The sequence below is a fragment of the Brucella haematophila genome, assembly GCF_005938105.1.
GTDB classification, from domain to species: domain Bacteria; phylum Pseudomonadota; class Alphaproteobacteria; order Rhizobiales; family Rhizobiaceae; genus Brucella; species Brucella haematophila.
This window is the reverse complement of the sequence record NZ_VCPE01000005.1, coordinates 1-114874: the sequence shown is the minus strand read 5'-3', so window position 1 is coordinate 114874 and position 114874 is coordinate 1. Positions and strand designations below refer to the sequence as shown.

Here is a 114874-nt window from a genome sequence, read left to right as displayed (position 1 = left end):
CTGGTCCCGCATGAGCGCCGAAGAACAGATCACAGTACTATCGCTTCTGCCCGACCGGCATGAAATTCTTATTGAAAAGAAAGTAGGCTGATGGGGCGTTTTTTCTGGCTCGTTATTGCCGCCGTCGCAATCGTCGCTTTGTTGCTGATGTCCAACAATGACAGCGGCACCACGATGGGTCTCGACAATGATGTCTTCGCCCGTGCAGCCTATCTGGGCATATGGGGCGTTGTTCTCGCTGCCGGTCTGCTCGGCTCCGGCATCAAGCTTTCGGATTTCGCGCGCAATATGGCCGTCTGGGCGGTGATTATTCTCGGTCTCGTCGCGGGTTATCAGTATCGCTACGATCTACAGGACGCTGCAAGCCGCATAACCGCAGGCCTTATCCCCGGCAGTCCAATTTCCGGGCGAAATGCCGAGGGCGCTGTAACCGTCACACTCGCCAAGGCTTCCAACGGCCATTTCGAAGTGAATGGCCGCGTCAACGGCGCGCGCGTACATTTTCTGGTCGATACAGGCGCTTCTTCGGTCGTTCTGTCACAGGAAGACGCCGAACGCGCCGGTCTCGATACAGCATCGCTGAATTATAATGTGCCGGTGATGACAGCCAATGGCACCGCTTCCGCCGCGAGCATAACCATCGCCAACTTGCAGATTGGTGATATCGAGCGCCAGAATATTCGCGCCATGGTCACCAAGGAAGGTCTGATGACCGGCAGTCTGCTCGGCATGAATTTTCTGCAAACACTGGGTGGCTTTACGGTACGCGGCGACCAGCTGATCCTGATCGATTAAGCCGCTTCGGCGCTGGCTTCTGTTACAGTGGCATAAGCTTCACGCAGCACGTCGCTGGTAGCACCCGGCTTGGTTGCGTCGGTGGATAGCATCTGACGCCAGCGGCGTGCGCCCGGCAGGCCGCTGAACAGACCAACCATATGGCGGCTCACATGTGAAAGCCTGCCGCCCGATGCAATATGCCGGTCGGTATATTCGCACATCGCCTCGATAATATCCGCCATATCAATCGCGACGGGTTCATCGCCAAACAGACGGGCATCCACTTCCGCCAGCAAGGCGGGATTGTGATAGGCAGCGCGCCCGAGCATCACCCCGTCCATATGTTCCAAATAGGTTTTGGCTGCATCAAGCGTGGTAATACCGCCATTAATGCCGACAAAGACATCGCCGAGGCGCGCCTTCAACCGATAGGCGCGATCATAGTCGAGCGGCGGGATTTCGCGGTTTTCCTTCGGCGACAAACCTTTCAGCCATGCCTTGCGCGCATGCACCCACAAGGCATCGGCACCGGCGGCAAGCGCCAGATCAGCGAGCGCATCCAGCGCCACTTCCGGGTCCTGATCATCGACGCCGATACGGCACTTGACCGTGACTGGCACAGAAACAACTGCCTTCATCGCCTCGACACAGCGCGCCACGATTTCGGGCGTCTGCATCAGGCAAGCCCCGAATGTGCCCGACTGCACGCGGTCTGATGGGCAGCCAACATTCAGGTTGATTTCGTCATAACCAAAGCCGATCCCGATTTTTGCCGCTTCTGCAAGCTTGGCCGGGTCAGACCCGCCCAACTGCAAGGCGATTGGGTGTTCCGCGGCGTCGAAACCAAGCAAACGTTCGCGCGGACCATGGATCGCCGCATCCGCCACAACCATTTCGGTATAAAGCAAAGCACGCTTTGAAAAGAGCCTGTGAAGATACCGGCAATGTCGATCTGACCAATCGATCATCGGCGCAACGGCGAATCGATAGTCCGGATAGTCTGATTTTCCTACTTGCTTGTCTTTATTATCGCGTGTTTTCACTTCTTATTCTCTTACCGCATACGCTTACTTATCGATCATGTTATATTAAGGCTGCGCTGTAGCACTGTATATTTCCGCCCACATAGCGAAAACAAAACAACCTCTCAACTAATTATACCGCGCCCAGTTGAATTAAGCGAGATGACACGATTTCTCACTCAACAGCTCAGCCATCTGATTGACAGCTGGTGACTGTGTTCCAGTCTCTTGTGATTTGTAAGGCCTGACAGCCCTTATAACGAAACCACATGCTTAATTGGTTATGCCGATAAATCTTCTGGCAAGTCGCCTATGAGAATGCGCCAAACCACTGCGTCCACGAATTTAATACGACGTACGCCTTGGACTCCTTGATGGCTTGATTATCACGGTATCATTTTCGCGAGCAGATGGATGACTTGTTACTTCTTACGCTCTACCGAGCACGGCAATTACAGAGAGAGCCCACGCGGCTCCTATGAATGTTAGCCGTTATTCCGGTTCACGCAGGGAGCCAAAACAGGTTGAAGAGTCTAGTCTCAAAGTGGTGACACTTCAATGATGGCAATTATGTTGCCAATAGCCCCAACAACCTACACCTAACCCCAACCTCGCGCTGCGCGCATCGCGAAATCAGGGCCACCCGTGCTATTTCATATTACCATATGTAAAGAGCGGAGAATCCCCAGTCGATAGAGATTCATGGCTCGTAAATTGATCTAGTAAGCTGTCCCTAGTTCGCGGACATCACCCTTTATGAACTTAAGCAGTTGGATTTCATTTCTGTCGACATAAATTTCATAGACTGGGGCAGGAGTCGAGCCTCGCTCTCCTAAAAGCGCCGACAAGCAATCCGCAAAACTCGATTCACCCTGATAATCACACATTGCTGCTTCAGGCGCCCTATTCACTGTGAACTTAACGAGACCAAGCTGCCTAGCAGCTGTTTCGTAAAGCTTTGGGTCGTTATAGCTCCACAACTTGTCAATAATGATTATGTCGGGTTTAATCTTCTGAATTTCGCTAACGGTATTTTCCGCCGTAAACTGAAAGCTGTTGTACGTCTTTTCGAACGGCGCACTATCAAGAGGCAGGTTCGCGGAATATATCGCTGTCATCGTGTTCGTCGCTTGTGAGCTGATCTCATTCATAGTCTCAACGGCACTCGTTTGAGAAAACGATGATGCAGACGCAACAGTACCAAATGTATTCAGAATATTGTAAGCCGCAAGAACGGCGATAGAAATTATGAATATCAGGTAAACCGGTAACTTCAGTATTCTCGGAACAAGCGCAGGAGCCGTAACAATAACCACAATTGATGCCGGCAGTACTGGATATAGATAAGATCTAATGAAAAAGAATTTCAACAGACATATCAGCACTATCAAGAATGCAAAATTAGCTAGCGCACAAGCCTTAAGAAATTGCGACGTGGATCTAAAAAAAACGATTAATGAAGCCGCGAGCGCGATCAAAAACCAAGGCTCCGAGAAAACGATTATACGCGTCCATTGACCAGCGGAATATGACAATGAATTGCTGATATCAAGATGATGCGTATGTATTGCGATTTGCTTTTCCAGAAATCCAGAGAAGTCCAAAATAATATATGGGTCGGATATAAAAACGGTCACCAAAGCAACACATGTGAACGTCAACGCATGTATCAAAAACACCCGTATTTTACCCGTGGAGACAATTAAGGTGCGAGTGCCTAGATAGAGCGGAACTATGAGATATATTAGGAATGGTTGCTTCGACAGGAACGCAAGTAACGCCATCGCCCATCCGATCAACAGTGACCGATGTCGATGCGAGTGCTCGTAGTCAGCGCATGCGATGAGCGAGATGCTGCCAAAAAGCAGACCGAATGCTTCAGGATGAATTTGGTATGAAAAAACGACAAATGGCGCCCACAGTGCCACAAACAACAGTATGACGACAGACATAACCTTGTTAGCGTTTATGCGAGTGAGTAACACTCCCAGACAAACGAGGCTCAATATTGACATAATGAAGGATAATGATCGGGCAATCGCAGCCTTTGTCGCGAAACTCGTATTTTCAGCCAGCCACAGAACCCATATACTCAAACTGTTTCCCGGCCAGCCGTATATCGATGTATGATACATAAATGCTTGGTCGAATTTTCCACGCTCGACAAGTTTGAGATAGTCACCCAAAAGTGATCCGCTGTCGATGAATGCAGCCGTTACCACAGCTAAATTTTCATTATTCTTAAAAACCATAAAGCCAAAACCGCATGCGAACAGCGCCGCAATTGCAAGAGCATAAATGATTATAGATTTTATTTTAATTACTTGCACCACAGATCGATCTTTCTCAGAATTATTTTCATATCAATTTCAGGGAATGAACGGACAAGGAAAATATTCTTCATGGCATGTTATTCACTCATCAGATGGCAAGTAAAAAGTCAGTATTTCTACATATTGTATACATTTGACTCTAACAAATTCCCCTGAATAGGTTTCCCACCGATTCGCTTCAAAACTAGATTTAAAAGAAAGAATTCAACAAAAAACTTCTGCGGCGCTTATCTCGGGCTATGTCTCGCAACTGCATGCCACCGCCCTTTTTTACAGCTTCCCTGGGATGTTTGAGGCGCGCAAAAACACGTAGTATTTCAAGCTCGATTTCATTGGCCTGCGATTGCTTGTTCTTCCCCCAGATCAAATCTGTGAGTTTGTCGGTGTCGAGCCATTCAGGTGCAGCGAGCAGAACACGATCCATCTCGTTTTCACTTGCAGACGCATTTGCAAGTGAAAGATTTTTCCCGTGCCATCGATAAGCGACACAGGGCTCGGCAAGACAACGGAAACGCTGATCTTTCGCGCACGCTCGGAGCCAGTACTCATAATCCTGCAGTTGCCAAAGATCTTCGTTGAAAAGCCCAACTGTGTTCCAGCAGGATCGCGTCATCGCGACAGATGGTGCGCAGACCATGTTGCCGTTGTTGTATATATGCGCGAACATGTCTATGGGGGCAGGAAAATCGTAGTGGTAGAACAGCGGTGGATGAGCGAGAGCCGGCAGGACTTCACCTCGCTCATTAATCCATTCAGGCAGACTACTGACGATCTCGGCACTCCCACTGCGCAAAACAGCTAATCGTGGCGCGAGGCTATTGGGAAGAAGCAGGTCATCACCTGACAAAAGAACAATAAACTCTCCCTTCGCGCGGGACATGCCGTGGTTCAAAGCACTACTCGGACCCCCATTAGCCTTCGAGAGAACCTCAACCCCCGAAACCTCGAACTCCTGAGCAATTCCTAATGTTCCGTCAGTGGACCCGTCGTCAACAACAATGACTTGCAGGTCTGGGACATCTTGTGTGAGAACACTTGCCAATGCATCCCCAATATATCGCGCATGATTATAAGTGGTCACTATAAGGGATATCATCGAGAACTCACCTGAACCGTCGAGTAGAATTACGAAAGATACTCGACGACGACATCGCCGTCCTTCTCAATGATTGATTTGTACCTTTTGCGAACTACACCCCAAGCAGTACGAGATAACGAGTAATACCTGTCGAGATTATCCTCTCTCGTCAATTCAGCGCCCCAACTCTCATGAAATTTCCAGACGCGTTGGTTTTCCTGCCTGACGTCAAAATGAGATGCTGCAAAACCTAGTTTCTCAAACGCATAAATATAAAGCAAAAGTGCACTTTTTGTACCGGTGCGCAACGATGCATCTGGTGAAACAATCCAGCTTCCCCAACAGAAACTATTCTCTTTTTGATCATATAAACGAATGGTACCGAGCGACTTTCCATTCAAATCTTCAATTACAAAAAAAGCTTCGTTATCTTTCTTCTCGTAGCGCGTCAGGAAATCAATTTGCTGTTGAACGTCATCACTGACAGCAGATATATATCTGTTAAGGATATTGTTCGTGCGCAAAGAATAAATGAACTGCGCATCGTCGACGACGGCATTTCGCAACCTCAACCCCATACCTTCTATCCGAGCAGCCTTTCGAATGCAGATCATAGAACGTCCTTCAGTTGCTGCAGGTCTATTGTAAAATCATCATGCATCGAGTGAACACCCGTTACTACATTGGCGCGTGGGCCATCGATATAGGTGATATCCAATCGTCTCGCCGCGCCGATCTGATCCCAGAACGTGGTGTTGTTATAGGGATGATCTGGGTACAAAACTACCGCCTTGGTATTGGGCCTGCACCAAAGAAGATTGGTAAACCCAGCACCTGTCCCGCCCACAATCACATCGGCAGATAAGAATAGTTCCACCTGTGACTTGATTGACAAAATAGAAAGGTCGATCACTTCAAAGTCCATTTTGAGAAGCGCGTCAATAATCTCCTGCTCATTGACGATCTTCCGATGCCTCCCATGCCGCGTGAGAAAAAGTTTGCGGCGTCGGCGTGTGCAAGGCTCCAGATTGCCATCTGCAACCTTGTCGACGATAGCCGTAAGAAGCGGTGCTGGGAGATAAGTATCGAATGTCTCTGGCTTCCTGTCATAAACATCCCTGACAAGGGAGAGATCGGAAACATAAAACAACTTCTCGACAAGGTACGGAACGTTTCTGTCCAGCTTCAAAAGCTTCCGGTCTGGATGTTTGAGCAAGTCAATTAACTCGTACAGCCGACCATCGAGATCGCCGGACACTAGCAAAGGAATGGAGACATCGAAGCCCATCTGTTCGAAATAAACCAGCTTCGGCATCAATTCCGCCACAAAATGAAAATAGTTCTGCTCATACTCTTTGAACAAATGCAGCCCTGATTTCACTTTTGGATTAAGGCCTACTTTATACTTGAGTAGGATATTATCTCCGCTGCGCCAAGTTCTGTCCCATAGTTTCAGACTTGCTGTGCTAGGAGAAATCGCAATTTCATCACTAATGATCATCGATTCCTTGGCCAGCATGGTGCTGCCCGGAATAACAAACACATCATTCAAGGTAACGCTGTACGGCGCTACGGCGTGTTTAATCCCTCGATTGCGCATCTCATGAGCAATCTCTCGCAAGATTGGCTGCTCAATTATTTCCAACTGCTGAGCTGCGCAATATGCCCTACCCGTGGAAACGATGGCATGATGCAGTGCGTCCTGACCTGCGTGTATCATCTTCCATTCGATTTGATCCAAGGTAATAGAGGCATGTCCACCGATCGCCTCTCCCTGCATGAACGATTTTACCGCAAGGTCAGCACGTGGAATGTAGCCACAGCGACGCCCTTCTCCTAGGAAATGCGACAACGGATTGACCAATTTTTGATCAACTCCATAGGTCCTTACATACCAGCCCGTGTCGAACAATGGAGATGGGTCGCGGAGTTCCAATGCACCGTATTGTTCATAGTGTTGCAATGGATTCATTCCGGCGGCAGCAACATCTGGATATTTCTCCAGATACCAGCGCCCCCAGAAAAACTCGCATGGATCGAAACCCTTCTTCCAACCAACCTGAAAATAATGGTCCCATACATCGTCGATAAGACCGATGCCATCCTGATATTGTTGCCTATACCAAGCCGCTTCAAAGCATTGTGAAAAAAAACGTTTTTCATATGAAGGCGCTCTGTCCAGCGCACGGTGAGACGACATTCCGAAGCTGCGGCTTCCACAAAGCCGCTGCCAAACACGGCTGGCAACTCGGAAAAATGATAGCTTCATGAACGTTACTCGGCAGCCTCAAGTAAAGCGCAAATCACCGCATCCTGCTGCGCGGTTGTGATGCCCGGCCAGATTGGTAACGATAAGCAATTCCTAGACGCCTGTCGGCCCGCCACACATGTCATACGATCGATGTCGAGATTGTATGCAAGCTGATCGCCTGGAGCGATAGGATAGTGGACAGCGACATCGATTCCTGCCGCACGCATCTTCTCGATTACGCGATCGCGATCATCCACCATGATCACGAACAGATGGTAGACATTTTCGCACACCGCATAGGTGCGCAAAAGTGTAACCGACCCGACATCCTTCAGATGATCTATATAATAACGGGCAGCTTCTTGACGCTGCCTATTTTCCTCATCCAGCCGTCTCAGCTTGATCCGTAGGTAAGCCGCCTGTAGTTCATCAAGTCGAGAATTGAAGCCCACTTCTTGGTGGTAGTATTTTTTCTCGCTACCATAATTGCGCAAACGCTTCAGCTTCGCAGCCAATTCAGCGCTTTGGGTAACAATAGCTCCGCCATCACCGGCCGCACCAAGATTTTTCGTAGGATAGAAACTGAATGCGGCTAGATCACCGAATGCCCCAACGCGTGCACCCTTATACCGAGCACCGTGTGCCTGTGCCGCGTCCTCTACTACGTAGAGATCATGGCGTTTGGCAATATCCGTGATCCTATCCATGTCGGCAGCTTGACCAAACAAATGAACAGGGATGATGGCACGTGTTCTTGGTGTGATGGCAGTCTCGATCTTTTCACAATCAATAAGTACTGTATCCGCTTCCACATCCACTTCAACCGGCGTCGCACCCACATGCGAGACTGCCAACCACGTAGCGACAAAAGTCTGGGACGGCACGATCACCTCATCGCCTGGACCTATGCCCAGCGCTCGCAATGAAAAGCTAATAGCTTCAAGTCCATTAGCTACGCCCACACAGTGCGCTCCACCGCAGTAATCGGCGAACTCATTTTCGAAGGACAACAACTCGGATCCAAGGATAAGATTGCCACCGGCAACAACATTATCACACGCAACGGACATATCTTCCCGCATAGCCAGTAAAGCGGCTTTAAAGTCAACAAATGGAACATTCATGATATAATACCTACCAACGCATCAAAATCAGCGCGACGGCGAATATAATCCGCCTCGGAATACTCGTGTGAAGCGAGCACAAGGCACACAGCGTTTGACGAGAAGCTGTGTATTTCTCGCCAAGTATACGGACCAATATGCAAAGCCTGATCAGGTCGCTCCAAGCGATAGGAATTACTTCCTTCACTAGTGACAACATCAACCGTAAAGCTGCCTGAAATTGCAATTAGATACTGCTGCAGTTCATGATGGGCGTGCCCACCTCGTTCAGAACCTGAAGGAACGTCATACAAAAAATAGACCCTGCAGACATCGAAAGGCAAACCAGTACTTTTTTCGAGAACACATAGCTTACCACGCATATCCGGAATCACTTTTAGTGGCATCACCTGCGGTGAAATCGGAGCAACAGCTACCTCCTTAGGTACATTTGCCGGGATTATACCACATGCATTGGCCGATTCCGCCGCCTGTATAGAAATACCGGCAATAAATTGCTTTCTATTAAATCTAGCCATCATCTTTCAGCCCCACCGATAAGATTTAGGCCTATTATCAGCGCGACAGCCTAAACGGAAGCCCCCCCCCGGAGCCGATTAAACAGAGCAATCACCGCCTAAGCGATCAGCGTACCCACACCGAGCGTCATTTCGGGTACGCATGGCGGAGTTATATGCCAATCTACACCTCAACGACCAAGTGTAGGCAGATAACGGCTACGTGGCTCTTTCCTCGAGAGTTACAGTACGCAACATGCGTGCGGGTCAGATTGTACTGCGGATAACCAATAAGATTTGTCTAATTTGCAACGACACAAATTTAGGCTGTACCCCCCCCAAACCGAAGATTGAGCTTAGCCGACTGACGCGTCAGCTATCCTAGATATTTTCGGGCACAGTTCTAAGCGGGAACAAAAAAAATTAGCTAATTGAAAATCAACACAGAATCGAACGCCTCGGCCACAGAACAGCAAAAAATAAAAACAACCATCCGACATGCAAATCTTTGTATTAGGTAGAACTCTGTATCGGATATATCTGCATTTGTGAGTTTTTTATATAAAACCTCAGCAATAAATATCTTAAATAGTAAAAATGAAATTATTTTATATAATTGTAATCTGAAAAAAATAATTACTATATTTATTTAATTAATAACACCCAAAATATCATTATATCATAATATTTTTCACCATTCCCTAAACCAAAGCGAATCAATTTAGACTATTTTTGAACGCTTACACAGATAAATACAAGGTTACCTCTGTTGACAATAGTTAGGCATCCCTATTTTTGCGATTACAACAACGAGGAACACCTTGAGGTTCTGGTTTTGTCATATCGATTGAAGTGGCACGTTGGACTTGCTTTACCCAATTGAGCACACGCTCTATGTGGTTGCGGTCATTGTAAACTCGAAAGTCGTAGGTCAGCAGGTATCATGTTCAGCCTTAGCTGTGTAACGGGTTTGATCCTGCTACATAGGAAACCCCATCTGATGTTTCAGCACCGACCAGCGCCTTTACAGGCGAACAGACTGTGACTTTGGTCGCATTTGCGCATTATGATCGCGTCCTGAAGCCCTCCCTCCGATTCTTTTCTCATTCATTCAAGGAAATCCGGCGTGACCTCCCTTTCCCCCTTCGGCAAATCCTTCGATGCCTTCCTGTTCGACATGGACGGCACGATCCTCAGCTCCATTGCGGCAACCGAGCGTGTCTGGGGAGAATGGGCCAAGCGTCACGGGATCGATCCGGTTACATTTTTGCCGACAATTCACGGCGTGCGCGCCGTCGATACGGTCCGCCGTCTCGATATCGGCCTCGACCCTGATCAGGAGGCAGCAATCCTGCTGGAAGCTGAAATGGCCGATCTGGACGGTATCGTTCCAATCGATGGCGTCTGTGATTTCCTGAATGCGCTACCGGAAGACCGTTGGGCGATTGTAACATCAGCCCCGCTTGAACTGGCCCGTCGCCGCATCAAGGCAGCAGGATTGCCGCTGCCAAAGACGATTGTTTCGGCGGAAGATGTTGAACGCGGCAAGCCGAGCCCGGAATGCTTCCAGCTTGGCGCAAAGAAACTCGGCTTTGATCCGCATCGTTGTCTGGTGTTCGAAGATGCTCCAGCTGGCATCGTAGCCGGAGAATCGGCTGGCGCTTGCGTGGTTGTCGTCACCGCAACGCATCCACATTCGCCGGAAACCTCGCATCGAAGCATCGACAGCTATCGCGAGCTGGCGCTGAGCGTGGCCGATGACGGCAAGCTTAGCCTTGCCGTCGGTGAGACCGTTTCGGTCGGATAAGCGCGACGAAATTCTGGTTATGACGAGCCGAAGATGGTGGAGTTCGAGAACCGGAGCGGAGTGTACTTAAAGGTACATGAGCACCGGAAGCGCAGAACAACGCCATTTGCAGGCCATCAGAGCCGGAATTAAATGACCCGCCCCCCCTCGCGCCAAACAGTCCGTATGATCGGCACATGTTCGGCCACCTGAACACGCACCAGATCGGCGCGCTTGCCTTCGGCTATTTCGCCACGATCATCAAAGCCCACAGCCTGCGCAGGGTTCTTCGAAACCAGACGAATAGCTTGCGGTAATGAAATGCCGTCCAAGACATCGGCCAGAAAGAATGCCGACTGCATCATGCTGGCCGGGATATAATCCGATGAGATGATGTCGAGATGCCCGGCTTCGACCAGCTCACGCGCAGAAACATTGCCCGAATGCGACCCGCCACGGACCACATTGGGCGCGCCCATCAGCACCGACATGCCGGATTCTTTCGAGGCTTTGGCCGCCGTGTGGGTGGTCGGGAACTCGGCAACGCGAATGCCCTGTTCACGCGCTTCGGCAACGTGATCAAGCGTTGCATCGTCATGGCTTGCAAGGATCACACCGCGTTCGTGGCACAGATCGGCAATCGCCTTGCGCGTCTTGGCGGAATAGATCTGCGACTGGCCGATGCGCCGCTCGCAATAAATCCGGAACTCTTCTTCCGACAGCTTGTTCTTGCCCAGGAAGTACGCCTTGTAGGCATCCAGATTGGTAAACTGGCGCTGTCCCGGCGCATGGTCCATCAGCGAAACCAGCCTGACCAGCGGATGGCTGCCGAAACGTTCAAAGGCCGGGAGACAATCCGGCGCGGAAACCTCGCAGCGCATGTGCAGGAAATGGTCGGCACGCAGCCGCCCCGCCGCACGACCCTCTGCAATGGCTGTGGAAAGCTTCAGCATGTCGTCGATGCCGGTTTGCGCATCATCGTCCAGACCGATGCGCAAAGCATCGAAGACGGTGGTGATACCAGAAGCGGCGATCTGCGCATCATGCGCTTGTACGGCGGCAATCGGGTTCCAGCGCACTTTGGGGCGCGGCGCATAATGCCCTTCCAGATGATCGGTATGAAGCTCGATCAGACCCGGCGTCAGAAAATCGCCTTCCATGTCTTCGCCAACCGATGACGGCCCGCTGGCGATGTCTGCAATCTGACCGTCAACGAGCTTGATCGAACCGTCGATGACGTCGTCTGCGAGAACGATGCGCGCGTTACGCAGGATAGTTTCACTGGTCATCGCTCAAGGCCTCCCCACTGCCCGCTGGGACCGCGTCTTCGTGGTTCCGCCTGTCAGCGGATGCAGCGAATGAATCTCGAAGGGCACCCCCTTCTCAGGTTCCACGAACAGTGCGAGATTCGCAACCTCAACCGGATCGTTCAGAAGCGGCGCAAAGAATTCTTCCAGCCTGCGCTCAATCCGTGCGCGGTCGCCTTCCGCGACCGGACCTGTCAGGGTCATGTGGAAGCGGAACTCTTCAAAAACATATGGATAGCCCCAGCGTTCCAGATTGTGACGCTGCGCTTCGTTCAGGCGCTCAGGACGGCGTTTGGCAATTTCAGCTTCATTGAGCGGCGCGCGGAAACGATCCAGCGCAACGACCACATCATTGGCGAGCTGGTTCAAGGCCGTGACAGGTTCATGCGGCACCAGCGCAAAAAACGGCCCGATGGCCCGAAGCTTCAGGCGCGGAATGATGACGGGCTCCACCGACGATGCAAAATGCATCAATGCCGAGAGGAGTTCACTTTCCGTCAGATCGTCATTCAGCCGAAACGGCGCTTTCATCGTGGCGTGGAAACCATAACGACGCGGCTCTTCGGTGAGCGATGCAATCTCTTCGGTGCCAAGCGAGCGAATCGCCGGCAGCTTGACCGGCTCACCGCTAAAGGCATTACGCCCCAGCCAGTTGGCCGCAACCTTCAGAAGCGCATCGCTGGAAGGCGGCGTGAAGTAGATCGCATAACGCATTTCAAATCCTTGGTCTGGAACGATGTCTCGCCGCAGCGTGGCGCGGGATCGTTACACAACGAATGTGGCAAGTCGATAAAGCCTGTATGACAATGATGGAAGACAACTGACAAAGCGATTTTACATCACAGAAAATTGGTATAGGCGTCTGTAATCGATTTGAGGAGAAAAAGATGAGCGGTTTCGCGTCTATCGGCGAGTGCATGATTGAGCTTTCGGGCGGCGAAGGCGACCAATGGCGCATGGGTTTTGCTGGCGATACGCTGAACACCGCCTGGTATGTTCGCGCACTGACCGACAGATCGTTTCCGGTCGATTATGTGAGCGCTTTCGGCGAAGACAATTTCTCGCAGAAACAGCGCGTTTTCTTCTCGTCCAACGGCATCGGCATTGCGCATAGCCCGGTGATCGCTGGCGTGCATCCTGGCCTTTATGCCATCACGCTGAACGGTGCTGAACGCTCCTTCACCTACTGGCGCAGCGATGCTGCCGCACGTCGCCTTGCCAGCGACCGGGCCGCGCTGGAGCAGAGCCTTTCCGGCCGCGACATTATCTATTTTTCAGGGATTTCCATCGCGATTGTCTTGCCGGAGCATCGCGAAACATTCTTCGACGTGCTGCGGCAATGCCGCGCTGCGGGATCGCGGATCGCGTTCGATCCAAATTTCCGTCACCAGCTCTGGCCGGATCGCAAAGCGGCGCAGGAAATCATCAACGAAGCAATGCGGCTTGCTGATATTGCACTGCCGACCTTCCCGGACGAACAGGCGCTTTTCGGTGACAAAAACGCCGAAGCCTGTGCCGAACGCCTCATCGGCCTTGGTGTGAAGGAAGTTGTCGTCAAGGACGGCACGGAACCCGCATTGGTCGCAACCAATGGCGAACAGACGCTGGTTCCATCCGTTTTCGCCAATGCCGTGGATACTACGGGGGCTGGCGACAGCTTCAACGGCGCCTATCTCGTAGCCCGCATGGAAGGGCTTTCGCCGGTTGAAGCCGCGCAAAAAGCCCATGCCGTTGCAGCCCGTGTCGTTGAAACGCGCGGCGCGCTTACCCCCATGGAGACGGCGCGCGCCGCTTATACTGAAGCATAACGGCTATTCCCGCGTAAAGGCGAAACGGCTTTCCTGGGCGTAGATTTCGCCCGGGCGCAGAATGGCCTGCGGGAAATAAGGATATTCAAGCGAGCCGGGCCAGATTTGCGGCTCCAGGCAGAAGCCTGCATGTTTGCCATAGGGCTTGCCAGTGAGGCCGATGCAATCATTGGCCATCGTATTGCCAGCATAGAACTGGACGCCTGGCTCTGTCGTCAGCACGTCCATGCGCACACCTGACTTCGCGCCCTTGACTGAGGCGCAAAGCCGCAATGGCACACGTGTCGCCGACAGACAGAAATTGCTGTCATACTCAACCTGCTTGCCGTTGTCGGCATGGCGGATCGGGCGATAATCGCGGAAATCGAACACCGTGTTCTTGACCGGCAAAACGCGCCCATCTGGAATCAGCGCCTCATCAACCGGCATATAAGCGTCGGCGAGAATCTTGAGCTGATGGTCGAGGATGTCACTTTCTCCGCCATCATCGAGATTGAAATAGCTGTGATGCAAAAGATTGCAGACCGTCGGCTTGTCGGTCACCGCTTCCAGCCGCACGATCAGCGCGCCGTTGCCATTGAGCATATAGGTGCAGCTGACCTTGAGATTGCCTGGAAAGCCCATTTCGCCATCTTCGGCGACCGTACCAAGCGTCACATAATCCGCGCCGCTGCCGGTGACCTTCCAGACGCGATTGCCGAGCCCCTTGCTGCCGCCATGAAGATTATGGCGTCCGAGATAATTCGCCTCTACCTCATAGGTCTTGCCGTCCAGTACAAAATGCGCGTCGCGAATGCGGTTGGCCGAGCGGCCTGCAATTGCACCCAGATGCGGAGAATGGGCAGGATAATCATCAAAATTCTCATAGCCGATCACCAGCGGCGCGTCATGGCCCGCGAGGCGCAAATCCTGAATCGCCGCACCCCAGGTGATGATCCTGGCCGTCAACGGCCCGTTGGAGATGGTCAGCCGATGAACCGCCTGCCCGTCTGGCGCATGTCCGAAAACTTCCGATGTCACGTCTGCCGCCTGTAAAAGTATGATTTAAGGGAACCGCATCAAGCCGCATTGCAAGCTCTTAAGCAAGAGGGTTGCCGCTTGATCACAATCGATTCCTCCGATATTTTTTACATGTCTATATGTTAGAGCATTCAGTATTACTGACACTGTATTTATTATATTTTTCAAATATAAATTGAAAAAGGTATAGATATGCGATTAAATTTTGCGACGATTATGCCGTATATATTTCAGGAAGAAGGTGGCTACGTCGACAATCCGGCTGATCCTGGCGGCGCAACCAATATGGGTATTACCATTGGCACTCTGGCAAGATGGACCGGTCATTCAGAATCCGCCCAGGATGTGAAAAATCTTACGAAAGATACTGCAACAGACATTTATAGAAAGCAGTATTGGGACAAGATAGACGGGGACAGTCTTCCCTCTGGCGTTGACTATGCCATGCTGGACTTTGCGGTCAACTCAGGCCCAAGTCACGCGATAAAAATGTTGCAGCAAATACTTGGTCTATTGCAAGACGGCTTTCTCGGACCCGCGACTTTCGCAGCGCTCTCAGCACGCCCGCCGCAGGATATTATCGACAGACTATGCGATGAGCGCGCGGCCTGGCTCCGGGGACTTGCTGCCGCCGCAACCTTCGGCAAAGGCTGGCAGGCTCGTGTTGAACGGGTGCGTTCACGCGCGCTGGCGCTTGCGCTAAAGCCTGTCAACGATGTCGACCCCGCGCATCCGGCGGGCATTTCGTTCCCTCACTCCTACGAACCCGCTTACAACACGCGGCCAGAGGGTGCTCAACCCGGCAACCCCGTTGTGAATACATTGCAACAGCCTGGAGTGCTTGGCACCGTGGCGAGTATCATATCAGGGCTGGTCGCCATTATTGTGCAGGATGGCCCGCTGGAAACGGGGCTTGCCTGTGCGATGATTGCGATCTCTCTGATAGGTGTAATCTATTTCGCCAAGCGCTGAAAAACATGCCGACACAGCCCCGCATGAAGAGATTTCAAAAAATTGAGATTGCCTTTATGTTGCGCTTCGCTCGTCTGGCATCTTATATGCGCATCGAACTCCCGGTGATCTTGAAACTAATATGACTTTCCTCATGACCGGAAAAACGCTAGACACGCGCATACAGAGCATTTCCAGCAAATGTGCCCAACACTTTTGCTGGCCGCGAAATGCGACGAAAAAATCAGATGCCTATAATTCGCGGCATCATCAGGAATAAAGGAATCGAAACTTGTCCTCTACTTTTGACAAAGTCGCCGACATCATCGCCGAAACCAGTGAAATCGATCGTGACACCATCACGCCGGAAAGCCACACCATCGACGATCTGGGCATCGACAGCCTCGACTTCCTCGACATCGTCTTCGCTATCGACAAGGCTTTCGGCATCAAGATTCCGCTTGAGCAGTGGACGCAGGAAGTAAACGAAGGCAAGGTTCCGACCGAAGAGTACTTCGTCCTGAAGAATCTCTGCGCCAAGATCGACGAGCTGGTTGCGGCCAAGAAGGCCTGAGCTCGCTGAAAAATTGACGGTATTGAAGGGTGGACAGCAATGTTCGCCCTGATTCCGTTTCTGGAGCGCAAGATAGTTCTCGGATAGACCTTGGCCTCATCACGGCAGAACCGGACCCATGCAGAACAATAAAGTCGTCATCACCGGCATCGGCATTATTTCATCACTCGGCGAAGGCGCCGAAGTGCATTGGAACGCTTTTTCGACAGCGGGTAGCGAACCACGCCTCGAAAGAGAAGCCTTTGCTCCCTACACCGTTCATCCACTCGGCGAAGTCGATTGGAGCCTGCAAATTCCAAAGCGCGGCGACCAGCGCCAGATGGAAACCTGGCAGCGACTCGGCACTTACGCCGCAGGTCTCGCGCTGCAGGATGCAGGCATGAAGGACGATGAAGCGCTCTGCGCGACCATGGATATGGTTGTGGGTGCGGGTGGCGGCGAACGCGACATTACCGTCGATATGCAGATTCTCGAAGAAGGCCGCACCAGCAACAATCGTGGTGTGATGCTGAACGAGAAACTCTCGACCGAACTGCGGCCGACCCTGTTTCTGGCGCAGCTTTCCAACCTGCTCGCAGGCAATATTTCCATCGTCCACAAGGTGACGGGTTCTTCGCGCACGTTCATGGGCGAAGAAGGCTCCGGCATTTCGGCCATTGAAACAGCGGCAGCCCGCATCCGCACCGGGCAAAGCACGCATGCGCTGGTGGGCGGCTCCTACAATGCCGAACATTTCGACATGATTCTCGGTCACGAACTGGGCGGACTGCTCAAGCACGACGGCTGGGCACCGCTCTGGGAGCGTGATGGCTCGGCAGGCGGCGGCATGATCTCCGGCTCTGGTGGTGTGTTCCTCGTTCTCGAAAATGCCGAACATGCAGCAAAGCGCGGCGCACGCGCCTATGCGGAAGTCGCGGGAATCGCAGCCACGCAAATCCGCCGCGAAAGCGACGATCTTGCGAAAACCGTTCGCGATCTTGTTCTGGCAGCCAATGACGGTAAGGACCCGGCCTATGTTGTTTCCGGCGCATCCGGCGCTCATGAAGCAACCAAAGCCGAAAAATCCGTATTGGACGGCTTTTCCGCAGCCTATCGCGGCATATCCGGCCTGACCGGAAATTTGCGCGAAGCACAATTTCCGTTGGCATTGGCGCTAGCTGCCATTTCCGTCTGGAAGGGTGAAGCTTTTGCGCCGTTGAACGCATCGGAAAAGGCCGCTGATGGAAAAATCAGCGAAGCCGTCGTCACCACTGTCGGAGCAACGCGCGCCGAAGGCGCCGCAAAGCTGGTGAGAGCATAAGATGACCAAATATACAGACCATCTGGGCCGCCCCATCGTCGCCATCACGGGCGCAGGCGTTGTTTCCTCGCTCGGACAGGGCAAGGAAGACAACTGGGCCGCGCTGACCGGCGGTGTTTCGGGCATTCACAGCATTACCCGTTTTCCGCTGGAAAATCTGAACACACGCTTTGCAGGCACTGTAGATTTCCTGCCTGAAAGCGAAACCGGCGCGTCGGCCCTGTCGGAAAAGCTGGCACGTCTTGCCGGTGAGGAGGCGCTTGCCCAGTCTGGCCTTTCGACAACCAATTTCGGCGGCCCGCTCTTTCTGGCCGCGCCTCCGGTCGAACTCGACTGGAAAAGCCGCTTTGCGCTTGATGCCAGCGTGAAGAACGAAGGCCCGGCCAGCTATCAGCTTCTGCTCGAAGCCTGCCGTCGTGTGCGCCATGAAGCGCTCTTCAACACGACGCAGTTCGGTTATATCGCCGAGCGTCTCTCGGAAGCCTTCGGGACGCGCGGTCTGCCGATCACGCTGTCCACCGCCTGCGCTTCGGGTGCAACAGCGATCCAGCTTGGCGTTGAAGCCATCCGTCGTGGCGAAAGCGACCATGTTCTGGCTATTGGCACCGACGGTTCCGTCTCGGCGGAAGCACTAATCCGCTTCTCGCTGCTTTCCGCACTGTCAACGCAGAATGAAAAGCCGGAAAAGGCATCAAAGCCTTTTTCGAAGGACCGCGACGGCTTTGCCATGGCCGAAGGTTCTGGCGCACTCGTTATGGAATCGCTCGAAAGCGCTGTCGCCCGTGGCGCCAAGGTTCTCGGTATTCTGGCCGGTTGCGGCGAAAAGGCCGACGACTTCCACCGCACCCGTTCGAAGCCGGATGCTTCGCCTGCCATTGGCACTGTGCGCGCGGCCCTTGCTGATGCAGGTCTGACCGAAGACCAGATTTCCTATGTCAATGCACACGGCACCTCGACGCCGGAAAACGACAAGATGGAATATCTGGCGCTTTCGACCGTGTTCGGCGACCGCATCGAATCCATCCCGGTTTCATCGAACAAGTCGATGATCGGCCATACGCTGACCGCCGCCGGTGCGATTGAAGCTGTGTTCTCACTGCTTACGATCCAGACGGGTACGCTGCCGCCAACCATCAATTACGACAATCCGGACCCGGCCATTCCGCTGGACGTTGTGCCGAATGTGAAGCGTCAGGCGGAGGTTTCCGCAGTGCTTTCAAACTCATTTGGCTTCGGCGGACAGAATACGAGCCTTGTTTTGGCGGCAAATCCGAATTAATCCGTCCGGAATATGAATTTAGAGCGCATTTCGATCTGAATAGATCAGATCGGCGCTCTAAACCCCTTTACGTAAAGCATAATCTTATCGATCCTCGTTTCACTCCGGTCGGATTATGCTCTTAATTTCCTGATGATCCCGGAAGGCGGAAGCTCTCCGGGATCATGCCATGAAAGGAATAGCCCATGCGCGCTTTGCAGCTTCTCGACGACCGTCGCCTTGAAATCACCGATATTGCACCGCCTCCGCCTCCCGGCCTTGGCGAAGTAACGGTCAAGATCAAGGCGGTCGCGCTTAACCATATCGACGTATGGGGCTGGCGCGGCATGGCTTTCGCCAAGCGCAAAATGCCACTGGTGATCGGTGCGGAAGCATCCGGTGTTGTCGATGCCGTTGGTCCCGGCGTTTCCAATCTGCTGCCCGGACAGCTCGTTTCGATCTATGGTGCGCGCACCTGCGGCCTTTGCCGCGCCTGCCGCGAAGGCCGAGACAATCTGTGCGAACATGTCGGCGGCGTGCATGGTTTCCATCTCGATGGTTTTGCCTGCGAAGCCGTGAACCTTCCGGCCCGCCTGCTCGTGGCTGCACCTCCCGGTGTTGACGCTATCGGTGCTGCCGTTGCTCCCGTGACCTTCGGCACGGTCGAGCATATGTTGTTCGACAATGCCAAGCTGGAACCGGGCGAAACTGTTCTTGTACAGGCTGGCGGCTCGGGCATCGGTTCGGCAGCGATCCAGCTTGCCAAGAAAATGGGCTGCACGGTCATCACCACAGTCGGTTCTGACGACAAGATCCAGAAGGCCAAGGCTCTCGGCGCCGATCACGTCATCAACTATCGCGAAGACCGCTTCGAAGGTGTTGTGCGCAAGCTGACCAAGAAGAAGGGCGTCGATGTCGTCTTCGAACATGTCGGCGCAGACACATGGGCCGGCTCGATGCTCTGCATGAAGCGCGGCGCGCGTCTTGTCACTTGCGGTTCGACCTCGGGCGTTTCGACCAATATGAACCTGATGCAGCTGTTCCAGCAGCAGCTCAAGATTCTGGGTTCCTTCGGCTGCCGTATGGAAAACATGGCTGACGCCATGCAGAAAATGGCGCGTGGTATCGTGCATCCGGTCATCGACACGGTGGTCGGCTTCAACGATATCGACACCGCCCTGAAGCGCATGGAAGGCCGCGACGTCTTCGGCAAGATCATTCTCCAGATCGACTGAAGCCTGTCCCTGTCATGATGTTCAAACTGAAGCTCCTGCTCTTTCGCTGGTCGCGCAAGCTGAAGCAGTTCAATTACTGGCTCTGGGCTCAGGCCGTTTTTGTGCTGCTTGGCCTGTTGCGCCTGTTTCCGGCGAAGGCTGCCATCAGCTTTGCGGCCAAGGTGTCCCGTCTCATCGGGCCACTGACGCCGCGCCACAAGATCGCAACCAACAATCTGCGCAAGGCCTATCCCGAAAAGAGCGATGCGGAGATCGAAGTGATTGCGCGCGACATGTGGGATTCCATGGCGCGCCTTCTGGCGGAATATATTTTCCTCGACGCGATTTTCGATTTTGATCCCCATGCTGCCAAGCCGGGCCTGATCGAAGTCGATGGCATTCCGATTTTCGAACGCCTGCGCGATGAAAAGAAGCCGCATATCTTCTTCACGGCACATACGGGCAATTTCGAGCTGCTTCCGATCTGCGCTGCTACATTCGGCCTGAATGTCACCGCGCTGTTCCGTCCGCCGAACAATCCCTATATCGCCAACAAGGTTCTGAAAGCCCGCCACACCAATATGGGTCACCTCGTGCCTTCCAAGGCAGGCGCGGCCTGGGCGCTAGCGGGTATTCTGGGCGATGGCGGCAATGTCGGCATGCTCGTCGACCAGAAGTTTTCGCGCGGTGTGCCGTCAACATTCTTCAACCGTCCGGTGAAAACCAATCCACTGCTGGCAAAGCTTGCCCGCCAGTATGATTGCGATGTCTATCCGGCGCGCTGTATCCGTCTACCCGGCGGACGCTACCGGCTGGAACTTTATGAGCGCATGGAACTGCCGCGCGACGACAAGGGCCAGATCGATATCGATGCCACGGCGCAATTGCTCAACGATACCGTCGAGCAATGGGTTCGTGAATATCCGGGCCAGTGGATGTGGTTCCACAAGCGCTGGGGATAAAGTTCCCTTTAGGGTTCAACACGGGGCCGGAGCGGCAATTTCAACCGATATAGGCGTTTTTGCGCTGCTTTAATTGGTTGAGTGCGCCCCTGCCCCGTGCTACCGGCAAGCGATATTGCCTGGGAGCCAGTCACCCCAGGAAATTGCTCAAGGAGCCCACCATGCGTCCCATCGCGATTGCCCCGTCCATTCTTTCCGCAGATTTCGCCCGTCTTGGCGAAGAAGTTGATGCCGTGCTGGAAGCCGGTGCCGACTGGATCCACATCGATGTCATGGATGGGCATTTCGTGCCAAACATCACGTTTGGCCCGCAGGTGGTGAAGGCGATCCGCCCGCGCACCAAGGCAATCTTCGACACGCATCTGATGATCGCGCCATGCGATCTCTTTCTCGAGCCCTTTGCCGATGCAGGCTGCGATGTGATTACAGTTCATGCCGAAGCCGGTCCGCACACGCATCGTTCGCTGCAATCGATCCGCGCGCTCGGCAAAAAGGCCGGTATCGCGCTCAATCCGGCAACTCCGGTTGAAGCGATCACCAATATTCTGGATGATGTCGACCTGATCCTGGTCATGACCGTCAATCCGGGCTTCGGTGGCCAGAAGTTCATCCACCCGATGATCGACAAGATCAAGCGCGTCCGTGAAATGGTTGGCGACCGTCCAATCGATATTGAAGTCGATGGCGGCGTGACGGCGGAAACCGCTGGCTTGGTTGTCGCCGCAGGCGCCAATGTTCTTGTTGCAGGCTCTGCCGTCTATAAGGGCAATTCGGTCGAAACCTACCGCGCCAATATTCAGGCAATCCGCGCCGCAGCCGAAGCTGCGCGTCGTTAAGACGTTGAGCAGAGGCGTCACCTCTGCTAAACCGCGCCTATCCCGATTTCCCAAGACCTGCGGCCCGCATCCGGGCCGCCAAAACAGGATTTGCCAATGATCCCGCGCTATTCCCGGCCTGAAATGGTCGCTATCTGGTCCCCAGAGACGAAATTCCGTATCTGGTTCGAGATCGAAGCCTATGCTTGCGAAGCGCTGGCCGAACTGGGCGTCATCCCGAAGGAAGCTGCCAAGACCATCTGGGAAAAGGGTAGCGTGGCGAAATTCGACGTCGCTCGCATTGACGAGATCGAAGCTGTCACCAAGCATGACGTTATCGCCTTCCTGACCCATCTTGCTGAATTCATTGGCCCGGACAGCCGTTTCGTGCATCAGGGCATGACCTCTTCGGACGTGCTCGACACCACGCTCAACGTCCAGCTGGTGCGCGCTGCCGATCTGCTGCTCGCCGATATGGACCGCGTTCTGACCGCGCTGAAGACCCGCGCTTTTGAGCACAAGGATACGGTGCGTATCGGCCGCAGCCATGGCATCCATGCCGAACCGACCACGATGGGCCTCACCTTCGCGCGTTTCTATGCAGAAATGCAGCGCAACCGCACCCGTCTCGTCGCAGCACGCGCAGAAATCGCAACCGGTGCGATTTCCGGTGCGGTCGGCACCTTTGCCAATATCGACCCGCGCGTTGAGGAATATGTCTGTGCCAAGCTTGGCCTCGAAGCCGAGCCGGTTTCCACGCAGGTTATCCCGCGCGACCGTCACGCGATGTTCTTCGCGACACTCGGCGTCATCGCCTCGTCCATCGAAAATGTCGCCATCGAAATCCGCCACATGCAGCGCACCGAAGTTCTGGAAGCCGAAGAGTTTTTCTCTCCGGGTCAGAAGGGTTCGTCGGCCATGCCGCACAAGCGCAACCCGGTTCTGACCGAAAACCTGACCGGCCTCGCCCGTCTGGTGCGTATGTCGGTCACGCCTGCGATGGAAAACGTCGCTCTCTGGCACGAACGCGATATTTCGCATTCGAGCGTCGAACGCGCCATTGGACCGGACACCACCATCACGCTCGATTTCGCGCTTAACCGCCTGGCTGGCGTTGTCGAAAAGCTGGTGATCTATCCGGACAACATGCTGAAAAACATGAACAAGTTCCGCGGCCTGGTGCATTCGCAGCGCGTTCTGCTGGCACTGACGCAGGCTGGCGTATCGCGCGAAGACGCCTATCGCCTCGTGCAGCGCAACGCCATGAAGGTCTGGGAACAAGGTGCAGACTTCCTCGAAGAACTGCTCGGCGACGCGGAAGTGCGTGCAGCCCTCTCCGAAGAGCAGATCCGCGAGAAGTTCGATCTCGGCTACCACACCAAGCATGTGGATACGATTTTCCAGCGTGTCTTCGGCTAAGGAGATTTAGGCTCTGGTGCTGCCGTTTCCCTCTCCTTCGAGACGCCGTTTTCAACGGCTCCTCAGGATGAGGGGGACAACAAGTATTCGACTGATCTGAAACGATCACCCTTCAAGTCATTTTTTCACATTAGAAAAAGCCCCATGTTTTGGAAAACATGGGGCTTTTTACTTTTCTCAGCGGCTTAGCCTTTAAGCCTTGGTCTTGATCGTATTGACCACATTGCCCCAAGGATCAACGAAAGAACTGTTGTCCCCGCCGCGCGTATCTTCCAACTCGACCCAGGCAAGTCCTGTCCGATCCGCATCGCGCTTGCCAGCACCGGCGCTCTGCCAGGCATTGGCCGCGATATGGTGGTGGTAACGCCCGGTGGACATAAACACAGCCCGGTCGCCATAAGTCTGCACCGTTTCCAGCCCAAGTTCATTGTGCCAGAAGGTTTCCGCATCGTGAGCGTTGCCGACGCGCAGATGCACATGGCCGACGACCGTGTTCTGCGGCGCACCGCTCCATTCTCCGCCTTCCGTCTTGATGACATCAAGCAAGCCGCGCACATCGAGCGCTTCCGTGCCCATTTTCACGCGGTCACCATTCCACTGCCAATTCTCATGCGGGCGGTCGGAATAGATCTCTATGCCGTTGCCTTCCGGGTCGGTCAGGTAGATGGCTTCGCTGACATCGTGGTCCGAAGCGCCGACAACCGGCAATTGCTTGTCGATAGCCCGGCGCGACCAGCGCGCCAGATCGCCACGCGTCGGCAGCAGGAACGCCGTGTGGTAAAGACCAGCGCTGCGCGGATCATCTGGACGAGCAGCCGAGAACTGATCGATTTCCATCAACTCGCGATCACCAGCGCCGAGAACGATGGACGCGCCACGACGGCTCATTTCGCGCAAGCCAACAACGTCGCGGTAATATTCAGCCAGCGTTTCCGCATCGCGTGCCTTGAGACCAATCCGCGCCACGCGCATCGGCGCAGTCATAGCAAATGGAAGCGGTGCAACAGGCCGGGTCGCCTCAGTGACCGGCGTCTTCAATTGCTGTGTCATATCATTCTCCTTCGACGGCATGTCTGCACGCGCGGGCAATATACCAGCCATCACAGCAGCTCCCGTAGCGCCAAGCACCGAACGTCTGCTGATTGTCATGGCCTATGCTCTCCTTCGCGTTTTTCTCGCCCTAAACATCGCTGTTTGCTGCGTCGTTCACAAGATCGCGATCAGCGAACAGGCTGTTCAACATTCGCATTCGTTTCGCCGCACGTCGAAGCGCTTGAAGAACGGACAGAGGCGATCTAAATGGGGGCTATGAAAGTCAAAGACGCAGATATCCTCATTATTCCCGGCTATACCAATTCGGGCCCGGACCACTGGCAGACCCGTTGGGAGAGCAAGCTCTCGACCGCGCGCCGTGTGCAGCAGGCCGAATGGTCTAAGCCGGTGCGCGACGATTGGGTCGGCGAAGTGGTCAAAGCCGCGAATGCCGCAACAAAGCCCATCGTGCTGGTTGCGCATTCTCTGGGTGTGGCCGCAGCCTTGCACGCCGTGCCGCTGATCCAGCACAAGATCGCAGGCGCGTTTTTCGTCGCACCCCCGGATGTCTCCAATGAGAGCATTCGTCCGAAGCATTTGATGACCTTCGGTCCTTATCCGCGTGAACGACTGCCCTTCCCGACCATCACGGTCGTAAGCCGCAACGATCCTTTCTCAAGCTTCGAAGCTGCCGAAGAGGTCGTGAAGGATTGGGGCGCGATGCTCATCGATGCAGGTGAATCCGGCCATATCAACTCGGATTCAGGCCACGGCCCTTGGCCAGAAGGCTCGATGGTGTTTGCAGAGTTCATGACGCAACTCCAGGCGCCAAAACAGCACTGAAACAAAAAGGCGGGTTTGAAACCCGCCTTTTGTCTATTCAACGATCTGAGGCCAACTCAGGCGCGAACGGTATCCACCAGCTTCTGCGCAGCAAGGCGCAGATAGCCACCTTCATTGCTAACGGTCACAAACCGGAAGCCCAACGGAATATAGCGCCGCGCAAATTCCGGAGACGGGGAGTAAATGCCCGCAATCTTGCCAGCGGCAGCAGCCTTGCGCGCAATATTGCTGATCGGCTCGACGATGGCGTCAGAATTCGGATTGGCTTCGCGTCCATTGCTCCAGGCAATCGAGAAATCAGCCGGGCCTACAAATACGCCGTCAATGCCGCGCACATCCAGAATAGCGTCCAGCGCATCATAGGCATCGCGCGTTTCGATCATCGCGAAAGCCAGTGTATCCTGGTTTGCCGTGGTCAGATAATCATTGGAACCGGGCGTACCATAATCGGCATTGGCGCGGAAAACGCCCCATGAACGCTCGCCCACCGGCGGATATTTCATGGCCGCCGCGAACTTGCGCGCATCCTCGGCGGAGTTGATCATCGGTGCAATCACCGCCTGGGCACCGAAATCCAGCGCACGGCTTGCCATATCGAAGCGACCGACCGGAATACGCACCACCGGCGGCTTTCCGGCGTTCAGAATGAGACCGACGCTGCGCAGCACGCTCGCCTCGTCATGACCGCCGTGCTGCATGTCCAGCGTGACAGCATCAAAGGCTGTATGGGCAAGGATTTCAACCGTCAGCGGCTCAGGAAGAGACGACCACGCCGAGAGAACAGTTTCACCGGCACGCAAACGCGAAGACAACGACATAGGGATTTCCTTCATTTCACAACTGGCATTTCACAACTGGCATTTCATAAGAATGGCATTTCGGAGTAACGGGCAAATAAAACGATAGGGCGGAAGCCTGCACTTCCACCCTATCGTTTTAATCCTGTTGTATCTGGCGGATCGCTTCCTCAAGGAAGAGCTGCATCTTCTCGCGGATCGTTTCGTCACTGTCGGGGAGACCTGCATTGTCGAAATCGGTACGGATTTTGCGAAACACATCGCCGTCACCAACCTCGAGAAAATCGGCTGCCACAACATCGCGTGCATAGGCTTCTGCCTCGCCGTTCTTCTTGCCAAGGCGCTCAGCAGCCCACAATCCGAGAAGCTTGTTGCGGCGCGCTTCGGCTTTGAAGCGCAAGTCAGCATCGTGCACGAATTTCTTTTCGAAAGTATCGCGGCGATCGTCCATACCTGTCGTCATTCACAAAACTCCCAACAACTCCCATTAGGAAGAGATCGTCACCCATTCTCTTGCCTAATGCTGGCAAGGGGCGCAAGATTATACAAGAGCGGCAAATCAATTTCTTGCAGCTCGTCCATAATCTTGCATGAGAAACACCGAAAACGGGGGAACGGGCACGAAGCAGGATTGTTAAAACCCCTTATTTGCTATAGGTAGCCCGCGAGAATAGCGGCTTAGAGCCGATCACCATAGATATGGAAATCCGAGAAAAGCCATGAACCGTCGCCGCCGTATTTACGAGGGCAAGGCCAAGATTCTTTACGAAGGCCCCGAGCCAGGAACGCTGGTCCAGTTCTTCAAGGACGATGCAACCGCGTTCAACAAGAAAAAGCACGAAGTCGTGGACGGAAAGGGTGTCATCAACAACCGCATTTCCGAATATATTTTTACCCAGCTGAACCGCATCGGGATTCCAACCCACTTCATCCGCCGTCTCAACATGCGTGAGCAGTTGATCAAGGAAGTGGAAATCATTCCGCTGGAAGTCGTGATCCGCAATGTTGCTGCCGGCTCGCTGTCCAAGCGCCTCGGGATCGAAGAAGGCACGGTGCTGCCGCGCTCGATCATCGAGTTTTATTACAAGGCCGACGCTCTTGAAGACCCGTTGGTCACGGAAGAACATATCACCGCATTTGGCTGGGCAAGCCCGCAGGAAATCGATGACATCATGGCGCTGGCCATTCGCGTCAACGACTTCCTCTCCGGCCTGTTCCTGGGCGTCGGCATCCAGCTTGTCGACTTCAAGATCGAATGCGGCCGTCTGTGGGAAGGCGACATGATGCGTATCGTCGTCGCCGACGAAATCTCCCCGGACTCAGCTCGTCTTTGGGATATCAACACCAATGACAAGCTCGACAAGGATCGTTTCCGCCGCGATATGGGCGGACTGGTCGAGGCCTATCAGGAAGTGGCGCGCCGTCTCGGCATCATGAACGAGAATGACTCGCCCCGTCCTTCCGGCCCCGTGCTTGTGAAGTAATCTGATCGGCCCGGGAGCTGCCAAGGCAAAACCTTCCGGGCCGTTTCATTCCCGACCAGCAGTTCCAGATGTTCCGTCTGAAGCTGTGAGAACTAAATCTAGAGCTACAGGAACCACAGAGTGATCAAGGCACGCGTCACCGTTACACTGAAAAACGGCGTTCTGGACCCGCAGGGCAAAGCAATCGTCGGCGCACTCGGCAGCCTCGGCTTTGCTGGCGTCAACTCGGCACGTCAGGGCAAGGTGTTCGACCTCGAACTCGAAGGCACGGACAAGGCCAAGGCCGAAGCAGACCTGAAGGCCATGTGCGACAAGCTCCTCGCCAATACAGTGATCGAAGATTATTCCATCGCCATCGGCTGAGCCAAACAAAGGAAGCAGACGCCCATGAAATCCGCTGTCATTCTCCTTCCCGGCCTCAATCGTGACCGCGACATGATCGCAGCGCTCACCAAGATCACCGGTCAGGCTCCTGTTACGATCTGGCAGACCGATACCAGCATTCCGGACGATGTCGACCTGATCCTCATCCCCGGCGGCTTCTCTTACGGCGATTATCTGCGCTGCGGTGCGATTGCGGCCCGTATGCCGGTTCTTCAGGCTGTGCGCGAGAAGGCCGACAAGGGCGTCATGGTCATGGGCGTGTGCAACGGTTTCCAGATTCTCGTTGAAGCCGGACTGCTCCCAGGCGCACTGATGCGCAACGCCTCGCTGAAGTTCGTCTGCCGCGAAGTGAAGCTTGAAATCAGCAATGCCAACACCGCCTTCACCCGCGGCTATCAGCAGAACCAGATCATTCGCTGCCCGGTCGCGCATCATGACGGCAACTATTTTGCCGATGCCGAAACGCTGAAGCGCATCGAAGGCGAAGGTCAGGTCGTGTTCCGTTATGCGGAAGGCACCAACCCGAACGGTTCGGTCAATGATATTGCCGGTATCGTCAATGCGCGCGGCAATGTGCTTGGCATGATGCCGCATCCGGAAAACCTGATCGAAGCCGCCCATGGCGGTGACGATGGGCGGGCGCTTTTTGCAGGCGCTCTGGGCATCGCAGCCTGATAGATTTCCCAAAAAAGGGCGGCTCTCCATGAGGCCGCCCTTTTTCATTTCCTTCACCGAATTGCATCGTCGGTAAGATAACGTTCCCGCACCCCCGCTTTCCCGCCGATGAAAACCAGTCTAGCTTGTAGTCTGTTTTCATGGCAGTTTTGCCTTGGGAGAATTCCTTGGCAACCGAATCGGGGGGACAAAATCATGCAGCTCTATTCTCGGCCTCTGTCTCCTTATTCCGCTTTCGTGCGCAGTGTCCTTTATCTGAAGGATTTACCCTTCAAGCCGATCACGCTGCCCTATCCCTTCCCGGCTGATTTCGGTGAAATCACGCCTTTGCGCCGTGTTCCGGTGCTGATTACCAGTTCCGGCGAGACGCTCTTCGAAGCTGTTGTGATCGCCGAATATCTCGAAGATCATTTTCCTGAGAAGCCGCTCTTGCCCGGCACGCCGCGCCAGCGCGCGCTGATCCGGCTTCTGGCCCGCGTGATCGAGCTGGAAGTGCTCGGACCGGCAATGAAGCTGTTCATCCTGTTGAGCAAACCAGAGCGTGACAGCGCAACGATCGACCGTCTTTTTGAAAAGCTGAACACCGGCCTGTCGGTGATCGAACATCGCCTGCCAGATACGTTCTATGCGGTCAGCGAAGAACCGACACTGGCTGATGCGTGGTTGCTGCCGGTGCGGTTTCTCATGGAACCGTTGAAGAAACTGTCGGGCAAGCCGGATTTGCTGGACGCATTTCCTAAATTCGATGCATATGCCGCAAAGGCAAAGCAGCATCCAGCCTTCGAACGCATCTGGAACGAGATGAGTGACGGGCTGAAGGCCTTCATGCCGCATCTGGCTTAAAAGCCGGTAACATCCCCGGTTCCTGTTATTATTTTCGCATGCCGCCTCCAGCCCTCCCCGGTGGCGTGCCCTTTTGGAGTTCGTTTCTTGACGAAAAAGACCATCGCTCTTATCGCCTTGCCTGCGATTGCGCTTCTTGCGGCCTGTACGCCGCGCCCGGCCAGCGGGCCCGTCACGCAGACTGTCAGCAAGGCAGCGCTGCCGACGATGGAACGCATCGCGCTGGCCGCCAATAGCTGCTGGTTCAAATCCAAGGACAAGGATTTCCGCAGCTATACGCTTGCACCGGAACTGAATTCCTATAGCGGTCGTCCGCGCATTCTCGTTGTGCCTGGACATAACCCCGCAGCGCGCCCGCTGCTGGTCGTGCAGGCGGAAGGCAATCCAGCACGCGTCGAAACTTTCGGCCCGATGCTTCAGGAAAGCCATGGCAATCGCATCCTCAGCGACGTCAATCGCTGGGCATCCGGCCAGAAAGGCTGCTGAAATTGATACTTCCTCCCGCATTTGCGCGGGAGGAGTTCATCTCTATACCAGCTGTCGATGACAGCGAATGGTGGTTCAGTTCTTCACATTGAATGCATTCGTGGCAGCGGGGGCGGTCGCTTGAGGTCGGAAGCTCAGATTTCGTCCCGCCTGATGCCTATGTCTTTGAGCTGCCTGTCATCCAGCTCCATAAGCATCCTCCTTGTCCGACGTCTTGACGAAGATGCCCGGACTCTATCGACAAGCCCCGTCCAGACCTTGCGTATCCGGTGCGGCACAGCCGATACCGACCGAGCGCGCAAGCCTTTGTTCAAATCACTCGCAATATCGACGTGCGGCAGAATAGTAATTGCGTCAATTACATCATTGGCTGGCCTGATGTAGTTCATCACTGCAGCCTCCTCATTTAAACATTAGCTTTATGCAAATGCTTCAATAATTAGGATGCTAACAACTTCATCAAATTTAACAATTACAACTAGTTGAGCCGGATTTATCGCCCCCTATTTCTTTGAAAAGACTGCCGCGATATTCCTAATACATATCTCACTTATTGCAGGTGCAGATTTGCCAACCAGCGCCTAAGATGCCCAACCTCATGTCTGCATCTCTAACGGAGATGAAAGCGTACTTTACGCGCTTCCCGTTCCGCCTCGCTTCTCTTGAGGCCGATGTCGCGCAATTGTTCATCCGTCATTTCGTACAGCGCCAATCGGCTGCGACGCATCATGCTGATGTATGAAAGCCAGCTCACAAGTCGGCGCAGCAGGCTCACATCCGTCCCCTCTCCCGTCGCAGCCGCCAGCTGGGCATGTAAGCCCCGAGGCAAGTCACTCATGCGATCAGCGTCAGGTATCGGCAGGATTGTATCTATTGTCTCGGTCTGAGGTCTGAAGTAAAACATCATTCGATCCATTCTCTTGCTAGCCAGATGCCGCAAAGCGTCAGATTTGAAGTTCGAATACGGCAAATCTGGATATGATGACATCAATCAGCGTTGGAATGACTCTATAATTGACTCCACAATCGATACAATTTATAAGTTGTCACCATGACAAATTGGATTCCTGACCTATCAAGCAGAACTGGCCCACTTTACCTGCAATTGGCGGATGCCATTGAAGAAGCGATTGGCAATGGCGGACTGCCTGCGGGCGTAAAATTGCCGCCGCAGCGTAACCTCGCTTTCGATCTGAAGGTGACAATCGGTACAATCGGGCGTGCCTATGCACTTGCTCACGAACGCGGCCTTGTTACCGGCGAAGTTGGGCGCGGCACCTATGTTCTGGGCGAAGAGCCGTCCGAATCCGGTTTGGTTCCGCCGGGGTTGATCGGTACGAAGCCCGCCGATGTGCCGATGGGCAAAATCCGGCTCGATTCCACTTCTGCGCCAGAGGTCGGCCAGCATGAAGTGCTTGCCAAAATCAGCACCGACATTCACCGCGATTTCCCGCAGGAGATTGCCAATTATTCGCGTCAGTTTCCGCAGCACTGGCTGGAAGCAGGCCAGAAATGGCTGGGCAGGGCTGGCTGGCAGCCGGATCTCGACAGCATTGTCATCACCAACGGCGCGCAGGCCGCGAGCATTGCCATCATCACGGCGTTCACCAATCCGGGTGACCGCATCCTGTTCGAAAATCTGACCTATGCGCAGATAAACCGTTCTGTGCGACTTCTCGGACGCCGCACCATTCAGGCTGCGCATGATGAATACGGTCTCATTCCGGAAGAATTCGAGCGTGCCTGCCGCCAGCAGCATCCGACTTTGGCATTTCTCATGCCGACCCTGCATAATCCAACGCTTGCGACCATGACGGAGGAGCGGCGGCGCGCGATAGCCGATATTGCGCGACGCTATAATGTCTGGCTCATCGAGGACGATATCTACGGCAGCATGTGCGAAAGCGACATACCGTTGCTGGCAAGCTTTGCACCAGAGCGCACATTCGTCGTGTCGAGCCTGTCCAAGGCCGTGGCCGCGGGCATACGCAGCGGATGGGTTTCCTGCCCGCCGCATTGCGCCCAACGCGTCAAGGTCACACACAAAATGATGACGGGCGGCGTGGCTTTTCTTCTGGCCGAGACTGGCGCGCAGCTTGTGCTTTCCGGTGCAGCCGACGCTATCCGCGAGAAAAGCCGTATAGAAACAAAAGCGCGCGAGGAAATCGCGCGTCGTGTTTTCTCCGGTTTCGACTTTGTGTCCCGCCCCAATATTCCTTTTCTCTGGATGGGGCTGCCCGAGCCGTGGCTATCCGGCACATTCAAGGCTGCCGCCTATGAAAGCGGTATTCTGATCGACGATGAAGACGAGTTCAAAGCCGGTCGCGTTGATCAGATTTATCATCGCGTGCGCATCGCCTTCTCCTCCCCGACCGACCGGAACATCGTCGAGAGCAGTTTCCTGACATTGCGGCAACTGCTCGAAAATGAGCAGGCGGGCTATGAGGGCAGTGTATAAACGCTGCCCGTGACAGGACTGTTGGAGCCTTGATGCAGTAAGATGCTGAATCAGGCCGGGAAAGCGGCATTTTCCTGTCGCGCTTCCAACAGAGTTAGGTTAAAGAGACCCCTTGAAACCTTAGATGCCCAGCCTTCGGCGGAAGGTTTTCGGGTGCCACAGCCTGCGACGGGGTTGCCCATTCCCATGACTATCTCCAATTCCAATAATCGCGAAATCACGCCGGAACTCATCGAATCCCACGGCCTCAAGCCGGACGAGTACCAGCGCATTCTCGAATTGATCGGACGTGAGCCGAGCTTTACCGAACTCGGTATCTTCTCGGCCATGTGGAACGAGCATTGCTCCTACAAGTCCTCGAAGAAATGGCTGCGCACGCTGCCGACCACCGGTCCGCGCGTCATTCAGGGCCCCGGCGAAAATGCAGGCGTCGTGGACATTGGTGACGGCGATTGCGTCGTCTTCAAAATGGAAAGCCACAACCATCCGTCCTATATCGAGCCCTATCAGGGCGCGGCGACCGGCGTGGGCGGCATTCTGCGCGACGTGTTCACCATGGGCGCACGTCCCGTTGCGGCAATGAACGCGCTGCGCTTCGGTGAGCCTGACCATCCGAAAACCCGTCATCTGGTATCCGGCGTCGTTTCCGGCGTCGGCGGCTATGGCAATGCCTTCGGCGTGCCGACCGTTGGCGGCGAAGTGAACTTCGACAAGCGCTATAACGGCAATATCCTCGTCAATGCATTTGCTGCCGGTCTTGCCAAGCATGACGGCATCTTTCTGTCGGAAGCCAAGGGCGTTGGCCTGCCGGTCGTTTATCTGGGTGCCAAGACGGGCCGCGACGGCGTCGGCGGCGCGACCATGGCTTCGGCTGAGTTCGACGAATCGATTGAAGAAAAGCGCCCCACCGTTCAGGTCGGCGATCCATTCACCGAAAAATGCCTGCTGGAAGCCTGCCTTGAGCTGATGGCGTCCGGCGCGGTTATCGCCATTCAGGACATGGGTGCAGCTGGCCTCACCTGTTCAGCTGTCGAAATGGGCGCCAAGGGCGACCTCGGCATTGAACTCATTCTCGACCATGTTCCGGTCCGCGAAGAGAACATGACGGCCTATGAAATGATGCTTTCGGAGAGCCAGGAGCGTATGCTCATGGTTCTGAAGCCGGAAAAGGAAGCCGAAGCCCAGGCGATCTTCCGCAAATGGGGCCTCGACTTCGCCATTGTCGGCAAGACCACCGACGATTTGCGTTTCCGCATTATTCATCAGGGCGTGGAAGTCGCCAATCTGCCGATCAAGGATCTGGGCGACCAGGCACCGGAATATGATCGTCCGTGGATGGAACCGGGCAAGCATGCACCGCTCCCGGCCAGCAATGTGCCGCAGGTGGAAGACTATTCGGCAGCGCTCCTCACGCTCATCGGCTCGCCGGATCTTTCGTCGCGTCGTTGGGTCTATGAACAGTATGACACGCTCATTCAGGGCAATTCCTTGCAGGTTCCCGGCGGCGACGCTGGTGTGATCCGCGTCGAAGGCCACGACACAAAGGCGCTTGCCTTCTCGTCGGATGTGACGCCGCGCTATTGCGAAGCGGACCCGTTCGAAGGCGGCAAGCAAGCTGTGGCCGAATGCTGGCGCAACATCACGGCGACCGGCGCAGAACCGCTGGCCTCGACGGACAATCTGAACTTCGGCAATCCTGAAAAGCCTGAAATCATGGGCCAGCTCGTCAAAGCCATCGAAGGCATTGGCGAAGCCTGCCGCGCCCTCGATTTCCCGATCGTTTCGGGCAATGTCTCGCTTTATAACGAAACCAACGGTCAGGCCATTCTGCCGACCCCGACCATTGCCGGCGTCGGCCTTATCCCGGATTGGTCGCAGACGGCCAAGATTGGCGGCATGCAGGACGGCGACACGCTGGTTCTGCTTGGTGGCGACGGCTCGCATCTCGGCCAGTCGATCTATCTGCGCGATCTGTTCGATCGTGTAGACGGCCCTGCCCCGACCGTCGATCTTTCGATGGAAAAGCGCAACGGCGAGTTCGTCCGTTCGGCAATCCGTAACGGTCAGGTTACGGCCTGCCACGATCTTTCCGACGGTGGACTGGCAATCGCTGTCGCCGAAATGGCGATCAAGTCCGGCAAGGGCGCGACGCTGAATGCTGGCGACGGCCTGCCGCACGCAGTTCTCTTCGGTGAAGATCAGGCGCGCTATGTGATTGCTGCAACGTCGGAAATGGCCAAGCTCATCGCGCTTAATGCTGAGGGCGCAGGCCTTCCGTTCCGCGTTCTGGGCCAGGTCGGCGGCGACCGTCTGACCTTTGGCGATAGCGTCGATGTTAGCGTCGCAGAGCTGACGCAGGCTTTCGAAGGCTGGTTCCCGGGCTTCATGAGCGGCGAGCCGGTTAGCGACAACTGATCGCAGCAACGCGAACACGACTTTAACGCCCGGATGAATATCTCGTCCGGGCGTTTTGCTTGTATGGATCGCCTGTGTGGCATTTAAACATTAGACAGATACTCATTGACGTTCCACGATGGTGCGGTACGATTCGATGAATAACAACGATAAGAAGCTGGAAACGGCGGGAGTTTTTGCATGGCTATGGACGCTCATGAGATCGAAAAACTGATACGCGAAGGGATTCCCGGCGCAAAGGTGACGATCCGCGACCTTGCCGGAGACGGGGATCATTATGCAGCCGAAGTGGTCGCGGAGAGTTTCCGCGGCAAGTCGCGCGTGCAGCAGCATCAGATGGTCTATGACGCGCTGAAGGGCAACATGGGCGGCGTGCTCCACGCGCTCGCTTTGCAGACCAGCGTGCCGGAATAAGGCAGCGCTTTATTGAGCGGGCGACATATGCTGCGGCAAGATGTTGCCCCTTAAATCCGGCACTTCGCGCGTATTTGACTTGCTTTCACCCGAACGGGGTGGTTACGAGCATGGTAATGATTATATTGGGAGTGACCTCCCAATTATGCCGGAAATCGACCCGGCGAGTTTGTTGGAAGCGTGATGATGTCCATATGTTCTGACGGCATTGGGCACACGCTCTGAAAGGAAACGAGATGACCGGCATTAACGATTTCATCGACAATGAAGTGAAGACCAACGACGTCGTGCTTTTCATGAAGGGCACACCCGGCTTTCCGCAATGCGGTTTTTCCGGTCAGGTCGTTCAGATCCTCGACTATCTCGGCGTCGACTATAAGGGCGTGAACGTGCTCGCCTCCGACGAGATTCGTCAGGGCATCAAGGAATATTCCAGCTGGCCAACCATCCCGCAGCTTTATGTGAAGGGTGAATTCGTCGGCGGCTGCGATATTGTGCGCGAAATGTTCCAGTCCAACGAACTACAAGCACTTTTTACCGATAAAGGTATTGCCACCAAGGCTGCTTGAGGATTAATAGCCCGTCATACGGCTTTAGTCTTAGCTTTTTACAAAAGGCGCCGTTCATCGGCGCCTTTTCGTTTTTATCTGACGGCAGCTTCTGCCGGGTGCCCCATTTTCGAGATTTCGACGTTCGTACCGCCCTTTTCAGGCGCGGCGCGTCATTATGCCAAGGAATGTCAGTCATGCCGATCGACATAAAGCACGCCTCGCCGGATCAAAAAACTTCTATGCATGGGCGTGGCGAATTCATTGCACTGATCGCAGCCATCATGGCCATCAATGCGCTGGCGGTTGATATCATGCTGCCCGGCCTGCCGCAGATTGGCGCAAGCCTCGGTGTGCAGTCGGAAAACCACGTGCAGTTCGTGATCACGGCCTATCTGCTCGGCTTTGGTGTCTCACAGCTGTTCTATGGACCGCTCAGCGACCGTTTCGGCCGTCGCGCGCCACTGTTCGGCGGGCTGGTGATTTATGTACTGGCCGCACTCGGTGCCGCCATGGTCAAGGATTTCACCACACTCATCATCCTGCGCGTACTTCAGGGACTTGGCGCCGCTGGAACACGTGTTATTGCGGTTTCGGTGGTCCGCGACCGCTTTGCCGGACGCCAGATGGCGGAAGTCATGTCGCTGGTGATGATGATCTTCATGATCCTGCCGGTCATTGCGCCAGCCACCGGACAGCTGATCATGCTGTTCGGCGAATGGCACCTGATCTTCCTGTCCATGGCTATCATGGCGTTGATTGTGGGCATCTGGGCCTTTATCCGGCTGCCTGAAACGCTCCCGTCAGATCAGCGCCGTCCATTGACCATCAAAAGCGTGATTGGCGGCTTCGGCATCGTGCTGTCCAACCGTGTTGCCCTGTTCTACATGCTCGGCACGTCGTTCATCCTCGGTGCGCTGTTTGGCTATATCAATTCGGCCCAACAGATCTTCGTTGAAATCTACAAGCTCGGTTCTTTGTTTCCGTTGGCCTTCGCAGCGGTGGCCATGACGCTGGCACTGGCTTCATTCCTCAACTCCCGACTGGTCGGGCGTTACGGTATGCGCCGTATCTCCCAGACCATGCTGCTGGTCTTCACCAGCTTCAGCCTGCTCTGGATGGTGCTGTCGATTGTACTGGTCGATCCTGTGCCGTTCCCGTTGCTGATGGCGATCTACATGACCATCATGTTCTCGTTCAGCCTCGTGACCGCCAATTTCAACGCGCTCGCCATGGAGCCGCTGGGCGAAGTGGCAGGCACGGCCTCGTCTGTGCTGGGCTTTGCCCAGACGGTCATCGGCGCTGCGCTGGGAGCGATCATCGGTCAAGCCTTTGATGGCACTACGACGCCTGTCGCGATGGGTTACGGCGTGCTTGGTTTCGTTGCACTCATCTGCGTGCTGATCGCCGAACGCGGCAAACTGTTCCGGGTGCAAAACCCACCTGCCGAACATGTCGTCGGATAAGACCAAACGAAAAGCCCCGGTTTAACCAAGGTTTTTTCATTTCATGAGAAGAAAATCTCCACCTCTGGTGGAGGATTGGAAGAGTTTTACGCCGTATGAAGGAAAACTCCGGTTTCGATCACGAAGTGATCGAAACCGGAGGTTATAATGGACGATAACCATCTTACACGTGCGACTTGGATCTGCCAATATCATGTGGCTTATGGCAGCAGATACCGCACGAAGCGTGCTTTATGGCGCCCTTCGCCCAGAACTACAGGATTTGTTTATTCGATTGAGCTTGCAAAAAGGGTGCCTGATAGAAGAAGAACACCTGATGCCGGACCATGTGCACATGCCGATATCGATCCCACCGAAATGTTCGGTGGCGCGCATTGCCGGGTTTTTGAAAGGCACGATAGCGCGTTACGTTGCCGATAAATATGCAAAGAAGCGCAAATATCATGGTTATCACTTTGGGCGCGAAGGTACTTCGTTTCGACCGTCGGTTACGATGAACAGGTCGTTAGACGCTATATCCGCAATCAGGAAAAGGCCGACAAGGATTCAGATCATGCGGACCTTTTTAAGGGCGCTTATTAACACATAACAAAACTACTTCTAGGTCGTGTGAACTCTTGGGTTACCAAGGCAGAGCAAATCAGCTTCAAGACTGTCTTCTGGGGGCAGTCATGGTGTTTTGGATCGTCTGATCCTTCGAGACGACCAGTAGGAGCGGATATCGCATCACATTTTTGGTGACGAACGCCCACGCGGTTCGTTCGGCCGCGACAACCGCTATTTGTGGAAGCCGTGCTTCGGATTGTGCGTACCGGTTCGCCCTGGCGCGATCTGCCGGAGGTGTTCGGCGAGTGGAATAGTGTCTTCCGCCGTTTCAGCGGCTGGAGCCGGAAGGGCATCTGGCGGCGCTTGTTCGCCGCGATGTCGGACGATCTGGACTTCGAGTACCTGATCGTCGGTTCCACCATCATCCGCGCCCATCAGCACGCCGCCGGTGCAAAAAAGGGGCTGGAGATCAAGTCCTTGGCCGTTCTCGCGGCGGCCTGAGCACCAAGATCCACATGGCTGTGCGTAGTCTCGCCTGCCCCGTCCCCGTCACGCTGACTGCGAGCCAGAAGGGCGATGCCCTGATCGAGGACTTACCCCCCGACGTTATCATGGCCGACACAGCTTACAGCAGTGATCGCCTGCGCTCTGCTATCGCCGATAAAGGCGCTGTGGCAGTGATCCCAAACAATCCGTCCCATTCGCTAAAATACCCGCTGGACAAGCATCTCTATGCCCAGCGCCACCTGATCGAATGCTGATTCTCGAAACTCAAGCAGTTCCGCAGGGTCGCTACACGCTTCGAAAAAACTGCCGCAAACTACCTCGCAGTCGTCACTACGCAGCAATCGTCTTATGGATCAGATAAATGTCCACACCACCTGGTGGTTCAAGCGTAGCGTCCCAAACCTCCACCTCTGGTAGACGTCCATGACTTTCGTGGATGTCACAAGGACGATCAGTACCAGCCGACAGCAACCTGTGCTTCTTCGGACATGCGGTCTGCAGTCCATGGCGGATCGAAAGTCATTGAAACTTCGACCATGGAAACGCCTTCAACAGCGCCGACGGCGTTTTCAACCCAGCCCGGCATTTCGCCGGCAACCGGGCAGCCGGGAGCTGTCAGGGTCATTTCAATCTTCACAGTACGGTCGTCTTCGATATCGATCTTGTAAACGAGACCGAGTTCGTAAATATCCGCCGGGATCTCCGGGTCGTACACAGTCTTCAGCGCCGCAATGATGTCGTCCGTCATGCGCAGGAGTTCTTCCTGCGGAATGGCGGAGGCAGAAAACACAGAGCCGCCCTCGGCTTTCGCCGCTTCATCGGCAGGCTTGGTTCCAGCCTGATCCTGAACTTTTTGTTCCATCTCGGTCATCCGAAAAACTTCCTCGCCTTTTCCAAGGCTTCCGCCAATGCATCCACTTCAGCGCGGGTATTGTACATGGCAAAGGATGCACGGCATGTAGAGGTGACGCCAAAGCGTTTCAAGAGGGGTTGTGCGCAATGCGTGCCCGCACGCACGGCGACCCCGGCCCTGTCGATCACCATCGACACGTCGTGCGCATGGATGCCTTCCAGCGCAAAGGAGATGATAGCTCCCTTATCCGGCGCATGGCCGAAAATACGGAGCGAATTGATCTTGCCCAGTTGTTCGTGGGCGTAATTGCGCAAATCTTCCTCATGGGCAAGAATGGCGTGACGGCCAATCTTTTCCATATATTCAAGTGCTGCGCCGAGACCGATCGCCTGAACGATCGGCGGTGTGCCGGCCTCAAACCGGTGCGGCGGATGATTGTAAGTCACGTTATCTTCCGTGACTTCCTCGATCATTTCACCACCACCCTGGAAGGGACGCATCTTTTCCAGCATCTCTGCGCGTCCGTAAAGAACGCCGATACCGGACGGACCATAGACCTTGTGGCCGGTGAAAACATACCAGTCACAACCCAGATCCTGCACGTCGACCGGCAGATGCACCGCGCCCTGACTACCATCGACCAGCACCGGAATGCCGCGCGCATGGGCAAGCTCAACGATCTTCTTGATCGGCGTCACGGTGCCAAGCGCATTCGACATATGCGTAATGGCGACCAGCTTGGTGCGGTCCGTCAGGCGCTTCTCGAATTCTTCGATGTGGAAGATGCCTTCATCGTCCACCGGGGCGAAAACCAGCTTCGCGCCCTGACGTTCGCGAATGAAATGCCATGGAACGATATTGGAGTGGTGCTCCATGATCGAAACCAGAATCTCGTCGCCCTCGCCGATATGCGGCATGCCATAGCCATAAGCGACCGTATTGATCGCTTCAGTGGCATTCTTGGTGAAGACGATTTCATCGACCGAGCCAGCATTCAGAAAACGCCGAACGCTTTCGCGCGACTTTTCATAGGCATCGGTTGCGGCATTCGACAGGAAATGCAGACCGCGATGAACATTCGCATATTCATTGGAATAGGCATGCGTCACGGCGTCGATGACGCTCTGCGGCTTCTGCGCCGAAGCGCCATTGTCGAGATAGACAAGCGGTTTGCCGTGTACTTCGCGCGACAGGATCGGGAAATCCCGGCGGATGGCTTCCACGTCATAGGCCGCAACAAGCGGATTCTTCTGGTCCATGATCGTACCTTTTGCCGTTCGGCAGGAAAGGACAGCGCGCAAATCTGCGCGCTATCTCAATCAATCGGGCCCGATTTACTCAGGCCCGATTTACTTAGGCATGAATGGCGAGCCAGTTGGACAGAACTGCTTCCAGCGCGTCAACCAGCGTTTCGTCTTCCAGCTCTTCGATGATCTCGGCGATGAACGCCTTGATCAGCAGGCCACGCGCCTCGTTTTCCGGAACACCGCGGGCCATCAGATAGAACAGATAGTCCTTGGAAAGCTCGGCAACCGTTGCGCCGTGACCGCAGGCCACGTCATCCGCAAAGATTTCGAGTTCCGGCTTGGCATCGAACTCGCCCTCATCCGAAAGCAAGAGCGTGTTGCAGGCCATGCGGGCATCGGTCTTCTGAGCGATCTGCGCAACGCGGATCATGCCCTGGAAAACGCCGCGCGCACGGTCCTTGACCACATTGCGGATGATCTGGGTCGAACGGGTATTCTCCACCAGATGACCAACCGTCATGGTGATGTCCGTGTGCGTGTCGTCGGCCAGAAGATTGAGGCCACGAAGCTCGAAATCGGAATCTTCACCCGTCACATTGACGTGCACTTCCTGACGAACCAGCTTGCCGCCCGCATTGACGATATAGAGCGTGAGCTTGGAGCCCTTGCCGATCGTCGCATTGAACTGCGAAAGCTGCGTCGCCTGGCCGAAATCGCGCAGGATGACCCAGAGGACTTCTGCACCGTCGCCAACCGAAACATGGCTCACCGACGTGGAGAAAGCATCGCCTTCGCCGCCGTTCTGGCGTTCGATGATCGTTGCCTTAACGTCCGAACCAATGCGAACCGGAAAGCGCGTGTGGCCCTGCCCGGTCTTCTGGATGTTCTGGATTTCGAGAGGCGCTTCCAGCTCCGTGCCGTCGGCAATCGAAATCATCCAGCCGTCGCTGACATAGGCAGCGTTGATCTGGCCGATTGTATCGTCCGTGCCACGTGTCTTGAGCTGGAGAGCCAGCGAACCATCGGCCAGCGCTTCACGCACCGGCGTCAGCGAAACGCCTTCCGGCGCCTTGGCGTCCAGCGCAACGCCATTGCTGGCGGCCAGAATGGTGGAACCGGCAAGCAATGCCGAAAGCGGCTGCGAACCAGCAGAGCTGTCGAATGGCGCAACGCCCTTCAAAAGCGTGCGGAAATCCGTGTAATGCCAGCTTTCAACGCGACGGGACGGAAGTCCGTTGGTCTTGAGCAGTTCAAGTGCCGTATCGCGTGCAACAACGACATCGCCATTACCGGACAAATTGCCGATAAGATCGCCAAAGCTGTCGATCAGCGCGCTTTCAGCAGGCGTCCTCGGCTTTGCGGTCTGAGTGGTCTGGATATTCATAATCCAATCCTCCTCAGGCTGCTTCGCCGATTACTTCGGCATAACCGTTTTCTTCCAGATGCAGTGCGAGGCTCTTGTCGCCAGACTTGATGACCTGGCCCTTGTAAAGCACGTGCACGCTATCGGGAACGATGTATTCGAGCAGACGCTGATAGTGGGTGATGACGATCACGGCGCGATCTGGCGAACGCAGCGCATTGACGCCTTCCGAAACGATCTTCAGCGCATCGATGTCGAGGCCGGAATCGGTTTCGTCGAGCACGCAGAGGCTTGGCTCCAGAAGCTGCATCTGGAGAATTTCAGCACGCTTCTTTTCGCCGCCCGAAAAGCCGACATTGAGCGGGCGCTTGAGCATGTTCATGTCGATGTTGAGGCCGCCGGCAACGTCCTTCACGCGCTTGATGAATTCCGGAATCTTCAGTTCCGGCTCACCACGCGCCTTGCGCTGGCTGTTCATCGCAACCTTCAGGAATTCCATCGTGGCAACGCCCGGTATTTCCATCGGATATTGGAAGGCGAGGAAAATGCCCTTGGCTGCGCGTTCTGCCGGGTCGAGTTCGAGGATCGACTCGCCGTTATAGAGAATGTCGCCTTCGGTCACTTCGTAGTCGTCGCGACCAGCGAGGATGTAGGACAGCGTGGACTTGCCCGAACCGTTCGGACCCATGATCGCAGCCACTTCACCCTTGTTCACGGTGAGGTTCAGGCCACGGATAATCTCGGTATCCGTATCCGCGATCTTTGCATGGAGGTTCTTGATCTCAAGCATGTATGTAAACCTTGTTCTAATGCCAGGAAAAGGCTGGCCAGAAAATCTGATGCGAGAAGGGAGGAATGCGTCGGTTAACCGACGCTGCCCTCAAGCGAGATGCCGATAAGCTTCTGAGCTTCGACGGCGAACTCCATCGGCAGTTCCTGAATGACTTCCTTCACGAAGCCATTGACGATGAGAGCGATAGCCTCCTCTTCCGGAATGCCGCGCTGCATCACGTAGAACAGCTGGTCTTCGGAAATCTTGGAGGTGGTTGCCTCGTGCTCGAACTGCGCCGTAGCGTTCTTTGCTTCGATGTACGGCACCGTATGCGCGCCGCAATCGTTGCCGATCAGAAGCGAGTCGCACTGGGTGAAGTTGCGGGCATTCTCAGCCTTGCGATGGGCTGAAACCTGTCCGCGATAGGTGTTGTTCGACTTGCCAGCCGAAATACCTTTGGAAATGATGCGGCTCGACGTGTTCTTGCCGAGATGGATCATCTTGGTACCCGAGTCGATCTGCTGATAACCGTTCGAAACGGCAATCGAGTAAAACTCGCCGCGCGAATTGTCGCCGCGCAGAATGCAGGACGGGTATTTCCAGGTGATGGCGGAACCGGTTTCAACCTGTGTCCAGGAGATCTTGGAATTATCGCCACGGCAATCGCCACGCTTGGTGACGAAGTTGTAGATGCCACCCTTGCCGCTGCTATCACCCGGATACCAGTTCTGGACCGTCGAATATTTGATTTCGGCGTTTTCCATCGCAACCAGTTCAACCACGGCGGCGTGCAGCTGGTTTTCATCGCGCTGCGGCGCGGTGCAACCTTCCAGATAGGAAACATAGGCGCCTTCATCAGCGATGATGAGGGTGCGTTCGAACTGACCGGTGTTCTTCTCGTTGATACGGAAATAGGTCGACAGCTCCATCGGGCAGCGAACGCCCTTCGGAACATAGACGAACGAACCATCCGTGAAGACAGCCGAATTCAGCGTCGCATAATAGTTGTCCGAAACAGGAACGACCGACGCCAGATATTTCTGCACCAGTTCAGGATGCTCGCGGATCGCTTCCGAAATCGAGCAGAAGATCACGCCCGCCTTGGACAGTTCTTCCTTGAAGGTGGTCACAACCGACACACTGTCGAACACGGCATCGACGGCCACGCGGCCGGACGCATAGACATTGTCGGAAGGATTGCCGTCGATTTCGCTCGGATCGCCCTGCTTGCGGACGCCAGCAAGAATTTCCTGCTCGCGCAGCGGAATGCCAAGCTTTTCGTAGGTTTTCAGAAGTTCCGGATCGACTTCGTCCAGCGACTTCGGGCCGCTCTGGTTCTTCGGGGCCGCGTAATAATAGGCGTCCTGGAAATCGATCTTCGGGTAATCGACACGCGCCCAGCTTGGCTCTTCCATGGTGAGCCAGCGTTCATAGGCCTTCAGACGCCATTCCAGCATCCATTCCGGCTCGTTCTTCTTGGCGGAGATGAAGCGAATGATGTCTTCGTTCAGGCCCTTGGGAGCCTTCTCTGCTTCGATCGTCGTTTCGAAGCCGTACTTGTACTGATCCACGTCAAGGCCGCGGACCTGATCAATGGTCTCCTGCACTGCAGGCATTGGCGTTCTCCATCCTCGTCGGGGTCAAGGCCCGACAGTTGCAAACGTCAAGGTGATATGTCTTGAACAATACCGCCTCAATATAGTGTGCGTGGCCCTTCTTTAAAACCTCTCTAAACTGAATTTCAAGCGCCGGTTTCAAATTTGCCCCTAAAAATGCCGATTAAAATGATCAACTTATTGAAACAGTCCGATGAAATGTATCGCAGGAAAAGCCAATACCGGCTTTGAAGCGTTGATTTTCCTTCAAAAACTCAGGCGTTCAGGCAGAGCAAAGGAATCATCGGCGCTCTTGCCGTCTGCGGGCACGCTCATATGTAGTTCAGCATGGAAGGAAAACCATGATGAGCACCCGTGATCTGCAGGACTATGTGAAATTTCTCGAGCAGCAGGTGAATGATGAGGGCAAAACCATCGAACAGCTGAAGTTCTTTCAGAGCGCCCACGACAAGTTCAATATTTCAAACGCCAGTGCTTCCTCCGATATCGCAGACGATATTGCCAAGCGGGAAGAGTTCAAAACCCGCTATGAAGGCTATATCGCAGCCGCGAAGAAGAAACTCGGCCTCGATTTTTAGATCGAGGCTTTTCTGGTGTGGCGTTCGACGATTGTGCGCAGGACCGCAAGAAACGCGTCCACCGAATCCGCACTCACATCCGGTTCCAGTGAAACACGGATCGCGCCGGGACCATCTTCATGGCCCATGGCGGCCAGCACGTGGCTTGGACCGACCTTGCCTGACGAACAGGCCGAACCCGCCGAAAGCGCTATTCCGCCAAGATCAAAGGCAATCTGAACCGTCTCCGCTTTCTGGCCATCGAGCGAGAAGAATGTCGTATTCGGCAAACGGCTGACCGACTTGCCGTGAATGACGGCACCCGGTGCAATTTCTGCAATGCCCGCTTCCAGTCTGTCCCGCATATCGGAAGACCAGCCGCCCGCATCAAGCCGCTTTTTCGCAGCGGCGGCAGCTGCGCCAAAGCCTGCAATCAGCGGCAAAGCCTCTGTGCCGGCACGGTGCCCTTTTTCCTGCCCGCCGCCACGCACCAGCGCGCGCGGCATCATAAGGTCGGAAACGGCGATAACTGCACCAACGCCCTTCGGGCCGCCGATCTTGTGGGACGAGACAATGAGATAATCGCCGCAATTGTCTGAAATATCGAGCGGAATACGTCCTGCGGCCTGTACAGCATCCACGACATAGATACCGCCAGCAGCCTTCACAATGGCAGCAATTTCCGCCACAGGCTGAATGACGCCGGTTTCGTTATTCGCGGCCTGCACGGCAACCAGCGGCAAACCTTTGCTCTTGTCGTGGGCAGCGAGCGTTTCCGTCAGCACATCCAGCCGTAGAATGCCGTTTTCATCGACGGGCAATGTGGTGATGCTCTCCGCCGCAAACTGGCCGCCAGCGGTCATGCAGGGGTGTTCGGTCGCACTGACATAAAGATGCGAAAGACGCACCGGTGAGCGGCCCATCATGTAGTTCGGCGTCAAAAGCGTGGATGCAGCTTCGGTCGCGCCGGAGGTGAAGAAGACATGTTCGGGCCTGGCATTGACCAGCGATGCAACGTTGCGGCGCGCAGCTTCGACCAGCGCGCGTGCAGCGCGGCCCTCACGATGCACGGAGGACGGATTGCCCGTAATGCCCAAAGCCTCGATGACCGCATTACGCGCTTCATCGAGCAAAGGCGCACTGGCATTATAGTCCAGATACAGCCTCTTGCCGCTCCCGTTCACCGTCCCTATCTCCTAAATAACGTCAAGAATGGTCTTCGAGCGCAATTTCCTTGAATTTTCAATCCGGAAAAGCCTATTAAGCCATTCTACGTGCTGAACTTCAGGTTCAGCCTGTCCAAATTTCAAATCGGTTCTAGAAGCGGCGTCCACCAACGTCAAGTTCGCAGCTTCCGGACCGGTCTTCCCGTTACAAGCGGAGTACACATGCCAGAAGTCATTTTTAACGGACCTGCCGGACGCCTCGAAGGCCGCTATCAGCCTTCCAAGGAAAAGAATGCGCCCATCGCGCTCATCCTGCACCCGCATCCGCAGTTCGGTGGCACGATGAACAACAAGATCGTCTACGATCTGTTCTACATGTTCCAGCAGCGCGGTTTTACGACGCTGCGCTTCAACTTCCGCGGCATCGGTCGCAGCCAGGGCGAATTCGATCATGGCGCAGGCGAATTGTCTGATGCGGCGAGCGCGCTCGACTGGGTGCAGGCCCTGCATCCGGATTCCAAGAATTGCTGGGTTGCCGGTTATTCCTTCGGTTCCTGGATCGGCATGCAGCTTCTGATGCGCCGTCCGGAAATCGAAGGCTTCATCTCGGTCGCACCGCAGCCGAACACCTATGACTTCTCGTTCCTCGCGCCCTGCCCTTCGTCCGGTCTTATCATCCATGGTGATCAGGACAAGGTTGCACCGCCCAAGGACGTGCAGGCGCTGGTGGACAAGCTCAAGACCCAGAAGGGCATCACCATCACGCAGAACACCATTGAAGGTGCCAACCACTTCTTTGCGGGCCACGGCGACCAGCTGATCGAAGAATGCTCGGAATATCTCGACCGCCGCCTGATGGGCGAGCTGGTGGAAGCGCGCCCGAAGCGTCTGCGCTAAGCAAACAGTACAGTCGCAAACCAGATTGACCTGGTCTTATCCGGCGGATCGCTCCGCCGGATTTTTTATGCATAGTGTTTCTCGTCAGGTCGATTCGTTTCTCAGCAGGTGCGCCATGCCGGTCTATGCCCTTCTCGCCATTGCCATCTGCTCTGAAGTCATCGGCACATTGAGCCTCAAAGCCTCGGACGGCTTTAGCCGCCTTGGCCCATCTGTTGTGGTGATCATCGCCTACGGACTGGCCTTTTATTTCTTGTCTCTGACCTTGAAGACCATTCCCGTCGGCATCGCCTATGCTGTCTGGTCGGGGATCGGCGTCACACTGGTCGCGCTGATTGGCTGGCTCGTCTTCGGCCAGAAGCTCGACTTTGCCGCCGTTGCCGGCATGGGATTGATCATCGCCGGTGTCATCGTGCTCAATCTGTTTTCAGGCACTGCACAGCATTGAACAGTCGAAGCTGTTGACGAAACCTGCACAAATTACGTGTTTCCCCAGTCCTTGGGGAGTTTCCTTGTTTTTGGCGGTTGATTGGTGCTAAAGGCCAACTTATCACTTTGTTGTAAGCATCCGCTTACTCCAGTTTCAACTTCGCCTTATCAGTCAGGAAAAAGGAATGTCCGGTTTCAAATCCGATTTTCTTCGCACGCTTTCCGAGCGTGGCTTCATTCATCAGATTTCCGATGAAAGCGGCCTCGACGAATTGTTGGCCAAGGAAACCGTGACGGCTTATATCGGCTTCGACCCGACGGCACCAAGTCTGCACGCGGGCGGCCTTATCCAGATCATGATGCTGCATTGGTTCCAGCAGACCGGCCACAGGCCTGTCGCCCTGATGGGCGGCGGCACGGGCATGGTTGGCGATCCGTCCTTCAAGGACGAAGCACGCAAGCTGATGACCGAAGATACGATTGCCGAGAACATTGCCGGCATCAAGCGCGTCTTCGCGAACTACCTCACCTTCGGTGATGGCGCTACCGACGCGCTGATGGTCAACAATGCCGACTGGCTGCGCAACATCAATTACCTCGAATTCCTGCGCGACGTGGGCCGTCACTTCTCGGTCAACCGTATGCTGTCCTTCGATTCGGTGAAGACGCGCCTCGACCGTGAGCAGTCGCTGTCCTTCCTCGAATTCAACTACATGATCCTGCAGGCTTACGACTTTGTGGAGCTGAGCAAGCGCCACGATATCCGCCTGCAGATGGGCGGCTCCGACCAGTGGGGCAATATCATCAACGGTATCGACCTCGGCCACCGCATGGGGACGCCGCAGCTCTATGCCCTGACCTCCCCGTTGCTGACCACCGCCTCCGGCCAGAAGATGGGCAAGTCGTTGGGCGGCGCCATCTGGCTCAATGCGGAAATGCTGAGCGCCTATGACTTCTGGCAATACTGGCGCAACACCGAAGATGCCGACGTGGAGCGCTTCCTGAAGCTCTACACGACGCTTCCGATGGATGAGATCGCCAAGCTGGCAGCGCTCGAAGGCTCCGAGATCAACGAAGCGAAGAAGATCCTCGCGACTGAGATAACGGCTATTCTGCATGGCCGCGACGCAGCCGAGGAATCCGCCGAAACCGCTCGCAAGACCTTTGAAGACGGCGAGCTGTCTGAAAATCTTCCAACGGTCGGCGTCCACAAGGCGACGCTCAACAGCGGCATTGGCATTCTGGCGCTGATGGTTCTGGCGGAACTATGCACGACCAATGGTGAAGCACGTCGTCATGTCGAAGGCGGCGCTGTGCGCATCAATGACGAACCGGTCACCGATCCGCGCATGATGATCGATGCCGGTGCGTTGAACGATCAGGGTGTCATCAAGCTGTCGCTCGGCAAGAAGCGTCACGTGCTTATCCGCCCGGCCTGATCTGCCAATCAGTATGAATTGAAATGAAAAAGCCGGGCTTAGTGCCCGGCTTTTTTATGCTCGGTAATTCTAACAGAACCGCTTTAGAACTCGAAAATCGAGCGGAAGATACCCGGCGCAATGATCGAGATCGGATTGACGATCACCTGCGGCTGCTTGGCGCTTCCCGAAAGCTTGTAGGTGATGCCGATCAGGCCACGGTCACGACCGTTGCCGAGCAACATGCCCACAATGGGCACTTCCCCGAACAGGCGGTTCACGCCATAGGCTGGCATGAAGGTGCCGGTGATCGCCATATTGCCTTGCTTGTCGTAAAGCGTTCCCTGGAAGGTGGTCCCGACCGATGGCCCGCGCACCACGCCCTTCGACAGGTTTAGATAGCCGTCGCCCTTTTCGATCAGGGAAAAGCCGCGCTCGACATCAACGCGCGACACATCGATATCACGCTTTACTGCCTGATTGAGGCTCGCACCGCCGGTAGCTGGCGGGCTCGAAACGAGCTTGGCCAGACGCGGCTCATTGATGATCGCGAAGTTACGAGCATCGATCTGCCCGCGCAACGGGCCATCGCCCTGCGCTGCAAGACCGACGGTGATCTTGCCACCGCGCATCTTGTCGTAGAAGTCAAAGAAGCGTAGCACCGCGCCCGCATCATTGGACTGGAGCGAGATTGAGCGGGCGTCGCCCTGATCATTGTTAGTGGCGACGAATGACTGACCGGATGCGGTCTGGGCATTGACAGAAACACCAGCAATGCGATTGCCGGAGCTTTCATAAGAAATAGCGACATTGCGCAAGGATTCGCCGTTGAAGCCGCTGACTTCATCCACCTGCGCGCTCACGACCACACGTGGTCCCTTGCTCTTACCGCTGCTGCCCTTGCCGCCCAGATCCGACGCCTGCTTGATCAAAGCGCGCGCGTCGAATTGCGATCCGCGCACGGTGACGCGGTAGCCATTGGCACCCTTGGTGGCCTTGACGGACAGATCGTCATTCCGGTTGAGACGCAACTCGCTGAAATCAGCGGACTGGAAGTCGCCTTTGGCAATCGACAGATTGCCCTTCACGCCGAAGGCATCGCCATTGAAGACCAGATTGGTGATATCGATCTTGCTCTTGTCGTCCGGGTTCTGGACAAAATCGAAAGTCGCCTTGGCCGGAATGCCAGCTCCCTTGCGCCATCCGAGCCATGACAGGTCCACCTGCGTCTTGGCAAGATCGGCAGTGACGTGACGTTTTCCGCCATCCACCATACTCAGGTCGACCGACATAGGCCCCGAAAAGACGGAGTTCAGCCCCGGAAACACCGCGTTGCGGGTCTTGTCGTCGATTTCCAGCTTGATCTTCTGATCGCGTTTCGCGGGGCCGGACAGATCAACCGGCTCGACCATCGTCACCTTGCCGGGCACGCCGTCGAGCTTTGCATCGGCGGTGATGACGGCGGCTGTTTGGTCAACCTTGATCGTGCCTGTGGCATTGCTGACATTCGAGCCGCCAACCGGCTTTGCAATATCCAGATTGTTGAAACCGATATCTGCATTCCATTTCAACGTACCGGGCGGCGGGTCCTTCGACACGGCGAAGCTCACCTTCACCTGCGCCTTGACATCACCTGAGACGTCTTCCGGCAGGAACGGCACGTTTTTCAACACATCAATCGGCTTTTTACCGGCTATCTCCGCGATGGCGGATGCATCGCCCGAAACCGTAATGTCGAGATCGGAAATAACCGGACGCTGCGGGCCCCACGGAATGATCAGCGTGCCGTTGGATACATCCGCTCTTCTGTTATTCGCCGTGTAGACGACGCCTTTGGGGAGCTTGATCGTCGTATGCGCTCCGCGAACCGTGATCACGCCATCCGCATCGCGAACTGGCGGCAATTCACCGACAACATCCAGACGCGTGTCGAATACCTTGAAATCGCCCTTGATTTCATCGCCCGTCAGCGGCGGCGGCAGACCCGGACCGTTGAAGCGTCCCGCAGCCAGCGAAATGTCGATCTGGCTGTCTTTCAGCGTACCGCCGTAGAGGTTTTTCAGCACCCATTCGCGCGCGCCATCCGCCACATCGATGGGCCAGAGATGCTTGGCATCGGCCACCGGCATTTTCGGAATGCGCAGCATGAAGATCATTTCAGGCGAGCCGTTGCCAAAGGCCATGCCGCCCTGCCCGTAAAGCTGGCCATTCTCGGTCTGCACATCGAGATTGGCGAACTGCACTCGCAACTGGTTGGCGAGAAAACGACCAGATATGCGGGTCGCAAAAGAAAGCGGCTGTTCGGTCGATTCAGCAGGCATGCTTGTGGCAGAACTGGTCAGAACCTCGAAACGATAGGCCGGGCCGTCCTGATTGCCCGCATCTTCCGGCTCCGGTCCGAATGCGCCGTTGAACTGCACTTGCAGCCCGCCCAGTTGCAGTTGTGACTGCTTGATCTCGATCTTGCGGCTGCCAACCTGATGCTCAAGGCTTAACAACGCGTGCCCGCGAATATCCTCGACCCGACCCATCTGCATATCGATACCATCGACACCCAGATCGACGCCGAGGCGTTCCGGCTGATCAGATGTCGCCGCCGTACCGGAAAGCGCAACTTTGGCCTGTCCGTCCAGCTCAAAATGCGCCGGGTTGATCCTGTTGTTCACCATGACGGGCGTTACTTCCGGTGGCGATCCAAGCGTCACGGGAATATCATTGATATTGAGCGTAAAGCCTTGAAGGCTGTTATCCGCCACATTGCGATCAATCTTGCCGTCAATCGCTATTCTCTTGCCCTGCCAGAGCAGATCACCCGTAATGGCGATCTTTCCCTGATCTTCGACCAGTCGCGCGCTCTGGATATTGACGGACTGTTGCCCGTCGCCCGCCTTAAAGCGGATCGTGCTATTGAAAATGCTGATGGCACGCGTGTCCTGCTGGCGCAGAAGCTCCACACTCCTGCGCATCGCCGCGAAAATCTGTTCGGACACCGCATCGAAATCGACGATGCCGCGCTCATCATATGGCAGGGATTTCCAGAAACCGTCGCCCTTCGCTTCGGGCATATCGAAAGTCACGCCCTCGACCTCGAGCTGCGCCACACGAACCGAGCCGGTCAGCAGCGGCAAGGGCGCCAGACCAAGGCGCACGGAACGGATACCTTTTATTTCAACGCCTTGCTTGGGGTCAGCCACAGAAACATCGCGTGCTTCCATCGCAACATGGCTGTCCTGATCAAGCGACAATGCGGCGCTGCCAATCGATGCCGTTGCGCCATCGCCCAGCACCCCGATCAAAGCTTTCTGCGCCTCATTGCGCAAAAGCTCGCTGTTCACACCACCACGGAGAATGAGAAAACCAGCACCGCCAACCAGAACAAGCAGAATGCAAATCGAAACGAAAGCATGGGAACAACGCGAAATAAAAGATCGTCCCGAGCGCGGCGGGCCGTCTGCGAGACCATCCGTACCATCAGCGGCCAGACGCTCGATTCTGTCCATTTCCCGCTTACTGAAGCGGATTCGTTTCGGTTTCTCTGTCAATAACCCAGCCGGATATCAAGTGCTGCAATCGACGTTTGTTTCATAAAGTGAATCATGGAACAATCGTATGGAATTGATTTTACTCACCCTTTCCATCTGAGACGGTGCCTGCGGTTCTCGCTTGCGTCCATTTTCCGACATTTCGCCAATCTGCGAAACGATGCGGTTTCCATGGTTGCACAAGCGTCACTCGAATGCGATAGCTCGGACTGTAACAGGTGATTTCCATGCTAATCCATAAAAGAAAGGCACAGATATGGCTCATCCCCAAGTTGGCGAAACGGCACCGGATTTCAGCTTGCCGTCAGATGGACTTTCGGGCGGCGGCCAACTCACCCTGTCATCGCTGAAAGGCAAGCCTGTCGTCCTGTATTTTTACCCCAAGGATGACACGTCCGGCTGCACCAAGGAAGCGATTGCCTTTTCACAGTTGAAGCCGGAATTCGATAAGATCGGCGCACGCGTGATCGGCCTGTCGCCAGACAGCGCCACGAAACATGCCAAGTTTCGCAAAAAGCATGATCTGACCGTCGATCTCGTCGCAGACGAAGAGCGTACCGCGCTTGAAGCCTATGGCGTATGGGTTGAGAAAAGCATGTATGGCCGTAAATATATGGGCGTCGAGCGCACAACCTTTCTGATCGATGCTGCCGGTCACATCGCGCGTGTCTGGAACAAGGTGAAAGTTGCCGGTCACGCTGAAGAGGTCCTCGAAGCGGCGCGCAAGCTTTAAAGCGGCTTCTACTTCAGATGCGTGAGACAAAATCCCCAGAACAAACGCTGCGCGGCAATGCCATTCGTGCCATTGCCGCTGCCGATCTGAATGAAAAAGTGCGCCTCACGCGCGAAACGGCTGCGCGCTGGTTTGGACGCACGCTTTCGGTACGCAGCCCGCTAGATCCGCCCTTACCGGATCGCCCGGGACGTCCGGACAAGCCGGAACTTGTGCCGCCGCGCATGATGAAGAAGCGCTCGCTCCATTCAGAACATGGCCGTATCGCGCTGATGCACGCGCTCGCACATATTGAGCTGAATGCCATTGATCTGGCACTGGATATTGTGGCGCGCTTTGCCGCCAAACCCATTCCGCGCAGCTTTTTCGATGGCTGGATGAAGGTCGCCGATGACGAAGCCCGCCATTTCACGCTGCTGCGCAATCGCCTGAATGACCTTGGCGCGGATTATGGTGACATGCCCGCCCATGACGGACTGTGGCAGTCGGCGCATCAGACGCGCAATGATCTGGAGGCGCGGCTGGCCGTCGTTCCGCTTATACTGGAAGCACGCGGCCTTGATCTAACACCTTCGCTTCTGGAAAAGATGATCGAAACCGGCGACCACCAGACAGCGGCGATACTGGATGTCATCTACAACGATGAGAAGACCCATGTTGCGGTGGGTGCAAAATGGTTTCGCTTTTTCTGCGCGCGTAATCGCATCGACCCTGTCGCCCGTTTTCAGGAACTGGTGCGAACGAATTTTCGTGGCGATCTCAAGCCGCCATTCAACGATCTGGCGCGTGCCGAAGCTGGCCTCACGCCGTCCTTCTATCGCACTTTGTCTCCAGTTTCGATCTGAGGCCATTTCTGGCCCGCATGGCTGGCGCAAGCCACAAATGCAAAGCTTTGTTAACCCTAATAAGTTGTAATCAAACCTAGGGAATCGGTGCGTTTTCTGAAACGTTCCGCCAAACTTCTGCGGTCCTTACCTTCATTCACCAGCTGAATTCAGGTTCCGGGCTGCTCTAATGAGGGGCATGCGGGTGCCATGACAAATAAGCGGGCGAAAACAACGGGAAAGACAGTCTTCGGCGAACGCAAGGAGCCGCCCGTCGTCATTATCGCTCGCGGCGAGAAAATCAGCCATTTTACCTTTCGCCCATGGATGGCCATCGCAGGCGGCGCTGCTTTTCTGGCGCTTTCAGCCGCCTATCTCGGTTCAACTGCCTATCTTGTGCTGCGCGATGATCTGATCAGTTCGGGTATTGCCCGGCAGGCCCGCAATCAGCAGCTTTATGAAGACCGCATTTCCTTGCTGCGCACGGAAGTGGACCGCATCACAAGCCGTCAGATGCTCGATCAGCAAGTCATGGAAAACAAGCTCGCCGAGCTGATGCAGCGCCAGCAGACGCTGAGCGCGCGCGACGGCAAGCTTGCGCCTTTGCTGGAACGCGCCTCGAAGCTGCAACCCATGCCGGATATGCCGTCACAGGCAGCCCCCTTCGCCGAAGAACACAGCCAGCTTATCCCGGACGAAGCGATTGGCGGACGGGACTTTCCCGGCATCGATCCAATCATAACCGGGCCAGTGCCCAAAGACATCAAGCCGGAGCGTCGCGCCGATGCGGGGCCGCTGGGCTTGCGTCTTGCTGGCGGCATGTCGGGTGAATCCACAATCGAAACCTCCGACAAGCTGCTCGCCACCATCAACCAGACCCTGCATCGCATTGAAAGCGAGCAGAATGGCAAGGTGCGCAATCTGGCCGATGCGGCTTCTGAAAAAGCAGACACCATAGTCGATACGCTGAATTCCGCCGGTCTGCGCATCGAAACGTCAGACAGTGCGCATTCCGCCATGGGTGGTCCGCTGATCCCGATTTCCGCGCCAGGCACAGTCATCAACGATTTCGACATGCAGATTCGCAATCTCGACAGCGCGCTGGAGCGGCTCGACAGCGTTCGCAAACAGATCAAGGCAATGCCGCTGGCAAACCCTGCCCCCGGAATGCCGGTGACGAGCCTCTTCGGATATCGCAGCGATCCGTTTTTCGGCAGCGCAGCCTTTCATTCGGGCATCGATTTTCGCGCAGCCTATGGCCAGACGGTGAGAGCCACGGCGGCAGGAACAATCACAAAGGCCGGACGTTTCGGCGGCTATGGCAATATGGTCGAGATCGACCACGGCAATGGCTTTGCCACGCGCTTTGCGCATCTGTCGCAGGTTCTCGTCCACGATGGCCAGAAAATTGCCCGCGGAACGGTCGTCGGACAGGCAGGCAGCACCGGGCGCTCGACCGGTAGTCACCTTCACTATGAAGTTCGCGAGAACGGTCGCCCGGTCAACCCGGTCAATTTTCTGAAAGCTGGCAAGCAGATAGAGCCGCTTCTCTAACAACAGGCATAAAAAACCCGGCGTTGAGGCCGGGTTTTTTATTCGCAGAATTTGACGCGATATCAGTCGATATCGTCAATCATCTCGCCACCGCCCTGAATACGATGGGCTAGCGCCGCTTCCATGAAAGGTGTTACCGCGCCGTCCAGCACTTCCTGCGGATTGGTGCTTTCAACGCCGGTGCGCAGATCTTTCACCAACTGGTATGGCTGCAGAACGTAGGACCGAATCTGATGCCCCCAGCCGATTTCGGTCTTGGTGGCATTGGCTGCGTCGGTCGCTTCTTCGCGCTTCTTCAGCTCTTCCTCGTACAAACGCGCGCGCAGCATGGACCATGCTTTTTCACGGTTCTTGTGCTGCGAACGTTCCGCCTGACACTGCACCACAATACCGGTCGCGATATGCGTGATACGCACAGCAGAGTCAGTCGTGTTGACGTGCTGTCCACCCGCACCCGATGCACGATAGGTATCGATGCGAACGTCAGCTTCCGTCACCTGCACATCGATGTTGTCATCGATGACGGGATAGACCCAGATGCTGGCGAAGGACGTATGGCGGCGGGCGTTGGAGTCATAAGGCGAGATGCGGACCAGACGATGAACGCCTGATTCGGTCTTCATCATGCCGTATGAGTTGTGTCCCTTGACGAGAATGGTCGCAGACTTGATGCCCGCTTCTTCGCCTTCGTGCACTTCCATCACCTCGACCTTGCGGCCGTTGCGTTCCGCCCAGCGCGTATACATGCGCAGCAGCATCGACGCCCAGTCCTGGCTTTCCGTACCGCCGGCACCGGCATGCACTTCGACATAGGTGTCGTTTGCATCGGCTTCGCCTGACAGAAGCATGTCGATTTGGCGACGATCAATCTCGACCTTGAGTTCGCGGATAGTCTTTTCCGCATCCTCGATGATCGACTTGTCGCCTTCCTCTTCGCCCATGGCAATGAGTTCGATACTGTCGTTCAATGTCTGGGTAAGCTGATTGATGCCGTTAATGCTGTCTTCCAGCTGCTGGCGCTCACGCATCAGCTTCTGGGCTTCCTGGGCATCATTCCAAAGTGTGGGATCTTCGGCTCTCTGATTGAGATAGCCGAGACGTTTTATCGCCTGATCCCAGTCAAAGATGCCTCCTCAGCAGGCTTATGGCCTGCTTGATTTCGTCAACCAGCGTCTCGATTTCCGCGCGCATGGGCAAATCGTTCCTTCAGTAATTCGTATTTCGGTGGGAAAACCAAGCCGAACGCAAAGCCCGGCTCGTCATTTCCAGCATCGGACAGTCTGTCCAAGCGCCGCGGACCATAGTGACGACGCCCCGCCGTGTAAAGGGAAAAGCCCTTTATTCCAATCAGTAAAGTCCGCCGGAACCGGAGCTGATCGCGCGCGTGGCCTGCGGGGATTGCGGTGCGACAGGCGAGCCTTCGCGGAACGAATCCATACCGATGACCGAATAGCTGTCAGACGGGCCTGTGCCCGGCTTGAATGCTTCCATGATGAGGTTCGGATCGCCCTCATTGGTGCGCATGCCGGTCTTGCGGTTGATCGCAATCAGCGTCATGCCTTCCGGCACGCGGAAGTCCACCTTGGGCGTTCCGGCCAGAGCCTGTTCCATGAACGACTTGAACACAGGCGCAGCAAGGCCACCACCGGTGCCGCCGCGTCCGAGCGATGTCGGCGTGTCGTAACCCATGAAGACGCCAACCACGAGGTCAGGCGTAAAGCCGACGAACCACGCATCCTTTTCGTCATTGGACGTGCCGGTCTTGCCAGCCAGCGGACGGTCAAGGCTTTTCAGAATCTGTGCCGTACCGCGCTGAACAACGCCTTCCATCATCGATGTGATCTGATAGGCGGTCATCGGATCCAGCACCTGATCGCGATTGTCGATCAGGGTCGGTTCTTCCTGATTGGCCCAATCCTGCGCATTGCAACCTTCGCACTGACGCGCATCATGCTTGAACACGGTCTTGCCGTAGCGGTCCTGAATGCGGTCGATCATCGACGGAGTGATGCTCTGGCCGCCATTGGCGATAACCGAATAGGCCGTCACCATGCGCAGCACGGTGGTTTCACCAGCACCGAGCGACATGGAGAGAACCGGCAGCATCTTGTCGTAAACGCCGAACCGTTCGGCATATTCAGCGACGAGCTTCATGCCCATATCCTGCGCCAGACGCACGGTCATGACGTTACGCGACTGCTCGATACCGTAGCGAAGCGTAGACGGACCGGCGAACTTGCCCGAATAGTTCTTCGGAGCCCAGACGCCGAGCGAGCCGCCCTGGTTAACTTCCAGCGGACCGTCGAGAACCACGGATGCCGGCGTATAACCATTATCGAGTGCTGCCGAATAGACGAACGGCTTGAACGACGAACCCGGCTGGCGATAGGCCTGCGTGGCGCGGTTGAATTCCGACTCCGCATAGGAGAAGCCGCCGACCATCGACAGAACGCGGCCCGTATGCGGGTCCATGGCGACAAGCGCGCCTTCAAGCTTCGGCGGCTGCTGCAACCGGTAACCGTTGCCTTCTTTCGCCACATAGATGATGTCGCCGGTGTTGAGCACACCCTCAGGCGACTTCGCGCTGCTGCGTTTTCCAGCAATATTGGTGACGCGCATTGCCCACTTCATGTCATCGGCAGAGATAAAGGCGCGCTTGCGTTCCTTGCTGCGCGATCCGGTCGCTTCGATTTGCGGTTGAAGGCCGATATCGGCGCCTGCTGCGGAAACATTGAGCACAATGGCGAGCTGCCATTCCGGAACATCCGAATAGGACTGCATGTCGCCAAAGGCCGTGCCCCAGTCATTGCCGAGTTCGACATTCTTCAGCGGACCGCGCCAGCCGCGCGCTTCATCATAGCGCAGCAGCGCTGATTGCAGCGACTTGCGCGCTTCGGCCTGCAAGGTCGGGTTCAGCGTCGTGCGGACGGACAGTCCACCTTCATAAAGGGCATCGACACCATATTTCTGAATGATCTGGCGACGCACTTCTTCAGTGAAATATTCCGATGCGAAGACGTAGTTTGTATCGCTGCGCGAAGTGACGCCGAGCGGCTGCTTCTTGGCGTCTTCCGCTTCCGCCGTCGTGATGTAGCCGTTTTCGGCCATACGATCGATCACCCAGTTGCGGCGCTCCAGAGCGCGAGCTGGCTGACGGAAGGGATGATAATTGTTCGGGCCTTTCGGGAGCGCAGCGAGGTATGCGCTTTCAGCGATGTTCAGCTCGCCAACCGACTTGTCGAAATAAGTCAGTGCTGCGCTGGCAATACCGTAAGAACCGAGGCCAAAGAAAATTTCATTCAGGTAAAGTTCGAGAATGCGATCCTTCGAATAGGCCTGCTCGATACGCATGGCCAGGATAGCTTCGCGAATCTTGCGGTCATAGGTCTGGGTCGAGGACAGCAGGAAGTTCTTCGCCACCTGCTGCGTGATAGTCGACGCGCCCATCGGACGACGACCTGAGCCCATATTCTTGACGTTGGTGAGAACAGCACGTGCCAGACCACCGAAATCGAGGCCATGATGCTCGTAGAAGGTCTTGTCTTCGGCGGAGATGAATGCAGCCTTGACCCGGTTCGGCACAGCCTGGATCGGCAGATACATACGGCGTTCGCGTGCGAATTCTGCCATCAGGCTACCATCCGACGCGTGAACGCGGGTCATCACCGGGGGCTCGTACTTCGCGAGCACCTCATAATCGGGCAAATCCTTGGAAAGGCTTCCCACGTAAAGGGCAACGCCGCCTGCCACCAGGAGCAACAGCACCGTTCCAATTCCGAAGAAATATCCGATAAGCCTTACCATATTCGCAGAATCCTGCCGTCAGATTAGTCCCATGATAAGCGTCAAAGCGCCAACCGCCAACCCACGAGCCTCGCAAGGTCTCATGATACTAAGGCTTAGTGACCACCAAATGCGTCAAACGCAAGATCGTTTGTCGGTTTTAACAGAATTAACGCCATTACGCTCGATCCCCGTACAAAAATACGACAAACTGTTGCATGCGTGCATCGTTATGGTGACCATCAACCTTTCGTTACAATAGCCGGTCGCCGTAATGTTTCGAACGACTTAATTGCTAATGCAAGACGGTCAGCTAATTTTTTGCGCCATTCCGGATTGCTTATCAGTTTTTCGTCTTCTGCATTGGACAGATAGCCTATCTCGATCAGCACCGAAGGCACGTCCGGCGCGCGCAGGACCTGAAACCCTGCGAAACGATGCGGGTTGTTGATGAGATTCACCTGCCCCTGCAAATGTGTGATCACTTTTTCCGCAAAGCTCAGCGAGAATGTATGGGTCTCGCGCCGCGTGAGATCGAGCAGGATATCGGCAACTTCCGGCATTTCATCCGGCGCAGCGCCCCCTAGATTGTCGGATTTGTTTTCACGCTCCGCCATTGCGCGCGCCACGGCATCCGATGCCTTGTCCGAAATGGTATAAACCGTCGCGCCGCGAATATCGTTTTGGTTGATCGTATCCGCATGGATGGAGATGAACAGATCGGCCTCATGCTGGCGCGCAATGCGAACACGTTCGGAAAGACGAAGATAGGTATCATCGTCACGGGTCATCAGGACCTGAATATTCTTTTCCTGCGCCAGCCGGTCACGCAATTCGATACCGAAGGCCAGCGTCAGGTCTTTTTCCTTGATGCCGCTCAGGCTCTCGGCACCGCTGTCGATGCCGCCATGCCCCGGATCAATCATCACCGTGAAGGGGCGAGGCTCGTTTTTGCCCGCGTCTGGAGCTGTCGTCGACTTGCGCTCGGTGGAACTGGTGATTTCAGAGCGCCCTTGCAGTTGCGCCGTGAATTCGCGGTCGGAAGTTGCGACAATATCCGCAACGAGACGATAGCCCGATGCGCTTTCATTTTTCAAAACGCGTAGGTCTTCAACCTTGAAGGGGCCGCGCAAGGTCAAAATGAGGCGCGAACGCCCCTTCCCGGCCAATCCATAGCGGACATGGGAAACAAGACCACGGGGTTCGACGCTCTTTTCGTCGAAACCGAAACGGGTTTCCGGCAGCTCAATCACCAGACGATGCGGATTGTCGAAGAGACGCGTGGTCAGCGTCGGCTCACGATCGAACATCACGACGATGCGGGTGCGCAGATCATCGCCAGCCATGCGAAAGGTGAGTGCCGTGAGCGGTTTGTCGTTCTGCTCGGCTGCCAGAGCGGCACCGATGTGAAAGAGACCAACAAAGAAAAACATTGCAAGCGCGAGCCATTGCCGCACGCCCGAAGAGATTGTCGTTGCTTTTTCACCGTTTCGAAAATGCATTCGCCACACGATCGACTAAAATTGAATTGGTGACACCAAATAGCGATGCCAGCGCGTTTTATGTGCGCCTCAATGCGCGATTGTCCATCCGACCCGCTGCACGCAACTCTTCAAACTGTCGTACAGAACTACGGTTAACGAAGGATTTCCAGCCGCAATTGAGCCGCGAATATCACCTACACTCGGGTTACGACGAAATTGCGATGCGGATGTCAACTGATATTCGTACTTGTCATCATGCATCCGACGCCATAAAAGCTAATGCAGGTTACGGGTTAGCTGTCAGAATCGTTTGCCGGTTTTTGAATATGACCGGAGAGAACGAGAGCGAGAACAGTGGTTTATGCGCTCACAGTCCCGGTAGCCGGAACAGAATTCAGTGGAGATGTGGCTCCCCCGCCCTCCACTTTTGATTGGTCGATTGCGCATTGTTACGCGCTGTCGCCACCGCATCGAGCTTAAAGCCGGGTCTGGCTTCAGGATAGAACGGTGCGTGGATTTGAGAATTTAAGGTGTCCTTGTGCGCCCAGATGGACGCACGGCGCTTTAACGCTCGAGAAGAGCAACGAAATCGGCCCGGTCTCCGGGTCATATATTGAGGTCGTTTCGTTCGGAACAGCTATGGGTCTAGTAAGACTGACCATTGCAAGCCTGAAGACCGTGATCGCCACGAGGCCGTCGCGCGTACAGGCAACAGCTTATGTTCCGGCGAACCCAGAACCATCCGGCAGATGCAATACGGTTAGGTCGGCAGCCTTCAGGGCTTCGTCCGGCGCACGTGTTTTGCGTCTTCGCGCCGGCAGGAAAGACAATAATGTCCAACAAAATGCTCATCGATGCCTCCCACCCGGAGGAAACCCGCGTCATCGTCACGCGCGGCAACAAGATTGAAGAATTCGACTTCGAGTCGGAACACAAGAAGCAGCTGAAAGGCAATATTTACCTCGCGCGGGTCACGCGCGTCGAACCTTCGCTTCAGGCTGCGTTTGTGGAATATGGCGGCAACCGTCATGGTTTCCTCGCCTTTTCGGAAATCCATCCCGATTATTATCAGATTCCGGTCGCCGACCGTCTGGCTCTGCTCGAAGCGGAAGCCAAGGCGCAGCGCGCCGAAGACGACGATGACGACGAGCCGCGCGCCAAGAGCGAACGGTCTGGCGAGCGCTCGGGTGAACGGTCGAACGACCGCTCGCGTCGTAATCGCCGCCGCGGCGGTCGCGACAACCAGAACAAGGCGCAGGCCAGCACCTCGGATAACGGCCTGCCTGCAGCAGAGCCTGTCGGCCCTGGCTTCGCAAACTATGTGCCGGGAACGCCCGCAAGCGCCCTGTCGCATAAGGGCGACGTGATTTCCGAAGCCGTCGACAATGGCGACGAAGACGATATCGAACATGAAGAAGACATGGTCGAATCGGTCGGTTCGGAAGATGCGCTGGAAGAACTGCCGACGCATACCCGCACCCATCGCCGCCAATACAACATTCAGGAAGTGATCAAGCGCCGCCAGATTCTGCTGGTGCAGGTGGTCAAGGAAGAGCGCGGCAACAAGGGCGCAGCTCTCACCACCTATCTGTCGCTGGCCGGTCGCTATTCGGTTTTGATGCCGAACACCGCGCGTGGCGGCGGCATTTCGCGCAAAATCACCCAGCCACAGGACCGCAAGCGCCTGAAGGAAATCGTCAAGGAACTCGAAGTGCCGCAGGGCATGGGCGTGATCCTGCGTACCGCTGGCGCCAATCGCACCAAGGCGGAAGTCAAGCGCGACTACGAATATCTGATGCGCCTTTGGGAAAATGTCCGCACGCTGACCTTGCAGTCGACGGCGCCTTCCCTCGTCTATGAAGAAGGCAGCCTGATCAAGCGCTCGATCCGCGACCTTTATAACAAGGACATCACGGAAATCCTCGTTTCCGGCGAGAACGGCTATCGCGAGGCCAAGGATTTCATGCGCATGCTCATGCCGAGCCATGCCAAGGTGGTTCAGCCATACCGCGAACAGGTGCCGATCTTCACCCGCAATGGCGTCGAAGCCCAGCTCGACCGCATGCTGTTGCCGCAGGTGACGTTGAAATCGGGTGGCTATCTGATCATCAACCAGACGGAAGCGCTGGTTGCCATCGACGTCAACTCCGGTCGTTCGACACGCGAACATTCCATCGAAGACACCGCGCTCCAGACCAATCTGGAGGCAGCCGAGGAAGTGGCGCGCCAGCTGCGTCTGCGCGACCTTGCCGGTTTGATCGTCGTCGACTTCATCGACATGGAAGAAAAGCGCAATAACCGCGCTGTCGAAAAGAAGATGAAGGACTGCCTGAAGGACGACCGCGCCCGCATTCAGGTTGGTCGTATCTCGCATTTCGGCCTTCTTGAAATGTCGCGCCAGCGCATCCGTGCATCCGTGCTCGAAAGCACGATGCAGGTCTGCCAGCATTGCGGCGGCACCGGACATGTCCGCTCAGATTCTTCGATGGCGCTGCACATCATTCGCGGCATCGAAGATTATCTGCTGCGCCATTCAGGCTTTGACATCAATGTTCGCACGCCAGCGGCTTCGGCCCTTTATGTGCTGAACCACAAGCGTCAGTTGCTTGCCGATCTCGAGGGCCGTTTCGGCGTTGCCATCAGCATCGACGCCGACGAAAGTGTCGGTCACCAGCATTTCGCTATCGACAAGGGCGCGCCGTCCACCCGTCCGGTGACGCAGCCGCCTGTCCAGCCGATGGCTTATATTGAAGACGACTTCGAAGATCCTGAAATTCCGGTTGAGGAAGACGAGGAAGAAGAAGACGTCAAGGCCGAAGCACCGGCCCGTGAAGAACGCAGCGAAGAAGGCGATCGCAAGCGTCGCCGTCGTCGCCGTCGTCGTGGCGGAAAGGATCGCGATAGCCGCGAACAGACCGCTCAGGACGATGCTGCTTCTGATGAAGCGGATGACGATGCGGAAGATGGCGACGAGGCTTCTGAAGCCCGTTCGGATGCCGCATTGAGCGACGATGATCGCCGCAAGAAGCGTCGTCGTGGCCGTCGTGGCGGACGCAAGAACCGTCGTGAAGACGAAGTGCGCGGTCGCAAGGTTCCGGATCCGGAATTCGTCGGCTACACGCCTGTTCTGCCTGTGAAGGTCGAAGCCGCTATTGAAGCCGCCACTGCCGAAGTCGTGGCTGCCAAGGCCGAAATCGTTGAGGTTGTGGAAGCAGTTGCCGTCGCAACGGAAGCTGCCGAAGCCCCGGTTGAAGCTGAAAAGCCAGCGAAGACTGTCCGCAAGCCGCGTGCCCGCAAGTCTGCAAAAACTGAGGAAGCTGCAGAAGAAGTTGTGGCAGCGGAGGTTGAAGAAGCGCCAGCCAAGCCAGCCCGGAAGAACACCCGGTCTCGCAAAAAGGCTGATGACGCTGCAACCGAACCGGAAGCCGTAGAAGCGCCTGAAGCTGTCGAAGCTGAAAAGCCGAAGCGCCGCACGCGTAAGGCAGCGGCCAAGCCCGTTGCCGAGGTCGAAGAAGCTGTTGCCGTTGAGGCTGAAGCCGAAGTGGCTGTGATCGAAGAACCGGCCAAGCAGACCGAACCTGTCGTCACGTCGAGCGATAGCGACGAGCAGAAGCCGAAGCGCGGCGGCTGGTGGCAAAAGAAGGGTTTCTTCTAAGCCCTGCCCAATTGCACAAATAAAAAACCGGCGGAAACGCCGGTTTTTTTGTTGGTCCGCTTAATCAGGCTGACTGTTGCGGAAGCCAGTCTTCCAGACGGCGAACAGCCTCCTGCATCTCCTCGACTTTTCCAGCATAGGAAAAGCGCATGGTGCGGTGGCCATCCAGCGGGTCAAAATCACGGCCCGGCGTTGCAGCGATATTGATCTCTGCAATCATCTTGCGTGCGAATTCCATGCTATCGTTGGTGAAGCGCGAAACATCGCAATAGGCGTAGAACGCGCCATCCATAGGTGCTGCCAGTTTCAGGCCCATGCGTGGCAGATGTTCAAGCAGGATTGCGCGGTTCTGACGATAGCGATCCTTGATCCGTTCCAGCTCGGCTGTGGCCTGGAAAGCCTCGATGGCCGCACGCTGCGAAAGTTCGGGCGCGGAAATATAAAGGCTTTGGCTCAGCCGTTCGATGGCGCGAACATCGCCCTCCGGCAAAACCATCCAGCCGATGCGCCAACCCGTCATGCAATAATATTTCGAGAAGGAATTGATGATCGTGACATCATCGGCGATTTCGAGCGCCGTCACATCATCGGTTTCATAGGAAAGCCGGTGATAGATTTCGTCCGAAATCACGCGAATACCGAGCGAACGGGCCGTATCGATGATCGCCTTCAGTTCAGGCTTGGCAATCACTGCGCCCGTTGGATTGGCCGGGCTTGCAAACAGTACACCCTTCAATGGCTTTTCGGCGTGGGCAGCGGCCAACGCATCGGCAGTCAGAGCCGCCGACGTGCCGTTTCCTGTTGGTATTTCCACCACTTCCAGCCCAAGCGCCGTCAGAATATTGCGATAGGCCGGATAGCCGGGGCGCGTGATCGCCACGCGGTCCCCCGGATCGAAATAGACCACGAAAGCCAGATTGAAGGCTGCCGAAGAACCAGTCGTCACGGCTATTCGATCCGCCGAAACGGACACGCCGTAATGATCGGCATAATGCGCGGCAATTGCCTCACGCAGTTCAACCAGCCCAAGAGCGTCGGTATAGCCAATGCGTCCGTCTTTCAGTGCCTGCTCGGCCGCCTGTCGCACGATCTGCGGCGCCGGATCTGCGGGCTGGCCCACTGCCATGGAAATAATCGGATGGCCTGCGGCGCGGCGGCGGTTTGCCTCTGCCAGAACATCCATGGCGTGAAATGGCTCTACCGCACTGCGACTTGAAAGACTGATCAACTTTACCTCCAGAACACTGCAAGCGCCCCACTGGAGCGCCGCATGGACAGAACATATTATCACCGCCGTATAAACGCCGGATTGGTAAAGCAACAGCGCTTTTAGGAAATTGGGTGCAATGTTCTGGATGATTGCTTGTAAAGGACGCCTGTAGCGCGGCCTTCACGCGCATTGGGGTCTAAAGGTTGATGGCAACAATATCGGAATTGACCCGATGTGAAAGTCGGCAGAGATTGCACTGCCAATATCCGGCTTTTTAAGATCATGCTGCCTTGTCCATATGCCGTTTAAATTGCAACCAGACGGCTATAAGGTCCTGAACTGGAACCCTTTTGCCGATACGATAAGCGAACCACTGCGAGATTCGCGGAAACTAAGAGGAGGACGACGACCATTATGGCAGCATTGATCGCGCCGTTCCCGACCGGGACCTTATCCTTTGGAAGATTCTTTCGCCGTTCCGTGGCGGCACTTTCGGCCCTTGCCGTGGCGGTTACGGGCGTTATCCCCGCCTCCGCCCAGTCGCGCGGCGTACCAATTGTGCGCGACGCGGAAATCGAGGCGCTGGTCGCAGATTATGCAGCACCGATCCTGAAGGCCGCTGGTCTTTCCAGCCGTGGCGTGCGCGTCATCCTTGTCAATTCGCAAAGCTTCAACGCTTTCGTCGATGGTCGACGCATTTTCATCAACACGGGCGCCATCATGCAGGCCGATACGCCCAATGAGATCATCGGCGTGATCGCGCATGAGGCGGGCCATCTGGCAGGCGGGCATCAGGATCGCCTGCGTGAACAGTTGAGCCGTGCGCGGACCATGGCGGTGATCGGCATGCTGCTTGGCGTGGGTGCCGGTGTTGCAGGCGCGGCAGCCGGCAGTGGTTCAGCAGCCGGTGCCGGTGGCGGCATCGCACTCGGCAGCGCCGAAATGGCGATGCGCAGTTTGCTCAGCTATCAGCGCACCGAGGAAATGACTGCCGACCGTATGGCGGTCAACTATCTCAACGCGACCGGGCAATCATCCAAGGGCATGTTGGACACGTTCCAGCGTTTTGCCTCCGCCCTCTCCTTGTCGGGCACGCAGATCGATCAATATCGCATCAGCCATCCGCTTCCACGCGAACGTATCGCCAATCTGGAAGAACTGGCCAGGAAGAGCCCTAATTTCAATAAGACGGATTCGCCTGCCCTGCAATTGCGCCATGATATGGCGCGCGCCAAGATCGCTGCCTATTCGGGCAATATGGGTGAGTTGCAGCGTATGTTCCGGGGCAATCCAGGCGGACTTCCCGCGCGCTATGGCAGTGCGATCACCACCTATCTGAACGGCTCGGCGCGTTCTGCCCAGCCAAAATTCGATGCCCTGATCAAGGAACAGCCAAAGAATCCTTATTTCTACGAAATGCGTGGCGAGGTTCTCATCAAGGCGAATGATGCTGCAGGCGCCGCAAAGGCTTTCCAGACTGCCGTATCGCTCGATCCGCGAAAATCTCCGCTGCTGCGTATGAGCTATGGGCGTGCACTCATGCTGACGGGCACAAAGGCAAACATGCCGACGGCAATCAAGGAGATCAAAGCAGGCATCGCTTCCGATCCGGAATTCCCGGGCGGCTATGGATATCTCGCGCAAGCCTATGGCCAACAGGGCAACATGGGTCTCGCAGACCTTGCGACTGCCGACATGAACTTCTATTCGGGCAAACTTCAGGATGCCCAGATATTCGCGATCCGCGCACAGAAGCAACTGAAATCCGGAACCCCCGACTGGTTGCGCGCGCAGGACATTATCAGTACGAAGAAAAGCAAATAACGCCCGGCATCAGCCTTCCAGATCGACCAGGGCGTATTTTTAAACGGATTGGAATTTCACGATGAAGAATGCAGTTTCCATCACGCTGGCGAGCGGCATTGTCGGTTTGGCCGCGCTGGCTCTTGGTTATGGCGCAGGTCTGTCGCGCCATCCGGCTGCGCCGGTCGCAGCCGCAACGACGGCTGAAGCACCGCTGAACCAGCAGGCTATTGAAAATGTGGTGCGTAACTATCTTCTCCAGAATCCTGAACTGATGCTGGAAGTGCAGAGCGCGCTGGAAACCAAGCAGGCGCATGAAGCCCAGGAACAGGTCAAAAAGGTTCTGACCGCCAATCAGAGCGCACTTTACAATCCACAGCATGACGCCGTTTTCGGCAATCCGAACGGCGATGTGACCGTTTACGAATTCTTCGATTACAATTGCGGCTATTGCAAACGCGCCCTGCCCGACATGCAGGCCATCCTGAAAAACGATCCGAATGTTCGTTTTGTCATGAAGGAATTCCCGATCCTCGGCCCGGATTCGGTGAAGGCGCATATCGTTGCGCAGGCCTTCAAGGCGCTGATGCCGGAAAAATATGCCGAGTTTCATAGTGTCCTGCTCGGCGCACAGGAACGCGCCACAGAAGCATCCGCCATTGCAGATGCCGTCAAGCTTGGCGCTGACGAAGCCGCACTTCGTGAAAAGATGAAGGACCCGGCGATCACAGGCGCTTTCCAGGACACTTATCAGCTGGCAACGCAGCTCAACATCACCGGCACGCCGTCCTATATCATCGGCAACGAGCTGGTGCCGGGCGCCATCGGCGCCGACGGTCTTATCGAGAGAATCGCCGCCGCACGCACTGCCGCCAAGAAGTGAAAATGACACCCTGTGCCCGATAGGCTTTCTTGACTGAAAGCCTATCGGGCACAGACTTATCAAAAACCGGTGATTACCGGCGCTTGAAGAAAAAATGCCGCAATGCCGGTGCATCTCGCAAAGAATAGCGGGAAAAACCGGTCAGGCATAACATCTGCACTGAATTATAGGGTTTCGGCTTGCATCCAAGCTCTCTATATGGAAAGCGAAGTGTTACTAAATTTTCGTGGTAACACGATATCGGTTGCAAAGGATTTGGCGCGGACACAAATGACAAAGACGGTTTTTGTTCTAAACGGTCCCAATCTCAATCTTCTGGGAAAGCGTGAACCGGGAATTTATGGCGTTGCGACGCTCGCCGACATTGAAGCGGCCTGCAAGCGCGAAGCCGGTTCTCTTGATCTCGAAGTTGATTTTCGCCAGTCCAACTATGAAGGCGATCTGGTCACCTGGATTCAGGAAGCGGGCGAGAAAGACGCCTATGTCCTGATCAATCCGGCAGCCTACAGCCACACTTCAATTGCCATTCACGACGCGATCCGCTCAGCGAAGGTCACGGTTGTGGAAGTGCATCTTTCGAACATTCATACGCGTGAGGCTTTCCGGCATCACTCTTATGTATCCGCAGTCGCCAAAGGCGTCATTTGCGGCTTTGGCGCGGAAGGGTATCTGCTCGGCCTACGCGCGCTCGCGGCAATTGCCAAAGAACAAGAACACAACGGGCAAAGCGTAAAAGGGGCCTGATATGTCCAGCAAAAACACTGTCATCGACAAAGAAACCATCCGCGATCTGGCGGATATCCTCAACGATACCGACCTCACCGATATCGAAATCGAACATGGCGATTTGCGCATCCGCGTTTCGCGCAATGTAACGGTTCAGGCCGCAGCGACCGTCTATCCGGCCGCAGCACCGGTCGCAGCAGCAGCACCTGCCGCCGCCGCTCCGGCAGCAGCCGAGCCGACCAAAGCTGAACTGGCAAAGAACGCCGTTCTGTCGCCGATGGTTGGCACCGCATATCTTGCTCCGGCACCGGGCGCACGCAACTTCATCGAAGTCGGCACGCAGGTGAAGGAAGGCCAGACCCTCCTCATCATCGAAGCCATGAAGACCATGAACCAGATCCCCGCCCCGCGCGCTGGTACGGTCAAGGCTATTCTGATCGAGGACGCCCAGCCGGTTGAATACAACGAACCTCTCGTCGTGATCGAATAAGCGTCGTTCAACCCTTGTTTGACGCGTCTTCACTTCACGAAACGGGAACTGGCAGCAAGCGCATGTTTCAAAAGATCCTCATAGCCAATCGTGGCGAAATCGCTCTTCGCGTGCTCAGAGCCTGTAAGGAACTGGGCATCAAGACGGTCGCCGTTCACTCCACGGCAGATGCCGACGCGATGCATGTCCGTCTGGCAGATGAAAGTGTTTGTATCGGCCCGCCGCCATCGCGCGACAGCTATCTGAACATTCATCAGATCGTTGCTGCCTGCGAGATCACCGGCGCCGACGCGATCCATCCGGGCTACGGCTTCCTGTCCGAGAACGCCAAGTTCGCGGAAATTCTCGAAGCACACAACATCACCTTCATCGGCCCCACCGCCTCCCATATCCGCATCATGGGTGACAAGATCGAAGCCAAGCGCACAGCCAAGCGCCTCGGCATTCCGGTCGTTCCCGGTTCGGATGGCGGCATCACCGACGATGTTGAAGCGGCACGCGTGGCGAAGGAAATCGGCTTCCCGGTCATCATCAAGGCTTCGGCCGGTGGTGGCGGTCGCGGCATGAAAGTGGCGCGCACTGAGGAAGACCTGTCGATTGCTCTTGCAACCGCACGTTCTGAAGCAGCTGCCGCTTTCGGTGATGATGCCGTTTATATCGAGAAGTATCTCGAAAAGCCGCGTCACATCGAAGTTCAGGTCATGGGCGACGGTGCGGGCAACGCGATCCATCTGGGCGAACGCGACTGCTCCTTGCAGCGCCGTCACCAGAAGGTCTGGGAAGAAGCCAACTCTCCGGCTCTCAACGCGGAAGCACGGGACAAGATTGGCATGATCTGCGCCAACGCCGTTGCTGAGCTTGGCTATCGCGGCGCAGGCACGATCGAATTCCTCTATGAAAACGGCGAGTTCTATTTCATTGAAATGAACACCCGTCTGCAGGTGGAACATCCGGTCACGGAAGCCATCACCGGCATCGATCTCGTGCATGAGCAGATTCGCGTTGCTGCGGGTCTCGGCCTTTCGGTGAAGCAGAAGGACGTGCGTTTCTCTGGCCACGCCATTGAATGCCGCATCAATGCGGAAGACCCGCGTAACTTCACGCCGTCACCGGGGCTCATCACCCACTACCATACGCCCGGTGGCCTCGGTATCCGTGTGGATTCCGGCGTTTATTCCGGCTACCGCATTCCACCATATTACGACAGCCTCATCGGCAAGCTCATCGTGCACGGACGCAACCGCGTTGAATGCATGATGCGTCTGCGTCGCGCGCTGGATGAATTTGTGGTGGATGGCGTCAAGACGACCCTGCCCCTGTTCCAGGAGCTGATCGGAAATCAGGACATCGCCAATGGTGCCTATGATATCCACTGGCTGGAAAAATATCTGGCCAGCCAGTCCGAGAGCGAAGGCGCTTAAATAAGTGACAGCAGGAGCAAAACCGGACGACTATACAATCGAACCGGAATTGCTCCTGCGCGCTTACGCCACCGGGGTTTTCCCGATGGCCGAAGAGGCGGATGATCCAGAGGTCTTCTGGGTACGCCCTGAAAAACGCGGTGTCATACCGCTGGATGGATTTCATATCCCCCGCAGCCTGCAAAAGACCATTCGGCAGGGCATTTTCGATATCAGGCTCGACAGCGATTTCGAGGGCGTCATCGACGGATGTGCCAGTGGCGCCGGCGAACGCGCGCGCACATGGATCAATGGTCCAATCCGCGAAGCTTATGGCAAACTGTTTGAAATCGGACATTGCCATACGGTCGAGGCATGGCACGAGGGCAAGCTGGTCGGCGGCCTTTATGGCGTAACGCTCGGCAGAGCCTTTTTCGGCGAGAGCATGTTCACGCGCAAGCGCGATGCTTCAAAAGTCTGTCTCGCTTTTCTGGTGCAGCATCTCGTCAAACAAGGCTTCCTGCTGCTCGATACCCAATTCACCACGCCGCATCTAGAGCGGTTCGGTGCAATCGAAGTTCCCCGCAAGAAATACGAAAAAATTCTTGAGCAAGCCCTTGAGAGCATTGCCCGTTTCTAACTTGACCGGAAAAAGTTGGAATCAGTTCTGCTGTGCAGCCGGTGCCGGAACGTCGGACTTCTGCTTGCAGTCTTTCAGCCACACGTCATAGATCGGATGCTCAACAGCGTTGAGACCCGGGCTGTCAGCAAACATCCAGCCGGTGAAGATACGGCGAATCTTGCGATCCAGCGTAATTTCCTCAACCTCGACAAAACTGTCGGTGCGCGGCGCTTCATTCTCAGTGCGGGAATAGCAAACCTTCGGCGTCACCTGCAGCGCGCCGAACTGAACCGTCTCGTTGATATAGACGTCAAAAGTCGTGATGCGGCCCGTGATCTTGTCCAGTCCCGAAAACTCCGCGACCGGATTGGAAACACGTTCTGCCTGAGCTGCATGCAAGCTGCCTACAGCCGCAAAAAGCGAAATCAGGGCCACATGTGCAGCCTTCTTGATTTTGTCTTTTCCGTTGCCAGCTGTGCCGGGGGAATGCTTCGTCAAAACGGAAACCCGCATCAAAGATTGATCAAATGAACTGGAATCGTTCCTAGGCTCGAAATGTGACGATTCGTTGCCCTGCTGCAAGCTGCAATGGCCGGAACAGACCTTCGCCACCCGTCTATCCCGGCCTTTTAAGTCGAAACAGCCAAAACATGGCGGGAAATAAGAAAATCCGGCGTGAAAATCACGCCGGATTGTAAACTTGTTCAATCTCAGTTGCCCGGTGTCCAGGCATCATATTCGCCCGTCACGCGCGGACGTTCGGCCTGTTCCGTACCCGGACGGGCAATCGAGCCCTTGGGACGATAAGCCAGCGGCGAACCCGTCAGGTTCTGCAAATGCGGCTTCTGCCAGTCGCGTGGCTTGTAGTCTTCCTTGCTTGGCGGCGTATCGACGCGATGATGCATCCAGCCGTGCCAGCCTGCGGGAATTGCGCTCGCTTCCGCATAGCCATTGAAAATGACCCAGCGACGTGTGCGACCTTCGGAGTCCTTGCCACCCTGATAGTAGATGTTGCCGAACTCGTCTTCACCGACGCGCTCGCCTTTGCGCCATGTGTGCAAACGTGTGCCGAGCGTCTGACCATTCCACCAGGTGAAGACTTGCGTAAGAAATTTCATCATGGCCTTTTCCAGATCCATCATCATCGCGGACAGACGAAACTGTCGCTTTGTCCTTGCTTATGGCCCTATCGCCCGATCAAGGCAAGGGTCAAGTTGCCGCTGTCACAAGAGTATGAAGAGGCTAAAACACGTCAGCTTTCGGCTTTTCGCTTGGGCAAGACGCGCTTCACATGCTCCAGCCGTCGAGCGACTTTTCCATCACGAGAACCGGTTCCTTGCAATTCGGATCACCCCAGTCCTCGTTACGACCGACCGTGGCATAGCCCTTGCGCTCGTAAAACTTCACCGCCTTGGCGTTCTTCTCGATCACTTCGAGCTTGATTGCGCGCACATCAGGAAAAGCCATCTCGATTTCCGCGAGCAGCATCGTACCCACACCCTGAACCTGTACATCTGGACGTACATAGAGCTGATGCAGCGATGCCTTGCCTTCCTCGGACTGGCTAGCGAAAGCCATGCCATCGATACCACCCTCGCCGTTATCGGCGACGATGAATTCCGAATAAGGCTTGCGCAGATTGGCTTTCAGCGCGGCAACGCTATGCCACTGGCCGGTGACGGCGTTGACCATCTCCCGGCCCAGAATGTCGTCGAAAGTCGCATGCCAGGTCGATACCAGCAGTTCGTGAACTGCCTTCAGATCAGCCTCGGTGGCGCTTCGAACCCACATTACTCTTCAATCCCGAGTTTGGCCTTGACCAGATCGTTCACAGCCTGCGGGTTGGCCTTGCCGCCCGTGGCCCTCATGACCTGACCGACAAACCAGCCAGCCAGCGTCGGCTTGGCCTTGGCCTGTTCAACCTTCTCAGGGTTGGCGGCAATGATGTTATCGACAGCCTTTTCGATGGCGCCAGTGTCGGTGACCTGCTTCATGCCGCGTTCTTCAACGAGCTTCTTCGGGTCTCCGCCTTCGTTCCAGACGATTTCGAACAGGTCCTTGGCGATCTTGCCGGAAATCGTACCATCCTTGATGAGGTCAATCACTGCGCCAAGCTGTTCAGGGCTGACCGGCGAATCCTCGATGCTCTTGCCCGCCTTGTTGAGCGCGCCGAGCAGATCGTTGATGACCCAATTGGCTGCAGCTTTGCCATCGCGACCAGCAGCAACAGATTCGTAATAGTCGGCAATCGCCTTTTCCGTGACTAGGATAGAGGCGTCGTAAATCGAAATACCCTGTTTCTCGACCAGACGCTGCTTCTTTTCATCCGGCAATTCCGGCAATTCAGCAGCCAGCGCATCCACAAATGCCTGATCGAATTCGAGCGGCAGCAGGTCAGGATCCGGGAAATAGCGGTAATCATGCGCTTCTTCCTTGGAGCGCATCGAACGGGTTTCGCCCTTCACAGGATCGAACAGGCGCGTTTCCTGATCGATGGAACCACCATCTTCCAGAATGCCGATCTGACGGCGCGCTTCATATTCGATGGCCTGACCGACGAAGCGGATCGAGTTGACGTTCTTGATTTCGCAACGCGTGCCGAATTCACCGCCCGGACGACGCACGGAAACATTGACGTCGGCGCGCATCGAGCCTTCGTCCATATTGCCGTCGCAGGTGCCGAGATAGCGAACAATCGTGCGCAGCTTGGTCAGATAGGCGCGCGCCTCATCCGACGAGCGCAGATCAGGCTTGGAGACGATTTCCATCAGCGCCACGCCAGAGCGGTTCAGGTCGACATAGGACATGGTCGGATGCTGATCATGCATCGACTTGCCCGCGTCCTGCTCCAGATGCAGGCGCTCAATACCGATTTCCACATCTTCGAACTGGCCCTTATTGTCGGGGCCGACCGAAATCATGATCTTGCCCTCGCCGACAATCGGCTGCTTGAACTGCGAAATCTGATAGCCCTGCGGCAGATCGGGGTAGAAGTAGTTCTTGCGATCAAAGACCGACTTCAGATTGATCTGGGCATTGAGGCCGATGCCGGTGCGGACAGCCTGCTTGACGCATTCCAGGTTGATGACCGGCAGCATGCCCGGCATGGCGGCATCCACCAGAGACACATTGGCGTTCGGATCGGCGCCGAACGAAGTGGAAGCGCCCGAGAACAGCTTCGACTCGGACGTGACCTGCGCATGGACTTCCATGCCGATGACGACTTCCCAGTCGCCAGTGGCGCCGGAGATGAAGCGTTTCGGTTCCGGTATGCGCGTATCAATAAGGGACATGCTGGCTCGCAAATATTCTGATTGAGCTAAAAACGGATTGATTACTGGCTAGAGCAAAGCCCCCATGGATGCAAGCTTTTCAGCCGTTTATCCGTGGGTTGAACGGAAAAGGCCGCGCAATGCGCGGCCAGTTCCAAATTCGCTAGACAGAGAAGATTAAGCCTCTTCGGACTTGTCTTCGTCGGCCTTCTTCTTCGGAGCGGCCTTCTTCTTCGGCGCAGCCTTCTTTGCAGGCTTTGCTTCCGAACCGTCTTCGTCTTCAGCCGTCAGCTCTTCCTTCGAGACCTTCTTGTCGGTCACGTTGATGTTGGCGAGCAGATGGTCAACGACCTTTTCTTCGAAGATCGGAGCGCGGAGGTTAGCAACGGCATCCGGCGTCTTGCGCAGGAAGTCGTAGATTTCCTTTTCCTGGCCCGGATAACGGCGAACCTGGTCGTAAACAGCGCGCTGCAGTTCTTCTTCAGAAACTTCAACGCCAGCCTTCTCGCCGATTTCGGAAAGAACGAGGCCGAGACGCACGCGGCGTTCTGCGAGCTTGCGATATTCTTCGCGAGCGGCTTCTTCCGTGGTTTCTTCGTCTTCGAAGGTACGGCCAGCCTGCTGCAGGTCGAAGTTGATCTGCTGCCAGATGTTGTTGAATTCAGCGTCAACCAGCTTCTGCGGGGTTTCGAACTGATAATCGCCATCCAGAGCGTCGAGAATCTGACGCTTTACCTTCTGGCGGGTGATCTGGCCGTACTGGCTTTCGATCTGTTCGCGAACAACCTGACGCAGACGCTCAAGCGACTCAATGCCAAGCTTGGTAGCGGTTTCGTCGTTGAGTTCCAGTTCGTTCGGCTTGGCAACTTCCTTGACCTTGATGTCGAAGGTAGCTTCCTTGCCTGCAAGGTGCGCTGCGCCGTATTCAGCCGGGAAGGTCACATTGATGACCTTTTCGTCGCCAGCCTTGACGCCAACGAGCTGCTCTTCAAAGCCCGGAATGAACTGGCCCGAACCCAGAACGAGCTGAGCGTCGTTGTCTGCACCGCCGTCAAACGGCTCGCCGTCGAGCTTACCGAGATAGTCGATCGTCACGCGATCTTCGTTTTCGGCCTTGCCCTTCTTGGTTTCGAAGGTACGGGTCGAGGAAGCGATGCGCTTGACCTGTTCGTCAACTTCTTCTTCCGAGATTTCGACGACTTCACGGGTCACGGCGATCTTGGAGAAATCCTTGACGTCGATAGCCGGCAGAACTTCGTAGTTCAGCGAGAAAACGAAATCGGCCTTACCGTCGAGAACCTTTTCGGCCTCTTTTTCGTCTTCCGACATGATGACTTCAGGCTGGGTAGCCGACTTTTCGTTACGGTCTGCGAGAACCGAACGCGACGAATCGCTCAGGATTTCATTGACGATCTCGGCCATGAACGAACGGCCATACATCTTGCGCAGGTGACCGGCAGGCACCTTGCCCGGACGGAAACCATTGATCTTCGCGCGGCCGCGCGCGGTATCGAGCCGCTCAGCGAGCTTGGCTTCGAGATCTCCGGCCGGAACCACGACTTTAATCTCGCGCTTCAGCCCTTCATTGAGCGTTTCGGTAACCTGCATGTTCAAACCTTCACTTCTTGTCATTATCCCGCCGTTTCCGGCACCTTGCTCTAGACGCTGGGCCTCTAGACGCGGGAGAGAAATTCTTTGGCCTTATTGGCAGTTGGTGCGGATAGAGGGACTCGAACCCCCACGGTCTCCCGCCAGAACCTAAATCTGGTGCGTCTACCAATTTCGCCATATCCGCTTCTGAACCGAAGCGCATTCTTTAGAACGCACCAAATTCGTCTCAGATCTTGAACTGCCCTCGAAAGCGCGCGTCTCTATATCATCCAATTTTCCCGGTTCAAAGGAAAAAAGCCGCCTTCCCGGTATAGATTTTCCGGGTTTGGCAAGACGAAACACTTCCGGCACTCTGCCCCTCTATATAGCGATCATTCCGCGCATGCCAAGCCTGAGATAAACTTCAGCTTGATGTAGCCGAATAAGACTGCCGGAACAGCCGGAAACCCTGATCAATAGAGCGGTTCTTCATAGAGTTGCCGACCTTCGTCCCGCAAAGCCTTGATGACCGCCGTACCGCTATCATCGACGGCAACGACAACAGAAATCCGGCTTTCGCGTTGTCCGATTTCGATATCGCGCCCCTGTCCTTCCGGAACATAAAAGCGTTCGATGCCGAAATTGAGGCGAATGGTCTGATCAGGATAGCCAGAAACCGGGTAAGTCGACTGACCGCGAATCTGCACCTCATTCGGCGCGAGATCCGTGAAAGGGCTGAGCGCCGCCCGCGAGAAATGCCACAGCCTGTCTGCATCCGGCTTCAGGGCCACATAGACAGTTCGCGGTTCGCCAGAAGGTTTGCCCTGCACCTCCTTGCCCATGACACTGGAAATCTCGTAGCCGAGAATGACGTAATCGCCGCGCATCAGATCGCGTGGATCGACCGGCTCGGTCTGCAACACGATTTCATGGCCTGAGCGCAATATGGATGCGCGCTGTTCGATACCCGCATAAAGAATGCCGCTTTGCAGCAAGGCGGAGACGGCAGCACCTATATAAAGCCACTTCCTGCTCATGACTGGCTCCCTGCTTCGCGCTTTTTACCGAACCGTCGTTCCATACGGCGGACAAAGGCCGCCAGAAGCAGCACGAGAACACCCGCTGTCAGGAAGAAGCCGGATGTGCCGATCATCGTGCCCACGGTTGTGAATGCCAGATACAGCACCTGAAATGAAAACGCCGCATAGGCAATGGAGCGCAATCCGCCATTGTCGCGACCGCACAATGCGATAGCGCCAATCGATAGGCCAAGGATCAGCATACTATAAAGCACGTCCTGATCGAAGGAGGCAGAGCCGCCCGAAGACGAGAACATATGATTGAGTTGCAGAATGCCGAGCGATAGCAGCGCCAGCATCAGACCATAGGATGCCAGCGGCTGCGCAAAGCGTGTGAGCCGCTCCATCGTGTCATGCGCGAACGCGTCCGCCAGCATGAAAGCGATGCCGACCGCAATCATAAGACACAACACCACATCGTTTTCATTCTTGGCATAAACCAGCAAGGCCCAGCCAATCGCGAACAGCGCCCAGAGATGAGCCGCATGGCGCGAGCGCGTGAGGAGCGCTGCACCGACGCCGACCAGCAGCAGAAGCGGACCAATCCAGCGATAGGCCAAATCGGCATTGTCCGCCGGTGTGCCGTCAAACACGAATGTTGAAAGATAGAAGCACGCAACGCCCGCCCCAAAAGCGGCCAGAACCGGCGCACGCAGCAGAAACGCAGATGCAAGCACACCCAGGGTCCAGTAGACGGCGGCGGAATGAACATCGCCGGACACGTGATACATCTGCCCGACAAGCGCGATTCCTGCGCCGAAGGACGCAGCACCGACGACATAAAGAGCGGACGAGAACACCTTGTCGCCCTTTGCCTGCCGCCATGCGCCGCCAAGATAGCCAATCCAGATGAGTGCAAGCACCAGCCCGATCCGCATCAGGCGCGGCATATCCTGCCAATTGGCGGCAACCAGCATAATGACGGCGGCACCAAGAAGCAGGCCGCCAAGCGTGGCGAGCACTGCACCGAGGCTGAAACCCGTGGCTCGTTTTTCAAGATCCGCATTCAGGCGCGACGCGGTAACTGCATCGATCAGGCCTTCCTGCTGCCAGCGCTCAATCAGGCGCTCCACTGAGATTGAAAAAGACAAAATGACTCCCGGGTCAACGAACTGAAATGACGGTCACAACCGCAACCGGCTGAGAACATATAAGAAACTTCGCAACCAGCAAACCAAGCGATCAAATCGCATTGCGGCAATTTTGTGCCGGAACAGTCCAATCGATTTAAAGCATAATCCGACCGGAGTGAAACGAGGTCGAGAAGATTATGCTTCAAACAGAAACGGTTAGAGCGCCGATCTGATTTGTTCAGATCGAAACGCGCTCTGGAACCGTCTTGCAGCATCCGCAGAGCAGCTATGCAAAGTCGGCTCTGCAACTTGCAAAAACAATAGCTTATATCATGGGCAACAAAAGAGATGAATTGAACCCAAGCGATACCATCGCACATTGAAGGATTAAGACCATGAACCTGTTTCGCTCTTACAACAACTGGCGTCGTTACCGTGAAACCGTTAGCGAACTGAACCAGCTTTCGACTCGCGAACTGAACGATCTCGGCATCTCCCGCGCCGACATCCCTTATGTCGCTCGTCAGAGCAAGGCTCGCTAAGCATCAAGCTGAAGACCGAAAAGCTGTTCGCGACGATTGCTTTACGCTGAACGCCTTTCGATGAAAATTTCAGATTGAAGTTTCGAGCCGTGAATACCACCAGGACTGGATCCTCCTCCCACCAGCCTTGGTTCATCGCCAAGCCATCCTCCTCCCAGGCTTTGCGATAACAAGACCGGTTCTCCTCCTCCCAATCCGGTCTTTCCATATGGCATCCGTCGCACTTCCTCCCGCGACGGATGCCATTTGTTTTTTGGGGCCTAGTGGATTGAATTTGACGTTTGAATCCCGACTGACACATATGCTGTTTCAAACGTCAAATTCGAAAAATCCGCTAGATACATATACTTGCTAGTGGTCTTTATGATTCCAACATTTGCTCGGCGCTTGAACCGAGGGATGCAAATGTTGGAATCAGACCACTAGCTCGCCCATTGATGGCCGCCCGCAAAGGCGATATGGGAAGGGCCATGACAAACACATCGCCAAACACATCCGATCTCACCCCCATTCACGTCGTTGGCGGCGGTCTCGCTGGCTCCGAAGCTGCCTGGCAGATTGCGCAGGCAGGCATTCCTGTCGTGCTGCATGAAATGCGCCCCGTACGCGGCACCGATGCGCACAAGACCGAGCAGCTGGCAGAACTCGTCTGCTCCAATTCGTTCCGCTCCGACGATGCCGAAACCAACGCTGTCGGCGTTCTGCATGCCGAAATGCGCCTTGCGGGTTCACTCATCATGGCCTGCGCAGATGCGCATCAGGTTCCGGCGGGCGGCGCGCTTGCCGTGGATCGCGAGGGATTTGCGCAAGCCGTGACCGAAAAGCTTGAGGCTCATCCGCTGATCACCATCCAGCGTGAGGAAGTCACTGGCCTGCCGCCAGCAGAATGGGGCACGACAATCGTTGCCACCGGCCCCCTGACCGCGCCGTCGCTGGCCGAAGCCATCGCTGCGGAAACAGATGCCGACGCGCTCGCCTTCTTCGATGCGATTGCGCCTATCGTGCATTTCGATTCGATCAATATGGACGTCTGCTGGTTCCAGTCGCGTTACGACAAGGTCGGTCCCGGCGGCACTGGCAAGGACTATATCAACTGCCCTATGGACAAGGAGCAGTATGAGGCGTTCGTGGCGGCGCTTGTCGAAGGCGACAAGACGGAATTCAAGGAATGGGAAGGCACGCCCTATTTCGATGGCTGCCTGCCGATTGAAGTCATGGCGGAACGCGGACCCGAAACGCTGCGCCACGGCCCGATGAAGCCGATGGGCTTGACCAACGCGCATAACCCGACCGTCAAGGCCTATGCAGTCGTGCAATTGCGTCAGGACAATGCACTGGGCACGCTCTACAACATGGTCGGTTTCCAGACGAAGCTGAAATACGGCTCGCAGACGGGCATCTTCAAGATGATTCCCGGATTGGAAAATGCCGAATTCGCGCGTCTCGGCGGTTTGCATCGCAACACTTACCTCAATTCGCCCGTGCTGCTCGACAGTGTGCTGCGCCTGAAGTCGCGCCCGACCTTGCGGTTTGCCGGTCAGGTGACGGGTTGCGAAGGCTATGTCGAATCGTCGGCCATCGGTCTTCTCGCCGGTCGGTTCACTGCGGCGGAGCAACTGGGCAATGCAGCCGTGCCGCCGCCGCCAACGACCGCCTTTGGCGCGTTGCTTGGGCACATCACAGGCGGCCACATCGTCGCCGACGATGCGGAACCCGGCAAACGGTCGTTCCAGCCGATGAATGTCAATTTTGGACTGTTTCCGCCGGTCGAAGTTCCGAAGGAAGAAGGCAAGCGCCTGCGTGGCAAGGAAAAGACCATTGCCAAGAAGCGTGCGCTATCCGCTCGCGCTCTTGCGGATTTCAGGAAATGGTTGGAACAACTGGCCTGACGGTCAGAAATTGGCGCGAAACATCAGCCACTGCTTACGGATAGCCGAAATATCGGCTGTCCGTTCCGCCGCCTTGCCGCCAAGGCGTTCAATCGCTTTCAGATAAGCGGGTACAATGGCCATCGGCAAGAATGCCGGCGCGAGGCTTTTGGGCAATGCCGCGTTTGCTTTATCGAAAATCGCCAGATGTTCACGCGCCAGCGCCAGCATCACGCTGACCACGCGCTCGCAGGCCGACGGATCGTCGCTGCCCAAAAATGCCTCCCGCGTCACGCCAACCGAAGCCAGCATGTCAGCCGGAACATAGAGCTGGCCGCGTCGACGATGGGTCGGCAGAAGACGCAGCAGGCCGGTTACTGCCTGAGCAACACCTGCATGGCCGGCCGTTTCACTATGTGCCTGCGCCGCATCGCGATCCAGAATAAAGCCGGCTAACTGAATGATTGCCGATGCGGTCTCGCCGCAATAGCCCTCAAGATCGTTACGGCTCGGCATCGGATCGTCATAGAGATCGAAGATGCGCGCTTCGCAATAATTGTCGAAAGCGGTGCGCGGAAGCTCGTATTTATTGATCGTTTCGACCAGAGCAGCGGCAACGGGATGCGCCTCGGCACTGCCCCTCGCCTCGCCATTGATCAGATCACGCCACCATTGCAGTCGCACTTCACCCGGCAATGGCTCATGAACGAGGTCGCGAATGCGCGCCACTTCCGCATTGAAGGCATAAAGAGCCGCCAGACCGCCGCGTTTATCCTCCGGCGCATAGAGCACCGACAGGTAACGGTCCCGGTCAGCCTCACGAAGAAGGGCCAGGCAATGTGCCTCATTCTGGTTCATGATCGTTATTCTACTGCAATAAGCGCCGCCGCGACCGCGCGATCTTCCGCGAGGAGCACATTATAGGTCCGCACGGCAGCGCCTGTGCTCATCGGATCGGACGAAATGCGGTGTTCCCGCAAAATGGCGCGCACATCTTCCGGAATACGCCGCAAATCCATACCGGTTCCAACCAGCAGAATCTCGATATCAGAGGCCTGCTCCAGAATAAGCTCCAGATCGGCGCGTGACAGCACGGGCGGCGTTTCAGGCTTCCAGCCGTGAATCCCGGACGGCAGACACAGGATCGAACCGCGATGCGACATTTCGGCAAAGCGAAAACCGCCATCGCCGTAAGCGTCAATCGGGGCGCGCCCCGGAAAATGCGCTTCGCGTATTTCTATTCCCTTGGCCATGCTCAGCTTTCCAGATTCAGCGACTGCGCCAGTTCGTCGCCCATTTCCTCATCCTGCTCGGGACCGCGCGGCTTCAGTCCGAACTGAACCAGCAGCGGTGCGGCGATGAAGATCGACGAATAGCTCGCCACGATAATGCCCACACTCAGCGCCAGCGCAAACATGCGGATATCGGCGCCGCCGAAGGCGTAAAGCGGAATATGCGCAAGGAACGTTACAAAGGACGTCAGCAAGGTACGCGACAAGGTCTGGTTGATCGAAGCATCGATGATCGCAGGCAGCGGCGCGCTGCTATAGCGACGCAGATTTTCGCGAACGCGGTCATAGATCACCACCGTATCGTTCAGCGAATAACCGATGATCGTCAGGATCGCCGCAACGCTCCAGAGATTGAATTCCATCCGGAAGACGATGAACATGCCCGCGAGAATAACCACGTCGTGCAATGTCGAAAGCACCGCGCCGAGTGCCAGCTGCCAGCGGAAGCGGACCCAGACATAGATGAAAATGCCGATCAATGACAGGACAACGGCCAGAATACCGGCATGGGACAGCTGTTCGGAAACGGTCGGGCCGACCACCTCGACGCGCTGGAAGGAGTAATCCTGTTCGAATTCACCGCGCAGCTTCACGGCGACCGTCTGTTCGGCATCGTCACCAACTTCCTGGCTGCCGATAATCACAAGCGCCGAACGCGGCGATTTGGCAGGTAGAACGCGGGCGCTATCGATATTCAGTTCGGAAAGACGGTCTTGAATGTCTTCAATATTGGCGTCGCCGCTGCGCGCCTGAAGCTCGACCATCGAGCCACCACGGAAATCAATGCCGTAGTTGAAGCCAATATTCACAAACAGCGCCACCACGATCGCGCAGGCCAGCACCGAAATGCCAAGCGTAATGAACTGCAGGCGCATGAATGGAATATGCGTCACCGTCGGCACAAGCTTGAGACGGCGCTTCGGCACTTCCTTCGGCTTCGCCGTACGCACCCATTGGGCGATCAGCAGACGGGTGAAGGTGAGCGTGGTGAACAGCGTCGTGCCGATACCAACAGCAACGGTCAGGGCAAAGCCATGCACCGTGCCGGAGCCCAGCAGGAACAGAACCAATGCGGCAATCAACGTCGTCAGATTGGCGTCAACGATGGTCGACAGCGCACGGTAGAAGCCGGATTCCATCGCCTGCACGACGGAATAGCCCTTGCGGCGATCTTCACGCACGCGTTCGTAGATCAGAATATTCGCATCGACCGCCATGCCGATGATCAGCACCAGACCTGCAACGCTGGCAAGGCTGATCGAAGCGCCGATCAGCGACATAACCGCAGTCAGGATGATGATGTTGACCACAAGCGCCACCATCGCGATGACGCCCAGAATGCCGTAGGACAGCACCATGAACAGGCCGACGAGAAGTGCGGCCAGAAGCGCTGCCGTCACGGCAGCGCTGGCATAATCCTCGCCAAGCGCAGATGCAATGGTGCGCTCTTCCAGCACGGTCACAGCTTGCGGCAATGTGCCGGATCGCAGAACAACGGCCATATTATTGGCGGCCTGCAAATCGAAGGCGCCGGAAATCTGTAACTCGTTTGTGTCGAGCGGCTCGCTGATGACCGGCGCAGACACGACCTGATTATCGACCACAATGGCAAAGCTCTTGCCCGTCGCATTGGCGGTCAAGGCAGCCAGACCTTTGCGGCCTGCATCATCAAGGGTCAGGGTGATAACCGGCTCATTATCATCGGAAGAAAGCGTTGCCTTCGCGTCGGTGATGTTTGCGCCGGTGAGAATTGGTTGTTTCTTGACGAGATAGCCGACCGGCGGATCGTCATAGGAATAAACGATTTCGCTATCCGCTGGCGGTGTGCCGCGAATGGCGTCGTCCGGCGAAACGGAATCATCCACAGCGTGGAACGAAAGATCGCCGCGAATGCTCAGAATATCTTTCAGAAGCTGCGCATCGTAAAGGCCGGGCACTTCAACGCGAATCTGGTTGCGCGCTTCGGTTTCCACAACGGGATTACCGTAACCCAGCTCCTCCAGGCGCTGCCGCATGATCTCCGCGCTGCGTTCCAGGTCGTTCTTGCCCGCATTTTGAACTTGCAGAACAAGGCGGGAGCCGCCGGAAAGATCAAGCCCGAGCGCGACCTGTTTCTTCGGCAGGAAACCGGGCAGATTTGCCAGCGTTTCACGCGAGAAAAAATTAGGGGAAGCGATGACGAAGCTGACGAGTACCGCCAACCAGATCAGGGCCGATTTCCAGCGTGAAAAATAGAGCATAGAGCAGCAATTCCGTTTCAGCTTGGCCCGTTTTGGCCTGGACAGAGCATGCCGGGGTGCGAATGCGCACCGCTCTCCGGCCTTGAGGTAAGCGCGCTTATGAAGGTCGCGCCGACCGAATATTGCACGGGCTCCGGTTAGAAAAAACTTACCGGAGCCCGTTTCATCTCAAAAAGAGATTATTTGTTCTTATTATCGGCGACTGGTTCGCCCTTGACGCGCACATCCATCAGCGTGCTGCGCAGAACCTTGATGCGAACGCCTTCGGCGATTTCGACTTCGACTTCATTGTCGTCGACGACTTTCTGCACCTTGCCGACGATGCCGCCGCCGGTCACAACCGTATCGCCACGGCGAACTGCGGTCAGCATTTCCTGACGCTTCTTCATCTGGGTCCGCTGTGGGCGGATGATGAGGAAGTACATGATGACGAAGATCAGGATGAACGGCAGAATGCTCATCAGCATGTCTGGGCCAAAAGCGCCGCCGCCAGGTGCTTGAGCGAAAGCCGGTGTTACGAACATTAGGAACTCCTCTGAAGTCTCAAAGACAATTTGTTAAGGGCATTACAATGGTTGGCGCGCCAATTGCAACCGGCGATCATCCCGCCTGCGCCAAGGTCGCACACTTTTCGCCTCCGCTGTGGCATGTTAAGCCGTTCGCCGACGACGAGTGGATTGAATTTGGCCTTTGAACTCCGTTTGTCAAAAACGCTTGTTCAAACGTCAAATTGGAAAAATCCACTAGAGTCTTACAGCATCTGGTGATCTTTTCGATTCTGACATTCGCTGGGACCGATTGTAACACTGGGACGCAAATGTCGGAATAAGACCACTAGGGGCATGAAATGACGACCGAAAACATACTCAGCCAGAAACTGGACCGTTTGATCGCCGCGCTCGAACGTATCGCGCCACCAGAAGCCAAAACGCCAGACCTCGACGCCGCAGACTGTTTTGTCTGGGCGCCGGAACGACTGACGCTTGATCCGGTTAGCCGAGTGAACCGCGTGGATATCTCCCTGATCCGTGGCGTAGATTTGGTGCGTGATCAGCTCGTAGACAATACCCGTCGCTTCGCAAATGGCTATCCGGCAAACAATGTTCTGCTGTGGGGCGCACGCGGCATGGGCAAATCCTCGCTGGTGAAGGCCGCGCAGGCCAGCGTCAATGCCGAACTGGCCTCCCAGAAGCCGCTCAAGCTGATTGAAATCCACCGCGAGGATATCGACAGCCTGCCGACCCTGATGAACATGATCAAGGATACGGCTTACCGCTTTATCCTGTTTTGCGACGACCTTTCCTTCGACCATGACGACACGTCATATAAGTCGCTGAAGGCCGCACTCGAAGGCGGCGTTGAAGGTCGTCCGGGCAATGTGATCTTCTACGCCACGTCGAACCGCCGCCATCTCATGCCGCGAGACATGATCGACAACGAGCGCTCCACCGCGATCAACCCTTCTGAAGCCATCGAGGAAAAAGTATCGCTGTCGGATCGTTTCGGTCTGTGGCTCGGCTTCCACAAATGCAGCCAGGACGACTATCTCGCAATGGTCGATGGCTATGCGGCCCATTTCAAACTGAGTTACGACAAGGCCAAGCTTCACGCAGAAGCTCTCGAATGGTCGACCACGCGCGGCAATCGCTCCGGTCGTGTGGCATGGCAATATGTTCAAGACCTTGCCGGACGCCTTGGCGTGGCCATGTAAAAAACGCGCATAAGCAAAAAGGCGGGCTTTTCAGCCCGCCTTTTTGTTTGTCTTGCCCTGCCCGGATCAGCTTTCCAGATATTTGGAAGGATTGACCGGCGAGGAATTCTTGCGCACCTCGAAGTGCAGCTTCGGCGACTTCGCGTTGCCGCTCATGCCCGACTTGGCGATATCTTCGCCACGGCGAACCTTCTGGCCGCGCTGCACCAGTATCTGGCTGTTATGGCCGTAAACCGTGACCAGCCCGTTGTCGTGGCGGATCAGAACCGTCTGGCCGAATTCCTTCAGGCCATCGCCAGCATAGATGACGACGCCGTTTTCAGCGGCCTTAACCGACGTTCCTTCCGGAACCATGATGTCGATGCCGTCGCTGACCGCAGTGCCATCACGCTGACCGAAGCTGGCCAGAATGCGACCGCGAACCGGCCAGCGCATCTGAGAGATACCGGTGGAGGAAGGCGCTGCGGCCTGATCCTTCTCCGCATCTTCGATCACCTTGTTGCTCGCCTGCGGCGGCGTATAAGGCTTCACACTTCCGGCATCCGCATCGTTTGCAGCAGCTGCGGCCTTGGCCGGGCTGGCTGGCTGCGGCGTGACAGCGGCAACTTGCGTTACAGCAGCAGCACCTGCGGCAGGGATTACCAGTGTCTGACCGACCCGGATAGCGCCGTTGGACAGGCCATTGGCCCGCTTCAGATCTTCAACCGGAACATTGTGCTTCTGTGCGATAGAGAACAGCGAATCACCGCTCTGAACCGTATAGCCGCCCTTTGGCGCAGGAGGTGTTGCGGTGTTTGCGCCTGCGGAAGCCATATCGGTAGCGGCAGATGACTTCTTGCCGTTGACCGAAGGGGCTGCCGGGACAACGGCGATGTTGTTGTCCATCGGACGCGGAGCACCCTGCCCCGGCGTTGCCGGAAGCTGACCCAGAACCTTTTCCTTCGCGCCGTTAACAGTACCGTTCACGGCGTTGTGGGTCGTGGTCGCAGCACTTGCCACGCGGGTCTCTGCACCATTGACCTGGTTGGAGGCCATAGTGTGAGCCTGACCAACCTGATTCTGCATCTGCGTGGAGGCTGCAGCGACAGGGGCCTGAACCGACTGTCGTGCTGCCGCAACGGGTGCCGCCATTGGGGCGGAAGATACGGCTGATGGCGCCGGCAGCGAATTACGTTGTACCGTTCCGCTGGAAACCCGCGGGGCCGGCGCTATTGGGGCTGACGCATAAACATCGCCTGTGGGCTGTTGCGCAACGCGCTGATTGGACGTCGAACCGGTAAAGATGCCGTCGGTGAAACGCATCGTATCGGAACTGCACCCGGCTCCAAAGCCGGCAATCAGAACGATTGCGACATTCCGCAGGAGACGTTCGGACGTATGCTGCAAAATTGGGAAACGCATGTTCAACTCGTCCATACTCGAAACTCAGTAAGACGATTAAAGCGCGTTAATGTTACTCGCTGGTTAAGAACGACCCAACTTTGAAAAAAGATTCACCAATTAAACACCATAAGCGAACATTGGCGCGCAGCCACCCTTCCGACGAAAACCGGAATGGATGGCACTATAGTTTGGGAAAATGGCGATTTAGAGCGCCGATCTGATTCAATCAGATCGGCGCTCTAAATGTTTATTGAAACGCACATCTCATCCGAAAACCGTTTCACACTTTTCGGGATGTGCTCTAAAGAACCGAAGAAACGCCTTCGATGAAGGGCTGATAGCGGACAACCATCAGGCTTTCCTGCTCGAAGCGACTGCCGACCTTCGAGATTCGCGTCATGATCTGTTCGCCGTCGCCGGGACCGATCGGCGCGATGAGTACACCGTGTGTTGCGAGAAGCTCCACAAAATGGCGCGGCACTTCTTCGCAAGCCAGCCAGAGAATGATTCGGTCGAACGGCCCGCCCGGCATGCCGTGGCGTCCATCGGCATGCTTGACCATGATGTTTTCGCGCTTGAGCGAAACGAACTGCTGCAAGGCGTGGTCGCAAAGTTTGCGATAACGTTCCACCGTCGTCACGCGGCCCGATAACGACGACATGACAGCGGCGGTAAAGCCCGAACCGGTGCCGATTTCCAGCACGCGATGACCCGGCTCCAGCTTGAGCGCCGCCAGCACACGCGCCTGATCGTCAATGCCTTCGATATATTCGCCGCAATCGAGCGGCGCTGTGCGGGTGCTATAGGCCAGATGCGACCACGCCGAAGCAAGAAAGCTCTGGCGTGGTGTTGCTTCAATGGCTGCAAAGAGGCGCGGATCATCAATGCCACGCGCGCGCATGCGCAAGACGAAGGATGCAAATCCTTCCCGGTCCGAAAGCCTTGGCCGCTCAGACGTTGCCTGCCTCATGCTTCCCCCCGCTTCAAGCTTCAAGACCAAGCGCAGCGCTCAGTTCTGCACGAACCTTATGCGCGGTGAGATCAAGGTGCAACGGCGTGACCGAGATGCAGTCCGAACGGATGGCTGCAAGATCGCTGTCGTCGGCGACCGGGGCCTTGCCACGACCGAAACGCAGCCAGAAATACGGGAATCCGCGACCGTCGCGGCGCTCGTCAAGACGCGCATCGTGGCTAAGCTTGCCCTGTGCCGTCACGCGGGTGCCCTGCACTTCATCGGCACCACAATTCGGGAAATTGAGGTTCAACAGAACGCCTTCCGGCCAACCGGCAGCGACCAGCTTGCGGATGAGATCCGGTGCGTGCGTTTCAGCCGTCTCCCACGGAACGATCCGGCGGTCGCCTTCGTAATCATATTCCTGCGACAGGGCGATGGAGCGGATGCCGAGCAGCGTGCCTTCCATCGCACCGGCCACAGTGCCTGAATAGGTCACGTCGTCGGCAATATTCGCACCGGAGTTGACGCCGGACAGGATGAGGTCCGGCGCGCCCGGCAGAACGTGACGGACACCCATGATGACACAATCGGTCGGCGTGCCGCGCAGTGCGAAATGGGTGTCGTCGATCTGCCGCAGACGCAGCGGTTCCGACAGGGTCAGCGAATGTGCAAGGCCACTCTGGTCGGTTTCCGGTGCAACAACCCAGACATCGTCCGAGAGCTGTCGTGCGATTCGCTCCAGAACTGCGAGGCCTTCAGCGTGGATACCATCATCGTTCGTCAGCAAAATTCGCACGTCTTCACTCCTGTCCTAATTGTTGAAATCCTGAATCACGCAGCCTTTTCAATGCGCGTGAGGCCGCCCATGTATGGCTGCAATGCTTCAGGAATATGAATGCTGCCATCTTCCTGCTGGTAATTTTCCATGACAGCGATGAGCGCACGACCGACGGCAACGCCGGACCCGTTGAGGGTGTGGACGAAGCGCGTCGACTTCTCGCCTTCCGGACGATAGCGGGAGTTCATGCGGCGACCCTGGAAATCACCGCAGACCGAGCAGCTGGAGATTTCGCGATAGGTGTTCTGGCCCGGCAGCCAGACTTCGATGTCATAGGTCTTCTGCGCGCCAAAGCCCATATCGCCAGTGCAGAGCACGACAGTGCGGAACGGCAGTTCAAGACGCTTCAGCACTTCTTCGGCGCAAGCCGTCATGCGTTCATGTTCGGCAACCGAGCTATCTGCATCGGTGATCGACACCATTTCCACTTTCAGGAACTGGTGCTGGCGCAGCATGCCGCGTGTATCACGACCGGCGGAACCCGCTTCCGAACGGAAGCAAGGCGTCAGCGCCGTATAGCGCTGCGGCAGGGTCTTCACATCGACGATTTCATCCGCAACCAGATTAGTCAGCGGCACTTCCGCCGTCGGAATCAGCCAACGGCCGTCGGTGGTGCGGAACAGGTCTTCCGAGAATTTCGGCAACTGGCCGGTGCCATAAACAGCCTCGTCGCGCACCATCAGCGGCGGCATGGTTTCGGTATAGCCGTGCTGGGTCGTGTGCAGATCAAGCATGAACTGGCCGAGCGCACGTTCCAGACGCGCCAGACCGCCCTTCAGGATGGTGAAGCGCGCACCGGCGATTTTTGCCGCGCGTTCGAAATCCATCATGCCGAGCGCTTCGCCCAACTCATAATGCTCTTTCGGTTGGAAAGAGAAGTTGCGCTGATTGCCGACGCGACGAACCTCGACATTATCGGCTTCGTCCTTGCCAAGCGGCACATCGCCAAGCGGAACATTCGGAATAGTCGACAGCGCGTCGTTCAATTCCTTGACCAGACGACGCTCTTCTTCCTCGGCCTCAGCAAGAAAATTCTTGAGTTCGCTGACTTCCGCTTTCAGCTTGTCGGCGGTGGCGGCATCTTTTTCAGCCATCGCCTTGCCGATTTCCTTCGAAGCAGCATTGCGGCGTTCCTGCGCAGCCTGAACCTTGCCGACATTTTCACGGCGCTTTTCGTCGAGCGCGATCAGTTCGGACGAGAGCGGCCCTGCCCCGCGCTTTGCAAGCGCCTTGTCGAGGTCTTCAGGGTTTTCGCGAATCCATTTGATGTCGAGCATGGGAAAAGCCGTTTCGTGAAATTGAACAGAAGCGGGCCGCAAAGACTGCGGCCAGCGGAAATCGTAGTTTACGATCAGGAGGAAGAAGTGTCGTTTTCAGCGTCTTTTGCGTTCTCTGCTTCGTCGCGCTTCTTCTCGATCATACGAGCCACGATAATGGAAATCTCGTAGAGAAGGATCGTCGGCAAGGCAAGACCGATCTGGCTCGCTGGATCGGGCGGTGTCAGAACAGCCGCCACGATGAAGGCAATCACAATCGCATATTTACGCTTGTCCTTCAGGCCAGCCGAAGTCACGAGACCAACACGCGCCATGAGGCTTGTGACGACCGGCAACTGGAAAACCAGACCGAAAGCGAAAATGAGCGTCATGATGAGGCTCAGATATTCGGACACCTTCGGCAAAAGCGAAATCTGCACTTCGCCGCCGCCACCCGACTGCTGCATGGCCAGAAAGAACCACATTACCATCGGGGTGAAGAAGAAATAGACGAGCGCGCCGCCGAGCAGGAACAAGATCGGCGATGCGATGAGGAACGGCAGAAATGCCATACGCTCATGCTTATAGAGCCCCGGCGCGACGAACTTGTAGATCTGTGCTGCAATGATCGGGAAAGCGAGCACGATACCGCCGAACATCGCCACCTTCACCTGCGTGAAGAAGAACTCCTGCGGCGCGGTATAGATCAGCTCCGCCTTGGAACGATCCATACCTGCCCAGTCGATCGCCCACTGGTAGGGCACGACAAGCAGATTGAAAAGGTGCTTTGCGAATGCGAAGCAAACTGCAAATGCCACGAAAAATGCCAGGATTGCCCAGATAAGGCGGCGGCGCAGTTCGATCAGGTGTTCAAGCAAGGGCGCTGAGCTCTGCTCGATTTCATCCTCGTCACGGGTCACGCTTTGGTTCCTGTCTTCTTGGTGGTCTTCTTGGCAGGAGCAACCGCCTTGTCGGCAGCTGGCTTGGATGCGTCCGCTGTTTTAACCGGAGCAACTTTCTTCGGTGCGGGTTTTGCCGCAACCGTTTTGGGAGCAGCCGTTTTGGCGGCAGCAGGCTTTGCCGTCGCGGCCTTTACAGCCTTCGGCGCAGCGGGTTCGGCCTTCGCCACAGCAGCTTTAGGCGCTGCTTTTGCTGCTGTCTTGCGTGGAGCGCGTGGGGCCTTTGCAGGCTTTTCTGCAACAGCTTCAGCCTGAGCAGGCGCTGCTACAGGAACAGGCGTTCCGCTTGCGTCGACCGGCGTGGTCACTTCTGCAACCGTATCGGGTGTCGCCGGAGACATGGAGGTCGAGGATTTGATGCTCGACTTCAGGTCTTCACCTGCACTTCGAATCGGATCGAAAACCTGCGTAAGCTTGGAGCGCGGATCGAGCTTGCGCGTTTCGTCGATGATATTCTTGACGTCTTCCAGCTCCGCCTCTTTCAAGGCTTCGTTGAACTGGTTGCGAAACTCATTGGCTGTGGCGCGCATGCGCGCAGTCGCCTTACCGAAGGCTCTAAGCATCTTCGGCAAATCCTTGGGGCCGACGACAACGATCATCACGATCGCAATGACCAGCAATTCAGACCAACCGACATCGAGCATTTTATACCCCGCGCACTGCGCGCGTGTCCCGTCTTTCGGCGGAAAACCGCACTATTACAGATGGCAAACATGCTGCGTATCCGTTTTGACACGCAGCATTCTTGATCCGATAGATCAGGACTTGGTGGTTTTCTTGACGTCGTTGACGGTTTCTTCCGCCTTGGCGTCGATCGTGCGACCGTCGTCCCGGGCGTCCTTGGCGGCGTCTTCGTCGTTCATGCCCTGCTTGAAGTTCTTGATGCCCTTGGCAACATCACCCATCAGCTCGGGAATCTTGCCGCGGCCAAAAAGAAGCAGCACAACCGCTAGAACGATCAGCCAGTGCCAGATGGAAAAGCTACCCATTTCATTCCTCTCATCGCCGCTTAAGCGCAGCCTGTTCCTGCAATGTCGATAGTGATTTAAGCGCTTTCAAGCAATCTTTCAAACGGAAGTATAGCTGTGAAGGCAGATGTGACGATTTTATTCGTCGCATGTGTCCTCTTTATGTGCAGCAAATTGTGGATCATAGGAAAGTCGATCGCTGACTTATCCCTTGGGGGCCAGCAAACCAAGGTCTTCGAGATCGATATCCTCAAGCGGCTCTTCGTCATCCGTCAGTTCATCCGGGTCGATATTCGGCACCGGAACAGCAAAGCTTGAAGGCATGCGGGCGGACAGAAGCCCTGCCCCGCGCAATTCTTCCAGCCCCGGAAGATCGCGGATTTCCGGCAGTCCAAAATGGTCGAGGAACGATTCCGTCGTGCCATATGTCACCGGACGGCCCGGCGTGCGGCGACGTCCGCGCAGCTTGATCCAGCCCGTTTCCATCAGCACATCGAGCGTGCCTTTGGAGGTTTCGACGCCACGAATGTCTTCCAGTTCAGCGCGTGTGACTGGCTGGTGATAGGCAATGATCGCCAGCACTTCCATTGCGGCGCGCGACAGCTTGCGCTGCTGCACCGCCTCGCGGCTCATCAGGAAGGCCAGATCCGGCGCGGTGCGGAACGCCCAGGCGGCGCCGACCTGCACGAGATGCACGCCGCGCGACTCATAAACCTTCTGGAGATGCTGCAAAATCGGCGCAAGCTCGGCCCTGGGCGGCAAACGCTCCTGAAGTGCGCGCTCAGACACCGGTTCAGCGGAAGCAAAAATGATTGCTTCGACAATGCGGGCCAGATCAGCCAGCCCACTTGCCGGAAGCTGTGCTTCCTCAAATTCATCATCCATATCGAATTCCGCCAGCTGGCGTTCCGCCTCAGACATCCTCGTCCTCGTCAAATTCGCTTAAACCGGGCTTGGCCCGCATATAAATCGGCTCGAATGGCGCATTCTGGCGGACTTCCAGCTTGCCCTCCCGTACCAGTTCCAGACTGGCGGCGAACGAGCTTGCCAGCGCCGAAGCCCTCTCCTGCGGCGACAGCGCATAGTCGATCAGAAAACGGTCGAGCGAAATCCAGTCTTCGATATCACCGCCCATCAGACGCACCAGTGCGACCCGCGCCTCCTGCAGTGACCAAACGGAGCGCTTGGTAATCTGAACATGAGACACCGCCTGCCGCTGGCGCTGCGAGGCATAGGCCGTCAGAAGATCGTAGAGTGTTGCGGAAAACTGGCTGGCGCGGTCGACCATCACCACTTCCGGCATGCCGCGTGCAAAGACATCGCGCCCCAGCCGGTTGCGATTGACCAGAGCGGCTGCGGCATCGCGCATTGCTTCCAGCCTTTTCAGGCGGAATTGCAAGGATGCTGCAAGTTCCTCGCCGGTCTCGCCATCGTCACCCTGCTGCTTGGGAATAAGCAGCTTGGATTTGAGGTAAGCGAGCCACGCCGCCATCACCAGATAATCGGCGGCAAGCTCGAGCCGGACTGCCCTGGCTCGCTCGACGAATTCGAGATATTGCTCGGCCAGCGCCAGAACGGAAATACGCGCCAGATCGACACGCTGGTTGCGTGCCAGATGCAGAAGAAGATCGAGCGGGCCTTCAAAACCCTGCACGTCAATCAGCAATGATGGCTCGCTTAAAGCTCTTTCGGCATCGCTTTGCCACAGCGAATCCATCGGCACGAGCGTGCCGTCTTTTCCGTCTGTGTTGGTTCCCGATGCTGCCAAGCCGCTAACCCTTCGATGCGCAGTCGTCACTCACGCGGCCCGGACAAGCCGGGCAACGCATAACTCTAGTTTACCAAGTTTTAACGATTACGCTATCGCTTCGAACATGCCATTGAATTCGGCGCGCAGTTCAGCCTCATCCGAAAGGTCCGGATCACCTGCATAGACTTCGGCCAGATCGGCGCGGCGCTTCGATTTGCCTTCGAGCACTGGCACGCGGGCAGCAACCTGCACCAGCTCTTCCATCACGCCTGCGCAATAAAGAACGATGTCGCAGCCCGCACCGATGATTCCGTCGGCAATGTCGCCCAGTTCACCCGAAAGCGCCTTCATCGAAATATCGTCGCTCATGATCAGACCGTCGAACTGAATCACTTCACGAATGATCGTGTTGATCACGGTCGGCGACAAAGTGGACGGACGCTTTGGGTCCAGCGCATCGAAAACGACATGCGCCGTCATGGCCATGGGCAAATCATTCAGCGCCTTGAACGGCACGAAATCATGCGCCAGCAATTCGCTCAGCGGCGCGCTTACACGGGCCAGTTCCTTATGGGTATCCGCGAAGGCGCGGCCATGGCCCGGCATGTGTTTCATCACCGGCAACACACCGCCCGCCAGCAGGCCCTCGGCAGCGGCACGGCCCATCTCGGCAACCGCATGCGGGTTCTTGGAATAAGCGCGTGCGCCAATCACATCATGCGCGCCCTCGACGGGCACATCGAGAACCGGTAAGCAGTCGGAGGTGACGCCGACCTTCAGCAGATCGAAGGCATGCAAACGAGCATGCAGCCATGCGGCACGCAGGCCCGCTTCGCGGTCGCGTGCAAAGATCGCGCCAATTTCTCCAGCGGATGGATAATTCGGCACTAGCGGCGGACGCAGACGCTGCACGCGCCCGCCTTCCTGATCGATGAAAACCGGCGTCTGATCGCGGCCCGTCACATCGCGCATATGCGCGGTCAACTCTGCAACCTGTTCAAGACTTTCGACATTGCGGGCGAACAGAATGAAGCCCCAAGGCCTTTCATCGCGGAAAAAGGCAACCTCATCCGGCGTAAGCTTCGTACCCGACACACCGGCAATCCATGCCTTGCACTGTTTCATGCGAATATCCCTCGTATTTTCCGCAACTTAGAGAACTGTTCTAACGAAAATTCCATGCGCTCGATAGTGCATATGAAAAGGGCGGCTCAAGCCGCCCTGTTCTAAGTCTGTTGTTATGGCTCAGCGCGTTACAAGGCAGCTGCCACCAGCCGACTTCAAGCGACCGCACAGCGCATTGGCGTCGTCACGCGAACCAGCCTGAACGCGGACACGGTAATATGTGCCCTTGCCCGGAATGTCAGCGCGCTTGATATCCACGCCGCGTCCGCCGATCACATTGGCATATTTCTGCGCCATGTTGGCATAGGACTTCTGCGCCAGTTCAGCGGAAGGCTGCGATGCAATCTGGATGAAATATCCACCTGCACCTGCCGCTCCACCGGCAGCCGATGCAACCTGCTGATTGGCAGCCGGAGCAGCAGCAGCAGGCGCTGCGGTCTGCGTACGCTGCGGAACGTTGCCGACTATGTTTACCGGCTGTTCAGCCGGACGCGAAGGAACAACCGGAGCACGTGCCGGAAGGCGCGGCGTTTCCGCAGCCGGTGCCTGAGCGACAGGCGCTTGTGCTGCTGGCTGCTGGGCCTGCGGTGCAGTTGCGGAAGGTGCTGGCAAAGCACTACCCGAAGCGATTGCCGCGATTTCATCACCACCAGCCGGAGCGGATGGCTGCGCCGCAGCGTTGTTGGCCGTCTGCGGCGCAGCCGGTTCCGGAGCGCGTTCCGGCTGCATGATCGTGCCATCCGGGCGAACAATCATGGTTTCAACTTCGCGCGGCTGGATCAAAGGCGCACTTTCCTGCGCGTTCTGTCCATTCTGAGCAACCGTATTGGCCTGACCATTTTCGGCCGACGAATCCGGCGTATCGGACATGGCTTCATTGTCGTCCGTGCCGGAAATATCGACTGGCTCTTCACCCGAGGTGATCAGTGACTTCTGTTCCGGATTGTTCGGCAACGTACCGGCGACACGGTCATAGACCGCCTTGTCCTGATTCGGGACTGTCGCGCCGCCGGGGTTTTCCGGCTGCATCTTGATCGGCTGGTTGTCGGCATGAATGACGACCGGCTCCTGCGAACCGCCGCCCATGAAGTGATAACCGATACCGCCAAGCAATACGACAGCACCGGCAACACTGGCCAGAATCAGGCCGCGACGACCGCGAACCGGGCGATTGCGATAGGCTTCCGACGCTTTGCCAAGATCGTCTTCCGGCTGCATGGCGGCACGCGCGCCATAATCGCCGCCTTCGACGGTCTGCGCGCCCTGGGCAGCCCAATGATTGTAGAAATCATCTTCGCTGCCGGCCTGCTCGCCCGCATTATAATCGCCAGTCTGGCGCGGCTGCGGGCGACCATAGGAGGTTGCAGCAGCGGCAACGGCTGCACCAAGGCCCGCCGCGGTGGCACCTGCGGCAACACCGGCATTCGGCAGATAGCTGGATGCGCTTTCACGGAAGATATCTTCGAAGGCCTTGTCGGCTTCGCTCTGCGCTTCCGATGGCGTGTTCAGCTCATCGACGCCGACTGTGTTGAAGACCTCGGCAAATTCAGCTTCGAGATCGCCACGACCGGCAGCGGTTTCCTCTTCACCGTAATTGACTTCCGGCAGATCGAGGGAATGCGTCTGCTCAACCTTGTTTTCGGCAACGCTCAGCGTTTCCACGTCTGGTGCGGGTGCACTGGCAGCCTGCTGAGCAGTTGCAAAATGCGGCATCGATGTGGTCGGGCGATAATCCTCATCTGAAAGCACCGCATGAGCGTAGGCAGGCGCAGCTATGGCTGCACTGTTGTCATCATGCAGGTCGAGATCGTCTTCGTTGAAGAAATCATCGCCGCCAAGCAACTCTTCGTCGGTCGCCTTGAGGACTTCCGATTCGGAGTAATCACCGGAAGGCTCGAAACCGAAGTCGTCTTCGCTCAGGCTCAGCTCATCGAGATCCGACAGATCGTCGTCCGTGCCTTCCGCTGCTGTCGTTGCGGAAAATGCAGCGGCATCAAATGAGAAATCATCGTCGAAGGAGAAGTCGTCGTCCTGCGCTGCAACTTCGTTCGAAGCCTGTTCCGAACCAACGAACGCGCTGGAAGCAGCGTAAGGCGCTTCCGCCTCACTCGCAGCCTGGGCGGTTGCTGTTGGAATCTGCGCGACAACGCCTGAAGCGAAATTGCCACGAGTGTAATAGGGATAGCCGGATGGTTCTGTCCGAGCGACCGCTTCCTGAGCAGGCGCAGCAGCTTCTACAGGCTGGTGCGGCTGTTCAAAGGCTTGCTCGTCCAGATGCAGTTCATCCAGCTGGAAATCGTCAAATGCCGGCTCAGGCTCTTCCTCTGCCGCATAGGCATGGTCCGATGCACTCGCGTAGGATACGGCCTGTTCGGGTTCGTAGGCAGCGGCCTGTGGCGCATAGGATACCGGCTCCGGCTGATAGCCATAGGCGCTGTCGTTCGCGGAAGCTGGCTGCGGCTCGTCACCGAACAGCAAGTTTTCCAGCTCGTCCTCAAGTGACATGGACTGATGTGCAGGCTCGGCGCCATAAGACGGCGTTGCAGGCTCAACGGCCTGCACATTCCAGTCACGGCTTTGCGCGGTCTGCGTCAGATAGGATTCTTCGTGCGGCTCGATAGCCGGCTGATAGATCGTCGGATCGTATGCGCCATGGTCGGCTGCATGGCCGCCCTGCGCGCTATCCGGCGATTCGTGATTGTCATAAGCCGAGCTTTGCGCTGCCGCGTAAGGGTCACCATACGAATCGCGTGCGCTCGAATAATCAGCATAGTCGAACTGCTGAACAGGCTCGGTGCGTTCGACGTCTTCGAAGTCGTCCAGCTCGGGCGCAGGAACGGATGTTCCATTGTCCAGATGCAGGTCGAGTTCTTCTTCCAGAGCAGAAGCAAGGTCCTCTTCGTGCACCAGCGGTTCTGCGCCGCGATAATACTGCTCGCTATAGCGCTGATCCTGAGCGACTTCCGGCTCAGGCTCGACAGGCTGGCTGTGGCTTGCTGGCTGCGCATAATCGTCGAAACCGCCGAGAAGCTCGCGTTCAAGGTCAAGCGCCGAATCAAAGTCAGGCTCGGGCCGGTCATGAGATTGGCGCTCGTTCCAAGCGGAATGATCACCTTGAGGCGTGCCAAAGTCCACGATTCGCGACAGTTCCATCAGCGGATCGTCTTCGTGCAGCGGACGCTCGCCGTAATTACGGGGATTTGCACTGCTGTCCGTCATGGTGTGTTCCTAACTCAAACCCTGGACGCCGCAAGACGTCACTTTACATTGCTTATTAGCGAGGCAATGTGGGCAAAAGTTGACGGTAGTTTCCTGCGCCGAAAGACCAGAACGGGATAAACCAACACCTTCGGTTCATCCCGGTCTTCTCTTTTTAGACTTGATCTGCTGCTTTTGAGAGCTTCGCTTGACTTAACAAGCTCCCAGTCAGTCGATCAATCCTAGCGCATTTCCGTCGGAGCATCAGCCCCGATGATCGTCAATCCGGACGTCAGAACATCGGAAACAACCTGTACCAGCCCTAGCCTGGCTAGAGACAAGTCTGGATCGTTAACCTTAATAAAACGTAAGTCCGGGTTCTCTGTGCCCTTATTCCATTGCGAATGGAACGCGCTGGCAAGGTCAAACAGGTAAAAAGCAAGACGATGCGGCTCCTGATGGATCGCCGCCGCTTCGATCAGACGCGGATATTCTGCAAGCTTGCGAACCAGTGCAATTTCGCTCTCGTCGGTCAGCTTGTCGAACTGTGCGGCCATAGCGACACGATCCAGATCGGTAAGACCCAGCTGGTCGGCAGCCTGACGGAAAACCGAGTGCGAACGCGCAGAAGCGTACTGCACGTAGAACACCGGATTGTCCTTGGACTGTTCGGTGACTTTCGCAAAATCGAAATCGAGCGGCGCATCGTTTTTCCGGTAAAGCATCATGAAACGCACCGGATCGCGGCCCACTTCGTCGACCACATCGCGCAATGTGATGAATTCGCCCGAACGCTTCGACATACGCACCGGCTCGCCGTCGCGGAAGAGCTTTACCAGCTGGCAGAGCAGCACGGTGAGCTTGGCCTTGCCATCCGAGACAGCGCGTGCGACGGCTTCAAGACGCTTCACATAACCACCATGATCGGCGCCCAGCACGTAAATCATCTCGTTGAAGCCGCGGTCGTACTTGTCCTTGAAATAGGCAACGTCGGCCGCAAAATAGGTGAATGCACCGTCAGACTTCATCAGAGGACGATCGATATCGTCACCCACTTCCGTCGAGCGGAACAGGGTCTGTTCGCGATCTTCCCAATCTTCCGGCAGCTGGCCCTTCGGGGGAGGAATCTTGCCCTTATAGACATGGCCCTTCAGCGTCAGATCGTTGATTGCATTGCGAATCGCACGGGCATGATCGGCATGCAGCTGACGTTCGGAATAGAACACATCGTGATGGACGTTCAGCGCTTCGAGATCGGCGCGGATCATCGCCATCATAGCCTTGATGGTGGTTTCCTTGACGATAGCCATCGCTTCAGCTTCCGGCATTTCCAGAAGCTTCGTGCCATATTCCTTGGCGAGCGCCTGCCCCACCGGCACGAGATAGTCGCCCGGATAGAGGCCAGCCGGGATTTCACCGATAATTTCGCCCAGCGCTTCGCGATAACGCAGCATGACGGAGCTTGCGAGCACATCGATCTGCGAGCCCGCATCGTTGATGTAATATTCCTTGACGACGTCGTAGCCTGCGAATTTCAGCAGGTTGGCCAGCACATCACCAACAACGGCGCCGCGGCAGTGACCGACATGCATCGGGCCGGTCGGATTGGCCGAAACATATTCGACATTGACCTTGTTGCCCGCGCCAAGCTTGGAACGACCGAAATCCGTGCCTTCATTCAGCATCGCGGCAAGCTCGCGCTGCCAGTAGCTGGCCTTCAGACGCAGATTGATGAAGCCCGGACCGGCAACATCGACTGTTTCGACATCATCGTCACTCTTCAAGGCTTCGGCGATACGCACCGCAAGTTCGCGCGGGTTCTGACCGACAGCCTTGGAAAGAACCATGGCCGCATTGGTTGCGATATCGCCATGGGTCGCATCGCGCGGGGGCTCGACACCAACGCGCGAAAGATCGAGTTCACCGCCATCTTTCGGTTTCAGATCAATATCTTGCAACGTCTTTTTGATACGTGCGTCGAAATCTGCGAAGATATTCATGGTCTGTCCTGTCAGGCTTTCGTCTGGAATTTTGACTGCGTATTCCAGAGTCGGCTCGTTCTATTAGATAGTTGTGTTGCAGACGGCCTTTCAGCCTCGCAATCACTTCGTTTGGCTCCGATTAAGCTAAATCGGGGGTATGGTCAAACAATCGTCGGTGTTCGCGCACGGCAAAATTATCAGTCATACCCGCCAGATAGTCGGCCACGCGGCGCGCACGCGACGGGATATCCAGCGTTTCACAGCCCGATTGCCACTCGGGCGGCATGATCGACGGATCAGCAAAACAGGCGTCGAACAGGTCCTGCACAATCTTGTCTGCCGCCTGTCGGCGCAGCACCACGCTGTTATGGAAATAGAGGTTTTTGAACAGAAACCGCTTCAGCACCTTTTCCTCGTCGCGCATCGTGGGCGAAAACGCCACCAGCGACTGCGACTGGTCATGGATATCGGCAATGCTTTGCGGCCGAGCCTCGGCCAGACGGCGCTGGGCTTCGGCGATAACATCTTCGACCATGATGGTGATCTGCCTGCGCACCAGTTCATGGCCGGTGCGCACGGCATCAAGATTGGGATAGCGCCCGCGCACCACATCGAGCAGCCGCTTGGTCAGGGGCACTTCATCCAGCGCCTCAAGCGTCAGCAGGCCCGCACGCAGGCCATCATCAATGTCATGGGCGTTATAGGCAATGTCGTCGGCAATCGCCGCGCATTGCGCCTCCAGACTGGCAAAGCGCCCCAGTTCCAGATCGTAGCGTTCGTTGAAGTCGAGGATGGGCTGCGGCACCGGCTCATCCGAATGTACCGCATACGGCCCGACCAGCGGACCATTGTGCTTCACCAGCCCTTCCAGCGTTTCCCAGGACAGATTGAGACCGTCGAAATCCGCATAACGATGTTCAAGCTTGGTGACGATGCGGAGCGACTGGGCATTGTGATCAAAGCCGCCATAATCCTTCATGCGTTCGTTGAGCGCGTCCTCGCCGGTATGGCCAAAAGGCGTGTGACCAAAATCATGCACCAGCGCGACGGCTTCGGCGAGATCTTCATCCAGCCGCAGCGCACGGGCCAGCGCGCGCGCAATCTGCGCCACTTCAATCGTATGCGTCAATCGCGTGCGGTAATGGTCGCCCTCATGCGCGATGAAAACCTGCGTCTTGTGTTTCAGACGGCGGAACGCTGTGGAATGGATGATGCGGTCGCGGTCGCGCTGAAACGGGGTGCGCGTCGGGCTTTCCGGTTCCGGCACCAGCCGCCCACGGCTTGAGATCGGATCGCAGGCATAGGGCGCGCGCTCACGATAACCGAAGCCTATTCCTTCCAGCGACATTGCGATGCATCCTTCACTGTAATATGATTACACTATGTTCATGCTGACATTGACTTCTATAGGTAGCGTTCATAGCTATCAGAGGAATATGAAGGCAAGTCTGCGATAACGGGCAGCCGGGGAAAATCCCGCTCTGGCCCAGCAACTGCAAACGGACGAGACCGATGACAGGCATTACCGTTTCCGATTCCGCCGCAAAGCGGATCGCTAAAATTCTCAATTCCGAACCGGACAAGACCGCGCTTCGCGTTTCTGTCGAAGGTGGCGGCTGCTCCGGGTTTTCCTACAAATACGATCTTGTCGACGAACAGACAGATGACGATATCGTCATCGAAAAGCTCGGGGCGAAAGTTCTGATTGATTCGATCTCGGTTCCATACATGGATGGATCGGAAATCGATTTCGTTGACGATCTGATGGGACAGTCGTTCCAGATCCGCAACCCGAACGCGACTGCGTCTTGCGGCTGCGGCACGAGCTTCGCAATTTAAGCGAACCGAAACGTACGGCATTGAAATAGACCGGCTGCCTCATGGCAGCCGGTTTTGTTTTATCAGACTTTGACTGAAGCGACCGTGGTATCGATATGGTCCACCAGCGCATCCGGCAGGCCGAGACGCCCGGCCAGCATATCGAGATAACCGCGCTCCGCCCGGGTGTCAGGATCAATGGCCAGACGCGAAGCAGTGTAAAGCTCCACCTTCTGCTCTTCCGTCTGCGCGGCGGCAACCAGCGCGTCGAGATCGACCGGCTCTGCCAGTTCTTTCTGGAAGAAAGATTCGGCCTCGTCATCAAGGCCGGAAATCTGAAGCTTCTCCATGATGCGCGCGCGTTCCGCATCATCGATATGGCCATCTGCCTTGGCTGCGGCGATCATCGCCTGGATCAGCGTCAGGGCGAAACTGTTGCTCATGGCCGGTGACTGCGGGTGGAAGGGCGAATCGGCAGGTGGAGGCGGAAGAAGCTCCGGCTCCCTGGCGACCGGCTGTTCCGCTGTTTGCGGCGACTGGCCGGACTTGTAGTTCTTGTAGGCCAGGTAGCCCAGACCGGCGATGGCTGCGATGCCGCCAACGGTGGCGACATTACCGGCCAGCTTGCGACCCGTCTTGGTGCCAAGAACTGCGGCAGCGATAGCGCCGGTGGCAAGCGGGTTCTTCTTGGCGAGATCACCGACCTGCCCGGCTTTATCCTTCACACTCCCCGACATGCCTGGTACCTGCGATCCCAAAAACTGGTCGAGAAGTTTCTTGGCGTCGAACATTGTCATCTCCTGTCTGGCTCCAATGAGTCCGAGATAGGAACGCAAGGGCGGCAATACAAATGCGCGCAGCATCGAAATATGCGCCAAGCTGCAATTTCTGTGATGAGGCCAGCGCCATGCTTGCCCTCACCCGCTCAAGCGCCTAATCATTGAGCCATGAAGATCGCTACGTGGAACATCAACGGCGTCAAGGCCCGCATCGAGAACCTTCAGCATTGGTTGAAGGAGTCTTCGCCGGATATCGCCTGCTTGCAGGAAATCAAGTCGGTGGATGAGCAGTTCCCCCGCCTTGAGCTTGAGGCGCTTGGCTATCACGTCGAGACCCATGGCCAGAAAGGCTTCAACGGCGTCGCGCTTCTTTCCAAGAAGTCACCCGACGAGATCAATCGCGGCCTGCCCGGCGACGACAGCGACGAACAGGCGCGCTTCATCGAGGGCGTTTACTCGACCGATAAAGGCGTCATCCGCGTCGTGTCGCTCTATCTGCCGAACGGCAACCCGATCGATACAGAGAAATTTCCCTACAAGCTCTCCTGGATGCAGCGTCTGGAAGCCTGGGCGAAAGAACGTCTGGCGCTTGAGGAGCCGCTTGTGCTGGCTGGCGACTACAACGTCATCCCCGAACCTGAGGATGCGAAGAACCCGCAGGCATGGCTTGGCGACGCATTGTTCCAGCCGCAGTCCCGACAGGCGTTCCGCAAGTTGGAAAATCTCGGTTTCACCGACGCTATTCGCGCGGCGACTGACGATGACGGTATCTATTCATTCTGGGATTATCAGGCAGGCGCCTGGCAGAAAAACAATGGCATCCGCATCGATCATCTGATGCTGTCGCCAGAAGCGGCCAACCGTTTCGTATCGACTGATATTGAAAAGCACGTTCGTGCCTGGGAAAAGCCGTCTGATCACGTACCGGTAACGGTCACGTTGTCGGTTTAAGACGAAAGAAGCTTAGAACGAGCCCTTGGTGGTCATATCGCTGGCAAGAGCGACAGCGTTCCGGCGATCCGCTTCACCGACAATCGAGAAAGCCTGTTCCTGCATTTCGCGTATCCAGGTGCAATCCTCGGCTGCGCAACGTTCAGAAGCGGCCGTCATGAAGGCCAGCCCGCGCACGGTCTTGCCAGCCTGAAAGAGCATGTTTCCAAGCATGGCTTGAGCACTGACATTGCCCTTGTTCGCAGCCAGCTGGAACCAGCGCGCCGCCTGAACCGAATTGCGCTCTCCGCCCTCACCGGACAGAAGCATCTTGCCAAGCTCGAACTGGGCAGCAGAATCACCGAAATTCGATGCGGCCTGTACATAAAGATCGCGGGCAACCCCCATATCCGCACGCACCGGCGTACCCGGAATGCCGCGCTTCACATATCCGGCGAGCGCAACGAGCGCATCAGCCACATAGGAATCGTTCTCGGAACCGGGTTCGGAACCCTCACGCACGATCTTTTCGAAAATCTTGTAGGCTTCGTAGTCATTTTCCGCCACGCCATCGCCATCGGCATACATGCGGGCCAGTTTCCACTTTGCACCCTGATGACCGCGCTCGGCGGCATAACGCAGCGCCTTGATCGCCTCGTCCTTGTGACCGTTCTTGTAAGCGGAGAAGCCGAACTTGAAGAGTTCGAACGGGCTGCGCGACTTTTCAGAATCGTCGTTCAGATCAAAAGCAAAGGCACTGTTGCAGGCGATGACCAAACCAACAGCCATGGCAATAACAGGATATGAAAAACTGCGACTACGCATCACAACGCCGGTCTTTCACAATAGTTGGCACAAATCGTGGAGAAAGAATTCATTGAGGGCAGAATAGCCACGCTTTTCGTCAAGACTGAGACCCGATCTTGGCCGAAAAAAGCCTTACCACCATTGGAAGGAATCGGAGCAGCGTCGGCAAGGTTTCCCTTGCTTGCAATCGGTTTGCTCTGCAACAACGCGCTCTTGCTCATTCCTGCCTAATCCTGCGGGAGCCTTCGCTCCTGATTGTTTGACGGCTTCTGCCTTTCCTTGACGGATGATGCCCCTTTGTGGCGGGAAATAGGCAAAAATGACCGTAGTTCTTTGTAGCCTAAAGTAACGGTAAAGACTGTTGCCGTTTGACAACAAACTCACTGTTGTTGCTCATCGAAATGTGCGACCCATCGAACAAAGCGATGGCGATTGTTTCCGTCTGGCGGACGCTTAGAATAGAACGGCTATCACACAACCGATTGGAACCAACCGGGACCACATGCGCAAATACCGACGCCCCTATAGGCGCCCGCAGAGGCGATTTACCTCCGGCAACCGCAGAAGCGGAATGGGAGGATTTCGCAGCATCATACTGACTTTATTGTTCTTTTCCGCGATTATCGTTGGTATTTCATACCTGCCGAATGAAAAGCGCCCGACCGAAACGCGCGACGGCCCCGTCTATGTGATAGATGGGGATACGGTGGTTATAAACAAGGTGCATATTCGCCTGAAGGGCATCGATGCGCCGGAGATGGCGCAGACCTGCGAGCGGAACGGTATTCATTACGATTGCGGCACGGAGGCTCGCAATTTCTTGCGGGCAAGAATCGGAAGAACACCGATTCGGTGCGAGACGGAGGGCTTTGACCGCTATGGCCGCGATCTGGCGCGTTGTTACCTCGGCGAAACCGATCTGAATAGCTGGATGGTCCAACAGGGTTGGGCGATTGCCTATGGCGATTATGAGCGCGAGGAAGCGGACGCCCGCAGAAATGGTCGCGGTATCTGGGCTGGCCGTTTCGAGAAGCCGTCGTCATGGCGAAAGGAAAATCCGCGCGCGGGCGAGAACGCGCAAACGAACCATGGAAACACGCAGACGATTGGACGCAATAGCATCAACGCGTTCACCGACTATATTAAAGAGCGTATCACTGCCCTCATCAATTATTTCCGATGACGACATCCCAAAATCCGGAGCGAAGCCTCATGGAAGACCTCAACACGCTCAGTCAGTCGATCAAGGCGTGTCGCATCTGCCGTGATGAGCCACTGTTTCTGCCACCGCTGCCGCATGAGCCTAACCCGGTCTGTATTGTCTCCAATACGGCGCGCATTGCCATATGCGGACAGGCGCCGGGTATCCGTGTGCATAATACGTCCCTGCCGTTCAATGATCCTTCGGGCGACCGCCTGCGGCAATGGCTTGGAACAACACGCGAGGAGTTCTACAATCCGGCCCGGTTTGCCATCGTTCCCATGGGCTTCTGCTTTCCCGGTTATGACAGACATGGCGGCGACCTGCCCCCGCGCCGCGAATGCCGCATGTCATGGCATGACCGTGTCTTTGCAGCCATGCCACAATTGGAGTTCGTTCTGGTGGTCGGGCAATATGCGTTGGCCTACCATCTTCCCGACTATCGCGGGCGCAATCTGACCGAAACGGTGAAGAACTGGCGGCACTTCATTGAAACGCCCAACAAGGCCGGACGCATTGTGCTGCCGCTCCCTCATCCTTCCTGGCGCAACAGTGGCTGGCTGAAGCGCAATCCATGGTTCGATGAAGAGGTTGTGCCTATTGTTCAGGCAAAAGTCCGAAGCCTCATCAACGACGATAAATAAATTTTACAAGATCGGTTCTCATAAGAATATTTTTCCTGTAACTTCTGCCGATAGCACATCATAAGGTATGACGTTTCGCACACTCGCAAAGTTCGGGAAACGATTTCTAAAACCGGGAACGGAAACGCATGGACAGGCTCGACAGAAAAATACTGCGCTTATTGCAGGAAGACGCAACATTGGCAGTGGCAGACGTTGCCAAGAAGGTTGGCCTTTCCACAACGCCTTGCTGGCGTCGTATCCAGAAGCTTGAAGAAGATGGTGTCATCAAGCGCCGTGTAGCGATCCTCGACCCGATCCGCGTCAATGCGCGCGTAACGGTCTTCGTGTCGGTGCGCACCAGCTCGCACAGCCATGAATGGCTCAAGCGCTTCTCGGAAGTCGTGCAGGAATTCCCCGAGGTTATCGAATTCTACCGCATGAGCGGCGATGTCGATTATCTTCTGCGCGTCGCAGTGCCGGATATTGCGGCCTATGACGCCTTCTACAAGCGACTGATCAGCAAGATCGAAATCCGCGACGTGTCGTCATCCTTTGCGATGGAGCAGATCAAGTACACGACTGAACTGCCGCTCGACTACATGGTGCTGGACAAGGAAAATAACTGACCTCCCAGACCTTGAAATGAAAAAGCCCGGTTTCAACCGGGCTTTTTAGCGCTTACTCTTCCCAGAGCGTGGCCTGAATGGCCTGCCAGCTTTCCTTGCTCGGCGCAGCCAATATGCCTCCGCCGGTATGTGACGGGAGATAATCACTACCATCCCAGCGTGCGAGATAGCCGCCCGCTTCCTGGTGGATCAGCGCGCCGGGCAGATGATCCCACGGCATAAGCTTGTTATAGACCGCGAAATGCGCACCGCCGGTCGCGAGAATACGATATTCATGCGCCGCGCAGCGATAACCGATCTGCGACAGAAATTTCGTGTGATTGCGCGCCAGACGGGAACGAATCGGCTCAGCCGTATACTGCCACGAAATCGAGCCTGTCATCTGGTTGATACCAGCAGGTTCAGCAACGCGCACCTTTCGCGTGCTGCCGCTGGCATGGCGAACATAGCTACCGCTACCCTTTGTCGCCATGATCCAGTCATTGCCAACCGGATCGTGAATGATACCCGCTACGGTCTCGCCTTTCGACACAACGGCCAGCATCACACCGAAAAGCGGTACGCCGGATGCGAAATTGAATGTGCCGTCCACCGGATCGATGGTGAAGGCAAAATCGGCATCGCCGAGCCCATCGAGCAAGGCTGGATTATCGGAACAGGCTTCCTCGCCCACGATCATCGCATCGGGATAACGATCTTTCAGCTTCGCGGTGATAAAGCGCTCTGCATTGATGTCGGCTTCCGTTACCAGATCAGCTGGAGACGTTTTCTGCCGGATATCGTCCGCATCAAGCGTGCGGAAACGCGGCATGATTTCCTGTTGGGCAGCCTCTGCCAAAAGATCGGCAAGCCAGTCGATCTGGCCTTCATCAAAGCGCACTTTCATTCCCCTCACTCTTCTCCTCATGCGAGCCAGCCATCAGGCCTGCGAAATCGAACAGCTTGCGGTCCAGAAGGTGGCTCGGGCGCACATTGGTCATGGCGCGGATCATCGTGTCCTTACGGCCCGGCATGCGCTTTTCAATATCCGCGAGCATGGCCTTCATGGCGTTGCGCTGAAGCCCTTCCTGGCTGCCGCACAGGTCGCATGGAATGATCGGAAACTGCATGGCCGTCGCAAACTTCTCAAGATCGTCTTCCGCAGCATAGGCCAGCGGACGGAATACCATTAGGTCGCCTTCGTCGTTCAGAAGCTTCGGCGGCATGGCGGCAAGACGCCCGCCATGGAACAGGTTCATGAAGAAGGTCTCTAGGATATCCTCCCGATGATGGCCCAGAACGATAGCCGAGCAGCCTTCCTCACGCGCGATGCGATAAAGATTACCGCGACGCAGGCGCGAACACAGCGAGCAATAGGTGCTGGTTTCCGGCAGCTTTTCCGTCACGATCGAATAGGTGTCCTGATATTCGATGCGGTGCTCAATACCATAGCGATTCAGGAAGTCGGGCAGGATGTGCTTTGGAAAATTCGGCTGTCCCTGATCCAGATTGACGGCCAACAGCTCGACCGGCAGCAGGCCGCGCCATTTGAGGTCGAGCAGCAGCGCCAGCAGGCCGTAGGAATCCTTGCCGCCGGACAGACAGATCATCCAGCGCTCGCCGGGCTTCACCATAGCAAAGTCTTCGATAGCCTGACGCGTCAGACGCAGAAGGCGCTTGCGCAGCTTGTTGAATTCGACTGAAGTGGGCACTTCGCGAAACAGCGCATGGCAACCGTCTCCGCTGGTGTCTTCCGATATACCGGGCGAATTATCGGGCGCAATGTTCAGATCGAAAGCGTTCATGGTTCTTCTCGGATGCTGTCTCGTACTGCGCTTTACATACAGAAAAGCCGCCCATGGGGAAACCATGGGCGGCCATTTCTTTGCGATAAGTGGCGCCCGAAGGCGACCAGATTAACGCGAATAGAATTCGACGACGAGGTTCGGTTCCATCTGGACAGCGTAAGGCACATCCGTCAGGGTCGGAACGCGGGCGTAGGTCGCAACCATCTTGTTGTGATCTGCTTCGATGTAGTCAGGTACATCGCGTTCTGCGAGCTGAACAGCTTCGAGAACAACAACCAGCTGCTTCGACTTTTCACGAACTTCAACAACGTCACCGGCCTTCAGGCGGAAGGACTGGATGTTGACGCGACGGCCGTTCACGTTCACGTGACCGTGGTTGATGAACTGGCGTGCAGCGAAGATCGTCGGAACGAACTTTGCGCGGTACACAACAGCGTCCAGACGCGATTCGAGAAGACCGATCAGGTTTTCACCCGTGTCGCCCTTGCGGCGAGCGGCTTCGTCATAGGTCTTGCGGAACTGCTTTTCCGAGATATCGCCATAGAAACCCTTGAGCTTCTGCTTGGCGCGCAACTGCACACCGAAGTCCGAAAGCTTGCCCTTGCGGCGCTGGCCGTGCTGGCCCGGGCCATATTCACGACGGTTAACCGGGGACTTCGGACGACCCCAGATGTTTTCGCCGAGACGGCGGTCAATCTTATACTTTGCGGATTCGCGCTTGCTCATCGCATTTCCTTCAAAAAGTTAGTGCGCCATACGGCGCAGACAGGAAACGCGCCCTCCTCTGCCCTCCGTTTTCGAGGACTGACAGGATGAAGCGCGCGAGCGCGATCTCCATCCACGGGACACGTCAAATGAAACGCCAGCGCGTTAAAGCGCCAGCGATGGCGGGCTTTTAGTCATGTGCATGTCATCTTGTCAAGTTCGAACGCTTGCCAAAGCCCTGATAACCGGGCGTTTAAAGCGTTTTTTGCCGTCCTTTGCAACATATTGCCATCAAGCGTGAAGGAACGCGGCTTCTCTTTACCGCATTATGCAGTCGGGGCTGTAGAATATGAGGTGTTCATCGGTGTTGCTGGTCCTGCCCCGTTTCCTATCACGCAAAGATTCGATTGCAGCAATTCTCACCCTTGGTTTACTCGCTCCGGCTGGAGCGGCGGTCTTTTATCCTCAACCCGCCCAGGCGCAGACATTCATCGAAAAAATCCTGAAACGCGACGCGCAAAAGGCAAAGCAGCAGCGCAAGCGCCCGTCGGCGAAACCGCAAAAGAAGCGGCAAAGCAAGCAGCCCGTAACCCGGATGGAAAGCAAAGCACCGGAAAAGCCTGCATCCCAGTCAGCATTGCCTGTGGTTGTTCCCGTTCCGACGCCTGCCCCCAGACCGGAACAGATTCCCGAGGCCGCACCAGTGCCGACGCCTACCCCGGAAGCCAAGCCGGATGAGAAATCCGAACAAAAAAACGAGGCCCGGCCTACCACCATCGTACCGCCAGAAAAGCCAACCCCGCCGGAACATGCCGAGCCGAAACAGCCAGAACCCGCAAAACCCACCCCTGACGAGCGAGTCTATCAGGTGGCCTGCCCTGCGCTCATTTCCGGCGATGTCGAAGGCAAGCTCCTGTCACCCATTGAGGATGGCGCACAATGCGGTGTCCATTCGCCGCTATCATTGACGGCAATCGGCAAGGAGGAACCGCTTAAGCTCGCCAATCCCGTCACGACGAACTGCGCCATGGCGGTGACACTGGCCGAGTGGAGCAACGACGTCAAAAGTGCTGCCCACGATATTTACGGCAAGGATATCAAGATTACGCAAATCGGCACCGGCTCTGATTATCAATGCCGCAAGGTGAATGGCGCATCGACAGGCCGCGTCTCCGAACATGCCTTTGGCAATGCGCTCGACATCATGTCCTTCACGTTCTCGGACGGCAGCAAGACGGAGCTGGAAAGCGGCTGGAACGGAGCCGACAAGGAAAAGGCCTTCTGGCGCGCTGTGCATGGCGCAGGCTGCAAGCTTTTCATGACCGTTATCGGCCCAGATGGCGATGCGGCGCACCGCACCAACATGCATCTCGATCAGGGGTGTCACGGCAAAAGCTGCACAGCACGCATATGCCAGTGAGCCGGTCACGAGAGTTTTACCCTAACCGCCCGGAATTCATAAAAAAATCCAAATCCGGTTTCTACTTTGATGCGGTATTATCGATTCCAGAACGGTTCCGCTTGAGATAGAATCGTTGGAAGCGCTCTTGTTGCTTATTTTGCACGGTTTCCGAGAAGGATGTGGGGCATGCAATTGACTAAAATTATACTTTCCACCATTTGCGCAATCGGCTTTGCGAGCGCCGCCCACGCGGATGCCGTTCCGAAACGCTCGAAAGATTTTACCGGAAATTACCAGACTTTGGTCAAGGACCAGCACGCCTCGCCGCAAGTCGCCGATTGCGTGGCCAGCGGCTATGATCTGGTGAAGAAGGACAAGAAATACGATCGTCTCGGCTTTACCAAGGATGATATTTCATCGGCAACGACCAATGATACATCGTCAAAGTTCAGCACCAAGGACCCGCGCAAGGTTTCAGCCGTGATCTCCGTGCCGGGCGAAGCGCGCATCAAGAGCACAGGCTATAAGTGGGATGGCGTCAACCTGCGTTGCGGCATCACCAATGGCAAGCTGACCGCCATCGAGCTGGTTCAAACCAAAGCCGCTGAGTAAGCCCAGCGGCGACTGCCAGAAAGAACGCAGCACCTGATCACAAATCAGGTGCTCTTTTTGTCGTCGACATGCTCAGGCAAGCCTTTGCGCTTGGTCTCGGCAAATTCTTCCAGTTCCTTCTCGGTCATTGATTCATACATTTCCTTCGATGCGCCGAAAAGCTCGCCGACCTTGATCTCGCCGCGCTTCGCCGCAAGCGCGGCACCAGCGGCTTTCTGTTGGGCTTGAGATTTTGCAGGCATGGAATCTTCTCCTGTTACGCCGCCCAAAGGCCAACGTGTCGGATAAGGATCGGTTCCAGCTCGCTATTCCTGATCGCTATCAAAACGGGAGCGAGCGCTGCGTAACGCCGTTCGGTTCGCAACCGCCCATCTTCCGAGACTGTCGATAGGCCCCGCCAGCGAATGGCCAAGCTCGGTCAGTGAATACTCCACCTCCGGCGGTGATGTCGGGCGCACATGGCGCAGCACTAGCCCATCCCGTTCAAGCGAGCGCAGCGTGACGGTTAGCATGCGCTGCGAGATTCCTTCAATTTCACGCCGTAAGGCGTTGAAACGCATGGAACCGCTTTGCAAGCTGAAGATAACGAGAATGCTCCACGTATCGCCGACCCGGTCAAGCACGTCGCGGATCGGGCAAGAGCCCTTGCCGTCCGTCTCAAAGGCCGGTGTCGAAGACAATAGCGGTGTCTTGGCGTCTGGTCGTGTCGGTATCGTCATAGTCATTCTTATCACATACTCGCTTCATCGGATCAAACCGGATGCTTCGTTATTACCTCCCGGTTGCAACGATCAGGCATGGTTCAGCGCCCGATCTGGCAAACGCCGCCCTTAACGCGCATTGTGCTCAGTGCTCATCGCCTTGCCTTTTGGGCGGTTACTTCCATGTTTCTTACCCATGTAAAAGTGCGTTCTTCACAAGCCTACAAGCCTGACATATGTAGTTACCAGAAATAACCTGATTATGAAACATACCTTAAACCGCAAGGCTATAAAAGCGTAAGGAAGGAATTGGAATGGCTAAAATCGCACTCATCGGCGCGACGGGTTTTGTTGGCGCGGCAATCCTGAAGGAAGCCGTATCGCGCGGTCATCATGTTACAGCGCTGGTTCGCCACCCGGAAAAGGTTGAAAAGCTTGCCAATGTGACCGCCGTCAAGACGGATGTGTACGACACGGACGCGCTGGCCAAGCAGCTTCAAGGACACGATATCATCATTTCCGCCTTCAATCCCGGCTGGGGCGACGCAAATATTCGTGAAAACCACATCAAGGGCAGCCGCTCGATCAACGAGGCTGCCAAGAAGGCAGGCGTCAAGCGCCTGATCGCTGTTGGCGGCGCTGGCAGCCTTTCGATCAACGGCCAGCAGCTGGTCGATTCCGCTGAATTCCCCGCAGAATGGAAAGAAGGCGCGCTGGGTGCCCGTGAAGCCTTGAACGAACTGCGCAAGGAAGATGGCCTTGACTGGACTTTCGTGTCGCCCGCGATCATGCTTCAGCCTGGTGAACGCACGGGCAAATATCGTCTTGGCGGCGACGAGCCGGTTTTCAACGACAAGGGCGAAAGCGCTATTTCTGTCGCCGATCTGGCCGTAGCCATTGTCGATGAAGCCGAACAGGGCAAGCATATCGGCAAGCGCTTCACGGCAGCCTATTGATTGTAGCATCTCGATCGTGTTTCGATCCTATCGAAGCAGATCGAGAACTGCATTCCCATCGAAGCCGGGTGGCAAATGTCATCCGGCTTTATTGATTAAGAACAATGGGCGGAGAGCGCATGGAACTGGGAATCTATACCTTTGGCGATCTTGGCCCAGACCTGGAAACCGGCAAGCCCATCTCGCCGCAACAGCGTATCAGCAATCTGATCGAGGAGATCGAGCTGGCCGATCAGGTGGGGCTTGATGTCTTCGGCCTTGGCGAACACCATCGGCCCGATTATTCCGTATCCGCACCCGCAGTTGTTCTGGCCGCCGCAGCCTCGCGGACAAAAAACATACGACTGACGAGCGCGGTCACTGTTCTCTCCTCCGACGATCCCGTGCGCGTTTATCAGCAGTTTTCAACGCTCGACCTGATCTCGAACGGGCGCGCTGAAATCATGGCCGGGCGCGGCTCCTTCATCGAATCCTTTCCGCTCTTCGGGTACAATCTCGACGATTACGACACGCTTTTTGCCGAGAAGCTCGATCTGCTTCTGACCATTCGCGACAATGAACGCGTGAACTGGACCGGGACAACGCGGGCGGCCATTGACGGGCGTGGCGTCTATCCGCGCGCTATCCAGCAGGCACTCCCCATATGGCTTGCAGTCGGGGGCACGCCCGCTTCGGTCGGTCGCGCTGCCCTGCTCGGACTGCCATTGGCGCTTGCCATCATCGGCGGTTATCCGGAACGGTTTGCGCAACTGACCGATTTCTATCGTGAGGCTGGAGCAAAAGCCGGTCATGCGCCGGAAAAGCTCAAAGTTGGAATCAACTCGCACGGCTATGTTGCTGAAAACGCACAACAAGCGGCGGATGAATTCTATCCGTCTTATTCCCATGTCATGGCAAAGCTTGGCCGCGAACGCGGCTGGCCTCCGACCACACGAGAGCAATTTGATGCCATGCGTGAACCGCGTGGATCGCTTCTGGTTGGCAGTCCGCAGCAGGTCATCGACAAGATCCTGACCCAGCACAGCTACTTCAAGCACGACCGCTTTCTGTTCCAGACCGCGCTCGGCAATCTGCCGCATAAATATACGATGAAATCGATTGAGCTGTTCGGCACCAGGGTTGCACCAGAAGTGCGCAAAGCGCTCGGCGTGCCATCCGCGACATAAGAAAAAGCCCGGTCTCGCAACCGGGCCTTTTAAACGCATTGTCCTGCGCATCGAAGCGGGATCAGAAATCAGTCCAGTGGACTGATTTCCTCGCGTAGGCGCTTCACAGTTTTGCTGCAAATGCTCTAGGCTCCAGACTCAATTGATCCACCAAGTCATTATTGCTGCAATATAGCATGTTGCGGCGAAGTTGATCATTAGCTTGTCGTATCGTGTTGCAACACGCCTCCAGTCTTTGAGACGGCAGAACGTGCGC

107 protein-coding genes, 1 tRNA gene and 4 pseudogenes (1 of these 112 cut by a window edge) are annotated in these 114874 nt (G+C 56.0%); 51 read left to right on the top strand and 61 right to left on the bottom strand.

Annotated features, from left to right (window positions below; all coding sequences use genetic code 11):
- Positions 1-91: the 3' portion of a DUF1289 domain-containing protein gene (locus tag FGI60_RS09985; RefSeq protein WP_121535934.1), read on the top strand. The gene continues 104 nt to the left of window position 1, outside the view; only the last 91 of its 195 coding nucleotides appear in the window; the start codon falls outside the window, past its left edge; it ends in the stop codon at positions 89-91.
- Positions 91-795 (top strand): TIGR02281 family clan AA aspartic protease, encoded by a 705-nt coding sequence (locus FGI60_RS09980; protein ID WP_138785050.1) that lies wholly within the window; start codon positions 91-93, stop codon positions 793-795. The genes FGI60_RS09985 and FGI60_RS09980 overlap by 1 nt, the downstream gene beginning before the upstream one ends.
- Here the strand turns inward: FGI60_RS09980 and dusA are convergent.
- The 7 genes from dusA to FGI60_RS09945 form a co-directional block, all read right to left on the bottom strand.
- A complete protein-coding gene (gene dusA, locus FGI60_RS09975; RefSeq protein ID WP_138785049.1) occupies positions 792-1820 on the bottom strand; it encodes a tRNA dihydrouridine(20/20a) synthase DusA in 1029 nt (342 codons plus the stop codon). The genes FGI60_RS09980 and dusA overlap by 4 nt on opposite strands.
- Before the next feature lie 698 nt (positions 1821-2518).
- The gene (locus FGI60_RS09970) at positions 2519-4132 is read right to left on the bottom strand and encodes a hypothetical protein (RefSeq protein WP_138785048.1); all 1614 of its coding nucleotides are present in this window, start codon (positions 4130-4132) and stop codon (positions 2519-2521) included.
- A 190-nt stretch (positions 4133-4322) separates the two neighbouring features.
- The gene (locus FGI60_RS09965) at positions 4323-5228 is read right to left on the bottom strand and encodes a glycosyltransferase (protein WP_138785047.1); all 906 of its coding nucleotides are present in this window, start codon (positions 5226-5228) and stop codon (positions 4323-4325) included.
- A gap of 29 nt (positions 5229-5257) precedes the next feature.
- Positions 5258-5824 carry a GNAT family N-acetyltransferase gene (locus tag FGI60_RS09960; RefSeq protein ID WP_138785046.1) on the bottom strand — a complete coding sequence of 189 codons (567 nt, stop codon included), beginning with the start codon at positions 5822-5824 and terminating at the stop codon, positions 5258-5260.
- Positions 5821-7479, bottom strand: a complete 1659-nt coding sequence (locus tag FGI60_RS09955) for a glycosyltransferase family 61 protein (protein ID WP_138785045.1) — start codon at positions 7477-7479, stop codon at positions 5821-5823. The genes FGI60_RS09960 and FGI60_RS09955 overlap by 4 nt, the downstream gene beginning before the upstream one ends.
- 5 nt (positions 7480-7484) lie before the next feature.
- Complete coding sequence (locus tag FGI60_RS09950; RefSeq protein ID WP_138785044.1) at positions 7485-8585, bottom strand: DegT/DnrJ/EryC1/StrS family aminotransferase; 1101 nt, start codon at positions 8583-8585, stop codon at positions 7485-7487.
- On the bottom strand, positions 8582-9106 hold the full coding sequence (locus FGI60_RS09945) for a sugar 3,4-ketoisomerase (protein WP_210238436.1): 525 nt from the start codon (positions 9104-9106) through the stop codon (positions 8582-8584). The genes FGI60_RS09950 and FGI60_RS09945 overlap by 4 nt, the downstream gene beginning before the upstream one ends.
- Positions 9107-10208: 1102 nt before the next feature.
- Here FGI60_RS09945 and FGI60_RS09940 point away from each other — a divergent pair.
- Complete coding sequence (locus FGI60_RS09940) at positions 10209-10889, top strand: HAD family hydrolase (RefSeq protein WP_138785043.1); 681 nt, start codon at positions 10209-10211, stop codon at positions 10887-10889.
- Between the two features lie 128 nt (positions 10890-11017).
- On the opposite strand, the gene FGI60_RS09935 is transcribed toward FGI60_RS09940, so the two are convergent.
- The gene (locus FGI60_RS09935; protein WP_138785042.1) at positions 11018-12157 is read right to left on the bottom strand and encodes an alpha-D-ribose 1-methylphosphonate 5-triphosphate diphosphatase; all 1140 of its coding nucleotides are present in this window, start codon (positions 12155-12157) and stop codon (positions 11018-11020) included.
- A 3-nt stretch (positions 12158-12160) separates the two neighbouring features.
- Positions 12161-12889: a DUF1045 domain-containing protein gene (locus tag FGI60_RS09930; RefSeq protein WP_138785041.1), complete on the bottom strand. Its 729-nt coding sequence runs from the start codon at positions 12887-12889 to the stop codon at positions 12161-12163.
- A gap of 173 nt (positions 12890-13062) precedes the next feature.
- Here FGI60_RS09930 and FGI60_RS09925 point away from each other — a divergent pair, with 173 nt between their 5' ends.
- The gene (locus tag FGI60_RS09925) at positions 13063-13983 is read left to right on the top strand and encodes a sugar kinase (RefSeq protein ID WP_138785040.1); all 921 of its coding nucleotides are present in this window, start codon (positions 13063-13065) and stop codon (positions 13981-13983) included.
- Between the two features lie 3 nt (positions 13984-13986).
- Here the strand turns inward: FGI60_RS09925 and FGI60_RS09920 are convergent, their stop codons facing one another.
- Positions 13987-15003, bottom strand: coding sequence for an aldose epimerase family protein (locus FGI60_RS09920; RefSeq protein WP_138785039.1), 1017 nt, complete (start codon positions 15001-15003; stop codon positions 13987-13989).
- A 192-nt stretch (positions 15004-15195) separates the two neighbouring features.
- Between FGI60_RS09920 and FGI60_RS09915 the strand changes: the two genes are divergently transcribed.
- The 8 genes from FGI60_RS09915 to purB all read left to right on the top strand — a co-directional run bounded on the left by FGI60_RS09915 (position 15196) and on the right by purB (position 23496).
- Entirely contained in the window at positions 15196-15975 is a 780-nt protein-coding gene (locus tag FGI60_RS09915) for a glycoside hydrolase family 108 protein (protein ID WP_138785038.1), read from the top strand.
- 271 nt (positions 15976-16246) lie between these two features.
- Complete coding sequence (locus tag FGI60_RS09910) at positions 16247-16528, top strand: acyl carrier protein (protein WP_078338469.1); 282 nt, start codon at positions 16247-16249, stop codon at positions 16526-16528.
- A 118-nt stretch (positions 16529-16646) separates the two neighbouring features.
- Positions 16647-17828 carry a beta-ketoacyl-ACP synthase gene (locus FGI60_RS09905; protein ID WP_138785037.1) on the top strand — a complete coding sequence of 394 codons (1182 nt, stop codon included), beginning with the start codon at positions 16647-16649 and terminating at the stop codon, positions 17826-17828.
- 1 nt (position 17829) lies between these two features.
- The gene (locus FGI60_RS09900) at positions 17830-19107 is read left to right on the top strand and encodes a beta-ketoacyl-ACP synthase (protein ID WP_138785036.1); all 1278 of its coding nucleotides are present in this window, start codon (positions 17830-17832) and stop codon (positions 19105-19107) included.
- 185 nt (positions 19108-19292) lie between these two features.
- Positions 19293-20321, top strand: a complete 1029-nt coding sequence (locus FGI60_RS09895) for a zinc-binding dehydrogenase (protein ID WP_138785035.1) — start codon at positions 19293-19295, stop codon at positions 20319-20321.
- Positions 20322-20335: 14 nt separating this feature from the next.
- A complete protein-coding gene (locus FGI60_RS09890; protein WP_078338465.1) occupies positions 20336-21262 on the top strand; it encodes a lipid A biosynthesis lauroyl acyltransferase in 927 nt (308 codons plus the stop codon).
- A 161-nt stretch (positions 21263-21423) separates the two neighbouring features.
- Positions 21424-22098, top strand: coding sequence for a ribulose-phosphate 3-epimerase (rpe, locus tag FGI60_RS09885; RefSeq protein WP_138785034.1), 675 nt, complete (start codon positions 21424-21426; stop codon positions 22096-22098).
- 96 nt (positions 22099-22194) lie between these two features.
- Positions 22195-23496: an adenylosuccinate lyase gene (gene purB, locus FGI60_RS09880; RefSeq protein WP_138785033.1), complete on the top strand. Its 1302-nt coding sequence runs from the start codon at positions 22195-22197 to the stop codon at positions 23494-23496.
- Between the two features lie 192 nt (positions 23497-23688).
- Here the strand turns inward: purB and FGI60_RS09875 are convergent, their stop codons facing one another.
- Entirely contained in the window at positions 23689-24645 is a 957-nt protein-coding gene (locus tag FGI60_RS09875; protein WP_374843412.1) for a VOC family protein, read from the bottom strand.
- A 159-nt stretch (positions 24646-24804) separates the two neighbouring features.
- On the opposite strand from FGI60_RS09875, the gene FGI60_RS09870 reads away from it, so the two are divergent.
- Positions 24805-25371: an alpha/beta hydrolase gene (locus FGI60_RS09870; RefSeq protein WP_138785185.1), complete on the top strand. Its 567-nt coding sequence runs from the start codon at positions 24805-24807 to the stop codon at positions 25369-25371.
- Positions 25372-25427: 56 nt separating this feature from the next.
- Here FGI60_RS09870 and FGI60_RS09865 read toward each other — a convergent pair whose 3' ends face one another.
- Together FGI60_RS09865 and FGI60_RS09860 are read right to left on the bottom strand one after the other, a co-directional pair.
- Entirely contained in the window at positions 25428-26195 is a 768-nt protein-coding gene (locus FGI60_RS09865; protein ID WP_171058750.1) for an HpcH/HpaI aldolase family protein, read from the bottom strand.
- Between the two features lie 112 nt (positions 26196-26307).
- Complete coding sequence (locus FGI60_RS09860) at positions 26308-26631, bottom strand: DUF1476 domain-containing protein (protein ID WP_138785031.1); 324 nt, start codon at positions 26629-26631, stop codon at positions 26308-26310.
- Positions 26632-26887: 256 nt separating this feature from the next.
- On the opposite strand from FGI60_RS09860, the gene purC reads away from it, so the two are divergent.
- The 5 genes from purC (at position 26888) to FGI60_RS09830 (ending at position 30040) form a co-directional block, all read left to right on the top strand.
- Complete coding sequence (gene purC, locus FGI60_RS09850; protein ID WP_113533538.1) at positions 26888-27652, top strand: phosphoribosylaminoimidazolesuccinocarboxamide synthase; 765 nt, start codon at positions 26888-26890, stop codon at positions 27650-27652.
- A gap of 120 nt (positions 27653-27772) precedes the next feature.
- A complete protein-coding gene (purS, locus tag FGI60_RS09845) occupies positions 27773-28015 on the top strand; it encodes a phosphoribosylformylglycinamidine synthase subunit PurS (RefSeq protein WP_138785030.1) in 243 nt (80 codons plus the stop codon).
- 24 nt (positions 28016-28039) lie between these two features.
- Positions 28040-28711: a phosphoribosylformylglycinamidine synthase subunit PurQ gene (gene purQ / locus FGI60_RS09840; RefSeq protein ID WP_138785029.1), complete on the top strand. Its 672-nt coding sequence runs from the start codon at positions 28040-28042 to the stop codon at positions 28709-28711.
- Positions 28712-28906: 195 nt separating this feature from the next.
- Entirely contained in the window at positions 28907-29554 is a 648-nt protein-coding gene (locus tag FGI60_RS09835) for a glutathione S-transferase family protein (RefSeq protein WP_138785028.1), read from the top strand.
- Between the two features lie 87 nt (positions 29555-29641).
- On the top strand, positions 29642-30040 hold the full coding sequence (locus FGI60_RS09830; protein WP_138785027.1) for a hypothetical protein: 399 nt from the start codon (positions 29642-29644) through the stop codon (positions 30038-30040).
- Positions 30041-30174: 134 nt separating this feature from the next.
- On the opposite strand, the gene FGI60_RS26795 is transcribed toward FGI60_RS09830, so the two are convergent.
- Together FGI60_RS26795 and FGI60_RS26515 are read right to left on the bottom strand one after the other, a co-directional pair.
- On the bottom strand, positions 30175-30429 hold the full coding sequence (locus FGI60_RS26795) for a DUF1127 domain-containing protein (RefSeq protein ID WP_374843440.1): 255 nt from the start codon (positions 30427-30429) through the stop codon (positions 30175-30177).
- 221 nt (positions 30430-30650) lie between these two features.
- Positions 30651-30815 carry a DUF1127 domain-containing protein gene (locus tag FGI60_RS26515; protein ID WP_235889779.1) on the bottom strand — a complete coding sequence of 55 codons (165 nt, stop codon included), beginning with the start codon at positions 30813-30815 and terminating at the stop codon, positions 30651-30653.
- 276 nt (positions 30816-31091) lie between these two features.
- Between FGI60_RS26515 and FGI60_RS09815 the strand changes: the two genes are divergently transcribed.
- From FGI60_RS09815 to FGI60_RS09785, 7 genes and pseudogenes are all read left to right on the top strand, one after another.
- On the top strand, positions 31092-32498 hold the full coding sequence (locus FGI60_RS09815) for an aminotransferase-like domain-containing protein (RefSeq protein ID WP_138785025.1): 1407 nt from the start codon (positions 31092-31094) through the stop codon (positions 32496-32498).
- Positions 32499-32684: 186 nt separating this feature from the next.
- The gene (purL, locus tag FGI60_RS09810) at positions 32685-34913 is read left to right on the top strand and encodes a phosphoribosylformylglycinamidine synthase subunit PurL (protein WP_138785024.1); all 2229 of its coding nucleotides are present in this window, start codon (positions 32685-32687) and stop codon (positions 34911-34913) included.
- A gap of 180 nt (positions 34914-35093) precedes the next feature.
- Entirely contained in the window at positions 35094-35327 is a 234-nt protein-coding gene (locus FGI60_RS09805) for a BolA/IbaG family iron-sulfur metabolism protein (protein ID WP_007874594.1), read from the top strand.
- A 236-nt stretch (positions 35328-35563) separates the two neighbouring features.
- The gene (grxD, locus tag FGI60_RS09800) at positions 35564-35896 is read left to right on the top strand and encodes a Grx4 family monothiol glutaredoxin (RefSeq protein ID WP_078338449.1); all 333 of its coding nucleotides are present in this window, start codon (positions 35564-35566) and stop codon (positions 35894-35896) included.
- A gap of 176 nt (positions 35897-36072) precedes the next feature.
- Positions 36073-37341 carry a multidrug effflux MFS transporter gene (locus FGI60_RS09795; RefSeq protein WP_138785023.1) on the top strand — a complete coding sequence of 423 codons (1269 nt, stop codon included), beginning with the start codon at positions 36073-36075 and terminating at the stop codon, positions 37339-37341.
- A 147-nt stretch (positions 37342-37488) separates the two neighbouring features.
- Positions 37489-37923: pseudogene (gene tnpA, locus FGI60_RS26750) on the top strand (IS200/IS605 family transposase).
- A 136-nt stretch (positions 37924-38059) separates the two neighbouring features.
- Positions 38060-38755: pseudogene (locus tag FGI60_RS09785) on the top strand (IS5 family transposase).
- Positions 38756-38845: 90 nt separating this feature from the next.
- Here FGI60_RS09785 and FGI60_RS09780 read toward each other — a convergent pair.
- The 5 genes from FGI60_RS09780 to sufB all read right to left on the bottom strand — a co-directional run bounded on the left by FGI60_RS09780 (position 38846) and on the right by sufB (position 44245).
- On the bottom strand, positions 38846-39265 hold the full coding sequence (locus tag FGI60_RS09780; RefSeq protein ID WP_138785022.1) for an SUF system Fe-S cluster assembly protein: 420 nt from the start codon (positions 39263-39265) through the stop codon (positions 38846-38848).
- The gene (locus tag FGI60_RS09775; protein ID WP_138785021.1) at positions 39262-40506 is read right to left on the bottom strand and encodes a cysteine desulfurase; all 1245 of its coding nucleotides are present in this window, start codon (positions 40504-40506) and stop codon (positions 39262-39264) included. The genes FGI60_RS09780 and FGI60_RS09775 overlap by 4 nt, the downstream gene beginning before the upstream one ends.
- 94 nt (positions 40507-40600) lie before the next feature.
- The gene (gene sufD, locus FGI60_RS09770) at positions 40601-41878 is read right to left on the bottom strand and encodes a Fe-S cluster assembly protein SufD (protein WP_138785020.1); all 1278 of its coding nucleotides are present in this window, start codon (positions 41876-41878) and stop codon (positions 40601-40603) included.
- 13 nt (positions 41879-41891) lie between these two features.
- Positions 41892-42647, bottom strand: coding sequence for a Fe-S cluster assembly ATPase SufC (gene sufC, locus FGI60_RS09765; RefSeq protein WP_078338532.1), 756 nt, complete (start codon positions 42645-42647; stop codon positions 41892-41894).
- Between the two features lie 74 nt (positions 42648-42721).
- Positions 42722-44245 carry a Fe-S cluster assembly protein SufB gene (gene sufB / locus FGI60_RS09760; RefSeq protein ID WP_078338531.1) on the bottom strand — a complete coding sequence of 508 codons (1524 nt, stop codon included), beginning with the start codon at positions 44243-44245 and terminating at the stop codon, positions 42722-42724.
- 341 nt (positions 44246-44586) lie between these two features.
- Here sufB and FGI60_RS09755 point away from each other — a divergent pair, with 341 nt between their 5' ends.
- The gene (locus FGI60_RS09755) at positions 44587-44823 is read left to right on the top strand and encodes a hypothetical protein (protein WP_235889778.1); all 237 of its coding nucleotides are present in this window, start codon (positions 44587-44589) and stop codon (positions 44821-44823) included.
- On the opposite strand, the gene FGI60_RS09750 is transcribed toward FGI60_RS09755, so the two are convergent.
- Positions 44820-45986 carry a cysteine desulfurase family protein gene (locus tag FGI60_RS09750; protein WP_138785019.1) on the bottom strand — a complete coding sequence of 389 codons (1167 nt, stop codon included), beginning with the start codon at positions 45984-45986 and terminating at the stop codon, positions 44820-44822. The genes FGI60_RS09755 and FGI60_RS09750 overlap by 4 nt on opposite strands.
- A 204-nt stretch (positions 45987-46190) precedes the next feature.
- Here FGI60_RS09750 and FGI60_RS09745 point away from each other — a divergent pair, with 204 nt between their 5' ends.
- The 3 genes from FGI60_RS09745 to tyrS all read left to right on the top strand — a co-directional run bounded on the left by FGI60_RS09745 (position 46191) and on the right by tyrS (position 48733).
- A complete protein-coding gene (locus FGI60_RS09745) occupies positions 46191-46865 on the top strand; it encodes an alpha/beta hydrolase (protein WP_078338528.1) in 675 nt (224 codons plus the stop codon).
- Positions 46866-46980: 115 nt separating this feature from the next.
- Entirely contained in the window at positions 46981-47313 is a 333-nt protein-coding gene (locus FGI60_RS09740) for a DMT family transporter (RefSeq protein WP_078338527.1), read from the top strand.
- 166 nt (positions 47314-47479) lie between these two features.
- A complete protein-coding gene (gene tyrS, locus FGI60_RS09735; protein WP_138785018.1) occupies positions 47480-48733 on the top strand; it encodes a tyrosine--tRNA ligase in 1254 nt (417 codons plus the stop codon).
- Between the two features lie 83 nt (positions 48734-48816).
- Here the strand turns inward: tyrS and FGI60_RS09730 are convergent, their stop codons facing one another.
- Positions 48817-52212: a DUF3971 domain-containing protein gene (locus FGI60_RS09730; protein WP_138785017.1), complete on the bottom strand. Its 3396-nt coding sequence runs from the start codon at positions 52210-52212 to the stop codon at positions 48817-48819.
- Between the two features lie 298 nt (positions 52213-52510).
- Between FGI60_RS09730 and FGI60_RS09725 the strand changes: the two genes are divergently transcribed.
- The 3 genes from FGI60_RS09725 (at position 52511) to FGI60_RS09715 (ending at position 55365) form a co-directional block, all read left to right on the top strand.
- A complete protein-coding gene (locus FGI60_RS09725; protein WP_138785016.1) occupies positions 52511-52987 on the top strand; it encodes a peroxiredoxin in 477 nt (158 codons plus the stop codon).
- A 17-nt stretch (positions 52988-53004) separates the two neighbouring features.
- Positions 53005-53832, top strand: coding sequence for a ferritin-like domain-containing protein (locus FGI60_RS09720; protein ID WP_138785015.1), 828 nt, complete (start codon positions 53005-53007; stop codon positions 53830-53832).
- Between the two features lie 189 nt (positions 53833-54021).
- A complete protein-coding gene (locus tag FGI60_RS09715) occupies positions 54022-55365 on the top strand; it encodes a M23 family metallopeptidase (RefSeq protein ID WP_138785014.1) in 1344 nt (447 codons plus the stop codon).
- A 62-nt stretch (positions 55366-55427) separates the two neighbouring features.
- On the opposite strand, the gene prfB is transcribed toward FGI60_RS09715, so the two are convergent.
- The 4 genes and pseudogenes from prfB to FGI60_RS09695 form a co-directional block, all read right to left on the bottom strand.
- Positions 55428-56556, bottom strand: a protein-coding gene (prfB, locus tag FGI60_RS09710; RefSeq protein WP_138785013.1) for a peptide chain release factor 2 whose coding sequence is annotated in 2 segments (ribosomal slippage) — positions 55428-56486 and positions 56488-56556 — 1128 coding nt in all. Because the reading frame shifts where the segments join, the coding sequence is not laid out codon by codon here.
- 156 nt (positions 56557-56712) lie between these two features.
- The gene (locus tag FGI60_RS09705) at positions 56713-59169 is read right to left on the bottom strand and encodes a penicillin-binding protein 1A (RefSeq protein ID WP_138785012.1); all 2457 of its coding nucleotides are present in this window, start codon (positions 59167-59169) and stop codon (positions 56713-56715) included.
- 221 nt (positions 59170-59390) lie between these two features.
- Positions 59391-60650, bottom strand: coding sequence for an N-acetylmuramoyl-L-alanine amidase (locus FGI60_RS09700; protein ID WP_138785011.1), 1260 nt, complete (start codon positions 60648-60650; stop codon positions 59391-59393).
- Positions 60651-61282: 632 nt separating this feature from the next.
- Positions 61283-61462: pseudogene (locus tag FGI60_RS09695) on the bottom strand (hypothetical protein); the annotation flags it as partial.
- A 2-nt stretch (positions 61463-61464) separates the two neighbouring features.
- On the opposite strand from FGI60_RS09695, the gene FGI60_RS09690 reads away from it, so the two are divergent.
- The gene (locus FGI60_RS09690; RefSeq protein WP_138785010.1) at positions 61465-64287 is read left to right on the top strand and encodes an Rne/Rng family ribonuclease; all 2823 of its coding nucleotides are present in this window, start codon (positions 61465-61467) and stop codon (positions 64285-64287) included.
- A gap of 64 nt (positions 64288-64351) precedes the next feature.
- Here the strand turns inward: FGI60_RS09690 and FGI60_RS09685 are convergent, their stop codons facing one another.
- On the bottom strand, positions 64352-65515 hold the full coding sequence (locus tag FGI60_RS09685) for a pyridoxal phosphate-dependent aminotransferase (RefSeq protein ID WP_138785009.1): 1164 nt from the start codon (positions 65513-65515) through the stop codon (positions 64352-64354).
- Between the two features lie 396 nt (positions 65516-65911).
- Here FGI60_RS09685 and FGI60_RS09680 point away from each other — a divergent pair, with 396 nt between their 5' ends.
- From FGI60_RS09680 to aat, 6 genes are all read left to right on the top strand, one after another.
- Complete coding sequence (locus FGI60_RS09680; RefSeq protein WP_138785008.1) at positions 65912-67321, top strand: M48 family metalloprotease; 1410 nt, start codon at positions 65912-65914, stop codon at positions 67319-67321.
- A gap of 61 nt (positions 67322-67382) precedes the next feature.
- On the top strand, positions 67383-68183 hold the full coding sequence (locus FGI60_RS09675; protein ID WP_138785007.1) for a DsbA family protein: 801 nt from the start codon (positions 67383-67385) through the stop codon (positions 68181-68183).
- A gap of 270 nt (positions 68184-68453) precedes the next feature.
- A complete protein-coding gene (aroQ, locus tag FGI60_RS09670; RefSeq protein ID WP_138785006.1) occupies positions 68454-68927 on the top strand; it encodes a type II 3-dehydroquinate dehydratase in 474 nt (157 codons plus the stop codon).
- A gap of 1 nt (position 68928) precedes the next feature.
- Positions 68929-69399: an acetyl-CoA carboxylase biotin carboxyl carrier protein gene (accB, locus tag FGI60_RS09665; RefSeq protein ID WP_138785005.1), complete on the top strand. Its 471-nt coding sequence runs from the start codon at positions 68929-68931 to the stop codon at positions 69397-69399.
- A 62-nt stretch (positions 69400-69461) separates the two neighbouring features.
- On the top strand, positions 69462-70820 hold the full coding sequence (accC, locus tag FGI60_RS09660; protein ID WP_138785004.1) for an acetyl-CoA carboxylase biotin carboxylase subunit: 1359 nt from the start codon (positions 69462-69464) through the stop codon (positions 70818-70820).
- Between the two features lie 49 nt (positions 70821-70869).
- Positions 70870-71439, top strand: coding sequence for a leucyl/phenylalanyl-tRNA--protein transferase (gene aat, locus FGI60_RS09655; RefSeq protein ID WP_138785182.1), 570 nt, complete (start codon positions 70870-70872; stop codon positions 71437-71439).
- A gap of 21 nt (positions 71440-71460) precedes the next feature.
- Here the strand turns inward: aat and FGI60_RS09650 are convergent, their stop codons facing one another.
- The 8 genes from FGI60_RS09650 to FGI60_RS09610 form a co-directional block, all read right to left on the bottom strand.
- Entirely contained in the window at positions 71461-71934 is a 474-nt protein-coding gene (locus tag FGI60_RS09650; RefSeq protein WP_078338511.1) for a DUF2155 domain-containing protein, read from the bottom strand.
- A 197-nt stretch (positions 71935-72131) separates the two neighbouring features.
- Positions 72132-72542: an NADH:ubiquinone oxidoreductase subunit NDUFA12 gene (locus FGI60_RS09645; RefSeq protein WP_078338649.1), complete on the bottom strand. Its 411-nt coding sequence runs from the start codon at positions 72540-72542 to the stop codon at positions 72132-72134.
- Positions 72543-72708: 166 nt separating this feature from the next.
- Positions 72709-73212 (bottom strand): GNAT family N-acetyltransferase, encoded by a 504-nt coding sequence (locus FGI60_RS09640; RefSeq protein ID WP_138785003.1) that lies wholly within the window; start codon positions 73210-73212, stop codon positions 72709-72711.
- Positions 73212-74714, bottom strand: a complete 1503-nt coding sequence (gatB, locus tag FGI60_RS09635; protein ID WP_138785002.1) for an Asp-tRNA(Asn)/Glu-tRNA(Gln) amidotransferase subunit GatB — start codon at positions 74712-74714, stop codon at positions 73212-73214. The genes FGI60_RS09640 and gatB overlap by 1 nt, the downstream gene beginning before the upstream one ends.
- 156 nt (positions 74715-74870) lie before the next feature.
- On the bottom strand, positions 74871-76301 hold the full coding sequence (gene tig, locus FGI60_RS09630) for a trigger factor (protein ID WP_268898815.1): 1431 nt from the start codon (positions 76299-76301) through the stop codon (positions 74871-74873).
- 104 nt (positions 76302-76405) lie between these two features.
- A tRNA-Leu gene (locus FGI60_RS09625) sits at positions 76406-76488 on the bottom strand.
- Between the two features lie 268 nt (positions 76489-76756).
- Positions 76757-77320: a GDYXXLXY domain-containing protein gene (locus tag FGI60_RS09615; RefSeq protein ID WP_138785000.1), complete on the bottom strand. Its 564-nt coding sequence runs from the start codon at positions 77318-77320 to the stop codon at positions 76757-76759.
- Positions 77317-78453 (bottom strand): DUF2157 domain-containing protein, encoded by a 1137-nt coding sequence (locus FGI60_RS09610; RefSeq protein ID WP_138784999.1) that lies wholly within the window; start codon positions 78451-78453, stop codon positions 77317-77319. Before FGI60_RS09610 ends, FGI60_RS09615 begins: the two co-directional genes overlap by 4 nt.
- Before the next feature lie 377 nt (positions 78454-78830).
- Between FGI60_RS09610 and FGI60_RS09605 the strand changes: the two genes are divergently transcribed.
- Together FGI60_RS09605 and trmFO are read left to right on the top strand one after the other, a co-directional pair.
- Entirely contained in the window at positions 78831-78977 is a 147-nt protein-coding gene (locus FGI60_RS09605; protein ID WP_078338506.1) for a DUF1127 domain-containing protein, read from the top strand.
- A gap of 470 nt (positions 78978-79447) precedes the next feature.
- A complete protein-coding gene (trmFO, locus tag FGI60_RS09595; RefSeq protein WP_138784998.1) occupies positions 79448-80866 on the top strand; it encodes a methylenetetrahydrofolate--tRNA-(uracil(54)-C(5))-methyltransferase (FADH(2)-oxidizing) TrmFO in 1419 nt (472 codons plus the stop codon).
- Positions 80867-80869: 3 nt separating this feature from the next.
- Here trmFO and FGI60_RS09590 read toward each other — a convergent pair whose 3' ends face one another.
- The 4 genes from FGI60_RS09590 to yajC all read right to left on the bottom strand — a co-directional run bounded on the left by FGI60_RS09590 (position 80870) and on the right by yajC (position 84901).
- The gene (locus FGI60_RS09590; protein WP_138784997.1) at positions 80870-81703 is read right to left on the bottom strand and encodes a phytoene/squalene synthase family protein; all 834 of its coding nucleotides are present in this window, start codon (positions 81701-81703) and stop codon (positions 80870-80872) included.
- 5 nt (positions 81704-81708) lie between these two features.
- On the bottom strand, positions 81709-82098 hold the full coding sequence (locus FGI60_RS09585; protein ID WP_138784996.1) for an Mth938-like domain-containing protein: 390 nt from the start codon (positions 82096-82098) through the stop codon (positions 81709-81711).
- A 2-nt stretch (positions 82099-82100) separates the two neighbouring features.
- Positions 82101-84377, bottom strand: a complete 2277-nt coding sequence (gene secDF, locus FGI60_RS09580; RefSeq protein ID WP_138784995.1) for a protein translocase subunit SecDF — start codon at positions 84375-84377, stop codon at positions 82101-82103.
- A gap of 179 nt (positions 84378-84556) precedes the next feature.
- Positions 84557-84901 carry a preprotein translocase subunit YajC gene (gene yajC, locus FGI60_RS09575; RefSeq protein WP_078338501.1) on the bottom strand — a complete coding sequence of 115 codons (345 nt, stop codon included), beginning with the start codon at positions 84899-84901 and terminating at the stop codon, positions 84557-84559.
- Between the two features lie 323 nt (positions 84902-85224).
- Between yajC and FGI60_RS09565 the strand changes: the two genes are divergently transcribed.
- Positions 85225-86088: an ATP-binding protein gene (locus FGI60_RS09565; RefSeq protein ID WP_138784993.1), complete on the top strand. Its 864-nt coding sequence runs from the start codon at positions 85225-85227 to the stop codon at positions 86086-86088.
- A 66-nt stretch (positions 86089-86154) separates the two neighbouring features.
- Here the strand turns inward: FGI60_RS09565 and dipM are convergent, their stop codons facing one another.
- The 13 genes from dipM to FGI60_RS09500 form a co-directional block, all read right to left on the bottom strand.
- Positions 86155-87504, bottom strand: coding sequence for a cell division endopeptidase DipM (gene dipM, locus FGI60_RS09560; RefSeq protein WP_138784992.1), 1350 nt, complete (start codon positions 87502-87504; stop codon positions 86155-86157).
- Between the two features lie 268 nt (positions 87505-87772).
- Positions 87773-88441 (bottom strand): protein-L-isoaspartate(D-aspartate) O-methyltransferase, encoded by a 669-nt coding sequence (locus tag FGI60_RS09555; protein ID WP_138784991.1) that lies wholly within the window; start codon positions 88439-88441, stop codon positions 87773-87775.
- 13 nt (positions 88442-88454) lie between these two features.
- Complete coding sequence (surE, locus tag FGI60_RS09550; RefSeq protein ID WP_138784990.1) at positions 88455-89222, bottom strand: 5'/3'-nucleotidase SurE; 768 nt, start codon at positions 89220-89222, stop codon at positions 88455-88457.
- 35 nt (positions 89223-89257) lie between these two features.
- On the bottom strand, positions 89258-90541 hold the full coding sequence (gene serS / locus FGI60_RS09545) for a serine--tRNA ligase (protein WP_138784989.1): 1284 nt from the start codon (positions 90539-90541) through the stop codon (positions 89258-89260).
- A 74-nt stretch (positions 90542-90615) separates the two neighbouring features.
- Positions 90616-91440, bottom strand: coding sequence for a twin-arginine translocase subunit TatC (gene tatC, locus FGI60_RS09540; protein WP_138784988.1), 825 nt, complete (start codon positions 91438-91440; stop codon positions 90616-90618).
- Positions 91437-92123: a Sec-independent protein translocase protein TatB gene (tatB, locus tag FGI60_RS09535; protein WP_138784987.1), complete on the bottom strand. Its 687-nt coding sequence runs from the start codon at positions 92121-92123 to the stop codon at positions 91437-91439. Before tatB ends, tatC begins: the two co-directional genes overlap by 4 nt.
- A 114-nt stretch (positions 92124-92237) precedes the next feature.
- The gene (locus FGI60_RS09530) at positions 92238-92468 is read right to left on the bottom strand and encodes a twin-arginine translocase TatA/TatE family subunit (protein WP_078338493.1); all 231 of its coding nucleotides are present in this window, start codon (positions 92466-92468) and stop codon (positions 92238-92240) included.
- A 183-nt stretch (positions 92469-92651) separates the two neighbouring features.
- Positions 92652-93368, bottom strand: a complete 717-nt coding sequence (scpB, locus tag FGI60_RS09525) for an SMC-Scp complex subunit ScpB (protein WP_138784986.1) — start codon at positions 93366-93368, stop codon at positions 92652-92654.
- Complete coding sequence (locus FGI60_RS09520; RefSeq protein ID WP_078338491.1) at positions 93361-94215, bottom strand: segregation and condensation protein A; 855 nt, start codon at positions 94213-94215, stop codon at positions 93361-93363. Before FGI60_RS09520 ends, scpB begins: the two co-directional genes overlap by 8 nt.
- 87 nt (positions 94216-94302) lie before the next feature.
- On the bottom strand, positions 94303-95322 hold the full coding sequence (nagZ, locus tag FGI60_RS09515; RefSeq protein ID WP_138784985.1) for a beta-N-acetylhexosaminidase: 1020 nt from the start codon (positions 95320-95322) through the stop codon (positions 94303-94305).
- 120 nt (positions 95323-95442) lie between these two features.
- The gene (locus FGI60_RS09510) at positions 95443-98541 is read right to left on the bottom strand and encodes an SPOR domain-containing protein (protein ID WP_138784984.1); all 3099 of its coding nucleotides are present in this window, start codon (positions 98539-98541) and stop codon (positions 95443-95445) included.
- Between the two features lie 221 nt (positions 98542-98762).
- Positions 98763-100520 carry an arginine--tRNA ligase gene (argS, locus tag FGI60_RS09505; protein WP_138784983.1) on the bottom strand — a complete coding sequence of 586 codons (1758 nt, stop codon included), beginning with the start codon at positions 100518-100520 and terminating at the stop codon, positions 98763-98765.
- A gap of 121 nt (positions 100521-100641) precedes the next feature.
- Positions 100642-101850, bottom strand: coding sequence for a deoxyguanosinetriphosphate triphosphohydrolase (locus FGI60_RS09500; protein ID WP_138784982.1), 1209 nt, complete (start codon positions 101848-101850; stop codon positions 100642-100644).
- 164 nt (positions 101851-102014) lie between these two features.
- On the opposite strand from FGI60_RS09500, the gene erpA reads away from it, so the two are divergent.
- Positions 102015-102341, top strand: coding sequence for an iron-sulfur cluster insertion protein ErpA (erpA, locus tag FGI60_RS09495; RefSeq protein ID WP_078338486.1), 327 nt, complete (start codon positions 102015-102017; stop codon positions 102339-102341).
- Between the two features lie 62 nt (positions 102342-102403).
- Here the strand turns inward: erpA and FGI60_RS09490 are convergent, their stop codons facing one another.
- A complete protein-coding gene (locus tag FGI60_RS09490) occupies positions 102404-103111 on the bottom strand; it encodes a tellurite resistance TerB family protein (protein ID WP_138784981.1) in 708 nt (235 codons plus the stop codon).
- A gap of 156 nt (positions 103112-103267) precedes the next feature.
- Between FGI60_RS09490 and xth the strand changes: the two genes are divergently transcribed.
- Complete coding sequence (gene xth, locus FGI60_RS09485; protein ID WP_138784980.1) at positions 103268-104050, top strand: exodeoxyribonuclease III; 783 nt, start codon at positions 103268-103270, stop codon at positions 104048-104050.
- A 12-nt stretch (positions 104051-104062) separates the two neighbouring features.
- On the opposite strand, the gene FGI60_RS09480 is transcribed toward xth, so the two are convergent.
- Both FGI60_RS09480 and FGI60_RS09475 read right to left on the bottom strand, forming a co-directional pair.
- Entirely contained in the window at positions 104063-104818 is a 756-nt protein-coding gene (locus tag FGI60_RS09480; protein ID WP_171058744.1) for a tetratricopeptide repeat protein, read from the bottom strand.
- Positions 104819-104853: 35 nt separating this feature from the next.
- Positions 104854-105057, bottom strand: a complete 204-nt coding sequence (locus FGI60_RS09475; protein ID WP_138784978.1) for a hypothetical protein — start codon at positions 105055-105057, stop codon at positions 104854-104856.
- Between the two features lie 281 nt (positions 105058-105338).
- Between FGI60_RS09475 and FGI60_RS09470 the strand changes: the two genes are divergently transcribed.
- The 3 genes from FGI60_RS09470 (at position 105339) to FGI60_RS09460 (ending at position 107289) form a co-directional block, all read left to right on the top strand.
- Positions 105339-106019, top strand: a complete 681-nt coding sequence (locus FGI60_RS09470; protein WP_138784977.1) for a thermonuclease family protein — start codon at positions 105339-105341, stop codon at positions 106017-106019.
- Positions 106020-106048: 29 nt separating this feature from the next.
- A complete protein-coding gene (locus tag FGI60_RS09465) occupies positions 106049-106681 on the top strand; it encodes a uracil-DNA glycosylase family protein (protein WP_138784976.1) in 633 nt (210 codons plus the stop codon).
- 128 nt (positions 106682-106809) lie between these two features.
- Entirely contained in the window at positions 106810-107289 is a 480-nt protein-coding gene (locus FGI60_RS09460) for an Lrp/AsnC family transcriptional regulator (protein ID WP_078338480.1), read from the top strand.
- A gap of 52 nt (positions 107290-107341) precedes the next feature.
- On the opposite strand, the gene FGI60_RS09455 is transcribed toward FGI60_RS09460, so the two are convergent.
- The 3 genes from FGI60_RS09455 to rpsD all read right to left on the bottom strand — a co-directional run bounded on the left by FGI60_RS09455 (position 107342) and on the right by rpsD (position 109802).
- The gene (locus FGI60_RS09455) at positions 107342-108169 is read right to left on the bottom strand and encodes an inositol monophosphatase family protein (protein ID WP_138785181.1); all 828 of its coding nucleotides are present in this window, start codon (positions 108167-108169) and stop codon (positions 107342-107344) included.
- Positions 108159-109073 (bottom strand): tRNA 2-thiocytidine(32) synthetase TtcA, encoded by a 915-nt coding sequence (ttcA, locus tag FGI60_RS09450; RefSeq protein WP_374843430.1) that lies wholly within the window; start codon positions 109071-109073, stop codon positions 108159-108161. Before ttcA ends, FGI60_RS09455 begins: the two co-directional genes overlap by 11 nt.
- 111 nt (positions 109074-109184) lie before the next feature.
- Positions 109185-109802 carry a 30S ribosomal protein S4 gene (rpsD, locus tag FGI60_RS09445; protein ID WP_078338446.1) on the bottom strand — a complete coding sequence of 206 codons (618 nt, stop codon included), beginning with the start codon at positions 109800-109802 and terminating at the stop codon, positions 109185-109187.
- Between the two features lie 355 nt (positions 109803-110157).
- Between rpsD and FGI60_RS09440 the strand changes: the two genes are divergently transcribed.
- Both FGI60_RS09440 and bspC read left to right on the top strand, forming a co-directional pair.
- Positions 110158-111201, top strand: coding sequence for an extensin-like domain-containing protein (locus FGI60_RS09440; protein WP_407921681.1), 1044 nt, complete (start codon positions 110158-110160; stop codon positions 111199-111201).
- A 168-nt stretch (positions 111202-111369) separates the two neighbouring features.
- The gene (gene bspC / locus FGI60_RS09435; RefSeq protein WP_078338645.1) at positions 111370-111795 is read left to right on the top strand and encodes a type IV secretion system effector BspC; all 426 of its coding nucleotides are present in this window, start codon (positions 111370-111372) and stop codon (positions 111793-111795) included.
- Positions 111796-111839: 44 nt separating this feature from the next.
- Here bspC and FGI60_RS09430 read toward each other — a convergent pair whose 3' ends face one another.
- Positions 111840-112037, bottom strand: coding sequence for a DUF3008 family protein (locus tag FGI60_RS09430; protein WP_138784974.1), 198 nt, complete (start codon positions 112035-112037; stop codon positions 111840-111842).
- Between the two features lie 63 nt (positions 112038-112100).
- Complete coding sequence (locus FGI60_RS09425) at positions 112101-112514, bottom strand: winged helix-turn-helix transcriptional regulator (RefSeq protein WP_138785179.1); 414 nt, start codon at positions 112512-112514, stop codon at positions 112101-112103.
- Positions 112515-112810: 296 nt separating this feature from the next.
- Between FGI60_RS09425 and FGI60_RS09420 the strand changes: the two genes are divergently transcribed.
- Both FGI60_RS09420 and FGI60_RS09415 read left to right on the top strand, forming a co-directional pair.
- A complete protein-coding gene (locus FGI60_RS09420; protein WP_138784973.1) occupies positions 112811-113452 on the top strand; it encodes an NAD(P)-dependent oxidoreductase in 642 nt (213 codons plus the stop codon).
- Between the two features lie 119 nt (positions 113453-113571).
- Positions 113572-114618, top strand: a complete 1047-nt coding sequence (locus FGI60_RS09415; RefSeq protein ID WP_138784972.1) for an LLM class flavin-dependent oxidoreductase — start codon at positions 113572-113574, stop codon at positions 114616-114618.
- Positions 114619-114756: 138 nt separating this feature from the next.
- Here FGI60_RS09415 and FGI60_RS09410 read toward each other — a convergent pair.
- A pseudogene (locus FGI60_RS09410) lies at positions 114757-114874 on the bottom strand (IS5/IS1182 family transposase); the annotation flags it as partial.

Excerpts from the sequence above, each read along its gene's own strand:
- FGI60_RS09980 (WP_138785050.1), top strand. The coding sequence starts at position 91 with ATGGGGCGTTTTTTCTGGCTCGTTATTGCCGCCGTCGCAATCGTCGCT.
- FGI60_RS09965 (WP_138785047.1), bottom strand. The coding sequence starts at position 5,228 with ATGATATCCCTTATAGTGACCACTTATAATCATGCGCGATATATTGGG.
- FGI60_RS09960 (WP_138785046.1), bottom strand. The coding sequence starts at position 5,824 with ATGATCTGCATTCGAAAGGCTGCTCGGATAGAAGGTATGGGGTTGAGG.
- FGI60_RS09955 (WP_138785045.1), bottom strand. The coding sequence starts at position 7,479 with ATGAAGCTATCATTTTTCCGAGTTGCCAGCCGTGTTTGGCAGCGGCTT.
- FGI60_RS09950 (WP_138785044.1), bottom strand. The coding sequence starts at position 8,585 with ATGAATGTTCCATTTGTTGACTTTAAAGCCGCTTTACTGGCTATGCGG.
- FGI60_RS09945 (WP_210238436.1), bottom strand. The coding sequence starts at position 9,106 with ATGATGGCTAGATTTAATAGAAAGCAATTTATTGCCGGTATTTCTATA.
- FGI60_RS09935 (WP_138785042.1), bottom strand. The coding sequence starts at position 12,157 with ATGACCAGTGAAACTATCCTGCGTAACGCGCGCATCGTTCTCGCAGAC.
- FGI60_RS09930 (WP_138785041.1), bottom strand. The coding sequence starts at position 12,889 with ATGCGTTATGCGATCTACTTCACGCCGCCTTCCAGCGATGCGCTTCTG.
- FGI60_RS09925 (WP_138785040.1), top strand. The coding sequence starts at position 13,063 with ATGAGCGGTTTCGCGTCTATCGGCGAGTGCATGATTGAGCTTTCGGGC.
- FGI60_RS09915 (WP_138785038.1), top strand. The coding sequence starts at position 15,196 with ATGCGATTAAATTTTGCGACGATTATGCCGTATATATTTCAGGAAGAA.
- FGI60_RS09905 (WP_138785037.1), top strand. The coding sequence starts at position 16,647 with ATGCAGAACAATAAAGTCGTCATCACCGGCATCGGCATTATTTCATCA.
- FGI60_RS09900 (WP_138785036.1), top strand. The coding sequence starts at position 17,830 with ATGACCAAATATACAGACCATCTGGGCCGCCCCATCGTCGCCATCACG.
- FGI60_RS09895 (WP_138785035.1), top strand. The coding sequence starts at position 19,293 with ATGCGCGCTTTGCAGCTTCTCGACGACCGTCGCCTTGAAATCACCGAT.
- FGI60_RS09890 (WP_078338465.1), top strand. The coding sequence starts at position 20,336 with ATGATGTTCAAACTGAAGCTCCTGCTCTTTCGCTGGTCGCGCAAGCTG.
- rpe (WP_138785034.1), top strand. The coding sequence starts at position 21,424 with ATGCGTCCCATCGCGATTGCCCCGTCCATTCTTTCCGCAGATTTCGCC.
- purB (WP_138785033.1), top strand. The coding sequence starts at position 22,195 with ATGATCCCGCGCTATTCCCGGCCTGAAATGGTCGCTATCTGGTCCCCA.
- FGI60_RS09875 (WP_374843412.1), bottom strand. The coding sequence starts at position 24,645 with ATGACAATCAGCAGACGTTCGGTGCTTGGCGCTACGGGAGCTGCTGTG.
- FGI60_RS09870 (WP_138785185.1), top strand. The coding sequence starts at position 24,805 with ATGAAAGTCAAAGACGCAGATATCCTCATTATTCCCGGCTATACCAAT.
- FGI60_RS09860 (WP_138785031.1), bottom strand. The coding sequence starts at position 26,631 with ATGACGACAGGTATGGACGATCGCCGCGATACTTTCGAAAAGAAATTC.
- purC (WP_113533538.1), top strand. The coding sequence starts at position 26,888 with ATGAACCGTCGCCGCCGTATTTACGAGGGCAAGGCCAAGATTCTTTAC.
- purQ (WP_138785029.1), top strand. The coding sequence starts at position 28,040 with ATGAAATCCGCTGTCATTCTCCTTCCCGGCCTCAATCGTGACCGCGAC.
- FGI60_RS09835 (WP_138785028.1), top strand. The coding sequence starts at position 28,907 with ATGCAGCTCTATTCTCGGCCTCTGTCTCCTTATTCCGCTTTCGTGCGC.
- FGI60_RS26795 (WP_374843440.1), bottom strand. The coding sequence starts at position 30,429 with ATGAACTACATCAGGCCAGCCAATGATGTAATTGACGCAATTACTATT.
- FGI60_RS09815 (WP_138785025.1), top strand. The coding sequence starts at position 31,092 with ATGACAAATTGGATTCCTGACCTATCAAGCAGAACTGGCCCACTTTAC.
- purL (WP_138785024.1), top strand. The coding sequence starts at position 32,685 with ATGACTATCTCCAATTCCAATAATCGCGAAATCACGCCGGAACTCATC.
- FGI60_RS09805 (WP_007874594.1), top strand. The coding sequence starts at position 35,094 with ATGGCTATGGACGCTCATGAGATCGAAAAACTGATACGCGAAGGGATT.
- grxD (WP_078338449.1), top strand. The coding sequence starts at position 35,564 with ATGACCGGCATTAACGATTTCATCGACAATGAAGTGAAGACCAACGAC.
- FGI60_RS09795 (WP_138785023.1), top strand. The coding sequence starts at position 36,073 with ATGCCGATCGACATAAAGCACGCCTCGCCGGATCAAAAAACTTCTATG.
- FGI60_RS09780 (WP_138785022.1), bottom strand. The coding sequence starts at position 39,265 with ATGACCGAGATGGAACAAAAAGTTCAGGATCAGGCTGGAACCAAGCCT.
- FGI60_RS09775 (WP_138785021.1), bottom strand. The coding sequence starts at position 40,506 with ATGGACCAGAAGAATCCGCTTGTTGCGGCCTATGACGTGGAAGCCATC.
- sufD (WP_138785020.1), bottom strand. The coding sequence starts at position 41,878 with ATGAATATCCAGACCACTCAGACCGCAAAGCCGAGGACGCCTGCTGAA.
- sufC (WP_078338532.1), bottom strand. The coding sequence starts at position 42,647 with ATGCTTGAGATCAAGAACCTCCATGCAAAGATCGCGGATACGGATACC.
- sufB (WP_078338531.1), bottom strand. The coding sequence starts at position 44,245 with ATGCCTGCAGTGCAGGAGACCATTGATCAGGTCCGCGGCCTTGACGTG.
- FGI60_RS09755 (WP_235889778.1), top strand. The coding sequence starts at position 44,587 with ATGATGAGCACCCGTGATCTGCAGGACTATGTGAAATTTCTCGAGCAG.
- FGI60_RS09745 (WP_078338528.1), top strand. The coding sequence starts at position 46,191 with ATGCCAGAAGTCATTTTTAACGGACCTGCCGGACGCCTCGAAGGCCGC.
- FGI60_RS09740 (WP_078338527.1), top strand. The coding sequence starts at position 46,981 with ATGCCGGTCTATGCCCTTCTCGCCATTGCCATCTGCTCTGAAGTCATC.
- tyrS (WP_138785018.1), top strand. The coding sequence starts at position 47,480 with ATGTCCGGTTTCAAATCCGATTTTCTTCGCACGCTTTCCGAGCGTGGC.
- FGI60_RS09730 (WP_138785017.1), bottom strand. The coding sequence starts at position 52,212 with ATGGACAGAATCGAGCGTCTGGCCGCTGATGGTACGGATGGTCTCGCA.
- FGI60_RS09725 (WP_138785016.1), top strand. The coding sequence starts at position 52,511 with ATGGCTCATCCCCAAGTTGGCGAAACGGCACCGGATTTCAGCTTGCCG.
- FGI60_RS09720 (WP_138785015.1), top strand. The coding sequence starts at position 53,005 with ATGCGTGAGACAAAATCCCCAGAACAAACGCTGCGCGGCAATGCCATT.
- FGI60_RS09715 (WP_138785014.1), top strand. The coding sequence starts at position 54,022 with ATGACAAATAAGCGGGCGAAAACAACGGGAAAGACAGTCTTCGGCGAA.
- FGI60_RS09705 (WP_138785012.1), bottom strand. The coding sequence starts at position 59,169 with ATGGTAAGGCTTATCGGATATTTCTTCGGAATTGGAACGGTGCTGTTG.
- FGI60_RS09700 (WP_138785011.1), bottom strand. The coding sequence starts at position 60,650 with ATGCATTTTCGAAACGGTGAAAAAGCAACGACAATCTCTTCGGGCGTG.
- FGI60_RS09690 (WP_138785010.1), top strand. The coding sequence starts at position 61,465 with ATGTCCAACAAAATGCTCATCGATGCCTCCCACCCGGAGGAAACCCGC.
- FGI60_RS09680 (WP_138785008.1), top strand. The coding sequence starts at position 65,912 with ATGGCAGCATTGATCGCGCCGTTCCCGACCGGGACCTTATCCTTTGGA.
- FGI60_RS09675 (WP_138785007.1), top strand. The coding sequence starts at position 67,383 with ATGAAGAATGCAGTTTCCATCACGCTGGCGAGCGGCATTGTCGGTTTG.
- aroQ (WP_138785006.1), top strand. The coding sequence starts at position 68,454 with ATGACAAAGACGGTTTTTGTTCTAAACGGTCCCAATCTCAATCTTCTG.
- accB (WP_138785005.1), top strand. The coding sequence starts at position 68,929 with ATGTCCAGCAAAAACACTGTCATCGACAAAGAAACCATCCGCGATCTG.
- accC (WP_138785004.1), top strand. The coding sequence starts at position 69,462 with ATGTTTCAAAAGATCCTCATAGCCAATCGTGGCGAAATCGCTCTTCGC.
- FGI60_RS09650 (WP_078338511.1), bottom strand. The coding sequence starts at position 71,934 with ATGCGGGTTTCCGTTTTGACGAAGCATTCCCCCGGCACAGCTGGCAAC.
- FGI60_RS09645 (WP_078338649.1), bottom strand. The coding sequence starts at position 72,542 with ATGATGAAATTTCTTACGCAAGTCTTCACCTGGTGGAATGGTCAGACG.
- FGI60_RS09640 (WP_138785003.1), bottom strand. The coding sequence starts at position 73,212 with ATGTGGGTTCGAAGCGCCACCGAGGCTGATCTGAAGGCAGTTCACGAA.
- gatB (WP_138785002.1), bottom strand. The coding sequence starts at position 74,714 with ATGTCCCTTATTGATACGCGCATACCGGAACCGAAACGCTTCATCTCC.
- tig (WP_268898815.1), bottom strand. The coding sequence starts at position 76,301 with ATGCAGGTTACCGAAACGCTCAATGAAGGGCTGAAGCGCGAGATTAAA.
- FGI60_RS09615 (WP_138785000.1), bottom strand. The coding sequence starts at position 77,320 with ATGAGCAGGAAGTGGCTTTATATAGGTGCTGCCGTCTCCGCCTTGCTG.
- FGI60_RS09605 (WP_078338506.1), top strand. The coding sequence starts at position 78,831 with ATGAACCTGTTTCGCTCTTACAACAACTGGCGTCGTTACCGTGAAACC.
- trmFO (WP_138784998.1), top strand. The coding sequence starts at position 79,448 with ATGACAAACACATCGCCAAACACATCCGATCTCACCCCCATTCACGTC.
- FGI60_RS09590 (WP_138784997.1), bottom strand. The coding sequence starts at position 81,703 with ATGAACCAGAATGAGGCACATTGCCTGGCCCTTCTTCGTGAGGCTGAC.
- FGI60_RS09585 (WP_138784996.1), bottom strand. The coding sequence starts at position 82,098 with ATGGCCAAGGGAATAGAAATACGCGAAGCGCATTTTCCGGGGCGCGCC.
- secDF (WP_138784995.1), bottom strand. The coding sequence starts at position 84,377 with ATGCTCTATTTTTCACGCTGGAAATCGGCCCTGATCTGGTTGGCGGTA.
- yajC (WP_078338501.1), bottom strand. The coding sequence starts at position 84,901 with ATGTTCGTAACACCGGCTTTCGCTCAAGCACCTGGCGGCGGCGCTTTT.
- FGI60_RS09565 (WP_138784993.1), top strand. The coding sequence starts at position 85,225 with ATGACGACCGAAAACATACTCAGCCAGAAACTGGACCGTTTGATCGCC.
- dipM (WP_138784992.1), bottom strand. The coding sequence starts at position 87,504 with ATGGACGAGTTGAACATGCGTTTCCCAATTTTGCAGCATACGTCCGAA.
- FGI60_RS09555 (WP_138784991.1), bottom strand. The coding sequence starts at position 88,441 with ATGAGGCAGGCAACGTCTGAGCGGCCAAGGCTTTCGGACCGGGAAGGA.
- serS (WP_138784989.1), bottom strand. The coding sequence starts at position 90,541 with ATGCTCGACATCAAATGGATTCGCGAAAACCCTGAAGACCTCGACAAG.
- tatB (WP_138784987.1), bottom strand. The coding sequence starts at position 92,123 with ATGCTCGATGTCGGTTGGTCTGAATTGCTGGTCATTGCGATCGTGATG.
- FGI60_RS09530 (WP_078338493.1), bottom strand. The coding sequence starts at position 92,468 with ATGGGTAGCTTTTCCATCTGGCACTGGCTGATCGTTCTAGCGGTTGTG.
- scpB (WP_138784986.1), bottom strand. The coding sequence starts at position 93,368 with ATGTCTGAGGCGGAACGCCAGCTGGCGGAATTCGATATGGATGATGAA.
- nagZ (WP_138784985.1), bottom strand. The coding sequence starts at position 95,322 with ATGAAACAGTGCAAGGCATGGATTGCCGGTGTGTCGGGTACGAAGCTT.
- FGI60_RS09510 (WP_138784984.1), bottom strand. The coding sequence starts at position 98,541 with ATGACGGACAGCAGTGCAAATCCCCGTAATTACGGCGAGCGTCCGCTG.
- argS (WP_138784983.1), bottom strand. The coding sequence starts at position 100,520 with ATGAATATCTTCGCAGATTTCGACGCACGTATCAAAAAGACGTTGCAA.
- FGI60_RS09500 (WP_138784982.1), bottom strand. The coding sequence starts at position 101,850 with ATGTCGCTGGAAGGAATAGGCTTCGGTTATCGTGAGCGCGCGCCCTAT.
- erpA (WP_078338486.1), top strand. The coding sequence starts at position 102,015 with ATGACAGGCATTACCGTTTCCGATTCCGCCGCAAAGCGGATCGCTAAA.
- FGI60_RS09490 (WP_138784981.1), bottom strand. The coding sequence starts at position 103,111 with ATGTTCGACGCCAAGAAACTTCTCGACCAGTTTTTGGGATCGCAGGTA.
- xth (WP_138784980.1), top strand. The coding sequence starts at position 103,268 with ATGAAGATCGCTACGTGGAACATCAACGGCGTCAAGGCCCGCATCGAG.
- FGI60_RS09480 (WP_171058744.1), bottom strand. The coding sequence starts at position 104,818 with ATGGCTGTTGGTTTGGTCATCGCCTGCAACAGTGCCTTTGCTTTTGAT.
- FGI60_RS09475 (WP_138784978.1), bottom strand. The coding sequence starts at position 105,057 with ATGAGCAAGAGCGCGTTGTTGCAGAGCAAACCGATTGCAAGCAAGGGA.
- FGI60_RS09470 (WP_138784977.1), top strand. The coding sequence starts at position 105,339 with ATGCGCAAATACCGACGCCCCTATAGGCGCCCGCAGAGGCGATTTACC.
- FGI60_RS09465 (WP_138784976.1), top strand. The coding sequence starts at position 106,049 with ATGGAAGACCTCAACACGCTCAGTCAGTCGATCAAGGCGTGTCGCATC.
- FGI60_RS09460 (WP_078338480.1), top strand. The coding sequence starts at position 106,810 with ATGGACAGGCTCGACAGAAAAATACTGCGCTTATTGCAGGAAGACGCA.
- ttcA (WP_374843430.1), bottom strand. The coding sequence starts at position 109,073 with ATGAACGCTTTCGATCTGAACATTGCGCCCGATAATTCGCCCGGTATA.
- rpsD (WP_078338446.1), bottom strand. The coding sequence starts at position 109,802 with ATGAGCAAGCGCGAATCCGCAAAGTATAAGATTGACCGCCGTCTCGGC.
- bspC (WP_078338645.1), top strand. The coding sequence starts at position 111,370 with ATGCAATTGACTAAAATTATACTTTCCACCATTTGCGCAATCGGCTTT.
- FGI60_RS09430 (WP_138784974.1), bottom strand. The coding sequence starts at position 112,037 with ATGCCTGCAAAATCTCAAGCCCAACAGAAAGCCGCTGGTGCCGCGCTT.
- FGI60_RS09425 (WP_138785179.1), bottom strand. The coding sequence starts at position 112,514 with ATGACGATACCGACACGACCAGACGCCAAGACACCGCTATTGTCTTCG.
- FGI60_RS09420 (WP_138784973.1), top strand. The coding sequence starts at position 112,811 with ATGGCTAAAATCGCACTCATCGGCGCGACGGGTTTTGTTGGCGCGGCA.
- FGI60_RS09415 (WP_138784972.1), top strand. The coding sequence starts at position 113,572 with ATGGAACTGGGAATCTATACCTTTGGCGATCTTGGCCCAGACCTGGAA.